Origin of the sequence: Sphaerotilus uruguayifluvii (genome assembly GCF_013294065.1) — a bacterium.
GTDB classification, from domain to species: domain Bacteria; phylum Pseudomonadota; class Gammaproteobacteria; order Burkholderiales; family Burkholderiaceae_C; genus Sphaerotilus; species Sphaerotilus uruguayifluvii.
Genome location: NZ_JABSNM010000002.1, coordinates 54,133 through 164,826, shown reverse-complemented (window position 1 = coordinate 164,826; position 110,694 = coordinate 54,133). Strand labels below are relative to the sequence as shown.

The 110,694-nt window shown below is 70.7% G+C and carries 107 protein-coding genes and 1 riboswitch (2 of these 108 cut by a window edge); of the genes, 67 read left to right on the top strand and 40 right to left on the bottom strand.

Translation table 11 applies throughout. From position 1 onward, the window contains the following. The 3 genes in view from cheB to HNQ01_RS03075 are tightly spaced (at most 15 nt apart) and all read right to left on the bottom strand, a layout consistent with a single transcriptional unit that may run on beyond the window. A protein-coding gene (gene cheB / locus HNQ01_RS03085; RefSeq protein WP_173803864.1) for a chemotaxis-specific protein-glutamate methyltransferase CheB crosses the window boundary here: on the bottom strand, window positions 1–965 show its 5' portion. It extends 169 nt beyond the left edge of the window; the window shows 965 of its 1,134 coding nt (coding positions 1–965); the start codon lies at window positions 963–965; its stop codon lies off the left edge, out of view. A 15-nt stretch (window positions 966–980) separates the two neighbouring features. Then, window positions 981–2,636: a chemotaxis protein CheW gene (locus tag HNQ01_RS03080; RefSeq protein WP_173803863.1), complete on the bottom strand. Its 1,656-nt coding sequence runs from the start codon at window positions 2,634–2,636 to the stop codon at window positions 981–983. 1 nt (window position 2,637) lies between these two features. Further along, window positions 2,638–4,566 (bottom strand): methyl-accepting chemotaxis protein, encoded by a 1,929-nt coding sequence (locus HNQ01_RS03075; RefSeq protein ID WP_173803862.1) that lies wholly within the window; start codon window positions 4,564–4,566, stop codon window positions 2,638–2,640. Between the two features lie 197 nt (window positions 4,567–4,763). Further along, a riboswitch (cobalamin riboswitch) is annotated at window positions 4,764–4,989 on the top strand. A gap of 142 nt (window positions 4,990–5,131) precedes the next feature. Here HNQ01_RS03075 and HNQ01_RS03070 point away from each other — a divergent pair. The 19 genes from HNQ01_RS03070 to HNQ01_RS02975 all read left to right on the top strand — a co-directional run bounded on the left by HNQ01_RS03070 (window position 5,132) and on the right by HNQ01_RS02975 (window position 23,494). Continuing rightward, complete coding sequence (locus HNQ01_RS03070) at window positions 5,132–6,472, top strand: cobyrinic acid a,c-diamide synthase CobB (protein ID WP_173803861.1); 1,341 nt, start codon at window positions 5,132–5,134, stop codon at window positions 6,470–6,472. A 133-nt stretch (window positions 6,473–6,605) separates the two neighbouring features. Further along, window positions 6,606–7,247 carry an energy-coupling factor ABC transporter permease gene (locus tag HNQ01_RS03065; RefSeq protein ID WP_173803860.1) on the top strand — a complete coding sequence of 214 codons (642 nt, stop codon included), beginning with the start codon at window positions 6,606–6,608 and terminating at the stop codon, window positions 7,245–7,247. Further along, window positions 7,248–8,027 carry a precorrin-4 C(11)-methyltransferase gene (gene cobM, locus HNQ01_RS03060; RefSeq protein WP_173803859.1) on the top strand — a complete coding sequence of 260 codons (780 nt, stop codon included), beginning with the start codon at window positions 7,248–7,250 and terminating at the stop codon, window positions 8,025–8,027. Beyond that, window positions 8,024–8,962, top strand: coding sequence for a sirohydrochlorin chelatase (locus HNQ01_RS03055; RefSeq protein WP_286180429.1), 939 nt, complete (start codon window positions 8,024–8,026; stop codon window positions 8,960–8,962). The genes cobM and HNQ01_RS03055 overlap by 4 nt, the downstream gene beginning before the upstream one ends. After that, complete coding sequence (locus HNQ01_RS03050) at window positions 8,959–9,639, top strand: precorrin-8X methylmutase (RefSeq protein ID WP_173803858.1); 681 nt, start codon at window positions 8,959–8,961, stop codon at window positions 9,637–9,639. Before HNQ01_RS03055 ends, HNQ01_RS03050 begins: the two co-directional genes overlap by 4 nt. A gap of 20 nt (window positions 9,640–9,659) precedes the next feature. After that, entirely contained in the window at window positions 9,660–10,784 is a 1,125-nt protein-coding gene (locus tag HNQ01_RS03045) for a cobalt-precorrin-5B (C(1))-methyltransferase (RefSeq protein ID WP_173803857.1), read from the top strand. A gap of 12 nt (window positions 10,785–10,796) precedes the next feature. Next, window positions 10,797–12,122, top strand: coding sequence for a precorrin-6y C5,15-methyltransferase (decarboxylating) subunit CbiE (gene cbiE / locus HNQ01_RS03040; RefSeq protein ID WP_173803856.1), 1,326 nt, complete (start codon window positions 10,797–10,799; stop codon window positions 12,120–12,122). Next, a complete protein-coding gene (cobI, locus tag HNQ01_RS03035; RefSeq protein ID WP_173803855.1) occupies window positions 12,119–12,931 on the top strand; it encodes a precorrin-2 C(20)-methyltransferase in 813 nt (270 codons plus the stop codon). The genes cbiE and cobI overlap by 4 nt, the downstream gene beginning before the upstream one ends. Next, the gene (locus HNQ01_RS03030; protein WP_173803854.1) at window positions 12,928–13,701 is read left to right on the top strand and encodes a cobalamin biosynthesis central domain-containing protein; all 774 of its coding nucleotides are present in this window, start codon (window positions 12,928–12,930) and stop codon (window positions 13,699–13,701) included. The genes cobI and HNQ01_RS03030 overlap by 4 nt, the downstream gene beginning before the upstream one ends. Continuing rightward, window positions 13,698–14,777 carry a 5,6-dimethylbenzimidazole synthase gene (gene bluB / locus HNQ01_RS22125; RefSeq protein WP_217427381.1) on the top strand — a complete coding sequence of 360 codons (1,080 nt, stop codon included), beginning with the start codon at window positions 13,698–13,700 and terminating at the stop codon, window positions 14,775–14,777. Before HNQ01_RS03030 ends, bluB begins: the two co-directional genes overlap by 4 nt. Continuing rightward, the gene (gene cobJ, locus HNQ01_RS03015; protein WP_286180427.1) at window positions 14,764–15,771 is read left to right on the top strand and encodes a precorrin-3B C(17)-methyltransferase; all 1,008 of its coding nucleotides are present in this window, start codon (window positions 14,764–14,766) and stop codon (window positions 15,769–15,771) included. Before bluB ends, cobJ begins: the two co-directional genes overlap by 14 nt. Continuing rightward, window positions 15,768–16,133, top strand: a complete 366-nt coding sequence (locus tag HNQ01_RS03010; protein ID WP_173803853.1) for a (2Fe-2S) ferredoxin domain-containing protein — start codon at window positions 15,768–15,770, stop codon at window positions 16,131–16,133. The genes cobJ and HNQ01_RS03010 overlap by 4 nt, the downstream gene beginning before the upstream one ends. 64 nt (window positions 16,134–16,197) lie before the next feature. Then, on the top strand, window positions 16,198–16,566 hold the full coding sequence (locus HNQ01_RS03005) for a hypothetical protein (protein ID WP_173803852.1): 369 nt from the start codon (window positions 16,198–16,200) through the stop codon (window positions 16,564–16,566). A gap of 125 nt (window positions 16,567–16,691) precedes the next feature. Continuing rightward, window positions 16,692–17,249 (top strand): NADPH-dependent FMN reductase, encoded by a 558-nt coding sequence (locus tag HNQ01_RS03000; RefSeq protein WP_173803851.1) that lies wholly within the window; start codon window positions 16,692–16,694, stop codon window positions 17,247–17,249. A 40-nt stretch (window positions 17,250–17,289) separates the two neighbouring features. Beyond that, window positions 17,290–18,606 carry a M16 family metallopeptidase gene (locus HNQ01_RS02995; RefSeq protein ID WP_173803850.1) on the top strand — a complete coding sequence of 439 codons (1,317 nt, stop codon included), beginning with the start codon at window positions 17,290–17,292 and terminating at the stop codon, window positions 18,604–18,606. Between the two features lie 120 nt (window positions 18,607–18,726). After that, entirely contained in the window at window positions 18,727–19,437 is a 711-nt protein-coding gene (locus HNQ01_RS02990) for a substrate-binding domain-containing protein (RefSeq protein WP_286180426.1), read from the top strand. Between the two features lie 72 nt (window positions 19,438–19,509). Continuing rightward, a complete protein-coding gene (locus tag HNQ01_RS02985) occupies window positions 19,510–20,538 on the top strand; it encodes an amidohydrolase family protein (protein WP_173804069.1) in 1,029 nt (342 codons plus the stop codon). A gap of 50 nt (window positions 20,539–20,588) precedes the next feature. After that, the gene (locus HNQ01_RS02980) at window positions 20,589–22,265 is read left to right on the top strand and encodes a DUF262 domain-containing protein (RefSeq protein WP_173803849.1); all 1,677 of its coding nucleotides are present in this window, start codon (window positions 20,589–20,591) and stop codon (window positions 22,263–22,265) included. Then, window positions 22,262–23,494, top strand: a complete 1,233-nt coding sequence (locus HNQ01_RS02975) for a type II toxin-antitoxin system HipA family toxin (RefSeq protein ID WP_353621625.1) — start codon at window positions 22,262–22,264, stop codon at window positions 23,492–23,494. The genes HNQ01_RS02980 and HNQ01_RS02975 overlap by 4 nt, the downstream gene beginning before the upstream one ends. Window positions 23,495–23,591: 97 nt before the next feature. Here HNQ01_RS02975 and HNQ01_RS02970 read toward each other — a convergent pair whose 3' ends face one another. Both HNQ01_RS02970 and HNQ01_RS02965 read right to left on the bottom strand, forming a co-directional pair. Beyond that, window positions 23,592–24,848, bottom strand: a complete 1,257-nt coding sequence (locus HNQ01_RS02970) for an NAD(P)/FAD-dependent oxidoreductase (protein WP_173803848.1) — start codon at window positions 24,846–24,848, stop codon at window positions 23,592–23,594. A 215-nt stretch (window positions 24,849–25,063) separates the two neighbouring features. Beyond that, window positions 25,064–27,301 (bottom strand): NADP-dependent isocitrate dehydrogenase, encoded by a 2,238-nt coding sequence (locus HNQ01_RS02965; RefSeq protein WP_173803847.1) that lies wholly within the window; start codon window positions 27,299–27,301, stop codon window positions 25,064–25,066. Window positions 27,302–27,636: 335 nt separating this feature from the next. On the opposite strand from HNQ01_RS02965, the gene ligK reads away from it, so the two are divergent. The 6 genes from ligK to HNQ01_RS02935 all read left to right on the top strand — a co-directional run bounded on the left by ligK (window position 27,637) and on the right by HNQ01_RS02935 (window position 32,733). After that, window positions 27,637–28,320, top strand: coding sequence for a 4-carboxy-4-hydroxy-2-oxoadipate aldolase/oxaloacetate decarboxylase (gene ligK, locus HNQ01_RS02960; protein ID WP_173803846.1), 684 nt, complete (start codon window positions 27,637–27,639; stop codon window positions 28,318–28,320). 44 nt (window positions 28,321–28,364) lie between these two features. Further along, the gene (locus tag HNQ01_RS02955) at window positions 28,365–29,384 is read left to right on the top strand and encodes a Bug family tripartite tricarboxylate transporter substrate binding protein (RefSeq protein ID WP_173803845.1); all 1,020 of its coding nucleotides are present in this window, start codon (window positions 28,365–28,367) and stop codon (window positions 29,382–29,384) included. A gap of 76 nt (window positions 29,385–29,460) precedes the next feature. Further along, the gene (locus HNQ01_RS02950) at window positions 29,461–30,402 is read left to right on the top strand and encodes an amidohydrolase family protein (protein WP_173803844.1); all 942 of its coding nucleotides are present in this window, start codon (window positions 29,461–29,463) and stop codon (window positions 30,400–30,402) included. 2 nt (window positions 30,403–30,404) lie between these two features. Next, a complete protein-coding gene (gene ligA, locus HNQ01_RS02945; protein WP_173803843.1) occupies window positions 30,405–30,848 on the top strand; it encodes a protocatechuate 4,5-dioxygenase subunit alpha in 444 nt (147 codons plus the stop codon). Between the two features lie 3 nt (window positions 30,849–30,851). Beyond that, complete coding sequence (locus HNQ01_RS02940) at window positions 30,852–31,736, top strand: class III extradiol dioxygenase subunit beta (RefSeq protein WP_173803842.1); 885 nt, start codon at window positions 30,852–30,854, stop codon at window positions 31,734–31,736. 40 nt (window positions 31,737–31,776) lie between these two features. Then, window positions 31,777–32,733 carry a Gfo/Idh/MocA family oxidoreductase gene (locus HNQ01_RS02935; protein ID WP_173803841.1) on the top strand — a complete coding sequence of 319 codons (957 nt, stop codon included), beginning with the start codon at window positions 31,777–31,779 and terminating at the stop codon, window positions 32,731–32,733. Window positions 32,734–32,836: 103 nt separating this feature from the next. On the opposite strand, the gene aroQ is transcribed toward HNQ01_RS02935, so the two are convergent. The 10 genes from aroQ to HNQ01_RS02885 form a co-directional block, all read right to left on the bottom strand. Then, entirely contained in the window at window positions 32,837–33,271 is a 435-nt protein-coding gene (gene aroQ / locus HNQ01_RS02930) for a type II 3-dehydroquinate dehydratase (RefSeq protein ID WP_173803840.1), read from the bottom strand. Window positions 33,272–33,304: 33 nt separating this feature from the next. Beyond that, window positions 33,305–34,216, bottom strand: a complete 912-nt coding sequence (locus HNQ01_RS02925; RefSeq protein ID WP_173803839.1) for a sugar phosphate isomerase/epimerase family protein — start codon at window positions 34,214–34,216, stop codon at window positions 33,305–33,307. A 2-nt stretch (window positions 34,217–34,218) separates the two neighbouring features. After that, window positions 34,219–35,109, bottom strand: a complete 891-nt coding sequence (locus HNQ01_RS02920) for a VOC family protein (RefSeq protein ID WP_173803838.1) — start codon at window positions 35,107–35,109, stop codon at window positions 34,219–34,221. Window positions 35,110–35,122: 13 nt separating this feature from the next. After that, entirely contained in the window at window positions 35,123–35,995 is an 873-nt protein-coding gene (locus HNQ01_RS02915; RefSeq protein WP_173803837.1) for a shikimate dehydrogenase, read from the bottom strand. A gap of 38 nt (window positions 35,996–36,033) precedes the next feature. Beyond that, window positions 36,034–37,035, bottom strand: coding sequence for a TRAP transporter substrate-binding protein (locus tag HNQ01_RS02910; RefSeq protein WP_173803836.1), 1,002 nt, complete (start codon window positions 37,033–37,035; stop codon window positions 36,034–36,036). Window positions 37,036–37,149: 114 nt separating this feature from the next. After that, window positions 37,150–38,430 (bottom strand): TRAP transporter large permease subunit, encoded by a 1,281-nt coding sequence (locus tag HNQ01_RS02905; RefSeq protein ID WP_173803835.1) that lies wholly within the window; start codon window positions 38,428–38,430, stop codon window positions 37,150–37,152. Window positions 38,431–38,482: 52 nt separating this feature from the next. Next, entirely contained in the window at window positions 38,483–39,067 is a 585-nt protein-coding gene (locus tag HNQ01_RS02900; protein WP_434801478.1) for a TRAP transporter small permease, read from the bottom strand. Window positions 39,068–39,188: 121 nt separating this feature from the next. Then, the gene (locus HNQ01_RS02895; protein WP_173803834.1) at window positions 39,189–39,890 is read right to left on the bottom strand and encodes a TetR/AcrR family transcriptional regulator; all 702 of its coding nucleotides are present in this window, start codon (window positions 39,888–39,890) and stop codon (window positions 39,189–39,191) included. 31 nt (window positions 39,891–39,921) lie between these two features. Then, window positions 39,922–40,761, bottom strand: a complete 840-nt coding sequence (locus tag HNQ01_RS02890) for a class III extradiol dioxygenase family protein (protein ID WP_173803833.1) — start codon at window positions 40,759–40,761, stop codon at window positions 39,922–39,924. Window positions 40,762–40,827: 66 nt separating this feature from the next. After that, the gene (locus tag HNQ01_RS02885; RefSeq protein WP_173803832.1) at window positions 40,828–41,169 is read right to left on the bottom strand and encodes a protocatechuate 4,5-dioxygenase subunit alpha; all 342 of its coding nucleotides are present in this window, start codon (window positions 41,167–41,169) and stop codon (window positions 40,828–40,830) included. Window positions 41,170–41,293: 124 nt separating this feature from the next. Between HNQ01_RS02885 and HNQ01_RS02880 the strand changes: the two genes are divergently transcribed. Both HNQ01_RS02880 and HNQ01_RS02875 read left to right on the top strand, forming a co-directional pair. After that, window positions 41,294–42,217 carry a LysR family transcriptional regulator gene (locus HNQ01_RS02880; protein ID WP_173803831.1) on the top strand — a complete coding sequence of 308 codons (924 nt, stop codon included), beginning with the start codon at window positions 41,294–41,296 and terminating at the stop codon, window positions 42,215–42,217. A gap of 78 nt (window positions 42,218–42,295) precedes the next feature. Further along, window positions 42,296–43,090, top strand: a complete 795-nt coding sequence (locus HNQ01_RS02875; RefSeq protein WP_173803830.1) for a YkgJ family cysteine cluster protein — start codon at window positions 42,296–42,298, stop codon at window positions 43,088–43,090. Here HNQ01_RS02875 and yiaY read toward each other — a convergent pair. From yiaY to HNQ01_RS02860, 3 genes are all read right to left on the bottom strand, one after another. Then, window positions 43,072–44,223, bottom strand: a complete 1,152-nt coding sequence (gene yiaY / locus HNQ01_RS02870; protein WP_173803829.1) for an L-threonine dehydrogenase — start codon at window positions 44,221–44,223, stop codon at window positions 43,072–43,074. The two genes, HNQ01_RS02875 and yiaY, sit on opposite strands and share 19 nt — an antisense overlap. A gap of 136 nt (window positions 44,224–44,359) precedes the next feature. Continuing rightward, a complete protein-coding gene (locus HNQ01_RS02865) occupies window positions 44,360–45,094 on the bottom strand; it encodes a FadR/GntR family transcriptional regulator (protein ID WP_173803828.1) in 735 nt (244 codons plus the stop codon). A 44-nt stretch (window positions 45,095–45,138) separates the two neighbouring features. Continuing rightward, window positions 45,139–46,206: a LacI family DNA-binding transcriptional regulator gene (locus HNQ01_RS02860; RefSeq protein WP_173803827.1), complete on the bottom strand. Its 1,068-nt coding sequence runs from the start codon at window positions 46,204–46,206 to the stop codon at window positions 45,139–45,141. A 168-nt stretch (window positions 46,207–46,374) separates the two neighbouring features. Here HNQ01_RS02860 and HNQ01_RS02855 point away from each other — a divergent pair, with 168 nt between their 5' ends. From HNQ01_RS02855 to HNQ01_RS02835, 5 genes are read left to right on the top strand one after another with little or no spacing between them, the layout of a single operon-like run. Next, a complete protein-coding gene (locus tag HNQ01_RS02855; RefSeq protein ID WP_173803826.1) occupies window positions 46,375–47,343 on the top strand; it encodes a TRAP transporter substrate-binding protein in 969 nt (322 codons plus the stop codon). Window positions 47,344–47,359: 16 nt separating this feature from the next. Next, window positions 47,360–47,848, top strand: coding sequence for a TRAP transporter small permease (locus tag HNQ01_RS02850; RefSeq protein ID WP_173803825.1), 489 nt, complete (start codon window positions 47,360–47,362; stop codon window positions 47,846–47,848). Next, window positions 47,839–49,131 carry a TRAP transporter large permease gene (locus HNQ01_RS02845; RefSeq protein WP_173803824.1) on the top strand — a complete coding sequence of 431 codons (1,293 nt, stop codon included), beginning with the start codon at window positions 47,839–47,841 and terminating at the stop codon, window positions 49,129–49,131. Before HNQ01_RS02850 ends, HNQ01_RS02845 begins: the two co-directional genes overlap by 10 nt. Window positions 49,132–49,157: 26 nt before the next feature. Next, entirely contained in the window at window positions 49,158–49,988 is an 831-nt protein-coding gene (locus HNQ01_RS02840; protein ID WP_173803823.1) for an NAD-dependent epimerase/dehydratase family protein, read from the top strand. A 1-nt stretch (window position 49,989) separates the two neighbouring features. After that, entirely contained in the window at window positions 49,990–50,973 is a 984-nt protein-coding gene (locus tag HNQ01_RS02835; protein ID WP_173803822.1) for an SMP-30/gluconolactonase/LRE family protein, read from the top strand. A 5-nt stretch (window positions 50,974–50,978) separates the two neighbouring features. Here HNQ01_RS02835 and HNQ01_RS02830 read toward each other — a convergent pair whose 3' ends face one another. The 6 genes from HNQ01_RS02830 to kdgD all read right to left on the bottom strand — a co-directional run bounded on the left by HNQ01_RS02830 (window position 50,979) and on the right by kdgD (window position 57,898). Continuing rightward, window positions 50,979–51,938, bottom strand: coding sequence for a 2-hydroxyacid dehydrogenase (locus HNQ01_RS02830; RefSeq protein WP_173803821.1), 960 nt, complete (start codon window positions 51,936–51,938; stop codon window positions 50,979–50,981). Continuing rightward, entirely contained in the window at window positions 51,935–52,945 is a 1,011-nt protein-coding gene (locus tag HNQ01_RS02825) for a Bug family tripartite tricarboxylate transporter substrate binding protein (protein WP_173803820.1), read from the bottom strand. Before HNQ01_RS02825 ends, HNQ01_RS02830 begins: the two co-directional genes overlap by 4 nt. Window positions 52,946–53,044: 99 nt before the next feature. Beyond that, window positions 53,045–54,544, bottom strand: coding sequence for an aldehyde dehydrogenase (NADP(+)) (locus HNQ01_RS02820; protein ID WP_173803819.1), 1,500 nt, complete (start codon window positions 54,542–54,544; stop codon window positions 53,045–53,047). Window positions 54,545–54,569: 25 nt separating this feature from the next. Next, the gene (gudD, locus tag HNQ01_RS02815) at window positions 54,570–55,922 is read right to left on the bottom strand and encodes a glucarate dehydratase (RefSeq protein ID WP_173803818.1); all 1,353 of its coding nucleotides are present in this window, start codon (window positions 55,920–55,922) and stop codon (window positions 54,570–54,572) included. 31 nt (window positions 55,923–55,953) lie between these two features. Beyond that, window positions 55,954–56,922 carry a Bug family tripartite tricarboxylate transporter substrate binding protein gene (locus HNQ01_RS02810; RefSeq protein WP_173803817.1) on the bottom strand — a complete coding sequence of 323 codons (969 nt, stop codon included), beginning with the start codon at window positions 56,920–56,922 and terminating at the stop codon, window positions 55,954–55,956. Window positions 56,923–56,986: 64 nt separating this feature from the next. Continuing rightward, a complete protein-coding gene (gene kdgD, locus HNQ01_RS02805; RefSeq protein ID WP_173803816.1) occupies window positions 56,987–57,898 on the bottom strand; it encodes a 5-dehydro-4-deoxyglucarate dehydratase in 912 nt (303 codons plus the stop codon). Between the two features lie 210 nt (window positions 57,899–58,108). On the opposite strand from kdgD, the gene garD reads away from it, so the two are divergent. Together garD and HNQ01_RS02795 are read left to right on the top strand one after the other, a co-directional pair. Next, window positions 58,109–59,701, top strand: coding sequence for a galactarate dehydratase (gene garD, locus HNQ01_RS02800; protein WP_286180425.1), 1,593 nt, complete (start codon window positions 58,109–58,111; stop codon window positions 59,699–59,701). Between the two features lie 142 nt (window positions 59,702–59,843). After that, the gene (locus tag HNQ01_RS02795) at window positions 59,844–60,824 is read left to right on the top strand and encodes a helix-turn-helix domain-containing protein (protein ID WP_173803815.1); all 981 of its coding nucleotides are present in this window, start codon (window positions 59,844–59,846) and stop codon (window positions 60,822–60,824) included. Window positions 60,825–60,854: 30 nt separating this feature from the next. On the opposite strand, the gene HNQ01_RS02790 is transcribed toward HNQ01_RS02795, so the two are convergent. Continuing rightward, window positions 60,855–61,847 carry a Bug family tripartite tricarboxylate transporter substrate binding protein gene (locus HNQ01_RS02790; RefSeq protein ID WP_173803814.1) on the bottom strand — a complete coding sequence of 331 codons (993 nt, stop codon included), beginning with the start codon at window positions 61,845–61,847 and terminating at the stop codon, window positions 60,855–60,857. A 274-nt stretch (window positions 61,848–62,121) separates the two neighbouring features. Here HNQ01_RS02790 and HNQ01_RS02785 point away from each other — a divergent pair, with 274 nt between their 5' ends. From HNQ01_RS02785 to HNQ01_RS02750, 8 genes are all read left to right on the top strand, one after another. After that, window positions 62,122–63,294, top strand: coding sequence for an amine dehydrogenase large subunit (locus HNQ01_RS02785; RefSeq protein ID WP_173803813.1), 1,173 nt, complete (start codon window positions 62,122–62,124; stop codon window positions 63,292–63,294). A 1-nt stretch (window position 63,295) separates the two neighbouring features. Beyond that, a complete protein-coding gene (locus HNQ01_RS02780; RefSeq protein ID WP_173803812.1) occupies window positions 63,296–63,853 on the top strand; it encodes a MauE/DoxX family redox-associated membrane protein in 558 nt (185 codons plus the stop codon). Then, on the top strand, window positions 63,850–64,455 hold the full coding sequence (gene mauD / locus HNQ01_RS02775) for a methylamine dehydrogenase accessory protein MauD (RefSeq protein WP_173803811.1): 606 nt from the start codon (window positions 63,850–63,852) through the stop codon (window positions 64,453–64,455). The genes HNQ01_RS02780 and mauD overlap by 4 nt, the downstream gene beginning before the upstream one ends. Then, entirely contained in the window at window positions 64,452–64,997 is a 546-nt protein-coding gene (locus HNQ01_RS02770; RefSeq protein WP_173803810.1) for a methylamine dehydrogenase light chain, read from the top strand. The genes mauD and HNQ01_RS02770 overlap by 4 nt, the downstream gene beginning before the upstream one ends. Next, complete coding sequence (locus tag HNQ01_RS02765; protein WP_173803809.1) at window positions 64,997–65,464, top strand: c-type cytochrome; 468 nt, start codon at window positions 64,997–64,999, stop codon at window positions 65,462–65,464. The genes HNQ01_RS02770 and HNQ01_RS02765 overlap by 1 nt, the downstream gene beginning before the upstream one ends. Before the next feature lie 14 nt (window positions 65,465–65,478). Then, complete coding sequence (locus tag HNQ01_RS02760; protein ID WP_173803808.1) at window positions 65,479–65,919, top strand: c-type cytochrome; 441 nt, start codon at window positions 65,479–65,481, stop codon at window positions 65,917–65,919. A 22-nt stretch (window positions 65,920–65,941) separates the two neighbouring features. Next, window positions 65,942–66,778 (top strand): helix-turn-helix transcriptional regulator, encoded by an 837-nt coding sequence (locus HNQ01_RS22295; RefSeq protein WP_286180424.1) that lies wholly within the window; start codon window positions 65,942–65,944, stop codon window positions 66,776–66,778. Between the two features lie 82 nt (window positions 66,779–66,860). Next, window positions 66,861–68,324 (top strand): aldehyde dehydrogenase family protein, encoded by a 1,464-nt coding sequence (locus tag HNQ01_RS02750; RefSeq protein WP_173803807.1) that lies wholly within the window; start codon window positions 66,861–66,863, stop codon window positions 68,322–68,324. On the opposite strand, the gene HNQ01_RS02745 is transcribed toward HNQ01_RS02750, so the two are convergent. Continuing rightward, entirely contained in the window at window positions 68,308–69,150 is an 843-nt protein-coding gene (locus tag HNQ01_RS02745; RefSeq protein ID WP_173803806.1) for an IclR family transcriptional regulator, read from the bottom strand. The genes HNQ01_RS02750 and HNQ01_RS02745 overlap by 17 nt on opposite strands. Before the next feature lie 182 nt (window positions 69,151–69,332). Between HNQ01_RS02745 and HNQ01_RS02740 the strand changes: the two genes are divergently transcribed. Genes HNQ01_RS02740 through fahA form a run of 6 tightly spaced genes read left to right on the top strand, consistent with a single transcriptional unit; the run spans window position 69,333 to window position 75,126 of the window. Then, a complete protein-coding gene (locus HNQ01_RS02740) occupies window positions 69,333–70,313 on the top strand; it encodes an MBL fold metallo-hydrolase (RefSeq protein WP_173803805.1) in 981 nt (326 codons plus the stop codon). Window positions 70,314–70,316: 3 nt separating this feature from the next. Further along, window positions 70,317–71,963, top strand: coding sequence for an FAD-dependent oxidoreductase (locus tag HNQ01_RS02735; RefSeq protein ID WP_173803804.1), 1,647 nt, complete (start codon window positions 70,317–70,319; stop codon window positions 71,961–71,963). 16 nt (window positions 71,964–71,979) lie between these two features. Beyond that, on the top strand, window positions 71,980–72,207 hold the full coding sequence (locus HNQ01_RS02730) for a DUF2783 domain-containing protein (RefSeq protein ID WP_173803803.1): 228 nt from the start codon (window positions 71,980–71,982) through the stop codon (window positions 72,205–72,207). 14 nt (window positions 72,208–72,221) lie between these two features. Further along, window positions 72,222–73,211: a Bug family tripartite tricarboxylate transporter substrate binding protein gene (locus tag HNQ01_RS02725; protein ID WP_173803802.1), complete on the top strand. Its 990-nt coding sequence runs from the start codon at window positions 72,222–72,224 to the stop codon at window positions 73,209–73,211. Window positions 73,212–73,261: 50 nt separating this feature from the next. Next, window positions 73,262–73,819 carry a VOC family protein gene (locus HNQ01_RS02720; RefSeq protein WP_173804064.1) on the top strand — a complete coding sequence of 186 codons (558 nt, stop codon included), beginning with the start codon at window positions 73,262–73,264 and terminating at the stop codon, window positions 73,817–73,819. After that, a complete protein-coding gene (fahA, locus tag HNQ01_RS02715) occupies window positions 73,816–75,126 on the top strand; it encodes a fumarylacetoacetase (RefSeq protein WP_173803801.1) in 1,311 nt (436 codons plus the stop codon). Before HNQ01_RS02720 ends, fahA begins: the two co-directional genes overlap by 4 nt. 71 nt (window positions 75,127–75,197) lie before the next feature. On the opposite strand, the gene HNQ01_RS02710 is transcribed toward fahA, so the two are convergent. Beyond that, the gene (locus HNQ01_RS02710; protein ID WP_173803800.1) at window positions 75,198–75,566 is read right to left on the bottom strand and encodes a hypothetical protein; all 369 of its coding nucleotides are present in this window, start codon (window positions 75,564–75,566) and stop codon (window positions 75,198–75,200) included. A gap of 289 nt (window positions 75,567–75,855) precedes the next feature. On the opposite strand from HNQ01_RS02710, the gene HNQ01_RS02705 reads away from it, so the two are divergent. From HNQ01_RS02705 to HNQ01_RS02650, 12 genes are all read left to right on the top strand, one after another. Continuing rightward, on the top strand, window positions 75,856–76,164 hold the full coding sequence (locus HNQ01_RS02705) for a 2Fe-2S iron-sulfur cluster-binding protein (RefSeq protein WP_173803799.1): 309 nt from the start codon (window positions 75,856–75,858) through the stop codon (window positions 76,162–76,164). Between the two features lie 57 nt (window positions 76,165–76,221). After that, window positions 76,222–77,124 carry a LysR family transcriptional regulator gene (locus tag HNQ01_RS02700; protein ID WP_173803798.1) on the top strand — a complete coding sequence of 301 codons (903 nt, stop codon included), beginning with the start codon at window positions 76,222–76,224 and terminating at the stop codon, window positions 77,122–77,124. 125 nt (window positions 77,125–77,249) lie between these two features. Then, a complete protein-coding gene (locus HNQ01_RS02695) occupies window positions 77,250–78,185 on the top strand; it encodes a catechol 2,3-dioxygenase (protein WP_173803797.1) in 936 nt (311 codons plus the stop codon). A gap of 49 nt (window positions 78,186–78,234) precedes the next feature. Next, window positions 78,235–79,698: a 2-hydroxymuconic semialdehyde dehydrogenase gene (locus tag HNQ01_RS02690; RefSeq protein WP_173803796.1), complete on the top strand. Its 1,464-nt coding sequence runs from the start codon at window positions 78,235–78,237 to the stop codon at window positions 79,696–79,698. 13 nt (window positions 79,699–79,711) lie between these two features. Beyond that, entirely contained in the window at window positions 79,712–80,509 is a 798-nt protein-coding gene (locus HNQ01_RS02685) for a fumarylacetoacetate hydrolase family protein (protein ID WP_173803795.1), read from the top strand. A gap of 20 nt (window positions 80,510–80,529) precedes the next feature. Beyond that, a complete protein-coding gene (gene dmpH, locus HNQ01_RS02680; RefSeq protein WP_173804063.1) occupies window positions 80,530–81,324 on the top strand; it encodes a 2-oxo-3-hexenedioate decarboxylase in 795 nt (264 codons plus the stop codon). Window positions 81,325–81,357: 33 nt separating this feature from the next. Beyond that, window positions 81,358–82,293 (top strand): acetaldehyde dehydrogenase (acetylating), encoded by a 936-nt coding sequence (locus tag HNQ01_RS02675; RefSeq protein WP_173803794.1) that lies wholly within the window; start codon window positions 81,358–81,360, stop codon window positions 82,291–82,293. A gap of 21 nt (window positions 82,294–82,314) precedes the next feature. Further along, on the top strand, window positions 82,315–83,382 hold the full coding sequence (dmpG, locus tag HNQ01_RS02670) for a 4-hydroxy-2-oxovalerate aldolase (RefSeq protein WP_173803793.1): 1,068 nt from the start codon (window positions 82,315–82,317) through the stop codon (window positions 83,380–83,382). Further along, the gene (locus HNQ01_RS02665; protein WP_173803792.1) at window positions 83,379–84,164 is read left to right on the top strand and encodes an SDR family NAD(P)-dependent oxidoreductase; all 786 of its coding nucleotides are present in this window, start codon (window positions 83,379–83,381) and stop codon (window positions 84,162–84,164) included. The genes dmpG and HNQ01_RS02665 overlap by 4 nt, the downstream gene beginning before the upstream one ends. Before the next feature lie 28 nt (window positions 84,165–84,192). Next, complete coding sequence (locus HNQ01_RS02660; protein ID WP_173803791.1) at window positions 84,193–84,618, top strand: tautomerase family protein; 426 nt, start codon at window positions 84,193–84,195, stop codon at window positions 84,616–84,618. A 132-nt stretch (window positions 84,619–84,750) separates the two neighbouring features. Next, complete coding sequence (locus HNQ01_RS02655) at window positions 84,751–85,638, top strand: SphA family protein (protein WP_173803790.1); 888 nt, start codon at window positions 84,751–84,753, stop codon at window positions 85,636–85,638. Between the two features lie 13 nt (window positions 85,639–85,651). Next, entirely contained in the window at window positions 85,652–87,421 is a 1,770-nt protein-coding gene (locus HNQ01_RS02650; RefSeq protein ID WP_173803789.1) for a sigma-54-dependent Fis family transcriptional regulator, read from the top strand. Here HNQ01_RS02650 and HNQ01_RS02645 read toward each other — a convergent pair. Continuing rightward, window positions 87,382–89,148, bottom strand: coding sequence for a sigma-54-dependent Fis family transcriptional regulator (locus tag HNQ01_RS02645; protein WP_173803788.1), 1,767 nt, complete (start codon window positions 89,146–89,148; stop codon window positions 87,382–87,384). The two genes, HNQ01_RS02650 and HNQ01_RS02645, sit on opposite strands and share 40 nt — an antisense overlap. A gap of 201 nt (window positions 89,149–89,349) precedes the next feature. On the opposite strand from HNQ01_RS02645, the gene HNQ01_RS02640 reads away from it, so the two are divergent. Together HNQ01_RS02640 and HNQ01_RS02635 are read left to right on the top strand one after the other, a co-directional pair. Continuing rightward, complete coding sequence (locus HNQ01_RS02640; protein WP_173803787.1) at window positions 89,350–90,384, top strand: PDR/VanB family oxidoreductase; 1,035 nt, start codon at window positions 89,350–89,352, stop codon at window positions 90,382–90,384. Between the two features lie 54 nt (window positions 90,385–90,438). Continuing rightward, window positions 90,439–91,560 carry an aromatic ring-hydroxylating oxygenase subunit alpha gene (locus tag HNQ01_RS02635; protein ID WP_173803786.1) on the top strand — a complete coding sequence of 374 codons (1,122 nt, stop codon included), beginning with the start codon at window positions 90,439–90,441 and terminating at the stop codon, window positions 91,558–91,560. 12 nt (window positions 91,561–91,572) lie between these two features. Here the strand turns inward: HNQ01_RS02635 and acuI are convergent, their stop codons facing one another. Further along, entirely contained in the window at window positions 91,573–92,550 is a 978-nt protein-coding gene (acuI, locus tag HNQ01_RS02630) for an acrylyl-CoA reductase (NADPH) (protein WP_173803785.1), read from the bottom strand. Between the two features lie 82 nt (window positions 92,551–92,632). Then, window positions 92,633–93,292: an acrylate utilization transcriptional regulator AcuR gene (gene acuR / locus HNQ01_RS02625; RefSeq protein WP_173803784.1), complete on the bottom strand. Its 660-nt coding sequence runs from the start codon at window positions 93,290–93,292 to the stop codon at window positions 92,633–92,635. Between the two features lie 368 nt (window positions 93,293–93,660). Between acuR and HNQ01_RS02620 the strand changes: the two genes are divergently transcribed. Genes HNQ01_RS02620 through HNQ01_RS02600 form a run of 5 tightly spaced genes read left to right on the top strand, consistent with a single transcriptional unit; the run spans window position 93,661 to window position 97,205 of the window. Then, complete coding sequence (locus HNQ01_RS02620; RefSeq protein ID WP_173803783.1) at window positions 93,661–93,870, top strand: phenol hydroxylase subunit; 210 nt, start codon at window positions 93,661–93,663, stop codon at window positions 93,868–93,870. Continuing rightward, on the top strand, window positions 93,867–94,880 hold the full coding sequence (locus HNQ01_RS02615; RefSeq protein WP_173803782.1) for a ferritin family protein: 1,014 nt from the start codon (window positions 93,867–93,869) through the stop codon (window positions 94,878–94,880). Before HNQ01_RS02620 ends, HNQ01_RS02615 begins: the two co-directional genes overlap by 4 nt. A gap of 21 nt (window positions 94,881–94,901) precedes the next feature. Then, a complete protein-coding gene (locus HNQ01_RS02610; protein ID WP_173803781.1) occupies window positions 94,902–95,201 on the top strand; it encodes an MmoB/DmpM family protein in 300 nt (99 codons plus the stop codon). Next, on the top strand, window positions 95,198–96,787 hold the full coding sequence (locus HNQ01_RS02605) for an aromatic/alkene/methane monooxygenase hydroxylase/oxygenase subunit alpha (RefSeq protein WP_173803780.1): 1,590 nt from the start codon (window positions 95,198–95,200) through the stop codon (window positions 96,785–96,787). The genes HNQ01_RS02610 and HNQ01_RS02605 overlap by 4 nt, the downstream gene beginning before the upstream one ends. Before the next feature lie 46 nt (window positions 96,788–96,833). Then, entirely contained in the window at window positions 96,834–97,205 is a 372-nt protein-coding gene (locus HNQ01_RS02600) for a hypothetical protein (protein ID WP_173803779.1), read from the top strand. Between the two features lie 294 nt (window positions 97,206–97,499). Here HNQ01_RS02600 and HNQ01_RS02595 read toward each other — a convergent pair whose 3' ends face one another. The 10 genes from HNQ01_RS02595 to HNQ01_RS02550 all read right to left on the bottom strand — a co-directional run. After that, on the bottom strand, window positions 97,500–101,540 hold the full coding sequence (locus tag HNQ01_RS02595; RefSeq protein ID WP_173803778.1) for a phage tail protein: 4,041 nt from the start codon (window positions 101,538–101,540) through the stop codon (window positions 97,500–97,502). Continuing rightward, entirely contained in the window at window positions 101,525–101,989 is a 465-nt protein-coding gene (locus tag HNQ01_RS02590) for a DUF6950 family protein (RefSeq protein WP_173803777.1), read from the bottom strand. Before HNQ01_RS02590 ends, HNQ01_RS02595 begins: the two co-directional genes overlap by 16 nt. Continuing rightward, entirely contained in the window at window positions 101,973–102,581 is a 609-nt protein-coding gene (locus HNQ01_RS02585; protein ID WP_173803776.1) for a hypothetical protein, read from the bottom strand. Before HNQ01_RS02585 ends, HNQ01_RS02590 begins: the two co-directional genes overlap by 17 nt. Then, window positions 102,578–103,192 (bottom strand): hypothetical protein, encoded by a 615-nt coding sequence (locus tag HNQ01_RS02580; RefSeq protein ID WP_173803775.1) that lies wholly within the window; start codon window positions 103,190–103,192, stop codon window positions 102,578–102,580. The genes HNQ01_RS02585 and HNQ01_RS02580 overlap by 4 nt, the downstream gene beginning before the upstream one ends. After that, window positions 103,192–105,288, bottom strand: coding sequence for a phage tail tape measure C-terminal domain-containing protein (locus HNQ01_RS02575; protein ID WP_173803774.1), 2,097 nt, complete (start codon window positions 105,286–105,288; stop codon window positions 103,192–103,194). Before HNQ01_RS02575 ends, HNQ01_RS02580 begins: the two co-directional genes overlap by 1 nt. A 21-nt stretch (window positions 105,289–105,309) precedes the next feature. Continuing rightward, window positions 105,310–107,583: a hypothetical protein gene (locus HNQ01_RS02570; RefSeq protein WP_173803773.1), complete on the bottom strand. Its 2,274-nt coding sequence runs from the start codon at window positions 107,581–107,583 to the stop codon at window positions 105,310–105,312. A 69-nt stretch (window positions 107,584–107,652) separates the two neighbouring features. Beyond that, window positions 107,653–107,940, bottom strand: coding sequence for a DUF1799 domain-containing protein (locus tag HNQ01_RS02565; protein WP_173804062.1), 288 nt, complete (start codon window positions 107,938–107,940; stop codon window positions 107,653–107,655). A gap of 77 nt (window positions 107,941–108,017) precedes the next feature. Then, window positions 108,018–108,368: a phage tail assembly chaperone gene (locus HNQ01_RS02560; RefSeq protein WP_173803772.1), complete on the bottom strand. Its 351-nt coding sequence runs from the start codon at window positions 108,366–108,368 to the stop codon at window positions 108,018–108,020. Window positions 108,369–108,432: 64 nt separating this feature from the next. Continuing rightward, window positions 108,433–109,710 carry a hypothetical protein gene (locus HNQ01_RS02555; RefSeq protein WP_173803771.1) on the bottom strand — a complete coding sequence of 426 codons (1,278 nt, stop codon included), beginning with the start codon at window positions 109,708–109,710 and terminating at the stop codon, window positions 108,433–108,435. A 59-nt stretch (window positions 109,711–109,769) separates the two neighbouring features. After that, window positions 109,770–110,694, bottom strand: the 3' portion of a protein-coding gene (locus HNQ01_RS02550; protein ID WP_173803770.1) for a phage tail tube protein. Its footprint extends 47 nt past the window's final position; the window shows 925 of its 972 coding nt (coding positions 48–972); the start codon falls outside the window, past its right edge; its stop codon occupies window positions 109,770–109,772.

Below are 110,694 nucleotides of genomic sequence, written 5' to 3'. Positions count from 1 at the left end.
GCCTGGGCGCCATCGAAGCCCATGCCCGTCATCAGCACGCCCACGATCTGCGAGGCCGGCAGCACCCGCATCGCGCTCTCGACCATCACGTCGGCCGACGGGTGCCAGGGATGGCCCGGCGACTCGGGCCGGGGCTGCGCGACCAGGCGCCCGAGCCGCTCGACCACGACCAGGTCGGTGCCGCCGCGGCCGATGTGGATGCGCCCGGGCTCCAGCGGCATCGGCTCGCCGACCTCGACCACCTCCAGCGCGCACATGCGGTCCATGCGCTGCGCGAAGGCCAGCGTGAAGTTCGGCGGCATGTGCTGCGCCACCAGCACCGGCCAGGGAAAGTCGGCCGGCAGCTGCGGCAGCACGTCCTCGAGCGTGCGCGGGCCGCCGGTGGAGATGCCGATCAGCACCAGCCCCGGGCAGCGGCTCGCGCTGCTGCGCTGCGCGGCGGCTGGTGCCGGTGCGGATATGGAGGCGGGCGCGCTCGGGCCCGGGCTCGCGGGGGCAGGCCGTGCCGGCGCGGGGCGCGGGGCGCGCTGCACCGGTGCGGGCATGGCCGCCGCCGGCCGGCTCGGCCGCAGCCGGGTGCGCGCGGCGGTGCGCACCTTCTCCAGCAGCAGCGCCTGGATGTCGTCGATGCTCAGCGAGATGGTGCCGCCCGGCTTGGCGATGAAGTCGACCGCGCCGAGCGCCAGCGCCTCCATCGTGGCCTGCGCGCCCTTCTCGGTCAGCGACGAGACCATGACGATCGGGGTGGGCCGCGCCTGCATCATCAGCGACAGCGCGGTCAGCCCGTCCATCTCGGGCATGTTGATGTCGAGCGTGACGACATCGGGCTGCCACTCGAGCAGCTGCTCGACGCCCTCGCGTCCGTTGCGGGCGGTGGCGACGCTCCAGCCGGCCTGCGTCAGCACGGCCGACAGCAGCCGGCGCATCAGCGCCGAATCATCGACGACGAGAACCTTGCCGGGCATGGTCGGGCACTCTCCTCAGGCGGCACGGGCCAGCGACGGGGGCGCCGATTCCAGGGCCGGAGGATCGAGATCCTCCATCGCCCGCATCTCGCGCGCGGCCAGCAGCTGGGTCGGGTCGATCAGCAGCACCAGGCGGCGGTCGCCGTCGAGCCGCGCGACCCGGCCGATCAGGCGGATCTGCTCGTCGGAGAGCTGCGGCGCCGGCGCGATGTTCTGCCGCGGGATGCGCAGCACCTCGGCCACCGAGTCGACGATGAAGCCGGTGCGCAGGCCGCCGAGCGTGAACACCATGATGCGCTGGCGGTCGTTGCGCTCGATCGCTGCCATGCCGAGGCGGCGGCGCTGGTCGATGACCGGCAGCACCGTGCCGCGCAGATTGATCACGCCCTCGACGAAGTCGGGCGTGCGCGGCACGCGCGTGAGCGTCTCGGGCAGGCGGACGATCTCCTGCACGCTCATGATCGGCACGCCGAACTCCTCGGCGCCGAGGCGGAAGATGACGACCTGGGCGTCATCGTCGTCGGGATGGTGCTGCTGCATGCTGTCCATGGTGCGGCTGTCCGGGCTGTGGAGGGAATCGGCGTCGTCGGCCGACTCTGAAGGGCTCCCGATCCCCATCTGCAGGGCTTCGCGCACGCCGTCGAGGCCGAGCAGCCGGTCGGTGGCGATGATCGAGACCAGGCGGCGGCCACCGTCGAGCCTGCAGATCGCGGAGAACTCCTGCAGGTCGGCGTCGCGTGCCAGGATGCCGGGCATGGTGTCGGCCTGGCTGCGCGGCACGCTGAGCACTTCCTTGACGGTGTCGGTGACCAGGCCGATCTGGCCGCCGCCCGGCAAGGCGACGACGACGATGCGGTGGTGCTCGTCGAGCTCGGCGTCGGCCAGCGCGAACAGCGATCGCAGGCTCACCAGCGGCAGCAGCCGGCGGCGCAGCGAGATCAGGCCCAGCACATGGCCGGGCGCACCCGGCACGGCGGTGATGGTGTCCGGCACCTGGACGATCTCCTGCACGTCGGCGATGTCCAGCGCGTATTCCTGACGGGCGACGGTGAAGCTGACCAGGCGCAGCTCGTCGCTGGCCGGCTCGGTGCCGTTGCCGGCCTCGTGCACGTCGCCGGGGCTGGTGTGGCCGGTGCCGCCCGATCCGGTCCCGTCGCGCGGCGACAGCATCCGGGTCAGGTGCGCCTGCACCAGCTGCTCGAAGTCCAGGATCAGCAGCAGGTCGTGGTGGCTGCCGCGTCCGTCGGCGGGATCGCGCCGGATCACGCCGGTCAGGCAGCGGGTCTGGACCACCGACTGCACCGCGTTGGCCGGCTCGATCTCGCTGGCATCGACGCTGATGACGCTGGCCACCCGGTCGACGACGAAGCCCAGCGACTGGCCGATGTGGATGACCAGCGCGCGGGTGGCGTCGTCGTTGTCGCGCTCCGGCGTGCCGAACAGCCGGCGCAGGCTGATGATCGGCAGCACCCGGCCGCGCAGGTTGGCCAGCCCCTCGAGCGCCGGCGGCGTCAGCGGCATGCGCGCGACGTCCGGAACCCGGATGATCTCCTGCACCGGCGCCATCGGCACCGCGAACATCTCGCCGGCCACGCTGAAGGTGACGAACTGCCGGGTCTGCCCGGCCGCGTGCGCCGCCTCGCCGCCGGCGGCCGTGTGGAGGCCGTCCATCTCAGTTGCTCTGCAGCTCGTCGGCCAGCGAGGCGATCTCCTCGATCGCGGCGGAGAGCTCCTCGGCGCCCTGCGACTGCTGGCGCGCCGCGGTCGAGGCCTGCTCGGCGGCCTTCTCGGCCTGCTGGGCCGCGGCCGAGACCTGGTCGACCGCGACCTTGACCTGCGACAGCGCGGCGACGATCTGCTGCGCCGAGTCGTAGGCCTCGACGTTGCCCTTCTCGACCTCGTTGACGTCGGCCTCCATCGTCACCAGGTTGCTGGTGATCGAGCGGGTCTTGTCGACCTCGGCCAGCGCGGCCGCGGCGATCTCGCCCAGGTCGCGGCCGACGGTGGCGATCTGGTCCTGGATGCCCTTGACCAGGTCCTTGATGCGGTCGGCGTTCTCGGCCGAGTCGTGCGCGAGGTTGCGGATGTCGGTGGCCACGACGACGAAGCCCTTGCCGTACTCGCCGGCGCGCGCCGCCTCGATCGAGCCGTTGACCGCCAGCATGTTGGTCTGGATCGAGACCTGCGTGATCGCGTCGACGATCTTGTCGATCTTGCGGCTGACCAGCTCGAGCTCCTTGATCTGCTGCAGGCTGGTGCGGGTGGCCGAGACGCTGTCGGAAATGCTGGTGACCAGCCCGTCGATCATCGCCTTGTTCTGGCCCATCAGCGTGCGGATGGCGCCGGAGCGCTCGCGCGCTCTCTGAGCGCGCTCGGAGGCGATCTGCGCGCCACGCTCGATCTGCGTGATCGCCGCGGCGGACTCGGCGGTGGCCGAGGCCTGGGTCTGCGCGCCCTTGCGGATCTCGTCAAGCGCGACCATGATCTGCGAAGCCGAGCGGTTGATCTCCTGCACCGCGCCGGCGAGCTGCTCGGCGGCGCTGGCGACTTCCTCGGCGCTCTTGCCGATGTCCGATGAGTTCTTCAGCTCGTCGGCGATCTCCGACAGGTTCTGCGAGGTCTGCTCGCACTCGGACAGCGCCGCGCTCTGCTCGTCGACCGTCTTGGCGGCCTCCTCGCAGGCGGAGGACTGCTGCGCGGCGGCCGCGGCGATCTGCTCGGCGCCCTTGAGCGCCTGCTGCGAGGCGACGCTGGCCTGCTGGGCCGCGGCGGCAATCTCGCCGGCTCCGGCGACGATGTCGGCCGCATCCTGGCGCACCCGGTCGAGCTGGCGCAGGATCTGCTCGCCCTTCTCGACCTCGCCCTCGATCGTCTCGGACGACTGGTTGATGCCGGCGGCGATGGCCTTGACCTCGCCCTGGATCTGGCCGACCAGGTCCTGGATCTGCTTGGCGCTCTTCTCGCTGGTCTCGGCCAGCGTGCGCACCTCGTCGGCGACCACCGCGAAGCCCTTGCCGTGCTGGCCGGCCCGCGCGGCCTCGATCGCGGCGTTCAGGGCCAGCAGGTTGGTCTGGTCGGCGATGCGGGCCACCGCCTTGACGATGTCGCCGATGTTGGCCGCCTGGCGCTCGAGCTCGGCCACGCGCTGCACCGACTCGGCCTGGCGGCGCGCGGCCAGCGTGACGTTGGCGATGGTGGCGCGCACCTCGGTGTCGATGCGCGCGCTCATCGTCTGCATGCTGTCGGCCTTGCTGCGCGAGAGGCCGACCGCCGAGAGCTGGCGCCCGATCGAGCCGCTGACCTGGGTGATCGCGGCCAGCGACTCCTGCGCCGCGCCCGAGGCTTCCTCGGCGCCGCTGGCGATCTGGTCGGCCGCGCGCTTGAGCTCCTCGGCGGCGGAGGCCGCCTCGTTGATGCCGGCCGAGAGCTGGCTCGAGGCGCTGGCCACCCGCTCGGCGACCTGCTGCTGCTTGGCCAGCGTGCGCGCGCGCTTGCGGCCGGCCTCGGCGTCGCGCGCCATCGCGCGGGTCACGCCGCGTGCGACGACCGGGGCGGCCACGGGTTCATGAACGGTCTCTCGATGCTTGGTCACCAGCGCCATGGACGGGCTCCGAATGTTCTGGACTGAGGGGACAGCGACTCCGTCCGGTCATCGACGGCGGCAGGTCGTGTGCAGGGCGCAGTGATTCGATCACGCAGATTCCCGACGCCATGAAGGGATTTGCCGGGCTTTTCCGTTCTTTTGCGGTGTCCGTCCCGGTACCTCGCAGGACTGGCGCGGGGGGCACCGAAGCTGATAGACTGCACGCCGCTGCAGGTGATCCGGTTCGTGAAGAACGTCCGGATTTAAACGGGAAGCCGGTGAAAAGCCGGCGCTGCCCCCGCAACGGTCAGCGAGAGAAGATCAGGTCACGATGCCACTGGAGCTGCGGTTCCGGGAAGGCGGCCCGATCGGCAGGACCGCCCGACAGGGTGATTCCCGCGCTCGCGAGCCCGGAGACCGGCCTGAAGCATGCGCACTGGCACCGCGGAGGGCGGCGACCGGACGACACGGGACTGCGCCGCAGCCCCGTGCAGGACCGGCCCCGGTCCTGTTCCGTCCGACCCCGCCCGATGCCGCCAGCGATTCTCTCGCGACAGCTGCACGGGGCGTGCGGCCGACAGGCATGACGACACAGACTCCTTCCGGGCGGCCCGACCGCCTCTGCCCCGCGCTGCTGGTCAGCGCGCCGGCCTCCGGCCAGGGCAAGACCACGGTGACGGCCGCGCTGGCCCGCCACTGGCGCCGCCAGGGCCTGCGGGTGCGGGTGTTCAAGACCGGACCCGACTTCATCGATCCGATGGTGCACGAGCACGCCAGCGGCGCGCCGTGCCGGCAGCTCGACCTGGGCATGGGCGGCGAGGACCACTGCCGCGAACTGCTGTGGCAGGCCGCCGGCGAGGTCGACCTGATCCTGGTCGAGGGCGTGATGGGCCTGCACGACGGCAGCGCCTCGAGCGCGGCGCTGGCCGAGCGGCTCGGGCTGCCGGTGCTGGCGGTGATCGACGCCGGCGCGATGGCGCAGACCTTCGGCGCGATCGCGCTCGGGCTGAAGCTGTACCGGCCCGGGCTGGACTTCGCCGGCGTGATCGCCAACCGGGTGGGCAGCGAGGGCCATGCACGCATGGTCATCGAGAGCCTGCCGCCGGGCATGACCGCGTTCGGCGCGCTGCCGCGCAGCGAGGCGCTGGAGTGGCCCTCGCGCCACCTGGGCCTGGTGCAGGCGGCCGAGCTGCCGGACCTGGAGCGCCGGCTCGAGGCGGCGGCCGACGTGGTCGCGCGTGCCGCGCCGCCGCTGCCCGCGCCGGTGCGCTTCATCGCGCCGGTCGAGGTCGACACCCCGCCGCGGCGTCTGGCCGGCCGCACGGTGGCCATCGCCCGCGACGACGCCTTCGCCTTCCTGTACCCGGCCAACGTCGACGTGCTGGAGCAGCTCGGCGCGCGCGTCGTCTTCTTCTCGCCGCTGGCCGACGAGCCCGTGCCGGCCGAGGCCGACGCGCTCTACCTGCCCGGCGGCTATCCCGAGCTGCATCTGGACGAGCTCGAGGCGGCAGCGCGCAGCCGCGACACGATCCGCGCCTTTCACGCCGCCGGCCGGCCGATCGTCGCCGAGTGCGGCGGCCTGCTCGCGCTGGGGGACGGCCTGAGCGATCTGGCCGGTCGACGCGCCGCGATGTGGGGCCTGCTGCCGGGCGAGGGCCGCATGCAGCCGCGCCTGGTCAACCTCGGCATGCACGCCGCCGACCTGCCCGAGGGACGGGTGCGCGGCCACACCTTCCACCACGGCCTGTTCGAGAGCCTGCTCCCCGCCGTCGGCCAGACCCGCGCCGAGCGCGACCACGGCCGCCCGGAGGCCGTCTGGCGTCTGGGCCGGCTGCACGCCTCTTTCCTGCACCTCTACTTCCCGTCGAACCCGAGCGCGATCGCGGCGCTGTTCGATCCGGCCACGCCGCCGCCCGGCGGCTGAGGCCCTCCTTCCCGACGCGCCTGACCTGATCCGCGCGGAGCCCTGGCGGCCCCGTGCCGGGCCGGCTCGCGCCTGCCTGTCCGTTTCCCGTTCCACGAACCGTTCCCTGACCCTTGCCCACGGAGAGTTCCCGATGCACATCGAACCCGGTTTCCTGTCCCAGACCACCGTCGGCGCCGCCGGCGTCGCCGCCAGCGCGCTGCTGTCGGCGCACGCGCCGGCGCTGTGGCGCCGCCCCGCGCTGCTGCTGCGCACGCTGCTGGCGGGCGGCTTCTTCTCGGTGCTGATGCAGGCCTGGCACCTGCCGGTGGGGCCGTCCGAGCTGCACCTGGTCGGCGCGATGCCGATCTACCTGCTGTTCGGCTACCTGCCGACGCTGTTCGGATTCGCGCTGGGGCTGCTGGCGCAAGGGCTGCTGTTCGAGCCGCAGGACCTGATGCATCTGGCGGTCAATTCGCTGACGCTGATCGTGCCGCTGATGACCGTGCACCACACGCTGGGCCGGACGCTGTCGCCGAAGGCGGTGTCGGCGGGCCGAATGCTGCAGCTCGACGGCGCCTACTACGCCGGCGTCACGCTGATGGTGGGCTTCTGGCTGTCGCAGGGACTGAAGGCCACCGCGCTGGCCGACTGGGCCGCGTTCGCCGCGTCCTACCTGGCGCTGGTGGCTGTCGAGCCGCTGCTCACCATCGCGCTGGTGCGTGGCAGCCGTCGCCTGGGTCAGGCGGGCTGGGCGCGCCTGTGCCTGGACGAGCGCCTGACGCTGGGCGCCTGAATGAGCGGCACCGTCTGGTTCGTCGGCGCCGGCCCCGGAGACTCGGAGCTGCTGACCGTCAAGGGCCGCGCGCTGATCGAGCGCGCCGGAGCGATCCTGTTCGCCGGCTCGCTGGTGAACGAGGCCGCGACCCGCTGGGCGCCGCCGGGCTGCGTCATCGCCGACAGCAAGGAGATGACGCTGCCGCAGATGGCCGCCTGGCTGATCGCGCAGGCCGGCGCACACGAGACGGTGGTGCGCCTGCAGACGGGCGACCCGGCGCTCTACGGCGCGCTGATCGAGCTGGTGCAGCCGCTCGACGCCGCCGGCGTGCCGGTGCGCGTCGTGCCCGGCGTGTCGTCGGCGATGGCCTCGGCGGCGGCGGCGGTCGAGAGCTTCACGCTGCCGGAGGTGACGCAGAGCGTCATCTTCACCCGCGTCGAGGGCCGCACGCCGATGCCGCCGGGCGAGGACCTGGCCTCGCTGGCGGCACACCGCACGACGCTGTGCATCTTCCTGTCGATCACGCTGCTGCACAAGGTCGAGGCCGGACTGCGCGCGGCGGGCTGGCCGGAGGACGCGCCCATCGTCGTCGTCCACAAGGCCAGCTGGCCGGGCGAGGAGCGCATCGTGCGCGGCACCCTCTCAGACATCAAGCAGCGCTGCCGCGACGCCGGCATCGTCAGTCAGGCCATGATCATCGCCAGCCCCACGCTGGGCGCGCGCCACTGGCCGGACCTCGTCAAGTCGAAGCTCTACGACCCGGGCTTCACCCACCGCTTCCGCAAGGCTTCCGCATGAACGCAATGAATGGCATGACCGCTTCCCACGACACCATCCTGCTGGTCGGCCACGGCTCGCGTGAGGAATCCGGCAACGAAGAGATCCGCGAGTTCGTCGCGCAGTGGCGCGCGCGCCAGCCGGGCTGGCGCATCGAGGTCTGCTTCATCGAGTTCGCGCCGCCCTCGCTGCACGACGGCCTGATCGCCGCCGCGCAAGGCTCGCGCCGCGTGCTGGTGCTGCCGCTCATCCTGAACGCCGCCGGTCACGTGAAGATGGAGATCCCGGAGGCGATCGAGCACGCCCGCGCGCACTGCCCGGGCACCGAATTCCTCTACGGCCCGCACCTGACCGCCTGCGATCCGATCCTGGCGATCCTCAAGCGCCGGCTGCGCAAGGCGATGAACGCGCTCGACATGCCGGATCCGACCACGACCGGCGTGATCCTGCTCGGCCGCGGCTCCTCCGACCGCGGCGCCAACGGCGACATGGCCAAGATGGCGCGCTGGCTGCAGGAGGAGGGCGACCACGAGCTGGTCGATCTGGCCTTCACCGGCATCACCTTCCCGCGGCTGGAGCGGGTGGTGCAGCGCCAGGCGCTGATCGGCATGACGCAGATCGTCGTGCTGCCCTACTACCTCTACACCGGCACGCTGATGCAGCGCATCCACCGCCAGGTCGAGCACCTGCGCGCGCAGTATCCGCGGATCCGCTTCACCTGCTCGACGCACTTCGGCTTCGAGGGTGAAATCTTCGCGCTGCTGGAGCAGCGCGTCGCCGACCTGCAGGCCGGCACGCCCGACAGCCGCCTGCCCTGCGACGGCTGCAGCTACCGCGAGATCGCGCACGACCTGGGCCACGGCCACTCGCACGAGCACACGCATCAGCCTGCGCACGCCCATGCGCCGGCGCCGGCCGTGATTCCCGTGCACCCGGTGGAGGCCCTGCCGGCATGAGCACCGTCAACACCGTCACCGAGCAGCTCACCCGCGCCGGCCAGGCGATCGAGCACGACAGCTTTGCCATCATCGACGCCGAGGCGGGAGCGCACCGCTACACGCCCGAGCAGTGGCCGATCGTGCGCCGCATGATCCACGCCAACGCCGACTTCGAGTTCAACGGCCTGACCGACTTCCACCCGGACGCGGTCGAGGCCGGCGTGCAGGCCATGCTGCGCGGCGGCACGCCGGTGGTGGCCGATGTCGAGATGATCTGCTCCGGCCTGTCGCGCCCGCGCCTGGCGCACTTCGGCATGGCGACGCACCAGTTCATCAGCGACGCCGACGTGATCGCGCGGGCCCAGGCCGAGGACACCACCCGCGCGGTGCAGGCGATGCGCAAGGCGCACCGGCTCGGGCGTCTGGATGGCGCGATCGTCGGCATCGGCAACGCGCCGACCGCGCTGATCGAGCTGGTGCGGCTGATCCGCGAGGAGGGCGTGCGTCCGGCGCTGGTGGTCGGCATGCCGGTGGGCTTCGTCTCGGCGGCCGAGTCCAAGGACCTGATGGCCGAAGTCGCCGAGGTGCCGTGGATCGTCATCCGCGGCCGCAAGGGCGGCTCGACGCTGGTGGTGGCGGCGGTGCACGCGCTGCTGTCGCTGGCCGAGGCACGACAGAAGGCCAGCGCGGCCTGACGGCGGGAAAGGCCGCTTCCATGATGGACAAGACCGTCAAGCGCGGCACGCGCACCGGCTTCACCACCGGCGCCTGCGCGGCCGCGGCCGCCCGCGCCGCCGCGCTCGGACTGGTCGAGGGCACGGTGCCGGCCGAGATCGAGAGCCTGCTGCCCAACGGCGACCGGGTGCGCTTCGTCGTGCACGACGGCCGCTGCGAGGGCGAGGGCACCGGACGCTCGGCCCACGCGATGGTGGTGAAGTTCGCCGGCGACGACCCCGACTGCACCGATGGCGCGCACCTCACCGCCGATGTCCAGGTCGATGCGGCCCGTCCCGGCGTCGTCACGCTGCACGGCGGCTTCGGCGTCGGCACCGTGACGATGGCCGGGCTGGGGCTGGAGGTCGGCGGGCCGGCCATCAACCCGGTGCCGCGCGCCAACATCGAGGTCAATGTGCGCGAGGTCGCTGCCGGCCTGCTCGACGAGGTGGGGCTCTCGGTGACGATCTCGGTGCCCCAGGGCGTCGAGATGGCGAAGAAGACGCTCAACGCGCGGCTCGGCATCCTGGGCGGCATCTCGATCCTGGGCACCACCGGCATCGTCAAGCCCTATTCCACATCGGCCTACCGCGCCAGCGTGGTGCAGGGCGTGCAGGTGGCTGCCACCCTCGGTCACGGCGTGGTCGTGCTGACCACCGGCGGGCGCACCGAGCAGTTCGCGATGCGTGAGCGCCCCGCGCTGCCCGCCGCCTGCTTCGTGCAGATGGGCGACTTCCTGCGCTACGCGCTGGACGAGGCGGTGGCGCAGGGGCTGCGCGAGGTGGTGATCGGCGGCATGGTCGGCAAGCTGACCAAGATCGCCCAGGGCGAGACCATCACCCACGCCAACCGCGCCGAGGTCGACACCGGCCTGCTGGCCGAGCTGGCCGCCGGCATCGGCGCGCCGCTCGACGAGTGCGCCGCCATCGCCGCCGCCGAGACCGCCCGCTTCGCCGCCGAGCGCATGGAGGCGCTCGGGCTGTTGAACGAGTTCCACGCCGCGCTGGCGCAGAAGGTGGTGGCCACGCTGACCGCGCCCGAGCGCTACGGCCTGCGCTTCCACCTGCAGGTGCTGGTCTGCGATTTCGAGGGCCGAAAGATCGCCGAGGCGAGTTCGGCCCGCTGACGAGGAATGCTGATGAACACCGATGTCTTTCCGGATCCCAACCCCTGCCGGGTGCTGGGCGTGCTCGACGACGGCGCGGCCAGCCTGAGCGCGACGGCGCGGGCGCATCTGCGTGCCGCCGACCGCGTCATCGGCGGCGCGCGCACGCTCGCGCTGCTGGAGGCCGAGATCCGCCCCGACGCCGAGCGGCTCGATCTGACCGGGCGCCTGTCCGCCGTGCCCGGCTGGGTGAGCGAGGCGCGCGAGGCCGGCCGCAAGGTGGTGGTGCTGGCCACCGGCGACCCGCTGTGTCACGGCATCGCCGGCTTCCTGGCCGCGCGGCTGTGCGTGCAGGCCGTCGAGGTGCTGCCCAATGTCTCGACGCTGCAGCTGGCCTGCGCGCGCGTGGGGCTGGTCTGGCAGGACGCGAAGATCGTGTCGATCCACGCCAAGGACGCCGGCGAATGGCAGGTCGGTGCGCCACCCGCGCACGGTCTGCACGCGCTGGCGCAGGCGCTGCGCGCGCACGACCGCCTGCTGGTGCTGACCAGCCCCGAGAACACGCCCGCGCGCATCGCCCGGCTGCTGCTCGCCGAGGGGCAGGGCGACGACTTCCGCATGGCGGTGGCCGAGCGGCTGCTGCAGCCGGACGAGCGGGTGCGCGCCGAGCTGGCGCCGGCCGAAGTGGCCGAGGCGCCGCCGCAGGCCTTCGCCGATCCCAATGTGGTGCTGCTGTGGCGGGTGCGCCCGCGGCCGAACCCGGTGCGCTTCGGCCTGGCCGACCGCGACTACCACCAGCGTCAGCCCGACAAGGGCCTGATCACCAAGCAGGAGGTGCGCGCGGTGTCGCTGGCGCGGCTGCAGCTGCGCGCCGACAGCGTGGTGTGGGACCTCGGCGCCGGCTCCGGCTCGGTCGGGCTGGAGGCGGCGCGGCTGTGCCCGCAGGGCCACGTCTGGGCGATCGAGAAGAACGAGGCCGACGTCGCCATCGCGCGCACCAACCGCGATGCCTTCGCGGTCTCGAACCACACGCTGGTGCACGGCCGCGCGCCCGAGGGGCTGGAGGCCTGGCCCGATCCGGACGCCGTCTTCATCGGCGGCTCCGGCGGCGAGCTCTCCAGCCTGATCGCGCTGTGTCTGCGCCGGCTGCGTCCGGGCGGTCATCTGGTGATGAACTTCGTGACGCTGGAAAACCTGGCGGTGGCCACGCAGGCGCTCAAGGCGATGGTGGCGACCGATGCGATCGACTGGGACGTGCTGCAGCTGCAGGCCGCGCGCAGCCGCCCGATCCTCGACATGCACCGCATGGCGGCGGAGAACCCGGTGTGGATCGTCTGCGCCCGCAAGGAGGCCGCATGAATCCGGGCCTGAAGAAGATGGGCACGCTGCACGGCGTCAGCCTCGGCCCCGGCGATCCGGGCCTGATCACGCGGCGCGCCTGGGCGCTGCTGGAGCGCCCCGACACCGCCTGGGTCTACCCGGCGCGCAGCACGAAGACGCCGAGCTACGCCTTCGACATCGTCGCGCGCGCGGGCCTGGTGCCGCCGGCCGACCACCAGAGCCTGCTGTTCCCGATGACGCACGACGGTGACAAGCTCGCCCGCGCCTGGCTGCGCGCCGCCGAGGTGGTGTGGCCGAAGCTGCAGGCCGGGCAGGACGTGCTTTTCCTGGTCGAGGGCGACGCCAGCACCTACGCCACCTTCGGTCACCTGGCGCGCACGCTGCGCGCGCTGGCCGAGGACGAGGGCGCCGAGCTGCCGGTCGAGGTGGTGGCCGGCGTCAATGCCTTCACCGCCGCCTGCGCCACGCAAGGCCTGCCGCTGTGCGAACAGGACGACACCGTGGCGCTGGTGCCCGCCGCCTACGGCGTCTCGGCGATCGACCGGCTGCTGGCCGACTTCGACACCCTGGTGCTGCTGAAGGTCAAGCCGCTGATCGGCGAGCTGGTGGACTGGCTGGAGCGGCGCGAGCTGCTCGGCCATGCCAGCTTCGTCGAGCGCTGCGGCGCACCCGACGAGCAGGTCGCCGACACGCCCGAGGCCCTGCGCGCGCTGCGCGAGCGCAAGGTCAGCTACCTCTCCTTGATGATCGTGCGCAGCCCGCACCGGGTGCGCGGCGAGCGCATCCGCGGCTGCCTGAAGAAGACCTCGCCTGGAGTCGCCGCATGAACGCTGTCCCGTCCGTTTCTCCTGCCGATGCGCGCGTCTGCATCTGCATCGTCGCCATCACGAAGCACGGCGCTGCGCAGGCCGCGGCGCTGGCGCGCCAGCTGCCGCAGGCGTCGATCTGCACCTCGGCCAAGTTCGCCGGCGCGTTTGCCGACGTGGCCAACCCGGTGCGTGCGTATGAGGGCGCGTTGCGCGACGAGATCGCGCCGTTGTTCGAGGGCTTCGACCAGCTGGTCTTCTTCGTCTCGCTCGGCGCCGTGGTGCGGCTGATCGCGCCGCACCTCAAGAACAAGGACGTCGATCCTGGCGTGACGGTGATCGACGACGCCGGCCAGTTCGTCATTCCGGTGCTCTCGGGCCACGTCGGCGGCGCCAACGCGATGGCCGAGCAGGTCGCCGCGCTGATCCAGGCCACGCCGGTGGTGACCACCGCGTCGGACGTCGGCCGCACGATTCCGGTCGACATCCTCGGGCGCGAGCTGGGCTGGCGCGTCGAGGCGCCGAAGATCAACATCACCCGCGTCTCGGCGCATGTGGTCAACGGCGAGTCGATCGCCTTCGTGCAGGAGGCCGGCCGCCCCGACTGGTGGACCCGGCCGACGCCGCTGCCGGCCAGCATCGAGCGCCTGACGCGCTTCGACGAGGTCGATCCGGCCCGCCACCAGGCGGTGCTGTGGGTGACCCACGCCGAGATCGCGCCCGAGGTCTGGACGCGCTGGGCCGAGCGCCTGGTGGTCTACCGCCCGCCGCGCGAGGACGCCGCCGCATGAGGCCGCGCCTTGCGCTCGGCCTGGGCTGCGACCGCGGCACGCCCGAGGCCACGCTGCGCCAGGCCATCGACGAGGCGCTAGCGCAGATCGGCGCCGCTTGGGCCGACGTGGCCGCAGTCGCCAGCATCACCCTCAAGGCCGACGAAGTCGGCCTGCTGGCGCTCTGCCGTGCCCAGGGCTGGACGCCGGTCTTCCACGCGCCCGAGGTGCTGGCCCAGGTCGCCGTGCCCAACCCGTCCGAGACGGTGCGCCGTCACACCGGCACGCCCTCGGTCAGCGAGGCTGCCGCGCTGCTGTCCGCCGGCTGTTCGGACGATCCGCGCGCGCTGCTGGTCGAGAAGCACCGCCTGCGCGGGCCGGACGGCCGCCACGCCACCGTGTCGGTGGCTCGGATGGCGCAGGCGGACGCGCAGGTCGGCGGCGCCAGCGGCCCGGTTTTCGGCGCTGCCGAACGCCTGGCGCTGCAGGCGCTGATGGCGGCCCGGCGCGACGTGCGGCACTTCAGGCCCGGCGCGACGATTGCGACGGAGGTGCGCGCGCGCCTGCTGCAGGCCCTGGCGCTGGCGCCCTCGGTCGGGCTGATGCAGCCGTGGCGCTTCGTGCGCATCGTCTCGGACGCCCGTCGGCAGGCGCTGGCCGGGCTGGTCGAGCAGGAGCGCCAGCGCACTGCCGAGGCCCTCGGCGAGCGTGACGATGAGTTCCTGCGCCTGAAGGTCGAGGGCCTGCAGGACTGTGCCGAGATCTGGGTCGCGGTGCTGCCGGCCGACGATGGCACCGTCTTCGGCCGGCGCACGATGCCGCGCGAGATGGCGCTGTGCTCGCTGGCCTGCGCGATCCAGAACCTCTGGCTGACCGCGCGCGCCGACAACCTCGGCCTGGGCTGGGTCTCGATGTTCGAGCCGGCAGCAGTGGCCGCTGTGCTCGGGCTGGCCGAGGGCGAGCTGCCCGTCGGCCTGCTGTGTCTGGGGCCCGCCGCCCGGCATCACGACCGGCCGATGCTGGAGATCGAGGGCTGGCGCCAGCGCCGCCCGCTGCATGACTTCCTTGTGGATGAACCTTCCGATGAACGCTCCTGAATCCTTCGATGCCGCCGTGCCCGCCGGCAAGATCATGCTCGTGGGCATCGGCCCCGGCAGCGTCGAGCACATGACCGCGCGCGCCCGCAGCGCCATCGCCGAGGCCGACGTGGTGGTCGGCTACGTCACCTACATCAAGCTGGTCGCCGACCTGCTCGACGGCAAGGAGGTCGTGCGCAAGGGCATGACCGAGGAGCTCGACCGCGCCGTCAGCGCGCTCGACGCCGCCCGCGCCGGCAGGAAGGTGGCGCTCATCTCCAGCGGCGACGCCGGCGTCTACGGCATGGCCGGGCCGACCTACGAGGTGCTGTTCCAGGCCGGCTGGACGCCCGAGGGCGACGTCGCGGTCGAGATCGTGCCGGGCGCCTCGGCGCTCAACAGCTGCGCCGCGCTGGTCGGCGCGCCGCTGACGCACGACTTCTGCGCCATCTCGCTCTCCGACCTGCTCACGCCCTGGCCGGTGATCGCGCGCCGGCTCGACGCGGTGGCGATGGCCGACTTCGTCGTCGCGCTCTACAACCCCAAGAGCGGCCGGCGCACGCGCCAGATCGTCGAGGCGCAGCGCCTGTTCCTGCGCCACCGCCGCGCCGACACGCCGGTGGCGATCGTCAAGAGCGCCTACCGTCGGCGCCAGAACGTCGTCTTCACGACGCTGGCGCAGATGGCCGAGCAGGACATCGGCATGCTCAGCACCGTGCTGATCGGCAACAGCAGCACCTTCGTGCGCGACGGCCTGATGGTCACGCCGCGCGGCTACGCCAACAAGTACGACATGGACGAGGGCGGCGCCACCCGCGACGGCGAGAAGGCCGGCCGCTCGCTCTCCACCGGCCTGAACGGCTGGCTGGAGGCGCTGCAGATCGACCACGCCGCCGGCGAGAGCGTCGAGCAGCTCGCTGCGCGCCACCGCCTGCCCATTGACTACATCCGCGCCACGCTGGACGAGCCGCTGGAAGCCGCCGCCGCCGATCTGCCCGAGGAGAGCGAAGCATGAGCGAGACGACCGTCAAGCCCAGAATCGGCGCCTACCGCCGCCACCTGCTGGTCTGCACCGGCCCGCGCTGCACCCAGGATGGCGAGGCGCAGGCGCTGTTCGACAGCCTGGGCGAGAAGTTCAAGGCCGCGGGCCTGAACGACGGCGAGCTGCGCGTCAAGCGCAGCCGGGTGAGCTGCTTCGCCGCCTGCAAGGGCGGCCCGGTGATGTGCGTTCAGCCCGACGGCACCTGGTACCACGACGTCACGCCGCAGAACATGGACCGCATCATCGCCTCGCACCTGGTCGGCGGCGAACCGGTCGATGATCTGGTCTTCTACCAGGGGCCGGGCACCTGCGCGGACGACGGCGCGGGCGGCTGAAGCAACGGGGGAGAGCGCGCTTTTCGGCGCATCCGTCCTTGGCGGGGCATGTTGCACTGGCACGATGGACGACCCCCCCGTTGCCGCAGAACGCCGCGTCATCGAGATTCGCGTCAACGCGCCGCGCAAGCCCGCGCCGGGCCAGGCCTGCAACGGCTGCGGCCTGTGCTGCCTGACCGAACCCTGCCCGGTCGGCATGCTCGCCAGCCAGCGCCGCGACGGCGCCTGCCGGATGCTCGAATGGGACGAAGGCGCCGCGCGCTATGTCTGCGGCCTGCTGACCGGCCAGCACGCACCGCTGCCCGTCTGGCTGCGCCCGGCCGCCCCGCTGCTGCGCCGCAGCGCCCGCCGCCTGATCGCCGCCGGCATCGGCTGCGACTGCACGCTGGAGGTGGAATCCGCAGGCGCCGAGCTGCGCGGCGACCGACACTGAGCGTCGGACCCGTCCGACACGCCTGCGCAGGTCCGGCCGACAGCGCCGGCGCACGCTGCGGCGCACCATGAGGACATGCCGGCTTCGCACCCTTGCGGGCCCCGGCGCCGAACACGGAGTTCCTCATGCCTGATTCCCGCACTCGCCTCCTCGTCGTCACCGGCAGCCTGCGCCGCGCCTCGTTCAACCGCATGGTCGCGCAGACGCTGCCGGAGCTGGTGGCCGCCGATGTCGAGATCGCGCTGCATGCGACGCTGGGCGACATTCCGCTCTATGACCAGGACACCTTCGACGCCGGCCTGCCCGACGGCGTGGCGCGGCTGGCCGAGGCGGTGTTCGCGGCCGACGGCGTGGTGATCGTGACGCCGGAATACAACTACTCGGTGCCGGGCGTGCTGAAGAACGCGCTGGACTGGCTCTCGCGCCTGCCGGGCAAGCCGCTGTCCGCCAAGCCGGTGGCGCTGCAGAGCGCGTCGATGGGCGTTCTCGGCGGCGTGCGGGCGCAGTACCACCTGCGCCAGGTGCTGGTCGCGCTCGATGCGCGCGTGATGAACCTGCCCGAGGTGATGATCGGCCAGGTGCAGAACAAGGTCGATGCCGACGCCGGCCGCCTGGTCGACGGCGACTCGAGGGAGCACATCCGCCACCAGCTCGACGCCTTCGTGCGCTTCATCCGCCGCTGAGCGGCCGTCGCGTCGGGGGGCCTGCCGGCACAATGCCGGCATGACCCATTCCCTTTCCCGCCCGACCTGCGGCGACGACGACACCGAGGTCCTGGTCCTGCCCAACGGCGTGCGCATCCTGGCGGTGCGGCCCCCGCATCTGGCCAGCACGAACGTCAGCATCTACGTGCGCACCGGCAGCCGCCACGAGAGCGCGCGGCTCAACGGCATCAGCCATGTCGTCGAGCACATGGCCTTCAAAGGCACCGCGACGCGCGACTGCCAGCAGATCAATCTCGAGGCCGAGCTGCTCGGCGCCGAGGTCAATGCGCACACCGACAAGGACCACACCGCCTACCACATGCGCGGCCTGGCGCGCGACGCGCTGAGCTTCGTGCGCATGCTGGGCGACATCGTGCGCCACGGCAGCTTTCCCGAGGCCGAGCTGGAGCGCGAGCGCCAGGTGATCCTGCAGGAGTTCATCGAGGACGAGGACGACGCGCTCTCCACCGCCTTCAAGCTCTTCGACGAGGCCTCGTTCGGCAGGCATGCGCTGGCGCAGCCGGTGATCGGGCGGCGGCGCAACATCGAGCGTTTCAGCCGCGACGAGCTGACCGGCTATGTCGCGCGCCAGTACACCGGCAGCAACCTGATCGTTGCGGTGTCCGGCCCGGTCGATCCGCAGGCGCTGGCGCGCGAGGTCGAGGCGGTCTTCGGCGACATGCCCACCGGCACGCCCAATCTCGTGGCGCCGCCGACCTGGGTCGGCGGGGTGAAGAGCCGGCGCCAGGCGGGCTCCAGCCAGACGCATCTGGTGGCCGGCTTCCCGCTGCCCGACCGGCTCGATCCGCTGGCCGCCACCGGCGTGATGGCCGCGGCGGTGCTGGGCGAGGGCATGAGCTCGCCGCTGCTCGACCGGGTGCGCGAGCGCCTGGGGCTGGTCTACTACGCCGGCTGCTCGACCGACCAGTCGGATCTGGCCGGGCAGTTCGTGCTGGAGGCCTCGACCACGGCCGAGCACCTTGAGGCCTGCCAGGACGAGATCGTCGCGCTGCTGCAGGCGCAGGCCGAGCGGGTCAGCGAGACCGACCTGCTGCGCGCGCGCAACCAGATCGCGGTGCGCGCGGTGCGCCAGCGCGAGGGCGCGCAGCACCGGTTGGAGATGGCCGCGCTCGACCTGTTCGCGCTCGGGCGGGTGCGCAGCGGCGCCGAGTGGATGGCGGCGCTGGAGGTGGTGGACGCCGACGCGGTGCGCGACTGCACCCGGCGCATGCTGGCCGCGCCGGCCGCGGTGGCGATCAGCGGCAAGGTGCCGACCGGCACCCGCGAGCGTACCGAGGAGCGCATGGAGCGCCTGCGCAGCACCGTGACGGGCTGAGCGGCATCCGGGACAACCCGGATCAGCAATGCCGAGGGAAGATAGCTGCTAGTTCCCGCCGACTCTGGCCGGCATGGCGGTGGCTGCCGAGAATGCGCGAAGTCTCCCTCAGGATTTCGCATGACCTCCGACCCCCGCGCGCTGCCGTCGCCCGTCAAGGGCATTTCCTCGATGGCCACCCGCCAGCTGCTGGCCGAGCTGGTCGCCGACTGGCAGGGCCGCAGCGGCCGCCAGGCCGAGATCGCCTCGGTCGGCGGCGTCGATGCCGCCAGGCGGGTCGCTGCGGGCGAAGCCTTCGACGTGGTGATCCTGGGCTCGGACGCGATCGACAAGCTGATCGCCGGCGGCCATGTGCAGCCAGGCAGCCGGGTGGATCTGGTGCGCTCGGGCGTGGCGGTGGCGGTGCGCTCGGGCGCGCCGCACCCCGATCTGTCCAGCGAGGACAGCGTGAAGGCCGCCGTGCTGGCCGCGCGCAGCGTGAGCTACTCGACCGGCCCGAGCGGTGTCGCGCTGGCGAAGCTGTTCGAGCGCTGGGGCATCGCCGCCGAGGTGGCCGCGCGGCTGGTGACGCCGCCGCCAGGCACGCCGGTGGGTTCGCTGGTGGCCGCGGGCGAGGTCGAGCTGGGCTTCCAGCAGCTCAGCGAGCTGATCCACGTCGAGGGCATCGACATCGTCGGCCCGCTGCCTGACGCCATCCAGATCACCACCATCTTCTCGGCCGGCGTCGCCGCCCGCTGCACTCAGCCGGACGCCGTGCGCGCGATGCTCGACTTCATGACCTCGCCCGAGGCCGTCGCGGCCAAGCGTCGCCAGGGCATGGAGCCGGCCTGAGCCCAGCGCTCCCGCCTGCGCCGACCGTCTTTCCGTCTTTTCACCGAGCCCCCCATGAGCCAAGCCCAACCCCTGATCATCGACGTCCACGGCCACTACACCACCGCGCCGGCCGCGCTGGGCGCCTGGCGCGACCTGCAGATCGCCGCGCTGAAGGACCCGAGCCAGAAGCCCGACCCCAAGGCCCTGAAGATCAGCGACGACGAGCTGCGCGAGTCGATCGAGAAGAACCAGCTGCGCCTGATGAAGGAACGCGGCTCGGACCTGACCATCTTCAGCCCGCGCGCCAGCTTCATGGCGCACCACATCGGCGACTTCGAGACCTCGTCGACCTGGGCCGCCATCTGCAACGAGCTGTGCTACCGCGTCAGCCAGCTCTTCCCGGACAACTTCATCGGCGCGGCGATGCTGCCGCAGTCGCCGGGCGTGGACCCGAAGACCTGCATTCCCGAGCTGGAGCGCTGCGTCAAGGACTACGGCTTCGTCGGCATCAACCTGAACCCGGATCCGTCGGGCGGCCACTGGAACAGCCCGCCGCTGACCGACCGCCACTGGTACCCCATCTATGAAAAGATGGTCGAGCACGACATCCCGGCGATGATCCACGTCTCGACCAGCTGCAACAGCTGCTTCCACACCACCGGCAGCCACTACCTGAACGCCGACACCACCGCCTTCATGCAGTGCCTGCAGGGCGATCTGTTCAAGGACTTCCCGACCCTGAAGTTCCTGATCCCGCACGGCGGCGGCGCGGTGCCTTACCACTGGGGCCGTTTCCGCGGCCTGGCGCAGGAGATGAAGAAGCCGCTGCTCGACGAGCATCTGCTGAACAACATCTTCTTCGACACCTGCGTCTATCACCAGCCGGGCATCGACCTGCTGACCAAGGTGATCCCGGTGAAGAACATCCTGTTCGCCTCCGAGATGATCGGCGCCGTGCGCGGGATCGACCCGCAGACCGGCTACTACTACGACGACACCAAGCGCTACGTCAACGCCACCGAGAACCTGACGGACGAGGAGCGCTTCCTGGTCTATGAGGGCAATGCGCGGCGCGTGTTTCCTCGGCTGGATGCGGCGCTGAAGGCCCGCGGGCGCTGATCGACGTATCGCAGAGACCGCACCGCAAGGCGGGGTGAGAGAATCCCCGCATGCATGCTGTCTCATCTTCCGAACCGCCGGAACTGCTGGAAGCGCGGCCCGAGGCTCGGGCTTTCAAGATCGAGGATCTGATGCAGCAGATCCGGGCTGGGAGGCTGCGAATCCCGTCGTTCCAGCGTCGCCTCGCTTGGGATCGCAATGACGCGCGCAAGCTCGTCGACAGCCTCTACCGGGGCTATCCGGTGGGTACGTTGCTATTCTGGGAAAGCGAGGCCCAGGCCGAGCGGTTGCAATGGGGCGAGTGGCGACTGGAGGCGCCGTACCTGCCCAATGCGCTGCTCGTCGTCGATGGACAGCAGCGGTTGGTGTCGCTCGCTCGCATCCTGCTGACGTCTGACGAGGACGGCGACGACTTCACGCTGCTGTTCGATCTGGACAAATGCAGCTTCCATGCCCCGTCGCCGACGTTGCATGTCGAGGCTGATCCGGGGCGCTGGCTGCCGCTGAACCGCATCCTCGATTCGGAACGGCTGTTTGCATGGCTGTTCGATCATGCTGGCAGTCGCGAGCGGCGCGAGCAAGCGCTGCTGCTGGGCAAACGGCTGCGCGAGTACGACATTCCCGCCTACGTCGTGCGCAGCGGCAGCGAGGCGACGCTGCGAGAGATCTTCGGGCGACTCAATTCGAGCGGCAAGCGGCTCAGTGATGCCGAGGTGTTCGATGCCCTCAACGGCGCGCGGGCCGGGCAGTCGAAGGCATCTCTGAAGGCTCTTGTCACCACGCTGGCGGCGTCGACCGAATTTGGCTGCATCGACGAGGATCTGCTGTACCGGCTGGTGCGGGTGGTCCAGGGGATGGACGTGATCGTCGGTGGCACTGCCGAGCCACTGCGTCTTGCGCCGCAGACCGCGCCGGACGTGTTTGCACGCACCGAGGCTCTGGCGGACCGCGTGATCCGTTTCGTGCGTCTCGATGCTGGCATTGCGCACCACGATCTGCTGCCGTACCGGCTGCCGCTGGTGACGCTGGGCAAGTTCTTCCTGCATCATCCTCAGCCTCGACCCCGCTCGCGCGAACTGCTGGCGCGCTGGCTATGGCGAGGTGCGCTGGATGGTTCGCATACCGGCAACACGGTGGCGACGCGCTCGGCACTGGATCGCATCGATCCGCACGATGAGGAAGGTTCGGTGCAGCGGCTGCTCGGCATGGTGGCGCGGCAGCCTGTGCCCGGACCATCGACCGGGGAGCGATTCAATTTCCGCCATGCCACGGCCAAGCTGATGTCACTGGCCCTGTTGGATCTGGAGCCGCGCGACCTGCGGACCGGCGAGCCGATCGACATTGGCTATTGGCTCGATCGCCGGGGCGACGAGACGACCGGGGCCGCGGCGGATCCTCCGTTCGCGCAGATCCTGCGCAGTGCTGCTGCGGCGCCCGATGCGCTGCGGAGCGTGGCCAACCGTCTGGTGCATCCAGGATCTGCCGGACTGAAGGCCCTGCTGATTCGCACGACCGATGCGGACGTGCTGGCGTCGCACGCCATCACTGCCCAGGCTCACGCCGCGTTGCTAGCCGGTGATGACGCCGGTTTTCTGCGCGCCCGTGCGGAGCGGCTTGCTCTGCATCTGCCACCGTTCTTCGCCCGCCATGCCCGTTGGGAGGCGAGTGACCGGCCGTCGCTGGCATCGCTGTGCGTGCCGGAGGATGACGACGAGGAGGCGCCGTGATCCCGGGTGGGGCCGCCCCTGCGTCACGCCTGCTGGTTCTGCTGAACGAGCTGCCTGTCGGGGTGCTGGCACTGGACGCGACGGGGCATTGCGAGTTCCGGCTGCTGGCGTCGTGGCAGACAAGTGTGCCGCGCCCTGTCCTGGGACAGGTCTTCGAGGACGATCCTGTTCGGGCTCGGCGTGCCAAGTCGCGCCTGCCGGCATGGTTCTCCAATCTCCTGCCCGAAGGTGCGCTGCGCGAATTGCTCAAGCACGGCATCAGCGAGCGCGAGTTCGTGCTGCTGCAGACGCTGGGAGCGGATCTGCCTGGGGCGGTGAGGGTCGTTCCGGCGGGTGAGGCCGACGGAGCAGATACGTTGCCTGGCGCTGCCGCGCTGGAGTCCGACGAGGTGGATGCCGCCGCGGGCTGGCATTTCTCGCTCGCGGGTGTGCAGCTCAAGTTCTCCGCGTTGCGCACGCAGCGTGGCATGACCGTTCCGGTGGCGGGCCTGGGCGGAGACTGGATCCTTAAGCTGCCCGATCAGCGCTACCCGGGCGTACCGGCCAACGAGTACGCGACGATGCTGTGGGCGCGGGCCAGTGGCATCACGGTGCCGGAGTGCGCGTTGATCGATCTGGCGGCGGTGAGCGGTCTGCCTGCGTCGATCCGACCACCTCGTGGTGAGCGGCAGGCGTTCGTGATTCGTCGTTTCGATCGACCGGCTTCGGGGCGGCGAATCCACATCGAGGACTTCGCCCAGGTACTCGATCTCTACCCGGAGCGCAAGTATGAGCGCTTCAACATCGAGACGATCGCCCGGATCACGCTGGCGCTGGCTGGCCCCGATGATCTGGCCGAGCTGGTGCGGCGGCTGGTTTTCCTGGTGGCCAGCGGCAACGGCGATGCGCATCACAAGAACTGGTCCCTCCAGTATCCGGACGGACTGAAGGCCCGGCTGTCGCCGGCCTACGACTTGGTCTCGACGATCCAGTACCTGCCTGACGACCGGATGGCGCTCAACTTCGGTGGATCGAAACGCTGGCAGGACGTGCGGCTGGACACGTTCCGGCGGCTGGCCCGCAAGATCGGTAGCGACGAGACCCGTCTGGTGGCGCAGACAGTCGAGGCGATCGAGGCCGTGCAGCGGGCTTGGCTGATGCACGCCGCTGATTTCGGCTACGACGCGGCGCAGCGTCGTCGTCTCGACGTCCACATGAGCGAGGTACCCCTGTTGTCCACCTCGGGGTAAGCGCGCGCCGAGCCGGCACTGGACGGCGACAGCTGGATCCTGAGCGGCGCCAAGACCTGCATCTCGAACGGTATGCAGGGCCTGTCGACGCCGCCCGTCAGGCCGTTTCCGGCACCGCCTTGTGCTGCCCCAGATCCACGAAGGCCGCCATGACCTTGTGCGGGTTGTGCATCAGCTTCTCCTTCCACTCGCCGAGGTGGCGGCGGGTCTGGATCAGGCCGCGGATCGCGCCGACGTGGTTGCAGTTGCCGATGGTGATGGCGCCGACCATGCGGTCGTTCTTGAAGCACAGGCGGGTGTAGAGGAAGTTCTTCTCGTCCACTTCCTCGACCATCTCGCCGCCTTCCACGCCCTGCCACTGGCCGAAGGTGTGCGAGATCAGGCCGCCGATGTCGAGCACGTTCATGCTCAGGCTGCCGCGGTAGGGCATGTGCTTGCCGGCCATGTTCAGCGCGGCGATGCGGCCGTGTTCGGTCGCGGTGGGCTGCAGCGCGTGCACGACCCATTCGCCGGTCGAGAAGTCGCGGCCCTGCGCCACGTCGCCGGCAGCGTAGACGTGCGGCACCGTGGTGCGCATGAAGTGGTCGACCACCACGCCCTGGTCGATCCTGGCGCCGGTGCCCTCCAGGAACGAGACGTTCGGCTTCACGCCGGTGGCCAGGATGATCAGGTCGGCCTCGATCACCTGGGTGTCCATCACCAGACGCGGGCCCGGCTCGATGCGCTCGGTGCGGCCCTTGGTGATGACGTCGACGCCGCGCTCCTCCAGCCAGCGCTGCATCATGCTGCTGCCGGCCGGCGCCATCATCGTGCGCAGGATCTGCCCGGCGCGCCCGGCGATGACCGACAGCTTCACGCCCGTGCCCACCAGCGACTTCATGCACACGCCGGCCACGAAGCCCGCGCCCACCATCACGACGCGGTTGCCGGGCTTGAGCTTCTCGGCGATCGCGCGCGCGTCCTCCAGCGTCCAGCAGGTGACCACGCCGGGCAGGTCGGTGCCGGGAATCGGCGGCAGCGACGGCGACGAGCCGGTCGCCACCAGCAGGCGGTCGTAGTCCAGCACGGTGCCGTCGTCCAGGTCGACCGTGCCGCCGTCCTCGCGCGCATGCACCTTCAGCGCCTTGCGGTTCAGGTAGCGGATGCGCTGGTGGTCGTAGTGCAGCTCGGTCTTGCGCTGCAGCGCGCCGGTCTCGTCGATCGAGCGGTTCAGCACATAGGGAATCGCCATGCGCGCATACGGCTCGCCCGGCTCGCCGCCGACCAGCGTGATCTCGCCGGTGGGGTCCTCCTTGCGCAGTGTCTCCGCTGCGCGCACGCCGGCGGGGCCGGCACCGATCAGGACATATTTCATGGTCTCTTCTCCGTGGGTCAGCGGTGGCCCGTCCGCCGCTCCTGCACGGCATCAGGCCGGACCACCTATGCAGGCACCAGCCTAACCACTGCAACTTACAGCGTTGTCAGGAATCGTGACACCACGGCAAAAAGCCCCGGCCGGGATCTCCCGGGCGGGGCGCTCAGGAGCCGGCGCCACGGCGGCGCGCCGGCTTCAGCAGCTCACAGGACCACTCAGGCGCCGACCGATTCCAGCGCGGCGTTGAAGGTGGCGCTCGGGCGCATCACTTCGGCCAGCTTGGCGGTGTCGGGCTTGTAGTAGCCGCCGATGTCGACCGCGTGACCCTGGACCGAGTTCAGCTCCTCGACGATCTTGGCCTCGTTGGCGGCCAGGCTCGCGGCCAGCGGCGCGAACTTCGCGGCCAGCTCGGCGTCCTCGGTCTGCGCGGCCAGTTCCTGCGCCCAGTACATCGACAGGTAGAACTGGCTGCCGCGGTTGTCGAGCTCGCCGGTGCGCGGGCTCGGCGACTTGCGGTTGTCCAGCAGCTTGCCGGTGGCCGCGTCCAGCGTCCGGGCCAGCAGCTTGGCGCGGGCGTTGCCGTTCTTGATGCCCAGCTCCTCGAAGGAGACCGCCAGCGCCAGGAACTCGCCCAGCGAGTCCCAGCGCAGGTGGTTCTCCTCCACCAGCTGCTGCACATGCTTCGGGGCCGAGCCGCCGGCGCCCGTCTCGTACATGCCGCCACCGGCCATCAGCGGCACGATCGACAGCATCTTGGCCGAGGTGCCCAGTTCCATGATCGGGAACAGGTCGGTCAGGTAGTCGCGCAGGATGTTGCCGGTGGCGCTGATGGTGTCCAGGCCGCGGATCACGCGCTCGAGCGTGTAGCGCATCGCGCGCACCTGGCTCATGATCTGGATGTCCAGGCCGGTGGTGTCGTGCTCGTGCAGGTACATCTTGACCTTGCGGATCAGCTGCGCCTCGTGCGGGCGGTAGCTGTCGAGCCAGAAGACGACCGGCATGCCCGAGTTGCGCGCGCGGTTGACGGCCAGCTTGACCCAGTCGCGGATGGCGGCGTCCTTGACCTGGCACATGCGCCAGATGTCGCCTTCCTCGACGTTCTGCGTCAGCAGCACTTCACCGGTCTCGATGTCGGTGATGTTGGCGACACCGTCTTCCGGGATCTCGAAGGTCTTGTCGTGCGAGCCGTATTCCTCGGCCTGCTGCGCCATCAGGCCGACGTTGGGCACGGTGCCCATGGTCTTCGGGTCGAAGTTGCCGTGCCACTTGCAGAAGTTGATCATCTCCTGGTAGATGCGGGCGAAGGTCGACTCCGGCATCACGGCCTTGGCGTCCTTCAGGCGGCCGTCGGCGCCATACATCTTGCCGCCAGCGCGGATCATCGCCGGCATCGAGGCGTCGACGATCACGTCGTTGGGCGAGTGGAAGTTGGTGATGCCCTTGGCCGAGTCGACCATCGCCAGTTCCGGACGGTGCTCGTGGCAGGCGTGCAGGTCGCGCTTGATCTCGTCGCGCTGCGAGGCCGGCAGCTTCTCGATCTTGGTGTACAGATCGACCATGCCGTTGTTGACGTTCACGCCGAGCTGCTTGAAGGTCTCGGCGTGCTTGGCGAACGCGTCCTTGTAGAAGATCTTGACGCAGTGGCCGAACACGATCGGGTGCGACACCTTCATCATCGTCGCCTTGACGTGCAGCGAGAACATCACGCCGGTCTTGCGGGCATCCTCGATCTGCGCCTCGTAGAAGTCGCACAGCGCCTTCTTGCTCATGAACATCGAGTCGATGACCTCGCGGTCCAGCAGCGCGACCTTCTCCTTCAGCACGACGGTCTGGCCCGACTTGGTGATCAGCTCCATGCGCACGTTGCGGGCGCGGTCGAGCGTCATCGACTTCTCGCCGTGATAGAAGTCGCCGTGGTGCATGTGCGAGACGTGCGTGCGCGAGGCCTGGCTCCACTCGCCCATGCTGTGCGGGTTCTTGCGGGCGTATTCCTTGACGGCGCGCGGCGCGCGGCGGTCGGAGTTGCCCTCGCGCAGGACCGGGTTCACCGCCGAGCCGGTGCACTTCGAGTAGCGCGCCTTCAGCGCCTTTTCCTCGTCGTTCTGCGGGTTCTCCGGGTAGTCGGGGATGGCGTAGCCCTTGGCCTGCAGCTCCTTGATCGCGGCCTTGAGCTGCGCGATCGAGGCGCTGATGTTGGGCAGCTTGATGATGTTGGCCTCGGGGCGCAGCGTCAGCTTGCCCAGCTCCGCCAGGTGATCCGCGACGCGCTGCTCTTCGGTCAGGTACTCCGGAAAGCTCGCCAGGATGCGGCCGGCGACCGAGATGTCGCTGGTGGTCACGTTGATGCCGGCCTGCGCGGCGAAGGTGCGGACGATCGGCAGGAACGAGGCGGTCGCCAGGAACGGCGCCTCGTCGGTCAGCGTGTAGACGATGGTCGGCTGCTTCGTGGTCATTCAACTATCTCCGTTGTGGGGGCTTCGGATGAAGCGCGACCCGCGCCCCGCGCGGGTCGAGTTCTGTCGGGGTCTTTCTTTCCCGGGTGAAATTGTCTCTCACAGTGCGGGAAGTGTCTCCGTGGCGCGCAATGTCGCACGTCTTCCTGTCAGGACGCTGGCTGTGCGCTGCGCATGATCTCGGGAAATTCCCGCATAACCGATGCCGTGGTGCGATAGCTGCTAGTCGATTGCCTGCCTGTACGGCATGGCGGTGCCCGGACAGAATCGGCGCAGCCCCATCAGGCCTGCCGGTCTGGTCCCGAACGAATTCCGCCCTCAGGAGCTTTCCCGTCATGTACGAACTCGGCGTCGTCTACCGCAACATCACCCGTGCCGACCGCGAGGCCACCGACCGTCTGGCGGCCCTGGGCTCGGCCACCGTGCACGAGGCGATGGGCCGCGTCGGCCTGCTCAAGCCCTGCATGCGCCCGATCCAGGTCGGCACCCAGGTCTCGGGCACCGCGGTTACCGTGCTGCTGCACCCGGGCGACAACTGGATGATGCATGTGGCCGCCGAGCAGATCCAGCCGGGCGACATCGTCGTGGCCGCGATCACCGCCGAGTGCACCGACGGCTACTTCGGCGACCTGCTGGCCACCAGCTTCATGGCCCGTGGCGCGCGTGCGCTGATCATCGACGCCGGCGTGCGCGACGTGAAGACGCTCAAGGAGATGGGCTTCCCCGTCTGGTCCAAGGCGATCAGCGCCAAGGGCACGATCAAGGCCACGCTGGGCTCGGTGAACATCCCGGTGGTGTGCGCCGGCATGATGGTCAACCCGGGCGACGCGATCGTCGCCGACGACGACGGCGTGTGCTGCGTGCCGGCCGCCCGCGTGGTCGAGGTGGCCGCGGCCGCCGCCAGGCGCGAGAGCTTCGAGGGCGAGAAGCGCGACATGCTCGCCAGCGGCGTGCTGGGCCTGGACATGTACAAGATGCGCGAGCCGCTGGCCAAGGCCGGCCTGCGCTACATCGACTGAGATCGCGCCTCGACGCGCGATCCGGCTTTTCCCAGGAGACAACGATGACCGATCGATTCACCCGCCCGAGCCGCAAGGGCTTCCTGAAGCTGGCCGCTGCCGGCGCCAGCGCCGCGCTCGGCCTGGGCGCGCTGCCCGCGCTGGCCGCCGATCCGGCGCCGGAATGGCCCACCAAGCCGGTGCGCATCATCACGCCCTTCCCGGTCGGTGCCGGCCCGGAGGCGGTGGTGCGGCTGCTGGCCGACAAGCTGCAGAAGGCCTGGGGCAAGCCGGTCATCGTCGAGAACCGCCCGGGCGGCAACGGCTTCATCGCCATCGACGCCTTCCGCCAGGGGGCCAAGGACGGCCACGACCTGATCCACCTGGACAACGTGCATCTGGTCGCCTATCCGCACCTGTTCAAGAAGCTGCCCTACGACCCGGTGAAGGACTTCGAGCCGGTGCTGCCGCTGTTCCGCGCCAACTTCTTCGTCACCACCGCGGCGGGCAGCAAGTACCGCACCATCGGCGACGTGCTGGCCGATGCCAAGGCCAATCCGGGCAAGCTGAACTACGGTTCCTGGTCGGTGGGCAACCCGGTGCACCTGGGCACCGCGCTGCTGGAGGCCATGACTGGCACCGAGATGCAGCATGTCATCTACAAGGAGACCTCGCAGCTCTACACCGGCGTGGCTAACGGCGAGCTGAACTTCGCGCTGGGCACGATGGCCACGGCCGGCCCGCTGCAGCGCGCGGGGAAGATCAAGTTCATCGGCACCACCGGCCTGAAACGCCACCCGGCCTTCCCGGACGTGCCGACGGTGGCCGAGTCGGGCGGCCCGGCCGGCTACGAGGTCTCGGGCTGGACGACCATCGCCACGCCGAAGGGCCTGCCCAGGGCGGTGGCCGAGCGCATCCAGCGCGACATCGAGAAGGCGCTGGCCGAGCCGGACGTCGCGCAGCGCTACGCCAGCTTCGGCTACGACACCTTCCCGATCAGCCGCGAGCAGTTCGGCAGCTTCATCCAGTCCGAATCGACCAAGTGGGCCGGCGTGATCCAGCGCGCCAAGGCCTCGCTGGACTGATATCGAGACGCGCCGTGGCGGCGCCGGACCGGCCGTGCCTTCCTCTTTCCCAGATCGATCCCAAGGACTGATTCCCATGAGCAAGCCCACCACGGGTGACTTCACGAAGACCGCCGGCTGGCTGGACTGGTACACCAGCCCGAGCACGCCCAAGTTCCGGCTGCCGGCCGGCGCGGTCGACGCGCACTGCCACGTCTTCGGCCCCGGCGCCGAGTTCCCGTACGCGCCGGAGCGCAAGTACACGCCCTGCGACGCGTCCAAGCACGAGCTCTATGCGCTGCGCGACCACCTCGGCTTCGCCCGCAACGTGATCGTGCAGGCCACCTGCCACGGCGCCGACAACCGCGCCATGGTCGATGCCTGCCTCTCCTCGGGCGGCAAGGCGCGCGGCGTGGCCACCGTCAAGCGTTCGGTGACCGACGAGGAGCTGCAGGCCCTGCACGCCGCCGGCGTGCGCGGCGTGCGCTTCAACTTCGTCAAGCGCCTGGTCGACTTCACGCCGAAGGACGAGCTGCTGGAGATCGCCGAGCGCATCGCCCGGCTGGGCTGGCATGTCGTCATCTACTTCGAGGCGGTCGACCTGCCGGAACTCTGGGACTTCTTCACCGCGCTGCCCACCACCGTGGTCGTCGACCACATGGGCCGCCCGGATGTCTCCAAGCCCATCGACGGCCCCGAGTTCGAGCTGTTCCTGAAGTTCATGCGCGAGCACCCGAACGTCTGGAGCAAGGTGAGCTGCCCGGAGCGTCTGTCGGTCACCGGCCCGAAGGCTTTGGGCGGCGAGCAGGCCGCCTACCAGGACGTCGTGCCCTTCGCGCGCCGCGTGGTCGAGGAGTTCCCGGACCGCGTGCTGTGGGGCACCGACTGGCCGCACCCGAACCTGAAGGACCACATGCCCGACGACGGCCTGCTGGTCGACTTCATCCCGCACATCGCGCCGACGCCCGAGCTGCAGCAGAAGCTGCTGGTCGACAACCCGATGCGGCTGTACTGGCCCGAGGAAACCCAAGGAGCCTGAGCATGGCACTCGACAAGCCCTACAAGGACATTCCCGGCACCATCATCTTCGACGCCGAGCAGTCGCGCCGCGGCTACTGGCTCAACCAGTTCTGCATGAGCCTGATGAAGGCCGAGAACCGCGAGCGCTTCAAGGCCGACGAGCGCGCCTACCTCGACGAGTGGGCGATGACGGAAGAGCAGAAGCAGGCCGTGCTGGCACGCGACCTCAACTGGTGCATGCGCACCGGCGGCAACATCTACTTCCTGGCCAAGATCGGCGCCACCGACGGCAAGAGCTTCCAGTACATGGCCGCCACGATGACCGGCATGACACAGGAGGAATACATGCAGATGATGCTGTCGGGCGGCCGCTCGGCCGAAGGCAACCGCTACATCGGCGAGAACGGCGACGCGCAGGCGCACAACCAGCCTCAGGGCAAGTCCCACCCGAAGAAGGAAGCCTGACCCATGGCCCGCATCACCGCCTCCGTCTACACCTCGCACGTGCCGGCCATCGGCGCCGCGATCGACCTGGGCAAGACCCACGAGCCGTACTGGCAGCCGCTGTTCAAGGGCTTCGAGCCCAGCAAGCAGTGGATGAAGGACAACAAGCCGGACGTGATCTTCCTGGTCTACAACGACCACGCGACCGCGTTCAGCCTGGACCTGATCCCGACCTTCGCGATCGGCACCGCCGCCGAGTTCAATCCGGCCGACGAGGGCTGGGGCCCGCGCCCGGTGCCCAAGGTCGTCGGCCACCCGGAGCTGGCCTCGCACATCGCGCAGTCGGTGATCCAGGACGACTTCGACCTGACCATCGTCAACAAGATGGACGTCGACCACGGCCTGACCGTGCCGCTGAGCCTGATGTGCGGCCAGCCCGACGCCTGGCCCTGCCCGGTGATCCCCTTCGCGGTCAACGTGGTGCAGTACCCGGTGCCGTCGGGCCGTCGCTGCTACAACCTCGGCCGCGCGATCCGCAAGGCGGTCGAGAGCTTCGACCAGGACCTGAACGTGCAGATCTGGGGCACCGGCGGCATGAGCCACCAGCTGCAAGGCGCGCGCGCCGGCCTGATCAACCGCGAGTGGGACAACGCCTGGCTCGACAGGATGATCGATGACCCCGAGGCCGCCGCCGCCACGCCGCACATCGACTACGTGCGCGAGGCCGGCAGCGAGGGCATCGAGCTGGTGATGTGGCTGATCGCGCGCGGCGCGATGGCCGACGTGCCGGCCTTCGGCGCGCCGGAAGGCGCCCCGGTCGGCCCGAAGCCGCGTCTGGCGCACCGCTTCTACCATGTGCCGGCGAGCAACACCGCCGTCGGCCACGCCATTCTCGAGAACCAGGGCTGAGCCTCGCGCTCGTGCCCTTCACAGAACAGGACGTTTCCCCATGAGCAAGACCATCAAGGTGGCGCTGGCCGGCGCTGGCGCCTTCGGCATCAAGCACCTGGACGGCATCCGGAACATCGACGGCGTCGAGGTCGTCTCGCTGATCAGCCGCGATCTGGAAAAGACCCGTGAAGTCGCCGACAAGTACGGCATCAAGCACGTCACGACCGATCTGGCCGACAGCCTGGCGATGCCCGAGGTCGACGCGGTCATCCTGTGCACCCCGACGCAGATGCACGCCAGCCAGACGCTGGCCTGCCTGAAGGCCGGCAAGCATGTGCAGGTCGAGATCCCGCTGTGCGACGTGCTGGCCGACGGCGAGGAAGCCGTGGCGCTGGCCGAGAAGAGCGGCCTGGTGGCGATGTGCGGCCACACCCGCCGCTTCAACCCCAGCCACCAGTGGGTGCACAAGAAGATCGCGGCAGGCGAGTTCAACATCCAGCAGATGGATGTGCAGACGTACTTCTTCCGCCGCACCAACATGAACGCGCTGGGCCAGCCGCGCTCGTGGACCGACCACCTGCTGTGGCACCACGCCGCGCACACGGTAGACCTGTTCGCCTACCAGTGCGGCTCGCCGATCGTGAAGGCCAACGCCGTGCAGGGTCCGATCCACCCGACGCTGGGCATCGCGATGGACATGAGCATCCAGCTCAAGGCCGCCAACGGCGCGATCTGCACGCTGAGCCTGTCGTTCAACAACGACGGCCCGCTGGGCACCTTCTTCCGCTACATCGGCGACACCGGCACCTACATCGCCCGCTACGACGATCTGGTCAACGGCAAGGAAGAGAAGATCGACGTGTCGAAGGTCGACGTGTCTATGAACGGCATCGAGCTGCAGGATCGCGAGTTCTTCGCCGCCATCCGCGAAGGCCGTCAGCCCAACAGCAGCCTGGCCCAGGTGCTGCCGTGCTATCAGGTGCTGCATCAGCTCGAGCAGCAGCTGAACGCCTGAACTTCTGAATCGTTGCTTCCTGGAAAAGGATTGGCCGCCGGTCCTGCGACCGGCGGCCTTTTTTCATGGGCGATCCGTGCGGGGCGCTGCAGGCCGCCGCCGCTCAGCCGCGCTCGAGGATCCAGTTCAGCGCCGCCTTGTAGCCCTTCACGCCCAGGCCGCAGATCATGCCCTCGGCGATCGCGGTGATGAAGGAGTGGTGGCGGAACTCCTCGCGCTTGTGGATGTTGCTGATGTGCACCTCCACCACCGGGATGGCCACGCCGGCCAGCGCGTCGCGCAGCGCCACGCTGGTGTGGGTCAGGCCGCCCGGGTTGATGATGATCCAGTGCGTGCCGTCCAGGCGCGCGGCGTGGATGCGGTCGATCAGCGCGCCTTCGTGGTTGCTCTGGAAGCAGCTGACTTCGGCGCCCTGGCGGGCGCCCTGCTCGACCAGGCCGCGCTCGACGTCGGCCAGCGTGTCGGCGCCGTAGATCTGCGGCTCGCGGGTGCCCAGCAGGTTCAGGTTCGGGCCGTTCAGGACGAGGATCTTCTTCATGTCGTGTTCTTCCGTCTGTGGAGGCGGGCGGGATTATCCCTGCACGCGCGGGCGCAGCCGCATGGTTCCGGGCAGGGGCACGGACCGGCGCAGCACGCCCTCGGCCAGCCACACCGCCGAGTCCCGGGCGCGGCGGGCGACATAGGGCAGCGGCAGCTGCTGGTAGTCGTCGTTGAAGACCTCGAAGCTGTAGTCGCCGCGGTAGCCCATGGCGTCGAGCTTCAGGACCAGCTCGGTGAGCGCGCCGGAGTGCACGCCCTCGCCGGGGAAGACCCGGAAGTGGCGCGCGGTGTCGATGCGCTCCTGCACCGAGCGGGTCTGCTGCCACATGAAGTCGGAGAGCTGCACCAGGTAGATCTTGGCCGGGTCGATCTCCTGCAGGCGGTCGAGCGCGGTGTCGGTGGCGAAGATGTGGTACGAGTCGATGCCGACGCCCAGATTGGGGCAGTCGGCCATCTCGACGACTTCCCAGGCCTGGGGGTACTCGTTGATGTGGCGGCCCCAGGACAGCGCCTCGAAGGCGACGCGGATGCCGTGGGGCAGGGCCAGCATGGCGAGCTTGCGCAGGTCGGCGGCGATGCGCTGGGGGTCGGCGCTGGCGTGCACCGAGGTCGACGAGCAGGCCAGCAGCACCTTGGCGCCGAGCTGGCGCGCCATCAGGATCATCTGCTTGGCGATGTCGATCTTGTAGCCGTGCAGGTGGTCGGAGAGGCCCTCGAAGTCGCGCAGCACCTGGAAGCCGGTGACGCGCAGGCCGCTGTCGCGCACCGCCTGCACGGCGGCGTCGACCCCGTCGGGGTGGCCGACGAGGTCGCGCGCGGCCAGCATGATCTGCGTGAAGCCGGCCTCGCGCACCGCGCGCAGCTTGGCCTCCAGCGGCCCGGCCAGCGTGATGGTGTCCATGCCGAAGTCGGCGACGTTGCGGGCGATGCGCGTCGTGTCCATCGTCATGCCTCCGCCCCGCCGCGCGGGTCGTGCACCAGCTCGAACACCAGCTCGCCCAGCAGCGGCTCGGTCAGCGCGCCGCGCGCGTCGGTGTGCACGCCGCCCGGCTTCTCGACGAAGGCCACGCCCGCGTCCTTCATCGCCGCCACCGCCACCGGCACGTCCGTGCAGCCGAAGGCCACCCGCTGCAGCAGCTCGTCGTGCTCGAAGTCGGCCGCGTCCGGCTCCGGCTCGATCAGCTGCCAGTGGAACTGCCCGCACGGACTCGCCAGGATCGCGCCCTTGGTCATCACCCCGAAGCGCTGCTCGGTCGGCAGCTCCGCGAAGCCGAAGAGCTCGCCGTAGAACGCGCTCCAGTCGGCCATGCGGTCCAGCCCGATGTACTGCACCACGCCGAACACATGCAGCCCGTGCTGCGCCGCCGGGCGCTGGTTCACCCCCGGGATCGGCACGAAGTCCACGTCGTAGATCGAGAACTCGCGGTGCCGGTCGACGAAGTAGATCCGGCTCGAGCCCACGCCGTGGATCGCCGGGATGTTGAGCTCCATCACCTCGACCTGCGTCGGCACCGCCCACGCGCCCAGATCCAGCACCCGCTGGTAGGCCCGCGCCGCGTCGCGCACCCGCAGCGCCACCGCCGCGATCACCGGCCGCTCGGTGGGCGCCGGCTGCCCCGACAGCCCGCCCTGGTGGGCGTTGACGATGATGTTGATGTCGCCCTGGCGGTACAGCAGCACCTCGCGCGAGCGGTGCCGCGCCACCGGCACGAAGCCCAGCCGCTCCAGCACCTGGCCCAGCGCCTGCGGCCGGCTCGTCGTGTACTCGATGAATTCGATGCCCAGCAGCCCCAGCGGGTTGGGCAGTTCGCCGATGTCTTCGCGGTCGAGGGTCATGGAGGATTCCTGTTCAGTTCTGACGCTGGCTGACCAGCGCGCGGAAATGCTGCTCGATGCGGCCGGCGTCCGGCGTGACGCCGGTGAACAGCTCGAAGGCCCCGACCGCCTGGCCGACGGCCATGCCGCCGCCGTCGCTGATGCGGCAGCCGCGCTCGCGCGCGAGCCTGAGCAGCGCTGTTTCCAGAGGGAAGTAGACGACCTCGGAGACCCACAGGTCCGCTCGCACCAGCTCGGCCGGCAGCGGCAGGCCGGGCAGCTTGTCCATGCCGGTGGGCGTGGCGTGGATCAGGCCGGTGGCGCCGTCCAGCGCCGCGGCCACGTCGGTCCAGCCGGAGGCGCGCTCGCCGTCATACAGCCGGTTGAGCTCGGCGGCCAGCGCCTGGGCGCGGGCCGGGTCGACGTCGAGGATGCGCAGCGACTGGACGCCCAGGCGCAGCGCCGCGTGCGCGATCGCGGCGCCGGCGCCGCCGGCACCCAGCAGCACCGCGCAGCGCAGGTCGGCGTCCGGCAGCGCGCGGGTGAAGCCGCGCGCCCAGCCGGAGCCGTCGGTGTTGTGGCCGATCAGGCGGCCGTCGCGGATCACCACGGTGTTGACCGCCCCCATCGCGCGCGCCTCGTCGGAGAGCTCGTCGAGGTGCGGGATGACCGCCTGCTTGCACGGATAGGTGATGTTCAGGCCCGCGTAGCCCATCATGCGCGCGGCCTTGAGCAGCAGCGGCAGGTCCTCGGCGCTGCCGCCCGAGAGATCGAGATCGATCAGCTGATAGTGCAGGCGCATGCCGTGGTGGGCGGCTTCCTGCTCCTGCATCGCCGGGGTCAGCGAGCGCTGGATACCGGAGCCGATCAGGCCAAGCAGCACCTTGCGGTTCGGGGTCGTCGTCATGGGAAGCCTCGGCCTTTCGATCTCGCTGGGAACGGCGCTCACTTGGCCGCGCGGACCTTGGCCAGCTCGGCCTGCAGCTCGGCGACGGTGGCGGCGATCGGGGCGCCGTGCTTGTCGATGACCGGCTTGAGCTTGGTGCGCAGCTCGGCGTGCTCGGCCGCCGACAGCTCGGTGACCTGCATGCCGGCCTTCTTCAGCGCGTCCAGCGTCGTGGCGTAGGCGTCGCGTGCGACCTTGCGCTGGAACTTGCTGGCCTCGCTGGCAGCGTCCTGCAGCACCTTGTGGTCGGCTTCCGACAGGCCGTCCCACACCTTCTTGCTGATGATCAGCGACTGCGGGTTGTACTGGTGGTTGGTCAGCGCCAGGTGCTTCTGCACCTCGTAGAACTTGTTGGCCAGGATCACGCTCAGCGGATTCTCCTGGCCGTCGATGGCCTTCTGCTCCAGACCGGCGTAGACCTCGGGGAAGGCCATCGGCGTCGGGTTGGCGCCCAGGGTCTTGACCCAGTCGACGTTGATCGCGTTCGGGATCACGCGCAGCTTCAGGCCGGCGATGTCCTCGACGTTGACGATCGCCTTCTTGCTGTTGGTGATGTTGCGGAAGCCCAGCTCGAAGTAGGCCAGACCGATCAGGTTCTTCTCGGCCAGCTTGGCGTGCAGCTTCTGGCCGAAGGGGCCGTCGACCACCGCGTCGGCTTCACGGCCGTTGGCGAACATGAAGGGGAAGTCGTAGACCTCGAAGTCCTTGACCTGTGAGGCCAGGATGCCCGAGTTCAGCATCACCATCTCGATGGTGCCGCCCTGCGAGGCCGAGACGGCCTGCGCGTCGCCGCCCAGCGTGCCGCCGGGGAAGAGGTTGACCTTCAGGCGGCCGCCCGACTTCGCGGCGACCAGCTCGGCGAACTTCTCCGCGCCGGTGACCAGCGGGTGACCCTTGGGGTTCTGCAGCGCGAGCTTGAAGGTCTTTTCCTGGGCTGCGGCGATACCGGCAACGGCGAGTGCGGCGGCGGCGACCAGGGTCTTGATCATCAGGCGTTTCATGGCGTTTCCTCGAAGTGGTGGGGCGGGAGAGAGACGGCCCGTTGTCTCCTGATGGCCGGGCCGCGGTTCGGAAAGGGATCGCGTCGCGTCGGACGTGGGGCCGTCAGCCTGGGGTCAGTGGGCGAGCCACTTGGCGGGGCCGGTGACGAGGGAGGGGAAGGCGACGAGCAGGAACATGACGGCGAACTGGGCGATCATGAAGGGGACGACGCCGCGGGTGACGTCGTCCATCTTCATCTTGCCGACGCCGGCGACGACGTTGAGGACGGTGCCGACCGGGGGGGTGATGAGGCCGATGGCGTTGTTCATGATGAAGAGGACGCCGAAGTAGACCGGATCGATGCCGGCGGCCTTGACGACGGGCATGAGGACCGGGGTCATGATGAGGATGGTGGGGGTCATGTCCATGGCGGTGCCGACGGCCATGACGAGCAGCATGATGGCGACGAGCAGCAGGGTCTGGTTGCCCATGAAGGGCTTGAGCATGCTGGTCATCTGGCCGGGGATGTCGGCGACCGTGATGAGCCAGGCGGAGACCATGGCGGCGGCGACGAGGAACATGACGACCGAGGTGGTCTTGGCGGCGGCGACGAAGACTTCCCGGGTTTCCTTCCAGCCCATCTCGCCGTAGATGACGGTGGAGACGAAGAGGGCGTAGACGGCGGCGACGACGGCGGCCTCGGTGGGGGTGAAGACGCCGAACTTGAGGCCGACGACCACGATGACGGGCAGGACCATGGCCCAGGTGGACTCGCGCAGGGCGTGCATGCGCTCGGCGGTGGTGGCCTTCTTCGGGGGGGTGACGTTCTCGTTGCGGGCGCACCACCACCAGGTGATGGCGATGGCCACGCCCATCAGGAGGCCGGGGACGATGCCGGCGAGGAAGAGCTTGCCGATGGAGACGTTGGCGGCGACGCCGAAGACGACGAAGCCGATGGAGGGCGGGATGATGGGGGCGATGATGCCGGCGGAGGCGAGCAGGCCGCCGGCGCGGGCCTTGTCATGGCCGGCGGCGGCCATCATGGGCAGCAGCAGGGCCGAGAGGGCGGCGGTGTCGGCCACGGCCGAGCCGGAGAGGGCGGCCATCATGACCGCGGCCAGGATGGCGACATAGCCCAGGCCGCCGCGCACATGGCCCACCAGCGACATGGCCAGCTTGACGATGCGCCGCGACAGGCCGCCGACGTTCATGATCTCGCCGGCGAGCATGAAGAAGGGCACGGCCAGCAGGGGGAAGCTGTCGGCGCCGTTGATGGTGTTCTGAGCCAGGATCTGGGCGTCGAAGAGGCCCTGCTGCCACATCAGGGCCACGCCGGAGACGAGCAGCGAGTAGGCGATGGGGATGCCCAGGGCCATCGCCCCCAGCAGCGAGCCCAGGAAGATGAAGACGGTCATGGTTGTCTCGTGTCGGTTCGGTTGTCGCGGGAAGGAAGGGCGGCTGGGGCGCTCACTTCTTGAAGGCCATCGAGTTGGGGCCCTGCCCCAGCGGGGGCGTGTCGCCCACATGCAGCGCCTCGACCTGCGCGAGGTCCTCCGACTCCTGCACCAGCACCAGCTCCGCATCCGTCACCTGGCCGGTGACCGTGCGCCAGAACTGCCCCAGCAGGATCAGGCCCGAGCACACCGCGAACACCACGCCCGACAGGTAGAACCAGCCCACCGACAGGCCGCTGACCGGCGCCTCGACCTCGCGGTTGATCTCCACCTGGGCCCAGGCGCCGGTCAGCAGCAGCCAGGTGACGTACAGCATCGCCACCTGCGCCACCACCAGGCAGGCCAGCTTGCCCTTGCGGCCCAGCCGCGCCACCAGCATGTCCGTGCCCAGATGGCCGTTCTCGCGCAGCGCCACGATCGCGCCCAGGAAGGTCATCCACACGAAGAGCCAGCGCGAGAGCTCCTCGCTGATCGTGATGCCCGAGTTGAACGCGTAGCGCAGCACCACGTTGCCGAACACCAGCACCACCATCACCGCCAGCAGCAGCGCCATCACCCCTTCAACCACCCGGCTGAAGGTGCCCAGAATCTTGTTCACCACGTTCTCCTCGTGTCATGCCGTGGCGCACGGACCGAGATTGCCGTCGCCGAGGAGTTGTAATGTACGAACTGGTTAGTTTTCCTGACCTAGTGAGAACCCTAGGTTTGCGGGAATGTCCTCAGGCCCGCACGAAGCGCACGATCATCTCGACGATGCTGTCGCGGCGGTGCTCGATGGTGGCCGGGTCGTCGAAGTCGTGCTTGAAGATGAGCGAGAAGGTGTGGCGGTTGGAGACGTTGAAGACCGACAGCGCCGAGATCGACATGTGCAGGTCGATCGGGTCGAGGCCGCAGCGGAAGACGCCTTCGCGCACGCCCCGCTCGTAGACGGTGCGCAGCAGGTTGATCGCCGGCACGTTGAGCTGCTGGATCTGCTTCGACTGCTCGAGGAACTCGCCGCGGTGCATGTTCTCGTTCATGACCAGGCGGATGAAGTCCGGGTTCTGGCGCTGGTAGTCGCAGGTGAAGGCCACCAGGCGGCGCAGCGCGGTCTCCGGGTCGAGGTCCTCGAGATGCAGGTCGGTCTCGATGTGGCGGATGCGCCGGTAGGCCTCCTCCAGCACGGCCACGTACAGGCCTTCCTTGCTGCCGAAGTAGTAGTAGATCATCCGCTTGCTGGTGCGCGTGGCGGCGGCGATCTCGTCGATGCGCGCGCCGGCCAGGCCCTTGTCGGCGAACTCGCGGGTGGCGACATCGAGGATGTCGGCCATCGTGGCCTCGGGGTCGTTGGTGCGACCGGGCTCGGCGACCACCGCGACGGCCGGCGTCTTGGGGGCGCGGCGGCGGCGCGGAGCGGGGGATGGACGTTCGAGTTCGTTCATGGGGCCGCAAGCATACCGCCACGCCGCGGGTTCAGGGGCTCGGCTCCAGCAGCATCAGGCCCGAGGCGGTGTTCGAGATCGGGATGTGGTAGTTGCGGTGCAGCTCGCGCACCGACTCGCCCAGCGCGCCGCGGGTGGCCAGCCACATCAGCAGCTCGAGGCCCTGGGTGCCGGCCTTCTCGACCAGCTCGTGGATGCTGAAGCGCGTCGACCAGGTCGGGTCCTTCACCAGGCTGTCCATGAACTGCAGGTCGAATTCCTTGTTGATGAAGCCGGCGCGCTCGCCGTCGAGCTGGTGCGACAGGCCGCCGGTGCCCAGCACCATGACACGGACATCGGATTCCCAGGACCGGATCGCCCGGCCCACCGCCTGACCCAGCTTCCAGCAGCGCGCGGCCGTCGGCAGCGGGAACTGCACGGTGTTGATGCAGATCGGCACCACCTTGACCGGCCAGGTCTGGTCGGGCCACAGCAGCGCCATCGGCAGCGTGAAGGCGTGATCGACCACCATCTCCTGGCAGGTGGTCAGGTCGAACTCGGCCTCGGTCAGCGACTCGACCAGGTGCCAGGACAGGTCCTGATCGCCGCTGAAGGCGGGCACCTGCGGGATGCCCCAGCCCTCGTCGGCATTGCTGTAGCTCGGGGCGGTGCCGATCGCGAAGGTCGGCATCTTGTCGAGGAAGAAGTTCAGGCCGTGGTCGTTGTAGAAGACCACCACCACGTCCGGGCGGGCCTCGGCCAGCCAGTGGTGGACCGGGCGGTAGCCGTCGAAGAAGGGCTTCCAGTACGGGTCGTCCTGCAGGCCGCGGTGGATGGCGCGGCCGATGGCCGGGACGTGCGAGGTGTTGATGCCGCCGATGATCTGGGCCATGGGGAAATCCTGGTGAGCTGAAGGTCTGGGGAGGTCGGGAGGGCGTCGAGTCCGGCGCGCGGCGCGTCAGCCGGCAGCGGCCAGCAGCCGGGCCTTGAACTCGTCCTTGCTCAGGCCGGTCTGCTGCGCGCCCAGGTCCTGCACGTCCAGCCCGAAGATGCCGGCGAACTTGGCCAGGTAGTAGACGTTGCCGCCGGCGGCGATCAGCGCGAGCACGTTGCGCCGGCGGATGGCCTCGCGCTGCTCGGCGTTCAGGCCGTAACGGGCGCAGTAGCCGTCCTCGTCCTGCACGAAGGCGGCGCGGTTCTCGGCCGCGTTGAACGAGTAGCACATGCGGTTGAGCGCATAGCCGCGGCGGGCCATGCGGCCGTCGAACAGCGTGGTGCCGAAGATGTCGGGCATCGTCATCGGGAAGTCTCCGTCCGGGGGGGGTGTGGGATGAAGTATCCGGAGCCCGATAGCATCGATAAACCGATGGATACTCATGCCTGACATGAACGAAATCGATGAATCAGGGGCGGGACCGGGCCCGATGGACCTCGACGGCCGGCTGCTGCAGGTGCTGGTGGCGGTGCACGAGGAGGGCTCGCTCACGCGGGCGGCGCAGCGGCTGGGGCTGACGCAGTCGGCGGTGAGCCATGCGGTGGAGCGGCTGCGCGCGATCACCGGCGAGGCGCTGTTCGTGCGCTCGGGGCGCGGCATCGTGGCGACGGCCCGGGCCGACGTGCTGGTGGTGCGGGCGCGCCGGCTGATCGGCGCGCTGCGCGACTTCGGCAGCGCCGCCGGCTTCGATCCGGCGCAGCTGCAGATGACGCTGACGATCGCCGCCAACGACCTGCAGCGCGACCTGCTGCTGCCGCCGCTGCTGGAGCGGCTGCGCCGCGAGGCGCCCGGCGTGCTGCTGCGCGTGATTCCGGCCGGCGCGCCGACGCCGGAGCTGCTGCGCGACGAGGCCTGCCAGCTGGTGCTGACCCCGCGGCCGCCCGAGGCCGGCGACATCGTGCAGCGCCGCCTCTTCGACGACACCTACCGCGTCTTCTTCGACCCGTCCTGCCGCGAGGCGCCGCGCGACGAGGCCGACTATCTCGCCGCCGAGCATGTGACCGTGCAGCACGAGGGCCTGCGGCGCACGATCGACATCGACGAGCGGCTGCTCGCGCGCGGACTGCGCCGGCGCATCGTCGCGGTCGTGCCGGCGTTCGGCGGCCTGGCGGCGCTGCTGGCGGGCAGCACGCGGCTGGCGACCGCGCCGGGGCGGCTGCGTCACGGCGTGCTGCGCGGCCTGGCGGACGCGCCGCTGCCGCTGGCCGGCCCGCCGCCGGTGCCCGCGCTGGCGATGTACATGGTCTGGCATCAGCGCCACCAGGACGACGCGATGCACCGCTGGCTGCGCGCCTGTCTGGTCGAGGCGGTCGCGCAGGCGGGTCTGCAGCCCGTCTTCGGGCGCGGGGACTGATCCTGCTCAAGTCCCGCGGCGGCCGGCGCGACTAGCCTGCCGCATCCCGACCTGATGCGGCCCGCGCCGCCCGATGCCATGTCCGAGACGATCACGGCCGACGAGGCGGCCCGCCAGGGCCTGCGGGCCTTCTTCCATGAGCTGCAGTCGGCCTGCGCGGAGACGCTGCGCCGCCATGCCGGGCAGGCCACGCTGACGCAGGCCGTGCTGGCGCGCGCCTTCGACTGCTTCGAGGGCAATGTCGCGCTGCGCCACGACGAGGAGCCGCCGCTGGCCTGCGGGCGCGGCTGCGCGACCTGCTGCACGCTGCGGGTCGCGGCCAGCGCGCCGGAGGTCTGGCTGGTCGCGCGCTTCCTGGACGCGGTGGCGCCGCGCCTGCTCGAGCGCGGCATCGACCTGTGGGGCCAGGTCGCCGCGGCCGACGCGCTGACCCGCGGCCTGGGCGAGGCCGCGCGGGTCGGCCTGCGCCAGCGCTGCCCCTTCATCGCGCAGGGCGTCTGCGTGATCTATCCGGTGCGGCCGCTGGCCTGCCGGGGCCATGCCTCGCACGACGTGCGCGCCTGCGTCGACGCGGCGGCGGGGCGGCGTTTCGACGTGCCGCAGAGCCGGATGCACCAGGAGGTGCGCGCGCTGGTGCAGAACGCGATGCAGTCGGCGCTGCGCGATGCCGGGCTGGCCTGGGGGCTGCACGAGCTCAATCACGCGCTGATGATCGCGCGCGCCGATCCGCAGGCCGAGGCACGCTGGCGCGCCGGCGACGATCCGCTGGCCGCGGCCGCCTTGCCCGAGCAGCCGCTCGAGGCGCTGGCCGCCGCCTTCGACCAGCTGCGGCCCGAGCCCGCGTCGTCCGACGCTCAGAGCGCCGCGCGGTAGATCGCGCAGACCTCGTCGAAGGTCGGCTGCACCGGGTTGGTCAGGCCGCAGGCGTCCTTCATCGCGTTGGCGGCCAGCACCGGGATGTCGTCCTCCTTCGCCCCGAGGCCGGCGGTGCCGGCCGGGATGCCGACGTCGCGCGCCAGGTCGCGGATCGCCTGCAGCGCACGCGCGGCCGCCGCCGCGTCGTCCAGGCCGGCGATGTCGGCGCCGAGCGCCTGGCCGATCTCGCCGAGCCGGCGCGCCGCGACGCCGGCGTTGAAGGCCTGCACATGCGGCAGCAGGATGGCGTTGCACACGCCGTGGGGCAGGTCGTAGAAGCCGCCGAGCTGGTGCGCCATCGCGTGCACATAGCCCAGCGAGGCGTTGTTGAAGGCCATGCCGGCGAGGAACTGCGCGTAGGCCATCCGCTCGCGGGCCTCGAGGTCGTCGCCCTGCGCGACCGCGCGGCGCAGGTGCTGGCCGACCAGCCGCACCGCCTGCAGCGCGCAGGCATCGGTGATCGGCGTGGCGGCGGTCGAGACATAGGCCTCGACCGCGTGGGTCAGCGCGTCCATGCCGGTGGCGGCGGTCAGCGCCGCGGGCATGCCGGCCATCATTTCCGGATCGTTGACCGACAGCAGCGGCGTCACATGCTTGTCGACGATGGCCATCTTCACGTGGCGGCGGTCGTCGGTGATGATGCAGAAGCGCGTCATCTCGCTGGCGGTGCCGGCGGTGGTGTTGATCGCCACCAGCGGCAGCTGCGGCCGCGCCGAGCGGTCGACGCCTTCGTAGTCGGTGATCGCGCCGCCGTTGGCCGCCACCAGCGCGATGGCCTTGGCGCAGTCGTGCGGCGAGCCGCCGCCCAGCGAGATCACGCCGTCGCAGGCGGCCTCGCGCAGCAGCGCCAGGCCCGCCTCGACGTTGGCGACGTTCGGATTGGGCTTGACCTGGTCGAAGACGACCGAGGAGACGCCCGCCTGCCCGAGCTGCTCGGCGACGCGGCCGACCAGGCCGGTGCGCACCAGCGGCGCGTCGGTGACGATCAGCGCGCGGCGCCAGCCCTGCGCGGCGATCGCCCTGACCGCCTCGGCCAGGCAGCCGCGGCCCATCAGGTTGACGCTGGGAATGAAGAAGGTGGTGGTGCTCATCGGGGCGCTCCGTTCATTGACCATTGACGAACGGGCGCATGGTCCTGCCGATGCCACCCCCGATCCTTGATCTACTTCAGTGAAACCTTCACGAAGCTGACGGGATGAGCGGGGCCTGCGCGAGATCGGCGCGGCGTCAGCGGTCGCCGCCCATGCGCCGGCGGCGCTCGCGGCTGTTGGCCAGGTGGGTGCGCATCGCCGCGCGCGCGCCTTCCGGATCGCCCGCGGCGATCGCGTCGCAGATGCTGTCGTGCTCGGCGTTGACCCGGCGCAGGTAGCTGCGGCGCTCCTGTTCCTGCTCGGGCGTGCTGTCGGCATCCAGGCGCGAGCGCGGAATAATGGTGCGCCCGAGCGTGCCGATCAGCTCGGCGAAATGGTGGTTGCCGGTCGCGCGCGCGATCGCCAGATGGAACTGGAAATCGGCCTCGACCGCATCGCGTCCGGCCTCGACCGCGGCCGCGACCTCGGTCAGCGCCGCGCGCATCGCCTGCAGGTCGGCCTCGCTGCGGCGCTGCGCCGCCAGCGCGGCGGCCTCGGTCTCGACGCCGATGCGCAGCTCCAGCATCGCGATGACGTCGCGCAGCGTCGCGACCTGCTCCGGTGCGATCCGGAAGCCCGAGGGCTCGCCCAGGCCGAGCACGAAGGTGCCGATGCCGTGGCGCGTCTCGACCAGCCCGGAGGCCTGCAGCCGCGAGATCGCCTCGCGCACCACGGTGCGGCTGACGTCGAACTCGGTCATGATCGCCGCCTCGGTCGGCAGCTTGGTGCCGGGCGCGAGCCGGCCGTCACGGATGCGGTCGCCGATCGACTCGACCAGCTCGAGGGCCAGGGAGCGGGGACGGCGGCGGCCGGCGGGAGGAATCAGGGTCATGGGGCAGGGCTCGTCGTCAGCAGGACAGTCGGCAGTCTTCGCAGTCATCGTACAACAGGGCGGCGTGCGGCCGTCGAGCCGCGTGCCACCACCCGCGCGGCGATGACCTCGTGGCCGGGCTGCAGCGCGGTCTCGCCGCGCACCCGCTCGATCAGCTGGCGCATCGCCACCTCGCCGGTCAGCTCGCTGCCGGTGTCGACGGTGGTCAGCCCCGGGCGCATGTAGCCGCCGTAGACGATGTTGTCGAAGCCGGCGATCGACACGTCGGCCGGCACCGACAGCCCGAGCGCCTGGGCCTGGCCGAGCAGGCCCAGCGCGATCAGGTCGTTGTAGGCGACGACCGCATCGGGCGGATCGTCGCGCAGCAGCACTTCCGAGGCCACGCGCTCGCCCTCGTCGGCGGTGGCGGCCTGCACGTCGTGGCGGCTCAGGCGCGCCGTGCTGCCCTCGAAGGCCTGGCACAGGCCGAGCCAGCGGTCGCCGCTCCAGCGCGCGCCGCCGAAGCCGACGTAGCCGACGTGCCGGTGGCCGAGCTCGCGCAGGTGGCGCCCGAGCATCGCCGCGGCGGCGCGGTTGTCGATGCCGACGCTGAAGCAGGCCCGCGCCGAGGGCGGGCCGCCATAGAACACCACCGGCACGCCGCAGGCCGTCAGCCAGTCCAGCGACGCGTCCGAGAGCCGCGCGCTGACGATCAGTCCGTCGACGCGCCGGCTCAGCGCCTGCAGCGTCGGCAGCTCCGGCGCCAGCCCCTCGGCGATGTCGGCGAAGAGCAGGTTCAGCCCGGCCTCGGCCGCCGGCCGCGAGGCGCCGCGGATCAGGCTGGTGAAGTGCGGATTGCGCACGTCCAGCACGACGATGCCGATGTTGCCGGTGCGGCCGGTGATCATGCCGCGCGCCATCGGGTTGGAGCTGTAGCCCAGCTCGCGCACCGCCTGCGCGACCCGTTCCTCGACCTCGCGGGTGAAGCGCTGGCCGCCGTTGAGGAACTTCGACACCGTCGCGGTCGACACGCCGGCGGCCTGGGCGACATCGCGGATCGTCGCGGCCCTGCGGCGTGCGTGCGGGTCCGCAGGCGCCGACGAGATGGGATCTTCTGGGGAAGGTGTCTTCATGGTCAGGGTCGATTCTATCCAGTGGGATAAACGTTTACTTGTGCCAGATGTGTCTGGATCACCCTGGTGAATACCCTGCGTGGACTCGTCTTGACCGGCGTTTCGGTTAAACGTTTAATCACTGGTACGACATCTGACCAATCCACCGCGATCTGAGGAGACAAGATCATGTCCAGGCTGCATTCCCTTCTTGCCGCTGCCGTGCTCGGCAGCGCCGCCACGCTGGCCCAGGCGCTCGACTTCCGCTCGGCCGACATCCACAACTCCGACGACTACCCCACGGTCGCCGCGGTGCGCCACATGGGCCAGCTGCTCGAGCAGCGCAGCGGCGGCCGTCACAAGATCAAGGTCTTCAACAAGGGGGCGCTCGGCACCGAGAAGGAGACGATCGACCAGCTCAAGATCGGCGCGCTGGAGATGGCCCGCGTCAACATCAGCCCGATGAACGCGATCTGCGCCAAGACCATGGTGCCGACGATGCCCTTCCTGTTCGGCTCCATCGACCACATGCGCCGCACGCTCGACGGCGCGGTCGGCGAGGAGATCCTGAAGTCCTGCGAGGAGCAGGGCTTCATCGGCCTGGCCTTCTACGACTCGGGCGCCCGCTCGCTCTACGCCAAGAAGCCGATCCGCACGGTCGCCGACGTCAAGGGCATGAAGGTGCGCGTGCAGCAGTCGGACCTGTGGGTGGCGCTGGTCGGCGCGATGGGGGGCAACGCCACGCCGATGCCCTTCGGCGAGGTCTACACCGGCCTGAAGACCGGCCTGATCGACGCGGCCGAGAACAACGTTCCGTCCTACGAGAGCGTCAAGCACTTCGAGTCGGCCAGGTACTACTCGAAGACCGAGCACTCGATGGCGCCCGAGATGCTGCTGATGTCGAAGCTCGTCTGGGACAAGCTGCCCAAGGCCGACCAGGATCTGGTGCGCGCCGCCGCGAAGGAGTCGGTCGCGTTCCAGCGCAGGAAGTGGGACGAGCAGGAGGCGAAGTCGCTGGCCGCGGTCAAGGCGGGCGGCGCCGAGATCATCGAGGTCGACAAGAAGTCCTTCCAGGCGGTGATGGGCCCGGTCTACGACAGGTTCATGACCACGCCGGACCTCAAGCGCCTGGTCAAGTCGGTGCAGGACGGCAAGTAAGGCGAGGCGCAGGACCATGTACACCAAGTTCTGCGCCGGGCTGTCCCGGCTCAGCCTGATGCTGGCGGTGGTCGGCCTGATCGCCGTGGTGCTGTGCGTGCAGTACCAGGTGATCGGCCGCTACATCTTCAACGACACGCCGACCTGGGCCGAGGCGCTGTCGATGCTGCTGGTGCTCTTCGTGACCGCGTTCGGCCTGGCGGTGGGCGTGCGCGACGCCGGCCACATCGGGCTCGAATCGATGGTGGCGCTGCTGCCCGAGGTCTGGCAGCGCCGCATCGAGCTGCTGATCCATGCGCTCGTCGGCCTGTTCGGCGTGCTGATGGTGCAGGGCGGCTGGCGGTGGGCGCTGGCCAAGTGGACCGAGAAGAAGCCGATGCTGCCGGTCCCGGACGGCATCGACTATGTGCCGGTGATCATCGCCGGCGTGCTGATCGTGCTGTTCTCGATCGAACACATCGTCGCCAATCTGCGCGGCGAGGAAGTGGTGCCGTCATGGAACTGACCGTGCTGTGCGTGAGCTTCACGCTGCTGCTGCTGCTGGGCGTGCCGGTGGCCTTCGCCATCGGGCTGTCCTCGGTGGCCACCATCGTGGCCGCGGGCCTGCCGGTGGCCGTCGTCTTCCAGAAGATGGTCGGCGGCATGCAGGTGTTCAGCTTCCTGGCCATTCCCTTCTTCGTCTTCGCCGGCGAGCTGATGCTCTACGGCGGCATCGCCGAGCGCATCGTGCGCTTCGCCAACAGCCTGGTCGGCCATGTGCGCGGCGGCCTGGGCATGAGCAACGTGCTGGGCTGCACCATCTTCGGCGGCGTGGCCGGCTCGCCGCTGGCGGACGTGTCGGCGATCGGCTCGGTGATGATCCCGCTGATGAAGAAGGACGGCTACGACGCCGACTACGCCGTCAACGTCACCACCCATGCGGCGCTGGTCGGCGCGATCATGCCGACCTCGCACAACATGATCATCTACACGCTGTCGACCGCCGGCATCGCCTCGGTCAGCGTGCTGAGCCTGATGCTGGCCGGGCTGGTGCCGGCGATCATCCTGACGCTGTGCAACCTCGCCGCCGCCTACTGGGTGGCGGTCAGGCGCGGCTACCCGGTGCGCCCGGGCGGCTTCGGCGGCTGGCCGGCGGTGCTGGCGGCCTTCGCGGCCTCGGTGCCGGGGCTGCTGGTGGTGGTCATCATTCTCGGCGGCATCCTGTCGGGCGCCTTCACCGCGACCGAGTCGGCCTCGATCGCGGTGGCCTGGGCGCTGCTGATCACGACGCTGGTCTACCGCACGCTGTCCTGGAAGAACTTCCTGAAGGCCTGCGCCAAGGCCTGCAAGACCACCGGCGTCGTGCTGCTGCTGATCGGCATCTCCAACGCCTTCGGCTACTTCATGGCGCTCTACGAGGTGCCGCAGAAGACCGGCGAGCTGATGAAGATGGTCTCGAGCGAGCCGTGGGTGATCTTCCTGATGATCAACGTGCTGCTGTTCATCCTGGGCACCTTCCTGGACATGGCCGCGACCATCCTGATCTGCACGCCGATCTTCCTGCCGATCGCGATGCAGTTCGGCATGGACCCGGTGCAGTTCGGAATCATCATGCTGATCAACTGCGCGCTTGGCCTGAACACCCCGCCGGTGGGCTCGGTGCAGTTCGTCGGCTGCGCCATCGGCGGCATTTCCGTCGGCCAGGTGATGCGCACCATCGGTCCGTTCTACGGCGCGCTCGGCGCCTGCCTGGTGTTCGTGACCTACGTGCCGGCCTTCTCGCTGTGGCTGCCCGGCCTCTTCAAGTGACCTCCCCCGTCCCAGGAATGCCTCCGATGCTGAGTTCTTCCGTTTCCCCGATCCGCTTCGGCCGGATCCTGCTGACCGGCGCGGCCGGTCACCTCGGCCGCGAGATGCGCCCGCGCCTGAAGGCCTGCTGCGACCGGCTGCGCCTGAGCGACCGCGAGCCGATGGCGCCGGCCGCCGACGGCGAGGAGGCGGTCGTCGCCGACCTGGCCGACCGCGCGGCGGTGCTCGCGCTGCTCGAGGGCGTCGATGCGGTCGTGCACCTCGGCGGCGTCTCGACCGAGCAGAGCTGGGAGCGCATCGCCGCGGCCAACATCCACGGCGCGGTGAACCTGTACGAGGCGGCGCGCCGGCACGGCGTGCGCCGCATCGTCTTCGCCAGCTCCAACCATGTCACCGGCTTCTACCGCCAGGACCAGGTCATCAGCCCGCGCGACCCGGCCCGGCCGGACGGCTTCTACGGCCTGTCCAAGGCCTTCGGCGAGGATCTGGCCCAGCTCTACTGGGACCGCTTCGGGCTCGAGACGGTCAGCGTGCGCATCGGCTCGGCCTTCGCCGCGCCGAAGGACCGGCGCATGCTCGCCACCTGGATGAGCTTCGACGACACCGAGCGGCTGTTCATGGCCGCGCTCACCGCGCCGGTGGTCGGCCACAGCATCGTCTACGGCCTGAGCGACAACGCGACCGCCTGGTGGGACAACACCCCGGCGCGCCACCTCGGCTACCGGCCGCAGGATTCGTCCGAGGTCTTCCGCGCCGAGGTCGAGGCCCGCCAGCCGGTGCTCGACCGCGAGGATCCGGCCGTGATCCATCAGGGCGGCGCCTTCGTGCGCACCGGCCCCTTCTTCGAGGAGGCCTGAGATGCCGGTTCCCGAGCCGATCGACCGCCTCGGTCCCCTGGCGCTGCGCTGCCCCGATCCGGCGGTCGAGGTGCTGCATCCCGACTTCCTGAAGCTGCGGCTGTTCAGCGCCTCGGTCGAGCGCCTGGCCGGCGGCCTGCGCTGGGCCGAGGGGCCGGTCTGGTTCGGCGACGGCCGCTTCCTGCTGCTCTCCGACATCCCGAACGACCGCATCCTGCGCTGGGACGACTGCTCGGGCCAGGTCAGCGTGTTCCGCCAGCCCTCGAACCACGCCAACGGTCACGCCCGCGATGCGCAGGGGCGGCTGCTGAGCTGCGAGCACCTGACGCGCCGCGTCACCCGCACCGAGCACGACGGCCGCATCACCGTGCTGGCCGATCGCTTCGACGGCGCGCGGCTGAACTCGCCCAACGACATCACCGGCTGCCGGCGCGACGGCGCGGTCTGGTTCACCGACCCGGACTTCGGCATCGGCGGCCACTGGGAGGGCGAGCCGGCCGCGCCGGAGCGCCCTCACGGCGTCTACCGGATCGACGCTGCGGGCCGCCTCGACTGCGTGATCGACGACCTGGCCGGACCGAACGGCCTGGCCTTCTCGCCGGACGAGTCGGTGCTCTATGTCATCGAGAGCCGCGCCGCGCCGCACCGCCGCCTCTGGGCCTGGGACCATGCCGGCGACGGCCGGCTGTCGAACAAGCGCCTGATCGTCGATGCCGACGGCCCCGGCGCGCTCGACGGCATGGCGGTCGACGTGGCGGGCCACCTCTGGTGCGGCTTCGGCAGCAACGGCGCGCCGGGCGCCGATCCGTACGGGCTCGACGGCGTGCGCGTCTTTTCGCCCGAGGGTCGCCCGATCGGCCACATCCACCTGCCCGAGCGCTGCGCCAACCTGTGCTTCGGCGGCGCGAAGGGCAACCGGCTGTTCATGGCCGCGAGCCATTCGCTCTACGCGCTGCACGTCAACACCACCGGTGCGGTGCGCTGACGGCTTCAGGTCGCGGCGAAGCGCACCCGCCCGTCGCGGAAGAAGCCCTCGAGGTTGTCGATCACCCGCTGGCCCATCGCCTGGCGGGTCTCGCGGGTGGCGCTGGCGACGTGCGGGGTCAGCACGACGTTGTCGAGCCCGCGCAGCGTCTCGGGCACGCGCGGCTCGTCGGCGAACACGTCCAGCCCCGCGCCGGCGATGCGTCCGGCCTGCAGCGCCTCGACCAGCGCCGCCTCGTCGACCACGCTGCCGCGCGCGACGTTCACCAGGAAGCCCTCGGGCCCGAGCGCGTCGAGCACCGCGCGGTCGATCAGGTGCCGGGTGGCCGCGCCGCCGGCGGTGATCACCACCAGCACGTCGGCCCAGGCGGCCAGCGCGTGCAGTGAGGGCTCGTGCGGCCAGGCCGCGCCCTCGACCGGACGGCGGCTGTGGTAGCGCACCGCCATGTCGAAGCCGCTCGCGCGCCGCGCGATGGTCTGGCCGATGCGCCCGAAGCCGACCAGCCCCAGCCGGGCGCCGCTGACCCGCCGCGACAGCCCGAAGGGCCTGGCCGGCCAGTCGCCGCGCCGCACGAAGCGGTCGGCCGCGCTGAGCCGGCGCATCGTGTCGAGCAGCAGCGCGAAGGCGTGGTCGGCCACGCAGTCGTCGAGCACGCCCGGCGTGTGGCCGACCTGCACCCCGCGCGCGGCCGCCGCCGCCAGATCGATGCGGTCCAGCCCGACGCCGAAGCTCGACACCACCTGCAGGCGCGGCAGCTGCGCCAGCCGCGCCGCGTCCAGCCCCATGACCGCCGAGGTGACATAGCCCACGAAGTCGGTGCCGTGCGCGGCCAGGAAGGCCGACGGATCGGCCTGGTCGCTCAGGCGCTGCACCGCGTAGCGCTCGGCCAGCGCCTGCTCCAGCGCCGGCAGCAGCGGGCCGGCCTGCAGCAGCCGGGGGCGGCTCTCCTGCCCGGGCGCCGTCATTCGGGCTTCACCCCGCCCTGCGCGACCACCTGGGCCCAGCGCCGGCGTTCCTGCTCGAAGAAGCTGCCCAGCTCGGCCGGCGCCATCGTGCGCACCTCGGCGCCCTGCGCGACCAGACGCTCGCGCACCTCGGGCGAGCGGATGATGCGGGTCAGCTCGGCCGAGAGCTTCTGCACCACCGCCGGCGGCGTGGCGGCGGGCATCATCACGCCCTGCCAGGTGCCGGACTCGAAGCCCTTGACGCCCTGCTCGGCGATGGTGGGCACCTGCGCGAGCAGCGGCACCCGGCTGGCCCTGGACACGCCCAGCACCTTGAGCTTGCCCGACTGCACCTGCGGCAGCGTCGCCAGCATGCCGTTCATCAGGATCTGCGTCTGGCCGGCGAGGGTGTCGCTGATCGCCTGCGAGCCGCCCTTGTACGGGATGTAGTTCCACTGCGCGCCGGTGGCCTTCTCGACCGCGACGCCGGCCAGGTGCGGTGCGCTGCCGATCGCGGTGACCGCGAAGTTCAGCTTCTCGCGCTTGGACAGCGCCACCAGCTCGGCCAGGTTGTTCGCCGGCACCGACGGATGCACCACCAGCAGGTGCGGCGAATAGGCCAGCATGCCGACGCCACGCAGGTCGCGGCTCGGGTCGAAGGGCAGCTTCGGGTAGACCGAGGGCGAGATCGCCAGCGCGCCGACATCGCACAGCAGCAGCGTGTGGCCATCCGTGGCCTTGGCCACCGCGTCGGCGCCGGTGTTGCCGTTGGCGCCGGCGCGGTTGTCGACGACCACCGTCTGGCCCAGCGCCTGCGACAGCGGCTGCGCGATGGCGCGGGCGATGATGTCGGAGGAGCCGCCCGGCGGATAGGGCACGACGATGCGGATCGGCTTGTCGGGCCAGGCCGCGGCCTTCTGCGCCAGCGCTGCGCCCGCCGGCGCCAGGGCCGCGGCCAGGCCGCCCACGGCCAGCGCCAGGGTGCGGGTACCGACGGCACGACGGGACAGGGGACGTGTTCGGATCATGCGGGTCTCCTCCAGCAAAGATGAACGGGAAAGAAAAGAGCCCGGTCGCTCTGCGTCGATCCGGGCTCTCGGGAAAGGTCGTTCAGCGGGTTTGAACGTTCAAACCGGCCGGCCTTGACGCTCGCTCAGCCAGGCCGGCGCGTCCTGCAGGCACACCGGGCGCAGGAAGCGCGCGAGCGCCGCATCGCCCACCGAGGTGCTCTCGGGGCGGGTGCTGCTCGGCCACGGGCCGCCGTGCTGCTGCGCAGCCGTTACCGCCACGCCGGTGGGCACGCCCGCGAAGAGCACCCGCCCGGCGATCGCCATCGCGCCGCGCACCAGGGCGCGCGAGCGGTCGCCGTCCTGCTCCACGCCCCACAGCGTCACCGTCAGGCTGCCGCCCACGGCCTGCAGCACCTGCAGCGCTTGGCTCAAGGACGCCGCGCGCACGATCAGGCTGCTCGGGCCGAAGACCTCTTCCCGCAGCGCCGCGCGGGCGATGAACTCGGTGGCGCTGACCTGGGCCAGCACCGGACGCGGCGGCTGGCCGGCTTGCGCCCTCTCGCGCAGCAGCAGCTCGGCGCCGGCCTCTTCCCAGTGGGCCACGCCGGCCTCGAAGGCACCGCGCATCGAGCGGGTCAGCATCGCGTGCGGCTGCTGGCCGCCCAGCGCCTCGCGCAGCTGGGCGACGAAGCGGTCGTTCACGGCCTTGGTGGCCACGCCCGGCTGCAGCTCGTCGATCAGCACGATCAGGCCGGGGTTGGTGCAGAACTGGCCGCAGCCCAGCGCGATCGAGCCCGCCAGCGTGGTGGCCAGCGCCGCGCCGTCGGTGGCGAGCCGGTCCGGCAGCGCGATCACCGGGTTGACCGAGCCCAGCTCGCCGAAGAAGGGAATCGGGCGCGGGCGGCTGGCGGCCTCGGCGGCCAGTGCCGCACCGCCCTGGGTCGAGCCGGTGAAGGCGCCGGCGGCGATCGCCGGGTGGCGGATCAGCCGCACGCCGATGTCGCGCCCGCCGCCCTGCACCAGGCCGATCAGGCCGGCCGGCAGACCCAGCGTGGCCAGCGCGCCCTGCACCAGACCGAAGACGCGGCCGGAGAGCTGCAGGTGCCCGGTGTGCGCCTTGACGACGACGGGGCAGCCGGCGGCCAGCGCCGAGGCGGTGTCGCCGCCCAGCACCGAGAAGGCGAAGGGGAAGTTGGAGGCCGAGAACATCGCCACCGGGCCCAGCGGCACCGACCAGCGCTGCATCGCCGGGTGGCCGGCCGGGGGGGCGCCGGCCACCGCCGGATCGTCGACGAAGGCGAAGGGCTCGCCCTGCTGGGCCAGATCGGCGAAGCGGCGCAGCTGGAAGGCGGTGCGGTCGAGCTCGCCGTTCAGGCGCACCGGGCCGAGCGCGGTCTCCTGGTCGGCCAGCGCGACCAGGGCCTCGCGGTCGGCCTCGAGGGCCGAGGCCAGCGCGCGCAGCAGCGCGGCGCGCTCGGCGCCGGGGGCGGCCTGCCACAGGGGGAAGGCGGCGGCCGCGGCCTCGCAGGCGGCGTCGAGCTGCTCGGGCGAGGTCGCCGGCAGTTCGGCCAGCAGTGCGCCGGTGCGGGCGCAGAAGGAGGAAAGCAGGGTCGTCATCATGGGTCCTTGGGGAATCCGGAGATCAGCGCACCAGGCAGGGCCGCTTGTTGTCGAAGGTCCAGCCCGGGATCAGGTACTGCATCGCCATGGCGTCGTCGCGGGCGCCCAGGCCGTGCTGCAGGTAGAGCTGATGCGCCTTCTCGACCTCGACCATGTCGAGCTCGACGCCCAGGCCCGGCTTCTTCGGCACCTGGACATGGCCGCCGACGATCTGCAGCGGCTCCTTCGTCAGGCGCTGGCCGTCCTGCCAGATCCAGTGGGTGTCGATGGCGGTGACCTTGCCCGGGGCGGCGGCGCCGACATGGGTGAACATCGCCAGGCTGACGTCGAAGTGGTTGTTGGAGTGGCTGCCCCAGGTCAGGCCCCAGTCGCGGCAGGTCTGCGCGACGCGCACCGAGCCGGCCATCGTCCAGAAATGCGGATCGGCCAGCGGGATGTCGACCGACTGCAGGCTCAGTGCGTGGGTGAACTGGCGCCAGTCGGTGGCCACCATGTTGGTGGCCGTGGGCAGGCCGGTGGCGCGGCGGAACTCGGCCATCACCTCGCGGCCGGAGAAGCCGCCCTCGGCGCCGCAGGGATCTTCGGCATAGGCGACCACGCCGCGCATGCGCTGGCCCAGACGGATGGCGTCCTTGAGCAGCCAGCCGCCGTTGGGGTCGAGCGTGACGCGCGCCTCGGGGAAGCGCTCGTGGATCGCGGTGACGGCGTCGACCTCGGCGTCGCCGGCCAGCACGCCGCCCTTGAGCTTGAAGTCGTTGAAGCCGTACCTGGCGCGGGTGGCCTCGGCCAGGCGCACGATGGCCTCCGGGGTCATCGCCGCCTCGTGGCGCAGGCGGAACCAGTCGTTGTCGGCGTCGGGCTCGCTGGCGTAGGGCAGATCGGTCTTGTTGCGGTCGCCCACGAAGAACAGGTAGCCCAGCATCTCGACCGCGTCGCGCTGGCGGCCCTCGCCCAGCAGGTCGCACACCGGCAGGTCGAGGTGCTGGCCGAGCAGGTCGAGCATCGCCGACTCGACCGCCGTCACCGCATGGATGGTGGTGCGCAGGTCGAAGGTCTGCAGGCCGCGCCCGCCCGAGTCGCGGTCGGCGAAGGCCTGCTGCACCTCGCGCAGCACCCGCAGGTGGTCGCCCACCGCCTGGCCGACGACCAGCGCCCGCGCATCCTCCAGCGTCTGGCGGATCTTCTCGCCGCCGGGCACCTCGCCGACGCCGGTCCGGCCCGCGCTGTCGGTCAGGATCAGCAGGTTGCGGGTGAAGAAGGGGGCGTGCGCGCCGCTCAGGTTCAGCAGCATGCCGTCGCGGCCGGCGACGGGCACGACGCGCAGCGAGGCGATGCGCGGCAGCGCGGACAGGCCGGAGGTCGAGGTGGGGATCATCGTGAGGCGAGGAGTGGAAGTCGAGGAGGAATCAGTCGGCCGTGATCTTGCGGGTCTCGATCAGCTGCTTCCAGCGGGCGCTCTCGCGCTGCTGGAAGGCGGCGAACTGCTCCGGCGTGTTGGCGACGATCTCGAAGCCCAGTGCGGTGAACTGCTGGCGGATCTTGGGGTCGTTGAGCGCCGCGACCAGGCCCTCGTGCATCCTGGCGCGGATGTCGGCCGGCAGGCCCTTCGGGGCCGAGACCGCCTGCCAGGACTGCACGTCGGCGCCCTTGACGCCCGACTCGACCAGCGTCGGCACGTTGGGCAGCACCGGCGAGCGCTTCTCGCCGGTGATCGCCAGCACCTTGAGCTTGCCGGCGTTGATGTGGCTGAGCACCGAGTTGATGTTCATGAAGCCGGCATCCACCTGGCCGCCGAGCAGGTCGGAGATGGCCGGGCCGCCCCCCTTGTAGGGCACATGCGTGCCGCTGGTGCCGGTCTGCAGCCAGAACAGCTCGGCCGTCAGGTGGTCGGACGAACCGTTGCCCGAGGAGGCGAAGGTCATCTTGTCCGGATGCGCCTTCAGGAAGGTCAGCACGTCGGCAAGCGACTTGTGCGGCGAGTTGGCCGGCACCACCAGCACGTTGGGCGCCTGCACCAGCACCGAGATGTGGTCGAAGTCCTTGGTGGCGTCGTAGGGCACGCCCTTCATCAGGTGCGGCGCGATCACCAGCGGGCCCAGCGAGGTCACCAGGAAGGTGTAGCCATCCGGCGCGGCGCGCTTGACCTGCGCCGCACCGATCGTGCCGGTCGCCCCGGCCCGGTTGTCGACCATGAAGGTCTGGCTGAAGCGCTCCTGCAGCTTGGTGCCGAGCGTGCGCGCCACCATGTCGGAGGCGCCGCCCGGAGGGAAGGGCACCAGCAGCGTGACCGGCTTGGCGGGCCAGGCCTGGGCCTGGGCAGCGGCGGCCAGCAGCGTCAGGGCGCAGGCCGCAAGGAGCTTCTTCGCGATCTTCATGGTCGGATGTCTCCGGGATTCTCTGGAAAGGGGGACGGGGGCGGGACAGCGCGTGCGGCTCAGCTCACTGGGCGCCGAGCGGGGCCATCAGCGCGCGCAGCTCTTCCACCTCGGCGGGCAGCATGTCCGACAGCGGCGGGCGAACCGGGCCGGCGGCATGGCCGGCGAGGGCCGCACCCGCCTTGACGATCGACACCGCATAGCCCTCGCCCTTGTTGCGCAGCGCGATGTAGGGCAGGAAGAAGTCGCGGATCAGGCGGTCGCAGGTGGCGGTGTCGTTGGCGGCGTGGGCGTTGTAGAACTCCATCGCGGTCTTCGGGATGAAGTTGAAGACGGCCGACGAATAGACCGGGCAGCCCATCGCCTTGTAGGCGCCGGCGAAGACTTCCGCCGTGGGCAGGCCGCCCAGATAGGCGAAGCGCTCGCCCAGGGTCTGGCGGATGGCGACGAACTTCTCGATGTCGCCGATGCCGTCCTTGAAGCCGATCAGGTTCGGGCAGGTCTCGGCCAGCACCAGCAGGCTCTTCGGGGTCAGGCGGCAGGCGCCGCGGTTGTAGACCACCACGCCGAACTTGACGCTGCGGCACACGGCCTGCACGTGGGCGATCAGGCCTTCCTGGCTGGCTTCGGTCAGGTAGTGCGGCAGCAGCAGGATGCCCTGGGCGCCCAGGCGCTCGGCTTCCTGGGCGTACTGGATGGCCACGCGGGTCGGGCCGCCGGCGCCGGCCAGGATGGGGGTGCGGCCGCGGCAGGTGTCCAGCGCCACCTTGATGACGTCGCTGTACTCGCCCGGCTCCAGCGAGAAGAACTCGCCCGTGCCGCCGGCGGCGAACAGCGCCGAGGCGCCGTAGGGCTGCAGCCACTCCAGACGCTCGGCATAGCCCTTGGGCTCGAAGTTCAGCTCGGCGTCGAAGTCGGTCAGCGGGAAGGACAGCAGGCCCGATTCGAGGACAAGCTTGAGCTCTTGAGGCGACATGGTGGTTGGCTCCGTGTGGGGGGTGAGAAGGATCGCTGCCGATCAGCGTTGACAGTCATCGTACAACTGTGTCGAGCAGATCACCTACCAGTGGAAACCCTTAACCCCTAGTAGCGGAGGCGTATTCAGCAGAATCAAGGTCGAACCGATTGCATGTTGTCGTACAACAAGGAACAATTCGGCATTCTCTCCTTGCCCTCCTGCCTGGCCATGAACGACAACGCCGACTCTTCCTCCCGGCCCGCGGCCCGCGCGCCGCTGACGCTGCGCATGCATCCCGACGACAACGTGGCCATCGTCGCCAACGACGGCGGCCTGCCCGCAGGCACCGTGCTGGCCGACGGCCTGGTGCTGCGCGAGGCGGTGCCGCAGGGCCACAAGGTCGCGCTGCGCGATCTGGCCGAGGGCGAGGCGGTGCTGCGCTACCGCGTGCCGATCGGCTACGCGCTGCAGCCGCTGCCCGCCGGCTCCTGGGTGAACGAGCGTCGCCTGCAGATGCCGGCCGCGCGCGAGCTCGAGGGCCTGCCGATGGCCACCGTGCGGCCCGCGCCGGTCGAGCCGCTGGAGGGCTTCACCTTCGAGGGCTACCGCAACGCCGACGGCTCGGTGGGCACGCGCAACCTGCTGGCCATCACCACCACGGTGCAGTGCGTGGCCGGCGTGGTCGACCACGCGGCACGGCGCATCCGCGAGGAGCTGCTGCCGCTCTACCCGAATGTCGACGGCGTTGTCGCGCTGGAGCACGGCTACGGCTGCGGCGTGGCGATCGACGCGCCCGACGCGATCATCCCGATCCGCACGGTGCGCAACCTGGCGCTGAACCCCAACTTCGGCGGCGAGGTGCTGGTGGTCAGCCTGGGCTGCGAGAAGCTGCAGCCCGCGCGGCTGCTGCCGCCGGGCTCCTTCCCGATCCACGACGGGCGCGACCCGCAGTCCGGCCCCGACACCGTCTGCCTGCAGGACGATGCCCATGTCGGCTTCATGTCGATGATCGACGACATCGTCGAGCGGGCGAAGCCGCATCTGGCGCGCCTCGACGCGCGCCGGCGCGAGACGATCCCCGCCAGCGCGCTGGTGGTGGGCGTGCAGTGCGGCGGATCGGACGCCTTCTCGGGCGTGACCGCCAACCCGGCGGTGGGCTTCGCCGCCGACCTGCTGGTGCGCGCTGGCGCCACCGTGATGTTCAGCGAGAACACCGAGGTGCGCGACGCGGTCGAGCAGCTCACCAGTCGCGCGGCCACGCCGGAGGTGGCCGACGCCATCGTGCGCGAGCTGGGCTGGTACGACCGCTACCTGGACCGCGGGCGCGTCGACCGCTCGGCCAACACCACGCCGGGCAACAAGGCCGGCGGCCTGTCCAACATCACCGAGAAGGCGATGGGCTCGATCATCAAGAGCGGCTCGTCGGCCATCTCGCATGTGCTGCCACCGGGCGAGAAGCTGCGCGCCGACCAGCGCGGCCTGGTCTTCGCCGCCACCCCGGCCAGCGACTTCATCTGCGGCACGCTGCAGCTGGCCGCCGGCATGAACCTGCATGTCTTCACCACCGGCCGCGGCACGCCCTACGGCCTGGCGCAGTGCCCGGTCATCAAGGTGGCGACCCGCTCGGACCTGGCGCGGCGCTGGCACGACCTGATGGACGTCAACGCCGGCCGCATCGCCGACGGCGAGCAGACCCTCGAGGAGGCCGGCTGGGCGATGTTCCGCCTGATGCTGGAGGTCGCCAGCGGCAGGAAGACCTGGGCCGAGCACTGGAAGCTGCACAACGCGCTGGTGCTGTTCAATCCGGCGCCGGTGACCTGAGCCGTTCGGGCCGGACCCGATTCACGGCGGAGTGCAGGCGGTGCATGCTGCCGCAGCAGGTTCAGGCGGGTCCGTCGCTTGCTTGCCAGCGGGCCGGACCTTCCTTTCTGCCCTCGAACGCACCGCCACGGTGCCTGCCGCCATGACCGGACCGACCCTCCGCCAGCATCACAGCCATGACATCGACGAGCATGTCGAGCACCTCGACGGCTGGCGGCTGCGCTACGAGCAGCTGGGGCGCGGCTGCTTCGAGGGCCGCTTCGCCGAGGTGCGGCTGGACGGCGTGCAGGTCTTTCGCGAGCACACCAGCCAGCCGGTGCGCCAGCGCGGCACGCTGATGCCGGCCACGCTGGGCTTCGCCTTCGTCGATGCCGAGGGCGAGATCGGCAACGGCGCCTACGACGGCCACCCGATCGGCCCGGAGGAGCTGCTGTGCAGCCATGACGGCGACATCGACCTGCGCACGCCGCCGGACTGCCGCCTCACCGGCATCGTCGTCGACGCGGCCGTGCTGCGCGCGCAGCTCGGCGCGGAGGCCGACGCGGATCTGGCGGCGCTGCCGCCCGGGCGCATCGCACCGATGCAGCCGGTCGGCTCGGCCGGACTGCGGCTGCGGCGCGGCGTGCACCGGGTGCTGGCGGCGGCGCTCGACGCCCGCGACAAGGACGCGCGGCTGCCCGACGCGGCCGACCGCCTCGAGCTGCTCGAAGCGCTGGCCGAAGTGATCCGCTGCGGCCAGGTTCCGGACGAGACGCTGCGCGGCCGCGCCCGTCTGGAGCTGGTCAACCGCACCTGCGCGCTGATGCTCGATCAGCTGCACGCCGCCGACCCGCAGGACGCCCCGACGCTGGAGACGCTGGCCCGACAGGCCGGCACCAGCGCGCGCACGCTGGGCTATGCCTTCCAGTCGGTGCTCGGCCTGTCGCCGATGCAGTACCTGCGCACGCTGCGCTTCAACCTGGTGCGCGGCGAGCTGCGCCGCAGCCGCCAGCGCGACAGCATCTACGACATCGCCACCCGGCACGGCTTCTGGCATTTCGGCCATTTCTCGGTCGACTACCGGCGCCAGTTCGGCGAGCGTCCTTCGGACACGCTGGCGCGGGTCAGGCTGCCGGACGCCTGATTCGCGCCGGCCGGTGGGCACGGCCCTGGCTCACTCCGGCTCGATCTTCGCCGCGCGCACCACCCGGCCCCAGTGCTGGATCTCGTCGGCCAGCAGCTTCGCCTGCTCGGCCTGCTGGCTGGCGCGGGCCTTCACGCCCAGATCGCGCAGACGCTCGACCACCGCCGGCTGCGCCAGCGCCTGGGTGGCGGCGGCGCGCAGGCGCTCGATCGCGGCCGCGGGCGTGCCCGCCGGCGCGGCCAGCGCGTTCCAGCTGTCGACGCTGTAGTCGGCCACGCCCTGCTCCATCACGGTGGGCACCTCGGGCAGGCTGGAGAAGCGCTGCGTTCCGGTCACCGCCAGCAGCCGGATCGTGCCCGCCTTGAGCTGCGGCAGCAGCGGGCTGAGGATCTCGAAGCCGACGTCGATCTCGCCGGTGCGCAGCGCGTTGATCACCGCCGGCGACCCCTTGTAGGGCACCACCACCGCGTCGATGCCGGTGCGGGCCTTGAACAGCTCGGCGCTCAGGTGCTGGGTACTGCCCACCGCGATCGTGCCGATGGTGAGCTTGCCCGGCTGGCTGCGCGCGTGGGCCAGCAGGTCCTTCAGCGTCTTGAAGGGCGAGTTCGCCGGCACCGCCAGCCCGAGCTCGAAGAAGCCCAGCGTGGTGATCGGCAGCAGCTGACGCTGCACGTCGTAGGGCAGCTTGCGCACCAGGTGCACGCTCACCGCGGTGGCGTTGCTCATCAGGAGCAGCGTGTGGCCATCGGGCTGCGCGCCCAGCACCGCCTGGGTGGCGACGATGCCGCCGGCGCCGGGGCGGTTGTCGATCACCACCGGCTGGCCCAGCAGCGGCGCCATCGCCTGCCCGACGGTGCGCGCGGTGATGTCGGCCACGCCCCCGGGCGCGAAGGGCAGGATCAGCGTGACCGGGCGCGAGGGAAAGTCGCTGGCGCGGGCCGGCCACGCCCAGGGCAGGGCGCCGGCCGCGAGCCCGGCGGCCAGCAGCCGGCGGCGGGTCGGGCGTGAGGGAAGGGCGGTCATGCGTGTCTCCATGTCGTCGTGGATGGCGGATGCCGCGATTGTTCCGGCGGGCACGCAGCCGGGCCAGCCATGTCCTGCGCTGTCTGCTATCGCGATCCGGCATGAGCGGCCCGCATCGGTACGGGATCTCCCCGATGCCGTCCATCGCGAATCCTCGCGACGTCGCGCGGCGGCCCGTCCGGGCGGCGCTTGCAAGAACGGGATAACGCCGAGCGGGCGCACTTCCTAGCATCGACTCCGTCGGGCAGCAAGCCCGCCCAGGAGATGACCCATGATGCACATCAGAAGAACCGCGCCCCGGCCCCGCTTCGGCCGGATCGCGGTCGCCGGCCTGCTGGCCGGCCTAGCCGCGGCCGCGCAGGCCGAACTGCCCGTCGAGCACAACCGCATCGAGCCGCTCGCGCCGGCCACGGCTGAGCGCATCTACCTGACCGACCCGGTCATGCCCCACCTGGTCGACGGCCGGGTGGTGGTGATCGACGGCCGGAAGATGAAGCGCCTGGCCGTGATCGGCTCGGGCTTCTCGGCGCTGACCGCGCTCTCGCCCGACCGGCAGTGGCTGTACGTGGCCACGACCTACCACAGCCGGCTGCAGCGCGGCGAGCGCACCGACGTGGTCGAGGTCTACCGCACCGACGACCTGACGTTCTCGCACGAGATCGTCATCCCGCCCAAGCACGCGCAGGGCCTGCCGATCCGCGCGCTGATGCAGCCCAGCGCCGACGGCCGCTTCCTGCTGATCCAGAACGCCACGCCCGCGACCTCGGTCACGGTGGTCGACACCCAGGCCCGCAAGGTGACGGCGGAGATCGCCAATCCGGGCTGCTGGGGCGCGATTCCGTGGCCGGCGGCCGCGCTGCGCTTTTCCAGCATCTGCGGCGACGGCACGGTGCAGACCTTCGATCTGGACGCCAGCGGCGCCAGCGCCGGCGCCAGCCGCAGCGCGCGCTTCTTCGATCCGGACCAGGATCCGGTCTTCATGCAGTACAGCCTGAGCGGCAGCACGATGACCCTGCTCAGCTTCCACGGCACGGTGCACCGCATCACGCTGGACGGCGCGGCCCCCGCCTTCGCGCCGACCTGGAACTTCGTGTCCGACGCCGACCGCAGGCAGGGCTGGCGGCCGGGCGGCTTCCAGCTCTTCGAGGTGATCGGCGACCGGATGGTCGTCGGCATGCACGCCAAGGGCGCCGAGGGCACGCACAAGAATCCGGCCGAGCAGCTCTGGACGATCGACCTGGCCGCGAAGCAGCGGGTGGCGCGCACGCCCGGCTTCGGCACGCTGTCGATGACGCGCACCCGCGAGGCCACGCCGAAGCTGGTGCTGCTCAGCGGCCTGGACAACACGCTGCGGGTGCTCGACCCGGCGCGCCCGGCCTCGATGCGCAAGCCGCTGGCCGTCTCCGAGCCGATGGGCGAGACGCCGGTCTACCTGGAGACGCACTGAGATGGCCGCGGAGCTTCTTCCTGCGCTTGACCCGGTGATCGGCCACACCGCGGCGGCCAGCGTCGGCTCACTGCTGCTGACCGGCGCGCTGGCCAAGCTGCGTGACGTGGCGCTGTTCCGCGCCACGCTGGACAACTACCGGCTGCTGCCCGAGGCGACGCTGGGCGCGGCGGCGGTGGCGCTGCCGCTGGCCGAGCTGGCCGCCGGCGCGCTGCTGCTGCCCACCGCCAGCCGCGCGGCGGGCGCCGGACTGGCGCTGCTGCTGCTCGTGCTGGTGACCGGCGCGGTGGCGTGGCGGCTGGCCCGCGGCGGCGGCCCGATCGACTGCGGCTGCGGCGGCGGCACCGAGGTGCCGCTCTCGCGCGGCCTGATCGCCCGCAACGCGGTGCTGATGCTGCTGACGCTGCTGGCCGCGCTGCCGGCGCTCGATCGCCCCACCGTCTGGCTCGACGCGCTGGCCACCGTGCTGGCGACGCTGTTCTTCCTGGGCCTCTACCAGACCGCCAACCTCTGGCTGGCCCACCACCCCAAGCTGCTCGAACTGAGGAACGCCCCATGACCGACGCCCTCGTCATTTCCAACCTTGTCCTGTGGGTCGCCGTGCTGGCCCTGCTGGTGGCGGTGATCGCCCTGTCGCGCCAGATCGGCATCCTGTACGAGCGCATCGCGCCGATGGGCGCGCTGATGATGGACACCGGCCCGAAGGTCGGCGAGGTCGCGCCGGTCTTCGACCTGCCCAGCCTGGGCGGCGGCCAGATCGCGGTGGGCGCGCCGGGCCCGCGCGCCACGCTGCTGTTCTTCCTGTCGCCGACCTGCCCGGTGTGCAAGAAGCTGCTGCCGGTGCTGCAGTCCCTCCACGCCGCCGAGTCGCGCACGCTGGGCCTGGTCTTCGCCTCCGACGGCGAGCTGCCCGAGCATGCCGAGTTCCGCCAGCGCGCCGGCCTGGGGACCTTCCCCTACGTGCTCTCGGCCGAGCTGGGCATGAGCTGGCGCATCAGCAAGCTGCCCTACGCGGTGCTGATCGACGAGCGCGGCATCGTGCGCGGCAAGGGCCTGGTCAATTCCCGCGAACAGATCGAGAGCCTGCTGACCGCCCGCGACCTGGGCCTGGTCTCGGTGCAGGACTACATGGACCGCAAGATCGCCAAGGAGATCGCATGACATCGCTCTGGAACTGGCTGGATCGCGCCGCCGAGCGCCGCGCCCGCCGCCTCGCTCAGACCACCTCGCGCCGCAGCGTGCTCGTCGGCGTCGGCCGCGCGCTGGTCGCCTCGGCCTTCACGCTGCCGGTGCTGCCCTTCGATCGCACCGGCCAGGCGCTGGCCGCCGGCGCCCACGGCGCGGGCACCAAGAAGAAGGGCGCGCCCACCGACACCGACTGCGACTACTGGCGCTACTGCTCGGTCGACGGCTTCCTGTGCTCGTGCTGCGGCGGCACCGCCACCAGCTGCCCGCCGGGCAGCACCGCGTCCAAGGTCGCCTGGGTCGGCACCTGCCTGAACCCGGCCGACGGCAAGAACTACCTGGTCAGCTACACCGACTGCTGCGGCCGCACCGCCTGCGGCTCGTGCTTCTGCAACACCAACCACGGCGACCGCCCCGGCTACCGCCTGGGCGTGCACAACGACGTGAACTGGTGCATGGCCAACGACAGCTCGGTCTACCACTGCACCGTGTCGGTCATCGTCGGGGTGGCGGACTGATGCGCGCGGCAGCGACAGCGGCGCTGGCCGCCGTGCTGGCGGCGGGCGCCCTTCCGGCCGAGGCCCAGACCGCCACGCCAGCGGCCCGCGGCGCCGAGATCTTCGCCAGCGTCTGCTTCGCCTGCCACGGCGCGCAGGGCCAGGGCACCGCCGGCATCGCGCCGGCGCTGGCCGGGCCGCTCTCGCCGGTGCTGGCCCGGCCCGAGGGCCGCGGCTATGTGCTGCGGGTGCTGCTGAACGGCCTGAGCGGGCGCATCGTCTCGCAGGGCCAGACCTTCGTCGGCGCCATGCCGGCGCAGGCGGCACTGACGGACGCCGATCTGGTCGCGCTCGGCGCGCATCTGGCCGTGCTCAACGGCCACGAGGGCGCGCCCTTCGACGCCACCGAGGTGGCCGCAGCACGGGCCGAGAGCCCGGCGCCCTCGCACAAGGCGCTGCGCGAGCTGCGCGCGCGGGTGATGCCGTGAGCCGGCGGCGGTCGGTGCGCCTTGCGGTACAGGCCCTGCTGGCCGGCGCGGCCGTCGTGCTGGCCGCCCCGGCCCCGGCCGCTTCGCCCGAAGCCCAGGCGCGGCTGCAGTACCTGCAGCACTGCATGGGCTGCCACCTCGAGGACGGCCGCGGCGCGCCCGAGCGCGGCGTGCCCTCGATGCACGACCAGCTCGGCCGCTTCCTGTCGGTGCCCGGCGGGCGCGAGTTCATCGTCCAGGTCCCTGGCGTGATGAACTCCGGTCTTTCGGACGCCGACATCGCACGGCTGATGAACTGGCTGCTGCCGCGGGTCTCGGCCGCGACGCTGCCGCCCGGCACCGCGCCCTACACCGAGGCGGAGATCGCCCGGCTGCGCGCGACCCGGCCGGTGGACGTGCCGGCGGCCCGCCAAGCGCTGGTCGATCTGCTGGAAAACCGGGCTCCGATGCGCTGAAGGTCGCCCCTACACTGCCGGCATGACGCACGCCGAACCCGCAGCCGATGGTGCCGCCGAGCTGCTGCGCCTGCAGCGGCTGTGGCGCGCCCGCCTGCTCGACGGCGCCGGCGCGACCCGCTGGCGCCCCGGGCGCGAGATCGCCGCGGAACTGCTGCTGCATCTCGACGACGAGGCCGCCTGCTGGCACCGGGCGGCCGACTGGCTGCGCGACCTGCTCGACGCCGACCGGGTCGACGCCGGGCCCGGCGGCTTCGTCGATGCGGCGGGGGGCGCCCGCGCCTACCGGCCGAGCGCGGAGGTGCAGCGCGAGGCGCAGCCGCTGCCGACGGTGCTCGGCCTGGCCTTCGAGGCCACCGATCCCGGGCTGCAGGCCGTCTGGCATGCCAAGGGCTGCCTGCCGATCCGCGAGGTCGCGCAGGAACGCTCGATGAGCGCGGCGCTGCGCGAGCGCCTGCTGGCCCACGGCACCCAGGCCAAGCTCGCGCTGCCGCTGCGCGCGGGCGCGCAGGCGGTCGGGCTGCTGTGCGCCGACTGGCAGCGGCCCGAGCCGTGCTGGAGCGAGGCCACCTGCCAGCAGCTCGGCGACTGGGCCGCGCAGGCGCTGGGCCCGCTGCTGGCCGAGGCGAGCCGCCTGAGCGCACTCGCCCGGCCGCCGGCGCTGCCGACGCTCACCCCGGCGGAACTGCGCGTGGCGCGGCTGGTCGCGCGCGGCCTGAGCTACAAGGAGATCGCGCGCCAGCTCGACCGCTCGGTCGCCACCATCGACCACCAGACACGCCGGCTGCGCGAGAAGTTCGGCGTGCATTCCAACGCCCGGCTGATGCCGCTGCTCGACCGGGCCGGGTTTTCCCGCTGACGAGTCTTCGCGATGGCCGACCCGGGCGTCGATCCGGACACTGCGGCGGATCACGCACGACAACGTCGAAGGAGACCTGCCCATGACCTCGCGCCCGACCCCGCGCACGCCGCCCGTTCTCGCCAACCTCGTCGCCGGCCAGCCGGTCTTCAGCCCCGAGACCTTCGCCTCGGTCTCGCCCTCCACCGGCGAGGTGCTGGCGCAGGTGGCGCTCAGCACGCCCGAGCAGGTCGACGCGGCGGTCGCGGCAGCCCGCGCGGCGCAGCCGGCCTGGGCGGCGCTGCCGGACGCCGAGCGGGCGGCCGCGCTGAACCGCGTCGCCGATCTGCTGAAGGAGAGCGCGGCGCTGCTGGCCGACTGGATCGCGCGCGAGCAGGGCAAGCCGCTTGGCGGCGTCGGTCCCGACCAGGTGCCCGGCGCGCGCTTCGAGGCCTGGGCCTGCGAGGGCTGGACCCGCGCCACCGCCGCGCTCTCGCTCGGCACCGAGGTGGTCTTCGAGGACGAGACCCGCCGCGACGAGCTGCAGCGCCTGCCCCACGGCGTCGTCGCCGCGATCGCGCCGTGGAACTGGCCGCTGATGATCGCCATCTGGCAGATCGTGCCGGCGCTGCGCACCGGCAACACCGTGGTCATCAAGCCCTCGGAACACACGCCGGCCGGCACGCTGGAGATGGTGCGGCTGATCTCGGCGGCGCTGCCGCCGGGCGTGCTCAACACCGTCAGCGGCGCCGGCCCGGTCGGCGCGCGCCTGGTCGCGCATCCGCAGGTCGACAAGGTGCTGTTCACCGGCTCGGGCCCGACCGGCGAGCGCATCGCGGCCCAGGCCGCCGCGCGGCTGATGCCGGTCACGCTGGAACTGGGTGGCAACGACGCCGCGATCGTGCTGCCCGACGCCGACCCGGACACGATCGCGCCGGACCTGTTCTGGGGCGCCTTCCTGAACATGGGCCAGACCTGCGCCTGCATCAAGCGGCTCTACGTGCCCGATTCGCTGCACGACGCGATCGTCGAGCGGCTGCGCGCGCTGGCCGAGGCGCTGCCCATGGGCGACCCGCTGGCCGAGGGCACCGCGATGGGCCCGGTGCAGAACCGCATGCAGCTCGACAAGATCGGCCGGCTGCTGCGCCTGGCGCGCGAGGCCGGCGGCACGGTGGTCTGCGGCGGCGAGCCGCAGCCCGGCGCGGGCCTGTTCCACCCGCTGACGATCGTGACCGGCCTGAAGGACGGCGACGCGCTGGTCGACGAGGAGCAGTTCGGCCCGGTGCTGCCGGTGATCCGCTACCGCGACGGCGACCTCGACGCCGCGGTGGCCTCGGCCAACCGGCTCGACCTGGGCCTGGGCGCCTCGGTCTGGGGGCGCGACGCGGCCACGCTGCGCGCGGTGGCCGAGCGGCTGGAGGCCGGCACCGTCTGGATCAACCAGCACGGCCGGGTGCATCCGATGGTGCCCTTCGGCGGGCACAAGCGCTCGGGAACGGGCGTCGAGTTCGGCCTGGAGGGCCTGCGCGCGCTCACCCGCACCCGCGTGATCAGCCTGCGCAAGTGAGGCCGGCGGGCTGACCCGGCCCGCCCAGCCGCGCCGAGATCTCCGCCGCCGCCGCCCGCACCGCCCGCGCGGCGGCCGAATCCCAGTCGGCCGCCAGCCGGTCCTGGTGGTCCAGCGCAGTGATGACGATCGCCGGCTGGCCCTCGTGGTCCAGCGCCGGCGCGCTGAAGGCGTTGACGCCCGGGATCGGCCGGCCGTTGGCGCGGCCCAGGCCGTGTTCGGCCATCTCGCGCCGGGCGCTGGCCAGCTCGGCCTCGACCTCGGCGGCCGGCGCCACCGCCACCGCGCTCTCGCCCAGCGGCCCGACGCCGAAGGCCAGCGCCTCGTGCACCCGCTCGGGCGGCAGCACGCCGGCGAAGGCCCGCCCGGTCGCGGTGCCCAGCACCGACATCACCGTGCCGACCCGCATCGCCACATGCAGCGGCTGGCGCGCCTCGTGCAGCCGCACCACCGTCGGCCCCAGATTGCCCCAGACTGCCAGCGCCACCGCGTGGCCGGTCGAGCGTGCCAGCTCCTCGGCCACCGGCTGCGCCGCGCGCAGCGGGTCGAGCTGGTGCAGGCAGGCCAGACCGAGCTGCAGCGCCGCCGCGCCCAGCGCGTAGCGCCCGCTCACCGTGTCCTGCTCGATCAGGCGCAGCCGCCCGAAGCTGACCAGATACGGGTGCGCGCGCGAGGCCGGCAACCCCGCCTGCGCCGCCAGATCCTTCAGCGACATCGGCCCGGGGCTGCGCGACAGGGCCAGCAGCAGCCGCCCGCCCACCTCCACCGACTGCACCGCGCGCTGGCCGCGCTCCTCGTCGTCGCCGTCCTTGTCCTGTCTCGACATCGTGTCGTCTCTCCTTCTTCGACAGGGATTGGAACCGATGTGGCGTCCGGGCCGGTCGGGAATCTCGGGTTTGTCACTAGTCAATTCGTTTGCCAATGGCGAATCATCAACCTACACTGCCGCGCATTGATTGCTATCAGCAAATCAGTTCGTCAATGACAAACCACCGCAAGAGCCACCCGATGAGCACGCCGACCACCCCGACGAAGAAGTTCGCCTCCCAGGCCGATCTGGAAGAGAAGAAGGTCACCTTCGAGCAGATCTCCGAGCACGCCTGGGCCTACACCGCCGAGGGCGACCCCAACACCGGCGTCATCATTGGCGACGACGCGGTGCTGGTGGCCGACACCCAGGCCACGCCGGCGATGGCCGCCGACGTGATCCGCCGCATCCGCGAGGTCACCGACAAGCCGATCAAGTACGTCGTCATGACGCACTACCACGCGGTGCGGGTGCTGGGCGCCAGCGCCTACCTGGCCGAGGGCGGCCAGCAGATCCTCGCCAGCCAGGACACCTACGACCTGATCGTCGAGCGCGGCGAGTTCGACAAGGCCAGCGAGATCGGCCGCTTCCCGCGCCTGTTCCGCAATGTCGAGACGGTGCCGCCGGGCCTGACCTGGCCGACGATGACCTTCACCGGCAAGATGACGCTGTGGCTGGGCAAGCTCGAAGTGCAGCTGCTGCAGCTCGGCCGCGGCCACACCAAGGGCGACACGGTGGTGTGGCTGCCGGGCGAGAAGACGCTGCTGTCGGGCGACCTGGTCGAGTTCGACGCCACGCCCTATGCCGGCGACGCCTACTTCCAGGACTGGCCCGGCACGCTGGACAACATCGCGCGGCTGCAGCCCGCGCAGCTGGTGCCCGGCCGCGGCCCGGCGCTGAAGGGGCCCGAGCAGGTGCAGCAGGGCCTGACGGTGACGCGCGACTTCATCCGCGATGTCTGGACGAGCGTGAAGGCCGGCGCCGATGCGGGCCGCGATCTCAACGCGGTCTACCGCGAGACCTACGCGGCGCTGCAGCCCAAGTACGGCCGCTGGGTGATCTTCGACCACTGCATGCCCTTCGACGTGACCCGCGCCTACGACGAGGCCACGCGCTACCCCGATCCGCGCATCTGGACCGCCGAGCGCGACATCGAGATGTGGAAGACGCTCGAAGGCTGAGCCATGCATTCCACCTACAGCTATCCGAAGTTCGACGCGCCCCGCGCGCCGGAGCTCGACGCCCCGCCCGGCAGCGCCCACCGCCCGGTGGTGGTGGTCGGCGCCGGCCCGGTGGGCCTGAGCGTGGCGATCGACCTGGCGCAGCGCGGCCAGCCGGTGCTGCTGCTCGACGACGACGACACGGTCAGCGTCGGCTCGCGCGGCCTGTGCTACGCCAAGCGCACGCTGGAGATCCTCGACCGGCTCGGCTGCGGCCAGCCGGTGGTCGACAAGGGCGTGACCTGGAATGTCGGGCGCACCTTCCTCGACACCGAGGAGGTCTTCCACTTCGACCTGCTGCCCGAGGCCGGCCACGAGCGCCCCGGCATGGTCAACCTGCAGCAGTACTATTTGGAGGAATACCTTGTGGCGCGCGCCCGCGCGCTGCCCGGGCTGGAGATGCGCTTCCGCCACAAGGTGACGCAGGTCGAGCCGCACGGCCGCGGCGCCACGCTGCAGGTCGAGACGCCGCAGGGCGCCTTCACGCTGGCCTGCGACTGGCTGGTGGTCTGCGACGGTGCGCGCAGCCCGGTGCGCTCGATGCTCGGCCTGGACATCGAGGGCCGCGTCTTCCGCGACCGCTTCCTGATCGCCGACGTGGTGATGAAGGCCGACTTCCCGGCCGAGCGCTGGTTCTGGTTCGATCCGCCGTTCCACCGCGGCCAGAGCGTGCTGCTGCACCGCGAGGCCGACAACGTCTGGCGCATCGACTTCCAGCTCGGCTGGGACGCCGACCCAGACGAGGAGCGCAAACCCGAGCGGGTGATCCCGCGCATCCGCGCGATGCTCGGCGACGAGCGGCCCTTCGAGCTGGAATGGGTCAGCGTCTACACCTTCCAGTGCCGGCGCATGACGGACTTCCGCCACGGCCGGGTGCTGTTCGCCGGCGACGCGGCGCACCAGGTCAGCCCCTTCGGCGCGCGCGGCGCCAACTCCGGCATCCAGGACGCCGACAACCTCGGCTGGAAGCTGGACGCCGTGCTGAGCGGCCGCGCGCCCGAGACGCTGCTCGACAGCTACCACGCCGAGCGCGCCTTCGCCGCCGACGAGAACCTGCTGAACTCGACCCGCTCGACCGACTTCATCACCCCGAAGAGCGCGATGTCGAAGCGCCTGCGCAACGCGGTGCTCGGCCTGGCGCGCGAGCATGCGTTCGCCCGCGCGCTGGTCAACTCGGGCCGGCTGTCGGTGCCGGCGACGCTGCGCGAGTCCTCCCTGGTGACGCCGGACCGCGCGGGCGAGAGCTTCGAGGGCTGGATGCTGCCGGGCGCGCCGATGGACGACGCGCCGGTGGCGGTCGACGGCCAACCGACCTGGCTGTTGCGCCAGATGGCGGCGGGCGAGTTCACGCTGCTGGTCTTCGGCGATGCGCCGGTGACGCTGCCGGACGATCTGCCGGTGCCGGTCGGCCTGCGCCGGGTGCAGCGCCCGGGCAGCGCCGCGGGCCCGGGCGATCTGCTCGACACCGAAGGCCACCTGAGCCGCCGCTACGACGGCCAGCCCGGCACGGTCTACCTGCTGCGCCCGGACCAGCATGTGGCGGCGCGCTGGCGCGCCTTCGATGCCGACGCGCTGCGCGACGCGCTGCGCCGCAGCCTGGCGCTGCAGTGACACGGAGGAGACGACGATGAACACGCTGATCACCCGCCCCCACTTCGGCGAGCCCGGCCGGCGCGACCGCCACGCCTTCTCGCCCGGCGACGACTTCTACGAGGCGCTGATCGAGACCCACCGCGACCTCGACGACGAGCGCAGCCAGATGCTCAATGCCCGGCTGGTGCTGCTGCTGGCCAACCACATCGGCGACCTGCGCGTGCTGCGCGAGGCGCTGGCCGCCGCCCGCCAGGGCGTCTGAAGGAAGACATCGACATGAAGATCGACCTGATCCGCCGCACGCTGCTGGGCGGCGCGCTGGCCGCCACCTCGCTGGGCGCCGCGCTGCTGCCCGCCGTCGCGCAGGCCCAGGACAGCAGGCCGCTGGAGTGGGTGGTGGGCTACGCCGCCGGCGGCGGCTCCGACGCGGTGGCGCGCACGCTCTCGGAGGCGATGGGCAAGGCGCTGGGCCGCAGCATCGTCGTCAACAACAAGCCGGGCGCGGCCACCAACATCGCCGCCGACTATGTCGCCAAGTCGAAGGACGTCGGCAACATCATGCTGACGGCCGACTTCGCGACGCTGGCGGCCAACCCGGCGCTGTTCGCGAAGCTGCCCTACGACGCCGAGCGCGACTTCGTGCCGGTGGGCCTGCTGGCGCGGTTCCCGATGATCCTGGTGGTCAACCCGGCGCTGCCGGTGCGCAGCTACAAGGAGTTCCTGGCCTGGGCGCGCGCCAACCCGGACGCGCTCAACTACGCCTCGGCCGGCCCGGGCAGCCCGCACCATCTGGCCGGCGAGCTGCTGCGCGAGCGCACCGGGCTGAAGATGCAGCATGTTCCCTACCGGGGCGCCGCGCCGGCGGTGCAGGACCTGATCGGCGGGCGCGTGCCCTTCGCGATGATGGACAGCGCAAGCGCCCAGCCGCATCTGCTCTCGGGCAAGCTGCGCGGCATCGGCGTGGCCTCGCCGACGCGGCTGAAGACGATGGCCGACCTGCCGACGCTGGCCGAGCAGGGCCTGAGCGGCTTCGAGGCCTACGCCTGGCAGGGCCTGGTGGTGCCGGCCGGCACGCCGCCGGAGACGGTCGCGCAGCTGCACCGTGCGCTGCAGCAGGCGCTGGACACGACGATGGTCAAGGCCCGCTTCCAGACCCTGGCGCTGGAGGCCCTGCCCGGCACGCCGAAGCAGATGGCCGACTACGCCCGCCTCGAGCGCGAGCGCTGGGGCCGGCTGATCGCCGCCAACAACATCCGGCTGGACTGAAGGTCCGCCCCCGAATCCGCAAGGAGCCGCACATGAGCGATCCCCGCCCGCTGAAGATCGACCGCATCCACCACGTCGCCTACCGCTGCAAGGACGCGAAGCAGACCGTCGAGTGGTACGGCCGCATGCTGAAGATGGACTTCATGCTCGCCATCGCCGAGGACCGCGTGCCCTCGACCAAGGCGCCCGACCCCTACATGCACATCTTCCTGGACGCCGGCGGCGGCAACGTGCTGGCCTTCTTCGAGCTGCCGACCCAGCCCGAGATGGGCCGCGACCCCAACACGCCGGCCTGGGTGCAGCACATCGCCTTCCGCGTCGCCGACCGCGAGACGCTGCTGGCCTACAAGGCGCATCTGGAAGCCGAGGGCGTCGAGGTGCTGGGCGTGACCGACCACGGCGCCTTCCACTCGATCTATGTCTTCGACCCGAACGGCCACCGCGTCGAGCTGGCCTGCCCGGACCCCGACGAGGCCGACATGCTGCGCCGCATGGACGAGGTCAAATGGAAGATGCTCGAGGACTGGAGCCTGACCAAGCGGGCGCCGAAGCACGCCGCCTTCTTCCACGAGCGCGAGTTCACGCCCGCCGCGGAGGCCACCCGATGAACGCCACGCCGCTCTGGCTGCAGATCGACGAGACCCATGACCCGGCGCTGCGCAGCTGGGTCGCGTCCGCCAACGATCCGGCCACCGACTTTCCCCTCCAGAACCTGCCCTTCGGGCGCTTCCGCGAACCGCGCGACGGCGACTGGCGCATCGGCGTGGCGATCGGCGATCAGGTGCTGGACCTGCGCCGCGCCCGCCTGATCGACAGCGCCGACATGAACCGGCTGATGCGCCTGGCCCCGGAGCCGCGCCATGCGCTGCGCCTGGCGCTGTCGCGCGGCCTGCGCGAGGGCAGCCCCCAGCAGGCCGCCTGGGCCGAGGCGCTGGTGCCGATGCGCCGGGTCGAGCTCGGTCTGCCCTGCGAGGTCGGCGACTACACCGACTTCTACATCGGCATCCACCACGCCACCCGCGTCGGGCGGCTGTTCCGGCCGGACAACCCGCTGCTGCCCAACTACAAGTGGGTGCCGATCGGCTACCACGGCCGCGCCTCCTCGCTCATCCCCAGCGGCCAGGGCTTCCGGCGCCCGAACGGCCAGTCGATGCCGCCGGGCGCGACCGAACCCCGCTTCGGCCCCTGCCAGCGCCTGGACCACGAGCTGGAACTGGGCGTGCTGATCGGCCGCCCCAACGTGATGGGCGAGCCGATCCCGATCGAGCGCGCCGAAGAGCATGTCTTCGGCCTGACCCTCTTCAACGACTGGTCGGCGCGCGACGTGCAGGCCTGGGAATACCAGCCGCTCGGTCCCTTCCTGTCGAAGAACTTCGCCAGCACGCTCTCGCCCTGGGTGGTGACGCTGGAGGCGCTGGCGCCCTTCCGCCAGCCCTTCACCCGCCCCGAGGGCGACCCGGCGCCGCTGCCCTACCTCGACTCGGCGCAGCAGCGCGCCTCGGGCGCGATCGACATCGGGCTGGAGGTCCACCTGCAGACCGCCGCGATGGCCGAGCGCGGCCAGGCGCCGGCGCGCATCGCGCGCTCGAACTTCGCCTCGGCCGCCTACTGGACGATCGCGCAGCTGGTCGCCCACCACACGGTGGGCGGCTGCAACCTGCAGCCGGGCGACCTGTTCGGCTCGGGCACGCTCTCCGGCCCCGGCGAGGGCGAAGGCGGCTCGATGCTGGAGCTGACCGACGGCGGCAAGCGGGCCCTCGAGCTGCCCGGCGGCGAGACGCGCACCTTCCTGCAGGACGGTGACACCGTGGTGCTGAAGGCGCGCTGCGAGCGCGCCGGCGCGCGCTCCATCGGCTTCGGCGAGTGCCGCGGCACGGTGCTGCCGGCGCCAGGCGTGGCCATCTCCGCAGTTTGAACGTTCAAACCATGGCATGGCGCGTCAAGCGCAACTGGACATGCCAACAGATGGGATGAGCCGGGCGATGGTCAGGCCAGCGCGACGCGGTGCAGGCGACCGCCCATCGGGACGCTCAGCGCCGCGAGGTCGGGCAGGCGGCCCAGGCGACCTGCGTGGCGTGCGACCAGATCGCTGGCGGCTGCGCGCAGCGTTTGCAGGAAGGGGCGACCCTGGCGGCACTGTGAACGCGGCAGCACCAGATCGACGTCCAGCGCGCTGGACGCGTCGGCCCACTCGAGGCGTGCCGGCAGCACCAGCACGCTGGGGGTGGACAGCCGGTAGTCAAGCTCGCCCTGCACGCGATGGTCTGCACAGACGGGCAGCCAGGGGGTCGAGGCATCGGCCGGGCAGACGGAGCCCGTCGGGTCGGTGGAACGCGGCGCAGGGGGGGTGATCATGGGCTCGATGATGGCCCGATCCCCGCACCGCCTCTGTCGGCCGGACCCGGGGCCGCGTGTAGGACGCAGCCCATGCGCGAGGGAACGGTCGCCGCACTGGTGCGCTGGGCCGAGTGCAACATGGACGCCATCGCGGCCGCGCCACAGGCCGGCTGCCGACATACCCTGAAGGTATCGCTGCCGTCCTTCTCGGTATTGGACAGGACGCGCCATGTTTTCTATCTTCGCCGGACACGCCGCACCGGGCCGACATCGGTCCGCGAAAGACGGCGGGACACGGAGACAGGACATGAAGCACCAGGTCCGCATCGAGGACACCGGCGAGATCTACCGCTGCGACGAGCGCCAGACGGTGCTCGTCGGCATGGAGGCGCTCGGGCGCAAGGGCATTCCGGTGGGTTGCCGCAACGGCGGCTGCGGCGTCTGCAAGGTCGAGATCACCGCCGGCCAGTACGAGTCGCGGGTCATGAGCCGCGAGCATGTCAGCGCCGAGGACGAGGCCTGCGGCCGGGTGCTGTCGTGCCGCATCCGGCCCTGCAGCGACCTGAGCCTGAAGGTGATCGGCCGGATGCAGCGCAGCGTCTGCCGCCGCGCCTGACCGACCCGCGCTCGCCGCGGGCGACGCGGGCCGGTCCCTGCCGCTAGAGTGCCCGCCATGGAACTCCGTCACCTGCGCTATTTCGTCTGCGTCGCCGAGGAGCAGAACATCGGTCGCGCCGCGCTGCGGCTGCACATCTCGCAGCCGCCGCTGACCCGCCAGATCCAGCAGCTCGAGGAGGAACTCGGCGCGCTGCTGTTCCGGCGCACCTCGCGCGGCGTCGAGCTGACCGATGCCGGCCGGGTGCTCTACGAGGACGCGCGCGGCATCCTGGCCCAGGCCGAGCGCGCCGCCGAGCGCACGCACAAGGCCGCGCAGGGCCTGCTCGGCCGGGTCGACGTGGCCATCTTCGGCTCGGGCATCTTCGGCGTGATCCCGCAGCTGCTGCGGCGCTTCCGCGAGGCCTGTCCCGAGGTCAGCATCGTGCTGCACTCGCTCGACAAGGAGGCACAGATCGATGCGCTGCACCACCGTCGCATCACCGTCGCCTTCAACCGGCTGATGCGCCCGGTCGAGGGGCTGACCTGCGAGACGCTGCTGACCGAGCCGATCTGGGTCGCCGTGCCCTCGGGCACCGCGCTAGCCGCGCGCACCGCCATCACGATGCAGGAGCTGCGCGATCAGCCGCTGGTGCTGTTTCCCACCGGCTCGCGGCCGAGCTTCATCGACCGGGTGCACGAGATGTGCCGTGGCGCGGGCTTCACGCCGCAGGTCGCGCAGGAGGTCGGCGACGTGGTGCATGCGGTCACGCTGGTGGGCACCGGCTTCGGCGCCTGCCTGGTGTCGCGCTCGGCGGCCAACATGAACATGCCCGGCGTGACCTTCCGCCCGCTGCATCACCCGACGCAGGACCGCATCGACCTGTGCTGCATCTACCGCGAGGACGACGATTCCGAGCTGAAGCAGGCCTTCCTGCGCTCGATGCGCGAGGGCGCGCGGCTGCTGGGCGATCTGCCGTGAACGCAGTGTCCAGACATTCCCGGAGGGTATGACAGACCCAGCTCGATGGTATTGGACGGCATGGCGGGGCCTGCCCAGAATCCAGTCGTTCCCCCTTCAAACGGCAACGACAGGAGACAGACATCATGGCCCTGACCGGCGTACTGCGACCCGGACATGTTCAGCTGCGCATGCTCGACCTCGAGGAAGGCGTGCGCTTCTATCGCGATGTGCTCGGACTGGAGGAGACCGGGCGCGACGCCGCCGGCCGGGTCTATCTGAAGGCCTGGGACGAGCGCGATCACCACAGCATCGTGCTGCGCCAGGCCGATCGCGCCGGCCTGGACTTCTTCGGCTTCAAGGTCGCCGGCAGCGCCGACCTGGACCGCTTCGAGGCCGAGCTGCGCGATGACGGACTGAAGACCGAACGCATCCCGGCCGGCGAGCTGCTCGAGACCGGCGAGCGCCTGCGCTTCGAGCTTCCCAGCGGCCACCTGATCGAGCTCTACGCCGAGAAGACCTTCGTCGGCAGCCACTTCGGCCAGAAGGATCCCAAGCCCTGGACGCCGCACCAGGACCGCGGCATCGCGCCGATGCGCTTCGACCACGCGCTGCTCTACGGCCCGAACGTCGACCGCGTGCTCGACATCTTCACGCGCATCCTGGGTTTCCACCTGGCCGAGTACGTCACGCTGCCCGACAGCGACGTCAAGGGCGCGCTGTGGCTGTGCTGCTCGAACAAGGCGCACGACATCGCCTTCGTCATCCACCCCGAGCCGGGCAAGCTGCACCACGTCTCGTTCTACATGGAGTCGATCGACCGCGTCTTCCGCGCCGCCGACATCATGGCCGCGCACGACATCAAGGTCGACATCGGACCGACCCGCCACGGCATCACCCGCGGCGGCACGATCTACGCGTGGGACCCGTCGGGCAACCGCTTCGAGACCTTCTCGGGCGGCAACTCCTCCTACCCGGATCTGCCCCCGATCGCCTGGACCTGGGAAGGCCTGGGCGAGGGCGGCGGCCTGGACGTGGCCCACCGCAAGATGCACGAGACCTTCCTGACCGTGGTGACCTGAAGCTGGCCCGCGAGCTGCCCACGAGAAGAACCCCTGCAGGACCGACGACATGACACGAATCATCACCAGCTTCATCGACGGCGAATTCCAGCCGGCCGAGGGCGCCCGGCTCTTCGACAAGCGCTCGCCGGTCGACGGCCGGGTCATCGCCCGCATCGCCGAGGCCCCGCAGGCCGAGGTCGACCGCGCGGTGCGCGCCGCCCGCGCCGCGCTGCGCGGCGACTGGGGCCGCATGACGGTCGAGCAGCGCGCGGCCATGCTGCACGCGGTGGCCGACGAGATCACGCGCCGTTTCGACGACTTCGTCGAGGCCGAGATGGCGGACACCGGCCAGCCCAGCCACGTGATGACGCATGTCTTCATCCCGCGCGGCGCGGCCAACTTCAAGATCTTCGCCGACGTGGTGAAGAACGTGCCGACCGAGTCCTTCCGCATGGACACGCCCGACGGCCGCGGCGCGCTGAACTACGCCATCCGCAAGCCCAAAGGCGTGATCGGCGTGATCTGCCCGTGGAACGCGCCCTTCCTGCTGATGACCTGGAAGCTCGGGCCGGCGCTGGCCTGCGGCAACACCGTGGTGGTCAAGCCCTCGGAGGAGACGCCGCTGACCGCCGCGCTGCTCGGCGAGGTCATGGCCAAGGTCGGTGTTCCGAAGGGCGTCTACAACGTCGTCAACGGTTTCGGGCCGAAGTCGACCGGCGAGTTCGTCACCACGCATCCGCAGGTCGACGCGATCACCTTCACCGGCGAGACGCGCACCGGCACCGCCATCATGAAGGCGGCGGCCGAGGGCCTGCGCGATGTCTCGTTCGAGCTCGGCGGCAAGAACGCCGGCATCGTCTTCGCGGATGCCGACTTCGACGCCGCGGTGGACGGCATCTTCCGCTCGGCCTTCCTGAACACCGGCCAGGTCTGCCTGGGCACCGAGCGCGTGTATGTGGAGCGGCCGATCTTCGAGCGCTTCCGCGATGCGCTGAAGGCCAAGGTCGAGGCGGTCAGGTACGGCCGCCCCGAGGACCACGCCAGCACCTACGGCCCGCTGATCAGCCAGGAACACCGCGACAAGGTGCTGGGCTACTACCAGCGCGCCGTCGACGAGGGCGCCACGGTGGTGACCGGCGGCGGCGTGCCCGACATGCCGGCGGATCTCAAGGGCGGCTGCTGGGTCCAGCCGACCATCTGGACCGGCCTGAGCGACGACGCCAGCGTGGTGCGCGAGGAGATCTTCGGCCCCTGCTGCCACCTGCGCCCCTTCGACAGCGAGGACGAGGTGGTGGCCCTGGCCAACGACAACGTCTACGGACTCTCGACCACGATCTGGACCCAGCACCTGGCGCGCGCCCACCGCATGGCCGAGCGCATCGAGGTCGGCATCACCTGGATCAACTCCTGGTTCCTGCGCGACCTGCGCACGCCCTTCGGCGGCTCCAAGCAGAGCGGCATCGGCCGCGAGGGCGGCGTGCATTCGCTGGAGTTCTACACCGAGACGCGCAACGTCTGCGTCAAGCTCTGAAGGGCCGGCCGTGATGCAACCTGACCAGATCACCGCCTGCGGCGACGAGCTGTTCGACGCCTGGCGCGAGCGCCGCACGCTGGCGCCCTTGCTCGAGCGCTTCCCCGACATCCGCGTCGAGGACGCCTACCAGATCCAGTCGCGCTTTATTGCACGGCGCCTGCAGGCCGGCGAGACCCTCGTCGGCAAGAAGATCGGCGTGACCAGCAAGCCGGTGCAGGACTTCCTCGGCGTCTTCGAGCCGGACTTCGGCCAGCTGACCTCGGGCATGGTCTGCAGCGAATCGGACGGCATCAGCCTGGACGGCCTGATCCAGCCCAAGGCCGAGGCGGAACTCGCCTTCGTGCTGGAGCGCGATCTGGTCGGCCCGGGCATCACCGCCACTGACGTGATCCGCGCCACCGCCTTTGTCTCGCCGTGCTTCGAGATCGTCGACAGCCGCATCCGCGACTGGAAGATCAGGATCCAGGACACGGTGGCGGACAACGCCTCCTGCGGCGTCTTCGTGCTGGGTGACGCCCGGATGAGCCTGAAGAAGTTCGACGCCGCGCTGGCCGGCATGGTGCTGCAGCGCAATGGCGCGCTGCACTCGACCAGCGTGGGCGCGGCGGTGCAGGGCTCGCCGATCAATGCCGTCGTCTGGCTGGCCAACACGCTGGGGCGGCTGGGCCTGCCCTTCCGTGCCGGCGAGGTGATCCTGTCGGGCTCGCAGTCGCCGCTGGTGGCGGTGACGGGCGGCGACGAGCTGGTCTGCACCATCGGCGGCCTGGGCACCTGCCGGGCGCGTTTTCATGGAAAGGCCGCACTGTGAACCTCACCCCCGCCACCGACATGCGCACCACGCTCGATCCCGCCGACGTGCAGGCGCTCACCGACCGCATCGAGGCGGCACAGAAGGGCGCCACCGCCATCCCGAAGCTGACCGAGGACTTCCCCGGCATGACGCTGGGCGATGGCTACGCCGTGCAGCTCGGGCTGCTGGAGCGCTGGCTGAAGGAGGGCCGCCGCCAGATCGGCTGGAAGGCCGGGCTGACCTCGCAGGCCAAGATGATCCAGATGGGTGTCGACGTGCCCACCGTCGGCTTCCTGCTGGCCGACATGGCGCGCCCCGAGGGCAGCGTCATCGCGACCGATGACCTGGTGCACCCGCGCGTCGAGTGCGAGGTGGCCTTCGTGCTGAAGTCGGCGCTGGGCGGGCGCGACTGCTCTCGCGCCGACGTGCTGGCCGCGACCGACTTCGTCGTGCCGGCCATCGAGGTGATCGACTCGCGCTTCTCGGGCTTCAAGTTCGACCTGCCCAGCGTGGTGGCCGACAACAGCTCGTCGGCGCGCTACGTGACGGGCGGGCGGGCGCTGGAGCCGGAGGCGCTGGCGCTCGACACGCTCGGCGTCGTGCTGGAGAAGAACGGCGAGCCGGTGGCGATGGGCGCCTCGGCCGCGGTGATGGGCCACCCGGCCGACGGCGTGGCGCTGCTGGTGCGCGTGCTGGCCGAGCTGGGCCGCGAGCTGCCGGCCGGCAGCTTCGTCATGAGCGGCGGCATCACCGAGGCCATCGCGGTGAAGCCGGGCGACTTCGTCTGCGCGCGCTTCCAGGACCTCGGCAGCGTCGCGGTGCGCTTCGGCTGAAGCGGCCAGGAATCCATTCTTCAAGGAATCAACGTGAGCAAGAAGATCAAGTGCGCGCTGATCGGCTCGGGCAACATCGGCACCGACCTGATCTACAAGATCCAGCGCAGCCCGGTGCTGGAACCCGTCTGGATGGTCGGCATCGACCCCGAATCGGAAGGCCTGCAGCGCGCCCGCGACATGGGCCTGAAGACGACCCATCTGGGCGTGGACGGCCTGCTGCCACATGTTCTCGAAGACGGCATCCAGATCGCCTTCGACGCGACCAGCGCCTATGTGCACGCCGAGAACTCGCGCAAGCTCAACGAGCTCGGCGTGCTGATGATCGACCTGACGCCCGCGGCCATCGGCCCGCTGTGCGTGCCGCCGGTGAACCTGAAGGAACACGCCGACAAGGTCGAGATGAACGTCAACATGATCTCGTGCGCGGGTCAGGCGACGATTCCGATCATCCACGCCATCAGCCGCGTGCAGACGGTCGAGTACGGCGAGATCGTCGCCAGCCTGGCGTCGAAGTCGGTCGGTGCCGGCACGCGCGCCAACCTCGACGAGTTCACCTACACGACCTCGAGCGCGATCGAGCGTGTCGGTGGCGCCAGGAAGGGCAAGGCGCTCGCGATCATCAACCCGGCCGAGCCGCCGATGATCATGCGCAACACCATCAACTGCCTGACCGAAGACGAGCCGGACCAGGCCAGGATCATCGACTCGGTGCTGGCCATGATCGAGGAAGTGCAGAAGTACGTGCCCGGCTACCGGCTGGTCAACGGCCCGCTGTTCGACGGCCGTCGCGTCGCGGTCTTCATGGAAGTGAAGGGCCTGGGCGACTACCTGCCGACCTACGCCGGCAACCTCGACATCATGACCGCCGCCGCCTGCCGCACCGCCGAGATGTTCGCCGAGGAGATCCTCGCCGGAAAGATCACGCTCAAGCCGACCGTGACCACTGCCCCGGCGCTGGTCGCCTGACGCCCGAAGGAGTAGACCGACATGACGACGAACCTGAAGGGCCGCAAGGTCGTGCTGCATGACATGTGCCTGCGCGACGGCATGCACGCCAGGCGCGAGCAGATCTCGATCGACGAGATGGTCAAGGTCGCCACCGCGCTGGACGCGGCCGGCGTGCCGCTGATCCAGGTCACCCACGGCGCCGGCCTGGGCGGCAACTCGCTGCAGCACGGCTTCGCGCTGGCGAAGAACGAGGAGTACCTGAGCGCGGTCTGCCCGCTGATGAAGCAGGCCAAGGTCAGCGTGCTGCTGATTCCGGGCCTGGGCACGATGCGCGAGCTGCAGAGCGCCTTTGATTGCGGCGCCCGCAGCGTCCACGTGGCGACGCACTGCACCGAGGCCGACACCTCGCCGCAGCACATCGCCTTCGCGCGCAAGCTCGGCATGGACACCACCGGCTTCCTGATGATGGCGCACCTGAACAGCCCCGAAGGGCTGGCGCAGCAGGCGCTGAAGATGGAAAGCTACGGCGCGCAGACCGTCTACATCACCGACTCGGCCGGCTACATGCTGCCCGAGGACGTGACGGCGGCCGTCACCGCGCTGCGCGAGGTGCTCAAGCCCGAGACCGAGATCGGCTTCCACGGCCACCACAACCTGGGTCTGGGCATCAGCAACTCGATCGCCGCGATCGCCGCCGGCGCCAGCCGCATCGACGGCTCGGTCGGCGGTCTGGGCGCGGGCGCCGGCAACACGCCGCTGGAGGTCTTCCTGGCGGTGTGCGAGCGCATGGGCATCGAGACCGGCGTCGATCTCTTCAAGCTGATGGACGTGGCCGAAGACATCATCCTGCCGATGATGGCCGAGCGCATCGTGCGCGTCGACCGCGACTCGCTGACGCTGGGCTTCGCGGGCGTGTACTCGACCTTCCTGCTGCATGCCAAGCGGGCCGAGAAGCGCTTCGGCGTGCCCGCGCGCGACATCCTCGTCGAGCTGGGCCGCAAGAAGATGATCTCCGGCCAGGAGGACATGATCGAGGACACCGCGATGACGATGGCCAAGGAGCGCGGCCTGCTCAAGGACGTGGTCCGCGCCAAGGTGGGCGCATGAACGCCGGCACGCAGCGCGAGCTGGCGGTGGTCGTCGGCGCCACCGGCGCCTTCGGCCAGGCGATCGTCGAGCGGCTGGTCGGGCGCGGCCTGACGGTGCTGGCGGTGGCGCGCAGCACGAACAGCCTGGCCGGTCTGGCCGAGCGCTTCGGCCCGCGGCTGCTGCCGTGCGCGGCCGACATCGCGGACGACGCTTCGGTCGAGGCGATCCGCGCCGCGGTCGACGCGCAGCACGCGCTGGACGGTGCGCCGGTGCGGCTGGTGGTGCACGGCCCCGGCGTGGCGGTCGCCGGCGGCATCGCCAGCGTGCCGACCTCGGCAATGGTCGATGCGGTCAACATCAAGGTCGGCGGCCTGCTGCGGCTGACGCGCGCGGTCGAGCACCGGCTGGTGCGCGGCTCGCGCGTGGTGGCCATCGCCGGCCACTACGGCCTGGAGCCGACCGCCTACGCGGCGGCGGCCGGCGTGGCCAATGCGGCGCTCTTCAACGTCATGCGCCAGCTCGGGCTGCACCACGGCGCGCGCGGCATCACCACGCACACGCTGGCGCCGGGCCCGGCCGACACCGAGCGGCTGCACCGCGTCGTCGCCGACCGCGCTGCGCTGCAGGGCACGACGCCGGAGGCGGTGCTCGACGCCATGCGCGCCGATTCGAGCATCGGCCAGCTCACCACGCCGGCGCAGGTCGCCTGGGCGGTGGCGCTGCTGCTCGACCCCGAGGCCGACGTGCTGACCGGCTCGACGCTGATGCTCGACGCCGGGCGTCGGCGCGGGCTGCCCTGAACCGCCTGATCGCTCGCGAGGAGATTCCATGCCCCTGGCCACTATCCATGTGCTCGCCGGCCACCCGCGGCCGGTGCTCAAGACCCTGGTGCGCGAGGCCGCGGCCACGCTCGCGCGCGTGATCGACGCGCCGCCCGACCGCCTGCAGGTCTGGATCACCGAGGTCGATCCGGAGCTCTACGCGGTCGCCGGCGTGCCGGCCGACGAGGTGCTGGCCGAGCGGCCGCGCGCCGAGGTCGAGATCCCGCTGGTGCGCCTGGCGCTGATGGAGGGCCGCCCGGTCGAGACGCTGCACCGCGTCATGGCCGAGATGAGCGCCGTCACCGCACGGGTGCTCGGCGGCGATCCGCAGCGGGTGCGGGTGATGATCGATCCGGTCCACCCCGACCGCTGGGCCATCGGCGGCGTGCCCGCCAGCGTCGCGCGCGCGGCAGAGCTCGCGGCGCGGCGCTGAGCGCGCGCGCGGCCGCCCGCTTCCCGGCCGCAGTCCTCCCGATTCCCTGACGGCCCTCGAGGCACCCCGGCGACCAGACCGGGGGTCTTGGGGATCTCTTATCCCTTTTCCATGCCCCACGAGGAGACAAGCATGAACTTCACCCGCACCGCGGCCGCCGCGCTGCTGCTGGCCCTGGGCGCCGGCGCCCATGCCACCGAGAACGGCCAGACCACCGCCGCCGCCGGCGCCGAGGGCTTCCTGGCCGGCGCGCTGCCGCCGCCCGGCCTCTACGGCCTGGTCTACGCCAACCACTACCGCGCCGACCGCTTCGACGGCGGCGACGGCCAGGCCCTGATCCCCGGCTTCAAGGTGCGCGCCAACGTGCTGGTCGGCCGCCTCGTCTACATGAGCGACACCCAGGTGCTGGGCGGCCAGCTCGGTGCCTATGGCGTGCTGCCGCTGGTCGACCTGCAGGTCGAGGCGGGCGGCGCCCGCGGCAGCCACACCGGCCTGGGCGACCTGGAGGCCGGCCCGCTGATCGCCTGGCACCACAGCCCGCAGCTGCACACCGCCGCCGCGCTGGTCGGGGTGCTGCCGACCGGCGACTACGACAAGGACCGCCTGGCCAACACCGGCAACCATGTCACCACGCTGCGCGGCGTGTACGTGGCGTCCTACCTGGGCGAGTCGGTCGACGCGTCGACCAAGCTGACCTACTCGATCAACCGGAAGAACGACGCGACCGACTACCGCAGCGGCCAGTACCTGCATGCGGACTGGAACCTGGGCTGGCGGGTCGCGCCGACCTGGCAGATCGGCCTGCAGGGCTACCTGATCCGCCAGACCACCGACGACACCCTCGGCGGCGCCACCGTCGGCGACGGTTTCCGCACCCGCGTCTTCGCCGCCGGCCCGGCCGTGCGCTGGCAGGCCTCGCCGACCAGCCCCTCGCTCGAGATGCGCGTGCTGAAGGAAAGCGGTGCGCGCTATCACTCGAGCGGCACGTCGCTGTGGCTGAAGGCCGTCTTCCCGCTCTGAACCGGAGCGCGCGATGGCCGAGCCTGCCTGCCGGCTGCAGCCGCACGGCTGCGCCTGCGAATCCCTGCGGCCGACCGACGAGCTGGTCTCGCGGCTGCATTTCGATGCCGCCGAGGGCCGCATCTGGCTGGGCGAGCAGCGCATGCTGCTGCTGCACAGCAGCACGATGGGCGTGCTGCGCCAGGAGCTGATCGAGGGCCTGGGACTGGACCGCGCCCGCGGCCTGATCACCCGCATCGGCTACCACTGCGGCGCGCACGACGCCGAGCTGGCCCGCCATCTGCATCCGCAGGGCGCCTCGGCCGACGCGGTCTGCATCGGGCCGCAGCTGCACATGCTCGAGGGGGTCGCGCGGGTCGAGAAGGTGCGCCTGGAGGTCGACCAGGAGGCCGGCCACTTCCTGGGCGAGTTCAACTGGCACGGCTGCGCCGAGGCCGAGGCGCATGTGCAGGCCTACGGCATCGGCAGCGACACCGTCTGCTGGCAGCAGACCGGCTATGCCAGCGGCTTCGTCAGCCGCTTCATGGGCCGGCCGGTGGTCTTCCGCGAGATCCAGTGCCGTGCGCAGGGCGCGCCGCACTGCGTCATCGTCGGTCGCCCGGCCGAGGCCTGGCAGGATGCCGAGGCCGACCTGGCACGGCTGCGCGCCGACGAGCTCAGCCTCGGCGTGGCCGCGCGCGCCGGGCGCTCGCCGCTCGACGACCAGGCGGTGGTCGGCGTCTCGGCCGCCTTCAACGCCGTCTGCCACATGGTGCGCCGCGCCGCGCGCACCCAGGCCACCGTGCTCTTTCTCGGCGAGAGCGGCGTCGGCAAGGAGGTGCTGGCGCAGGCACTGCACCGCATCGGTCCGCGCGCGGCCGGGCCCTTCGTCGCGATCAACTGCGCGGCGATTCCCGACGAGCTGATCGAGAGCGAGCTCTTCGGCGTCGACAAGGGCGGCTACACCGGCGCGATGGCGACGCGCCCGGGCCGCTTCGAGCGCGCGCACGGCGGCACGCTCTTTCTCGACGAGATCGGCATCCTGGGCTGGACCGCGCAGGGCAAGCTGCTGCGCGCGCTGCAGGAGCGCGAGATCGAGCGCGTCGGCGGCACGCAGACGGTGCGGGTCGACGTGCGGGTGGTGGCGGCGACCAACCTCGACCTCAAGCGCGAGGTCGAGGCCGGGCGCTTCCGCGCCGACCTGTACTACCGCCTGAACGTGCTGCCGGTGCGGGTGCCGCCGCTGCGCGAGCGCCGCGAGGACATTCCGGTCTTCCTGAACCATTTCCTGCACCGCTTCAACCAGCGCGACGGCCGGCGCGTCACCGGCTTCACCGGCCGCGCCATCGACGCACTGCTGGCCTACGACTGGCCCGGCAACATCCGCGAGCTCGAGAACCTGGTCGAGCGCGGCGTGGTGCTGGCCAGCGACGACGGCGCGATCGACCTGGCGCATCTCTTCGTCGGCGACGAGGCGCTGCCGGCGCGCTGGCTGGCCCTGCAGCGCGACGGCAGCCTGCGCCTGCAGGCTGCCAACGACCCGGCCGCGCCCGAGGCGGGCAGCCCGGCCGGCGCGCACGACGACGCCGAACGCCTGGCGCGCCAGGTGCAGGCGCTGCTGGCCGGCCAGGCGGCGCCGGGCGCGGCGGCACGGCTGTCGCTGGAGCAGCTCGAAGCCGCGCTGGTGCGCGGCGCGATGGCCGCCACCGGGGGCAACCAGTCGGCCGCCGCGCGCCTGCTCGGCCTGAGCCGGGCGCAGCTGATCTACCGGCTCAAGGGGCTGGAGGCGTCCTCGGGCGGCTGAGGCGCGGGCGCGGACGCAGGAGCCGCGCCGGCGGCGTCGGCGCGCTTCTTCAGCCGGTAGTCCATCTGGCCGCGGCCGACCTGCAGCAGCCGCGCCGCCGCCGAGACATTGCCCTCGCAGCGCTGCAGCGCGCGGTCGATCAGCAGCTGCTCGATCGCTTCGAAGGACGGCAGCGTCTCCAGCAGCTGGTCGACCAGCCGGCGCGCGCGCGGATCGACCGGCGGCTCGGCCGGGCCCGGCGCCGGCGGCTGCTCCAGCGCGCCGCCGCGGCCGAGCCGCCAGATGCGCCCGCGCAGCCGCTCGCCGCCGGCGAAGAGGTGCTGCACCTCGATCACGCCGCCCTCGTCGGCCAGGATCACGCCGCGCTCGATCATGTTCTCCAGCTCGCGCACGTTGCCGGGCCAGTCGTAGTCGTGCAGCGCGCCGGCGGCCTGCGGGCTCAGGCCCTGCAGCGTCTTGCCGAAGCGCCGGCTGCTGCGGGCCAGGAAATGCGCCACCAGCAGCGCGATGTCCTCCGGGCGCTGGCGCAGCGGCGGGATCTCGATCGGGAAGACGTTGAGGCGGTAGAACAGGTCGCGGCGGAAGCGCCCGGCCGCCACCTCCTCGCGCAGGTCGACATTGGCCGCGGCGACGATGCGCACGTCCACCCGGCGCAGCTCGGTGCCGCCGACGCGCTCGAATTCGCGCTCCTGCAGCGCGCGCAGCAGCTTGCCCTGCGCCGCCAGCGCCAGGCTGGAGACCTCGTCGAGAAAGAGCGTGCCGCCGTGCGCGCGCTCGAAGCGGCCCGGGCGCGGGCGATCGGCGCCGGTGTAGGCGCCGCGCTCGACGCCGAACAGCTCGGCCTCGACCAGATCGGGCGGAATGGCCGCGCAGTTCACCGCGATGAAGGGGCCGGCCGCACGCGGGCTCACCCCGTGCAGCGCGCGCGCGAAGCATTCCTTGCCGACGCCGCTCTCGCCGCGGAACAGCACGGTCGAGTCGGTCGGCGCGACCTTGCGCACCAGATGCGCGACCGCGTTGAAGCCGGCCGAGGCGCCGACGAAGCCCGCCAGCCCGGGCGCAGCCGCGCCGGTCGTGTCCGGCGCGCTGACGAAGCTGTCGGCGCGCAGGTAGGCGCCGGGATCGGCCTCGGCGTCATGCGCCTGCCAGTCGGCCAGCGTGCGGCCCTCGACCCGGCAGCAGGCATGGCCCGTCGCGACGCACTCGACCTCGCGCCAGTGGATCGGCACGCCGGTCACCGCGGTGCTGTAGCCGTCGGCATAGCCGGTCACCGTCCAGCAGGCCGGCTCGCTGCCCGGGCCGCAGTGCGCCAGATGCGCCTGCGCCTCCCAGCTGTCGTGCCACAGGAAGTCGCCCCAGAAGCGGCCGTGCTCGACGTCGAGCTGCATGGCCTCGACCGGCTGGTGGCGCACGAAGCCCTCGATCTCGCGCAGGCGCGGCCCCATCGCCAGCGCCTGCGCCACCGCCTGCGGCGTGCGCGCGTCCATGCGCTGGCGCACCCGCTGGCCGTCCTCGAAACCCTGCTGCCAGCCCATGCGCATCAGCAGCTCGCGGGCCGGCGCCAGCCCCAGCCGCGCCACCAGCTCGCGGCGCAGCCCGGCCAGCGCGTCGGCATGCATCAGCAGCATGCGCTGGTCGAACAGCCGGATGTGGCCGGACTCCGGCGCGAAGTGCAGATGGGCCGCCAGCGCGCGGGTGTCGTCGCTGGGCGTGATGGCTCGGATCATCGTCGGGGGGCCTTGCTTGGATTCATGAAACGCCGGCGGGCCGCGGCTGCGCCAGATCATGAAACGCGGCCGGCGCCGCGGCCATCCGCACTGCTCCTCATGTCCGGAAATCGACAGCGGCGGCCCGACTCGTCCCGCTGGCCCGCGGCTTGCAGAAGGACGGACACACCGGAACACCGGGACCCTGACGGAGACAAGCCCATGCCCCTCGATCCAGCGCAGACGCTGACGCTGCGCGTCGGCCGGCGCGAGCCGCTCTGCGACGGCATCGTCGCCTTCGAGCTGCGCGCGACCGACGACCGGCCGCTGCCCGCCTTCGACGCCGGCGCGCACATCGACCTGCACCTGCCACCGGCCCGGCCGGGCGAGGCGCCGCGCCGGCGCAGCTACTCGCTGTGCAACCCGCCGGACGAGCGCGACCGCTACCTGATCGCGGTGCAGCACGAACACGCCGGCCGCGGCGGCTCGGCCTGGCTGCACGCGCGGCTGCAGCCGGGCGACCGCATCGACGCCAGCGCGCCGCGCAACCTCTTCGCGCTGCAGCCCGCGCCGCACGCCCTGCTGCTGGCCGGCGGCATCGGACTGACGCCGCTGCTGGCGATGGCCGAGACGCTGTGGGCGCAGGACCGCAGCTTCACGCTGCAGGTGCGGGTACGCAGCCGCGCCCGGCTGCCCTTCGCGCGCCGGCTGCAGGAGGCGCCCTGGGCGCAGGCGGTGCAGGTGCTCGCCGACGACGAGGTGCCGGCCGGCACGGAGGCGCTCGACCGGCTGATCGCCGCGCAGCCGGCCGGCACCCGGATCTGGACCTGCGGCCCGGCCGGCTTCATGGCGGCGGTGCGCGCGGCCGCGACACGCGCCGGCTGGAGCGCCGACCGGGTCGTCACCGAGCATTTCGCCGCCCCGGCACCGGTGCCGACGCTGGAGCCGGGCGACCGGATCGCGTCCGGCAGCTTCGAGATCGACTGGGCGCCGAGCGGCCAGCGCCTGGCGGTGGCCCCGCACGAGAGCGTCGCTCAGGTGCTGCAGGCCGCCGGCATCGCGGTGGCGCTGAGCTGCGAGCAGGGCATCTGCGGCCAGTGCTGCGTGCAGCACCTCGACGGCCCGGCCGATCACCGCGACCTGGTCTACGGCGCGCACGAGCACCAGGTCGAGCGCCGCTTCACGCCCTGCTGCTCGCGCGCGCCCGCCGCCAGCCGGCTGGTGCTGGCGCCGCTGGGCTGGGCGCCGGCCCCCTGAATGTCCTCAACCCGATGTCCAGAGCGACATCGCACATCACGAAGGAGACAGACGATGACGACCCCCACCGATGCCGGCACCGCCACGGCGCGCATCCTGCTGCACCCCTCGGGCAACCCGGTCGGCAAGCCGGACACGCCCTATCTGCTGAACTGCTGGTATGCGGCAGCGCTGTCGCGCGAGATTCCGGCCGAAGGCCTGCTCACGCGCCAGCTGCTCGACACCGGCGTGCTGCTCTACCGCCGCGCCGACGGCACGCCGGTGGCGCTGCACGACCGCTGCCCGCACCGCTTCGTGCCGCTGTCGATGGGCCGGCGCGAGGGCGACGAGGTGGTCTGCCGCTACCACGCGCTGCGCTTCGACTGCAGCGGCGCCTGCACCCACAACCCGCACGGCCATGGCCGCATCCCGGCCGCGGCCCGGGTGCGCAGCTTCCCGCTGCTCGAGCGCTGGGGCTTCGTGTGGATCTGGATGGGCGACGCGCCGGCCGATCCGGCGAAGCTGCCGGACTTCAGCCCGCTCGACGACGGACCGGCCAGCGGCATCGGCCACACCAGCATGTCGATGAAGGCGAACTACGAGCTGATCATCGACAACGTCATGGACCTCAGCCATGTCGACCATGTGCACGGCGAGATCATCTCCACCCGCGGCCAGCTCACGCCGCAGATCCCGCCGGTGAAGGAGGAGAACGGCAGCGTCAGCGTGCGCTGGGAATGGCAGCAGACGCCGCCGATCCTGATCCTGGCGAACTTCCTGCCGGAGCCGGCCGCCGCGGCGCGCCATTTCGTGCAGGTCACCTGGCACGCGCCGGCGACCATCCAGCTCAGCATCGGCGCCACCCAGGATGCCGACGCCGCGCTCGACCTGGCCCACACCCAGGGCCAGTACGACCTGCACACCTGCACCCCGGCCAGCGCCACCGAGACGCACTACTTCTTCGCCACCCGGCGCAACCATCTGGTCGAGGACGAGGCCTACAACCGGATGAAGATCGAGGCGATGCACGGCGCCTTCGTCAACGAGGACGGCCCGATCATCGAGGCCGCCCAGCGCGAGATGAACACCCGCGACTTCTTCGCGCTCGACCCGGTGCTGATCACCAGCGATGTCGCGCCGGTGCGGGTGCGCCGGCTGCTGGCGCGCCTGATCGAGCAGGAGGGGCGCCACGCCTGACGGCGGCCCCGCTCAGATCCGCACCACCAGCCGCCCGCGCACCCGCCCGTCGAGCAGCTCCGGCGCCAGCGCGACCGCCTCGTCCAGCGCGATCTCGCGCAGCAGGCGCTCGAGCAGCGCCGGGTCGAGGTCGCTCGACAGGCGAGCCCAGGCCTGCTGGCGTGCCTCGATCGGCGCCATCACGCTGTCGATGCCCGCCAGCGTGACGCCGCGCAGGATGAAGGGCGCGACCGTCGCCGGCCAGTTCATGCTGCCGGCCAGGCCGCAGGCGGCGACCGTGCCGCCGTAGCGCATCGCCGCGCAGACGCTGGCCAGCACCTGGCCGCCGACGACATCGACCGCTCCGGCCCAGCGCTCCTTCTCGAGCGGGCGGCCGGGCCGCTCCAGCTCGGCGCGCTCGATCACCTGCGAGGCGCCCAGGCCGCGCAGGAACGCCTCCTCCTGCGGCCGGCCGGTCAGCGCGACCACCTCGTGGCCGCGCCGCGCCAGCAGCGCCACCGCCACGCTGCCGACGCCGCCGGCCGCGCCGGTCACCAGCACCGGGCCCTGGCCTGGCGCCAGGCCGTGGCGCTCCAGGGCCTGCACGCACAGCGCCGCGGTGTAGCCGGCGGTGCCGATGCCCATGGCCTGGCGCGCGTCGAAGGCCACCGGCAGCGGGATCAGCCAGCGCCCCGGCACCCGCGCGCGCTCGGCCAGTCCCCCCCAACGCGTCTCGCCGACGCCCCAGCCGTTGAGCAGCACCGCGTCGCCGGGCTGCCAGGCCGGATCCTGCGAGCTCTCGACCACGCCGGCGAAGTCGATGCCCGGCACCATCGGGAAACGCCGCACCACCGGCGAGCGGCCGGTGATCGCCAGCGCGTCCTTGTAGTTCAGCGTCGACCAGGCGACGCGCACGGTGACATCGCCCTCGGGCAGCGACGCCTCGGACAGATCCTGCACGGCGGCCGTCTGCGGGCCGTCCTGCTTGTCGATGAGCAGACCTCGGAACATGGCGGGACTCCTTGTTGTCCAGTGGGGAAAGAAGCAGGAAAACGCAAGAAGAGGGCAGGGCGGGACCGCGGACTGATGCGGCTCAGGCCCCGGCGCGCAGCAGTGCAGCGAAGCCCTCGGCATGCTGGCGCAACGGCCGGGTCGAGCGCTCGAGCCGGGCTCGCAGCACCGCGCCCTCCCAGCCGGTCCAGAAGAAGTCGGCCAGACGCTCGACCTCGGCGTCGGCGGCGATCTCGCCGGCCTCGCGCGCGGCCTGCAGGCAGCGCGCGGTGCGTGCCTGCCAGTCGGCCAGCACCGCCAGCAGCCGTGCGCGGAAGGACTCCGGCAGCGCGGCCATCTCCTGCCCGAGGTTGCCGATCAGGCAGCCGCGTCGGAAGTCGTGGCGCACCAGGCCCGCGCTGGCTTCGTCGATGAAACCGTCCAGACGCTGCAGCGGCGTGCGCGTGGCGTCGAGAAGATGGCGGTCGAGCTTGCGGGCGAAGTAGTCGGCGTAGGCCTCGACCAGCGCCAGGCCGAAGGCCTCCTTGTCGTCGAAGCAGTGATAGAAGGAGCTCTTGGTCACGCCGGCGCGTCGCAGGATCTCGTCCAGACCGGACGCGCCGTAGCCCTTCTCGGTCAGCACCTCCAGCCCGATGCGCAGCAGCAGCGTGCGCGTGTCGTGCATGGCCGTCTCGGCCTGGGCGCGCCGGGGCGGGCGGCCGCGGCGCCGCGGCGGGGGCGGCCCGGGCAGGCGGTCGGACATCGGAGGCTTGGCTTCAGACACTGGACATCGGATATTGGACCAATCGGTCCAATTATTCGCCGCTTGCCGCACCCTGTCCAGTCGCCGGTGCCACCGAGCAGGAATCCACAGCCGCCGCCCCGGACCTGGCGGATTCCAGACACCCCCATGCCGCTGCCGTGCCGCGAACCGCCGCCAGCACGCCCGTGCGCGGTCGCACCGGGCCGCCCGACTCGGGATCTACCCTGATCCTGGCCCCATGGGCGGCCTTCGCGCCGCGTTCTGGCACGGCCTTCGCACCAGGAGACTCCGCCGGGCGCGCTGCATCAGCTTCGACAGCCCCCCGCCCGGCGTCCGAGACGACACGACCAGAACCCTGGAGACCCCCGATGCCTGATCCGACCGCCCCCGACCTGCCCCGCTGGGTGCGGGTGCTCGAGCGCCGACCCGACGGCTTCGTCGAGTTCGCGTTCTCGATCGGCGACCCGGCGCTGGCCGTCGAGCTGATCCTGCCCGAGCCGGCTTTCACCGCGTTCTGCGCCGAGCAGCGCGTCCGGACCTGGAGCCTGAACGACCACCGCGAGGAGACACGCCCATGACCGTCGAGATCCGGGTGCAGAGCGTCAAGCCGCTGCGCCACACCTTTGGCCACATCGCCCGCCGCTTCGGCGACAAGCCGGCCAGCCGCTACCAGGAGGGCACCTATGACCTCCAGTCGGAGGTCAACCACCACTACAAGCCGCTCTGGGATCCGGAGCGCGAGATCTACGACACCCGCCGCACCGCCATCGTGATGCGCGACTGGTACGCGCTGAAGGATCCGCGCCAGCACTACTACGGCAGCTGGACCATCGCGCGCGCCCGCCAGCAGGAATCGGCCGAGCGCCAGATCGAGCTGGTGCGCGAGCGCGACTGGCTGCGCCAGCTCGGCGACGAGGCACGCCAGGGCGTGATCCTGGGGCTGCTGCCGCTGCGCCATGTCGAGTGGGGCGCCAACACCAGCCTCGGGCTGGTCGCCGCCTACGGCTACGGCACCGCGCTGACCCAGGCCGCGGCGATGGGCATGATGGACCGGCTCGGGCTGGCGCAGCATCTCTCGCGCATCGGCCTGCTGCTCGACGGCCAGACCGGCGCCAGCCTGAAGGCCGCGCGCACCGCCTGGCTGGAGGACGCGGCCTGGCAGGACCTGCGCCGCGAGATCGAGAACCTGTTCGTGCGCCGCGACCCGATCGAGGTGCTGGTGGCGCAGTCGCTGGTGCAGGACGCGCTGGTCGACGCGCTGGTGCTGCGCCGCTTCGAGCCGGCCTGGAGCGGTGCGGGCGGCGACGCCGCGGTGATGGCGATGCTGCTGGACTTTCCGCTGCGCTGGCACGAGGAATCGGCGCGCTGGGTCGACGCGATCGTCAAGGTGATGGCTGCCGAGAGCGAGTCCAACCGCACGCTGCTGCGCGACTGGGCCGACGCCTGGCGCCGCGCCTTCACCGCCGCGCTGCGCCCGCTGGCGCGCCGGGTGCTGGGCGAGGCGGCCGGAGACGCCGCGCTGCGCCAGGCCGAAGACGCCCTGCAGACCCGGCTGGCCCGCCTGGGCCTGACGACGGACGCCCGCTGAACCGCATCGAGGACGCCTGACATGGACACGCTCGCCCCCCCCACCGCCCGCGCGCCGGTCTTCATCGCGCTGCAGGCCAACCACGACACGCTGCCGATCGTCGAGGCGATCCGCGCCGACAACCCGCACGCCGAGGTGCTCGAGTACCCCGGCATGGTCAAGATCAACGCGCCCGGCGTGCTGGTGATCCGGCGCGAGTCGATCGAGGAGCAGATCGGCCGCGACTACGACCTGCGCGAGATGCAGCTCAACCTGATTTCCCTCTCCGGCGAGGTCGACGAGACCGAGGACCGCTTCACGCTCGAATGGAAGAACGCATGACCGCCACCGTCGCCCCCGCCACCCCGGCCGCCGCCCCCGCCCGCAAGCTGGGCCTGAAGGAAAGCCACGCGCTGCTGACCCAGGACCTGGGCTGGACGCCGAGCTACCAGCCGCCCGAGGCGGTCTACCCGCTGACCGCCTTCGAGGGCATCCGCATCCACGACTGGAGCGGCTGGGAAGACCCGTTCCGGCTGACGATGGACGCCTACTGGAAATACCAGGGCGAGAAGGAGCGCAAGCTCTACGCCATCATCGACGCCTTCCAGCAGAACAACGGCCAGTTCAACGTCAGCGACGCGCGCTACATCCAGGCGCTCAAGCTCTTCGTCAACGGCGTCATCGGGCTGGAATACACCGCGCACCGCGGCTTCGCGATGATCGGGCGCGAGCTGCCGGGCACCGGCGCGCGCATCGCCGCGCAGATGCAGTCGATCGACGAGCTGCGCCACGCGCAGACCCAGATCCACGCGCTGTCGCACTACAACCGCTTCTTCACCGGGATGGCGGAGTTCCCGCACCAGTTCGACCGCACCTGGTACCTGTCGATCCCGAAGTCCTTCTTCGAGGACGCGATCAGCGCCGGGCCGTTCGAGTTCATCGTCGCGATCAGCTTCTCCTTCGAGTACGTGCTGACCAATCTGGTGTTCATGCCGTGGATGTCGGGCGCGGCCTACAACGGCGACCTCTCGACGGTGAGCTTCGGCTTCAGCGCGCAGAGCGACGAGGCGCGCCACATGACGCTGGGCATCGAGGTGATCAAGTTCCTGCTCGAGCAGGATCCGGCCAACGTGCCCATCGTGCAGGGCTGGATCGACAAGTGGTTCTGGCGCGGCTACCGGCTGCTGACGCTGGTGGCGGCGATGATGGACTACATGCTCCCGAAGCGGGTGATGAGCTGGCACGAGGCCTGGGAGATCTACTTCGAGCAGAACGGCGGCGCGCTCTTCAGGGATCTGGCGCGCTACGGCATCCGCATGCCGGCGCACTGGGAGGTCACCGTCGAGGAGAAGGCGCACGCCAGCCACCAGCTCTGGAGCACCTTCTACCAGTACCGCCACGCGGCGGGCTTCCCGGTGTGGCTGCCCTCGGCCGAGGAGATGGACTGGCTGTCGGCCAAGTACCCGGACAGCTTCGACCGCCTCTACCGGCCGCGCTACGAGCACTGGGCACGCCTGGCCGCCGAGGGCCGACCCTTCGTCAACGGCACGCTGCCGCAGCTCTGCCAGGTCTGCCAGTGGCCGATGCTGTTCACCGAGCCGGGCGACCCGACGCAGATCTGCCACCGCGAGGAGAAATACCTCGGCGAGACCTTCCACTGCTGCTCCGACGGCTGCCGCGACATCTTCCGCCGCGAGCCGGAGAAGTATGTGCATGCCCATCTGCCGGTGCACCAGATCTACCAGGGCACGCAGTTCCACCCGGACAGCGACCCCGGCGCACCGGACTTCAACCCGCATGTGGCGGCGCTGCGCTACATGGGCATCGAACCGGGCGTGGACGGCGGCGACTTCGACACCCATGCCGACGCGCGCCACTGGGCCGAATGGACCGGCCGCCCGGCCAGCCTGCACGGACCGGCCGCCTGAGCGCCGCCCCCATCGACACGTCCAAGACACCCAGAAGGAGACACGAATGAGCGTCAAGGCGATCCGCCCCGACTACCACGGCGACATGAAGGACAGCGCCGACCACTACCGCGGCCAGCAGCTGCTCTACATCGGCTGGTGTACGAAATCGCGCGCTTTGAGACACCGGATCACGCGCTTTGAGACACGGCCTCGCGTTAATCAGTGCCAGCCGGTGGTGCCAAGTCAGACGGTTGCAGCGCCAGGAAATCAGGTCTGGAAGGGGCGTCACGAAGGCGTTGCCGGTAGTCGATCAGTCCTGCAAGCCCTCGCTCGACAGGAACCCCTAAGCGCACAGCAATGCGCACCAAGAGTTGCTCAATGCCTCCCTGCACAGCTGCATCAGTCGCCAAGAGTGCCTGGTTGCGTGCTGATCTGAGCTGGCGAGCCAGGCCGGCCCGAGTTGGCTGAGGTTCCCAGTCGTCGAGAGATTCCGACCACTCCCATACCTCGAACTCTGAATCAGCAGGTCGAGGAGGCTTACAAGAGATCACGACAGGCGTGACCTCACCCCCCATCCCATCATCGACGTGCACTACCTTGCATCGATCACAGTCATATGCTCCGGCGATAGGCCGCATGCCTTTCGGAGTATTGGCCTCAAGGTAGTCATCTGGCCCTGAATAATGATTCGGACAGATGGATCCAGATTCGTTGTAGAAACTCCAAATGCTCACAGCTTGATGACCTCCACGATCATCGATCCAGAAACAGCCACTTGACCCTGAGACGGAATGCCTTGGGAAAAAACGGCGATCTGCATGCCTGCAGGAACCTCAAAAGACATGCGAGCCGACATGATCGCAGGTGACGACGTGAACACGTCAGTGGCCCTATACTGGCTTGTCGCGACCACAGTGCCCTGATCATTTGCGATGTTCAAGGCGTACAAGGCTCGACAGACCTCGTTTGTATTGACTCGGTAGGCACTGCAGTCCAGTGAGACCAGTACCCTTCTGATGCGACTCGCGGCAGGCAAGACGAATCTTGCAAGATCGATCTGTGACAGAGGAATCTGGACGTTGTTGATCGAGATAGCAACAACATCGGTTGCGGCGCTGTCCGCAATGTCATCTGTCGCCGCTCGGCCATAAATGTTGGCCCCAAACTTGGCCGCTCCCGGCCCGATCGTCCACGGCGCTGGACCATCTGCCGCAGCCCCCACTTCTTCCGCTTGGGCGCGCGCCGCAAACATCCACGAATCCACCTGCCCGGGCTTGGTGTTGTATTTGCGCAGGTACAGTCGGGCATGCTTCGCGGTAGAGGGCGGCTGGGCGATCGAAAAGCAGCGCTTCCATGCCGACGCACCAAGATTTGAGTCTCCGTTGGTGGCCTCATCGTTTTCAACGGTCTGGCCGTTGTTGTACGAATGACCGACGACCGCATTCGCGCTGTCGAAAAAGTACATGAATGCCGCCACCTTGCACCGATGGGCTCCCGTGTGGGCACTGGCGCAGTAGAGCTTGGCAGGATCTACCGCGAACGGCTGGCTTGAGACCTCGATATAGTCTGCATTGCTTGCTGTGCGCCCCTGCTGATGCACATAGAGGGTATTCGTCGATGGCCCGACGCCGCCCGCCATCGTCCATTGCTGCGACAGATTGATCCCGATCTGGTCGATGTTCGCCGCCACATTGTTGCCGAGTGTCCACGCCTTTGTGTCGACGCCAACGGTGAAATCCGAGTCGAACAGGACGTTCGCACCGCTGGGCAGCTGGTCATTCCGTATCCGCTCTCCGCCCGTCAGACCAGCGATGTTCGCTGGCCTGCCAACGACATTCGTCGCCCAGTCGGCGCCCTTGGTCGCACCGAGCTGCGAGCGGGTCATCATGATGTTGCTGACCCAGGCTCCGGGCTGGGGCGTGCCGTTCGGCGTATCGAGCTGGACCCACGGCCACGCCATGATCCACCCTCCTGGCGGGACGACGATCTTGCCGGAAAGGTGCGTCCACCCTGTTCCGCCGGCTTTTGTTGGCGCACCGTAGGACCCGTCCAGGAATCCCAGCGATCCGTCCGACTTGCGCACGAGCAGGCCGACCTGGAGTTGCACTGGCGTGCGCCAGGTCGTCGCGTCCGCCTCGACGTAGATTGAATCGCCCGCCGAGATCGGGAACCCCGCCTGGTTCTCGACCGTGTCGCGCTGCGTCACCTCGATCGCGCATGGCCACGCCGTCGACCCGGCAGGCGATACAGCCACGACCGGAGCCGACCAGAACGTCTGCTGCCCAGCCTGTTTCGGGAAGCCGGTCTGCACCAGGTTGTCGCCCCCCGCCGCCATCTCGCTCACGGCCTTGAGTGTCGCCACCACATAGACCGCGCCCGAGGTGTTGCCGCTACCGTCATACGCAACACAGCCGAACCGATAGGTCCCGTCCGCAGGCAGAGCAGACTGGCCAGTCAGAGCATCGCCAGACCACATTGCCGCGACCTGTGTCATCTGATCGTAGGTGGCCGCCGTGTTGGTGCTGTAGCGGATGACATAGCCCGCATGGTCAAGATCCTGGACATGCGTGACCTGGAACAGGCGCTGCCCCGACATCGTTTCTGTGACCGCCAACGCTGTAGGTGCCGTCGGCGCACCGCTCTTGCCAATGACCTTGTGGGGTGTTGAGATCCACGGAGACACCGCACCGAACGAGTTCCGAAACTGCACGCTGATGATGATCAGTGCTTTGTCTGCGACGCCTTCCAGGTATGCCGATGTCGAGTTTCCGGAGACAACGATTTCCGTCCAGACGGGATCCGAGTGGTTCCTCCATCGAATCGCGATTCGCGCGCCAGGATCGCTCATGTAGATCGATGCCGCCGACTTCCAGGACACGAGCACGCGCGGGATAATGGTTCCGTCGCCCAGTCTCTGCAGCTGCGCTGATCCGCTGGTCGCCTGGAGCTCGCTGGGCACGTCGACCAAGCCCGGATTGGGCAGTCGGGTCGCCGGAGCAGGATCGGCCGAGCTGGCATCGGCGTCATCGTATGAGGCCGCGATGTCGCGCTGCAGGGTCAGCATGACCCACGATCCAGGCGACCAGCTCCAGTCGATCACCCGGAAGGTGTCAGCAGCCAGCCCCAGCCGGGCATAGGTGACAGTCACGCGGTCGCCGACTTCCAGAGGCCAGAGCCTCATTTTCCCGACGACCTGGAGCATCAGGCCCGCCCGAACCTGCTCGACGAACTGCCTCAACAGGTTGCGCGCACGCGCCTTGTGGTTCGTGAACGGGAACGTGAAGTCGGACCACTCGCGCTGCCCGTCTGCAGCGACGAATGCGGTGTTGATGTACGGATCGCAGTCTGTGGGCTGGGTCGTGCGCTCGGGCACATAGGTGCCACGGGCAGCGTTGAATCTGTCATCGAGCGCACTGGACGACCTGACCACGCGCACCGGGGCTGCGAGGTCGTCCTCGACGATGTCGAGCACCGGAGCTGTCCACGCTCCAGCATGCAGGCCCCATTGCGCCCCTTGCGATGCGAATCCTCCCATGGCCTCTGTCAGATCCGCGAGGGTCGCCGCCCGATCGGCATTGACCCCCAAAGCGCCGTCGACGGTGTAGCGCGGGCCGAGAGTGGTCGTCGTTCCGACGGTCAGGGACACCTGCTGATCGCAGATGTCGGCCAAGCCCTTCAGGTCACGCATATCATCCTGATTCAGCGACAGACCCCAGCGCTGCATCATCCAGTCGCCTGCACAAAGCGCTGCATTGCGCGACCAGGCTGTAAGGCCAGTGCGAGGGTCCAATACCCGGCGCCCCGATACGTCGAAGGTCAGATCGCCAGGAATACCCTGATGGCGGCCATCATCCAGGTCGAAGGTGATGACCGCGTAGGCGATGCCCCTCAGCCGATGCGCATCAGTCCAGTACCCCGGGGCGACCGACTTGAGCCATGCGCTGGCCACCTGATCAGGCGATCCGGTGTGGAACTCGACCCGCAGCGACGAGATCATCTTGGTGACCTCATAGTTGACGTTCCACAGGCCGCTGGCCGGACCGCCGGTGACGGTAGATCCGCTAAACGCTGCTGCCCCGCCGTACACCTCATCCCCATCGCGCCCGCCCAGTCGCCTGGAAATGGAGATGATCCGTGAGATGGCGTAGCCATTCTCGGCAGCCGGCAGGGTGGCCGTCCCGTTGGTGAACGTCACGGCAGATACGCCCACGACGTTGTGGGGCTTGCCATACGGCGCATCGGCCGGGCCGCCATTGACCCATCCATTGGCCCCATTGACCCCCAGCCACTCGCCGTACATGAACACGTCGTGGATGGCGTGCACCTCGTGACAGGTCAGCCCGATGACCACATGCTGATAGGCATCGGGCTTCGTTCGCGTGATCCCCTTGTCGTCCATCCAGGTCTTGGAGGAGGTCATCTTGTCGATCACCCAGCCCCCGATGGTGCACCGCCCGTAGACGATCTTCGGTTCGGGCTCCGCCGTCATCAGCGTGACGCTTCGGTCTTGCAACGCCGCAGCCCCTGCCGCCCGGGATTCGGCGGCGGCACGCTTGGCCTTGCGGCGTGCCATGACACCGCCGACCACGGTAGCAGCCAGAGCGATGTACGTCGCCGTTGCCGCCGCAATGACGCCAGCCGCGCCCAGCGCCTGTGCAGCGACCACGACGATCGTGACGGGATCTGCACGAGCCGGGGCCGCACCTCCCAGTGCCATCGCAGCCGCCAGCGCGATGGCACCGTGTCTCAGCGACCTCAGGCGACGGCGCATCTCACTCTCCATGCCTTGGTGGCCAAGCGGATGTGCAGCATCGTGACCGAATCACCTGCGCGCACGATCACGAGGCTTCCTGCGCAGATGCCGACCAGGCCGACCACACTGCCGACCCGTGACTCGCGCGGGATCAGGACAACATCACCAACGCGGGCCTGCGCGACATCGATCGGATCGCGCGCCAGCGCGTTACTGACCGCACCGGCCAGACCGCCATGGCGATCGCAGTAACGCGCGGCGGCCAGGGCTGACGGGGTGTACTCGACACGGCGCAGCGGGCTGACGCCTTCGATGCGCCCTACCCAGGCGCCGGCGAAGTGCGTGCAGTTGGCATCGCCCCAGTCGAAGGACGTGGGGCGAGCAGCCCAGCTGGTCACGAAGTCGAGCAGCTGGATCCGGACTCGATCGTCGTGTCTCGGGTCGATGTGGTCATCCTTGGCTTGCACGCTGGTATTCCTTGCTGTACCAGACCTGGGACTTGAGCATCTTGTCCATGCCGCTGAGTCCCATGTCTCCGGGGTAGTCGATCTGCTGCTGCGCATGGGTGGCCCGCCAGCCTTCGGCGTGCCGGGATCGCGCCAATCCGAGCCGGCGCAGCGGCAGCTCGATGCGACCGGTGGTCGTGCCCGCACCGTCGTCATCCTCGGCGATGGACACGGGCTCCATCACGCCGGTGAAGTAGAGGCGACGCACCGAGAGCGCCACGCCGTCCGTCTGGATGAAGATCGTGTAGAGGCGCGCCCTCCTGCCGACATAGGTGTTGGCCGGGCCCAGAGCTAAGGACAGCACCGACAGGTCTGCAGAGCAGATCGCCAGCGTGTGCGAGTCGTTGTTGGGCTCGGCGCTGTACTTGACATCCGGCAGGGCGAGGATGTGCCCGATGCCCTTGTAGCTCTGTCCGCCGAACACGATGTCGCTCGACCAGGACGTGTAGCGCTGGGTGCCAATGGGCGCGGCAAAGTCCAGCTCGATCAGCGCAGCCACGCCCAGCGTCCCGCTCGACAGCAGCGCCGTCTCTTCCGGCGTCATCGCGATCATGACCACTGCTCCAAGAACGTCATCTTCAGTCCACCGATCTGTCCGGAGCCGTTGGCTGCCGTGAACTCTGGAAGGTCTCCTCCGGTCCCTGCGAACTTGAACGTCGTCACAGGCCTGTCCCATGTCACCGCCACGGCGCCGAACGCCTGGCGCAGCGGGGGCTCGAAGGCGACTGCGCCTGGCACCGTAGCGTCCGCCGTGAGGCAGATGAGCTGCGATGTCCCCAGACCCACCGGCCCGACCTGGAGCCAGTCGCCCGCCTTGAGCGTGCCGTTGCCGCCGTTGATGGTGGCCGCGGTCGCCCCCTTGGCTGCACCGCCGAAGGTCATCGCCGCACGCGCCGAGCCCACCGGCACCGGCCGAGACGGGTCGTGGCACGCCAGGTGGTTGAGCCTGCCGCGCAGGCGCAGCAGCATGGATCGCCACTGCCCGGCCTCGTCGGGAAGCATCACCCTCGGGCTCGTGAGGGTCAGCACCCAGCGTGGCTCGCCCGTCATGACGTACTGCATCGATCCACCGAAGCGTGATTCGCCGCCGGTGCCGTACAGGCGCTGTGTGATGCCAGAGCCGACGCCTGGACGAATCAGCGTGGGGAGGGTGATGATGGCCATCAGCGCATGGCCCCCACGGCCTTCAGGTGCTCGTAGATGCGTCGCTCGACACCGGCGCAGGCCTGCGAGACCATGGCCTGCACCTTGGTCATGTCCATCACGTGGAGCGTGGTGCTGGCGTCGATGGCCAGGTCACCGGCCTTGGCCTGTGCGCCCGCCATGGCTGCGGCCTTGAGCTGTCCTGCGGCACTGGTCGACAAGCCGCTGCCTGCCGCCGCCTGCGTGTCCTGGCGCCCGAAGACGGCGCCAGCAGCGAAGCGAGTCATCGCGCCCGGGCCGTTCGTCGCGGGGACCGATCCGGCTGCAGTGGCTGGGCGCTGCCGCGCATCCGGCGCCAGTGCCGACGCCAGGCCCTGCACGACCACCGACAGTCGCCCCCCGGGCCCACGCTGCACAGGCAGATTGCCGACGCGGCGCCCTGTCGCGTCAATCGCCAGAGCCCCCCCGCCGGACAGCGGCATGATGGCCTCGGGGCCAGCCTCTCCGAGCAGGCCGAGGCGCTCTCGACCACCGGAGAGGAACCGGAAGTTGGTGTCGCGGTCGATGATCTGGTTCGCGAGCTGACCGCCGGCTGCGAAGCTACCCCCCTGGGCAAAGCCGAAGGCGGCTTTCATGCCGGCGGCCGAGTAGTCGCCGAAGCCTGCGTTGCCCGCCGATCCCACGCCACCGAGCAACATGCCGATGCCGCTGCCGATGGTCTTCCAGAGCCCACCGCCGCCGGCAGCACCGCCGCCCCCCACCGCGGACATCAGACTGGAGAGCGTCGACATCAGCGAGCCGCCGAAACTGCCCAGCTGCCCGATGACGCCACCCAGGCCCTTGGCCAGCCCCCCTCCTGCATCGCCGGCCTCATTCAGTGCCGCCGCGGCGCCAGATCCTGCCGACTGCAGCCCCTCGAGGGCACGGCTCGCGCCCACATCGACGGGCATGACCGGGCCGGCAACACCTGCGGCCAGCTCCGTTCCGGCTGACTTGGCCCCGCCTCCAGGCATGAGGCCGCGCAGCAGTCCGGTGATGGCCGTGCCCTGCTCGCCACCCATGAACTTGCGGAACTGCATCTTCATCTGGGCGTCGACCCAGTCATCCACCAGCCCCCTGATGTTGACCTTGCCGGTCTTGCGGAAGTTGACGAAGGTGTCCTCGGCCTTGCTGAGCAGACCGGACATGGCCTGGTCATTGGCTTCTCGCATCAGGCGCGTGGTGTCGCGCCAGCCCTCGAGCATCTGCTGCCACCCGGGCTTGAGACGCTCCGCCAGACCCGCATTGGCCAGCTCGATGGCGCGACCACTCTCGTCGGCCACAGCTGCCATCTGGTCGGCGATCAGCTTGCGCTGGCCGGGGTCGGTGGTCAGGGAAAGACGCAGGTCGAGCTTGCCGCGCATCTCTTCGGCCGCGCGGCGGATCTCAATGATCTGGGTCTCGACCTCGGCGCGCGCCTTGGTCGCCGGGTCGGTGATCAGACCCATGGCGGCGCTCGAGTTCTGCTGCCGCAACTGCTGGATGCGCTGCTGCGCGTCTTGCCAGACCTGGACGTTGTCGGCAGCAGCCTGACGATCGCGCTCTGTCTGGCGCTGCACGACGCCAGCCGCCGCCGTCGTGGCATTGCTCTTGATCTCGGTCGTGACGCCATCACGCTCGGTCATCAGCTCGGTGATCCGCTTCTCGCGGTGGACCTGCTCGACCGGGCTGGCCGGCTTGCGGCGCGCCTCGGCAGCGATCTCCTCATCGATGAGCTTGAGCCGCTCGGCCCGCTTGTCCTGGCCGATGCGCAGGCGCGCGGCCTCGTACTCCTCGGCACCGGTCAGACCGCGCTGATGCAGCGCCTCGACCTGCTGCAGCTCTTCGTCCAGCGCAGCGACACGGTCGGCACTGCTGCGCTTGAGCTGCGCCAGGCTCAGATCCGCCTGGGCCTTCTCCAGCTGGGCGGCCTGGTCTGCGCTGCGCCCGCCGCCGAATTCGCCCCCCGAGGCCTTGTTCTCGGCCTTGTGGAGCTTCTGCAGGTCGAGGGTGGTCTCGCGCTGCGAGGCCGACTTCTTGTCGGCGACCATCTTGTCGAAGGTCGCCAGATCGGCCGCGCTGGCGTTGCGCTTGACCATCAGCGCACGCTCCTGAGCCGCCTACCGCTCCAGCGTCTGCAAACGCTGCTGGCCGGCCTCGATGATGCCGTCACGGGTCTGGAGTTTCTCGCCCGTCTTCTCGAGACCCTTGGCACTGGTACCGGCAGCCAGGTTGATGTCGCCGGGCTTGGGGGTGGGGTTGGCGCGGGCGATGGACGCCTCGCCGCGTGCCACGGCTCCCGTCAGCGCGAAAATGCGCTCCTTGGCCTTGTCGACGGCTGCCTTGTCTTCGGTGGTGTCGCGGTCGTAGATACCGCGAGGGCGATTCAGCTTAGCCAGCGCCTCGTCATATTCATCCTTGGCAGCCTCCAGTGCGGACTGAGCCTTACCCAGGTCACGCTGGCTGGCCACGCCCCCAGCCTTGACCGTGGCCTCCATGCGGTCGATGGCGACCTTCGACGCGCCAGCCTCGCCCATGCGCTCGGCCTCGGCGCGGGCCGACGCCATTTTCCCGATGATGATGGTGAATGCGGTGATGGCGATGCCCACCCATCCGCCCAACGCATTGAAGACACCGCCCATGGCCCGCAGCGCCATGGACGAGGCATTCGTGGCCCGGGTCAGCCGCTCCTGGCCCTGCTCCAGCGCCGCGGTCTGCTGGGCGTGCTGCTGGCGCAGCGGCAGCACCTGGGTCTCGATCGCGTGCAGGCGCTGCATGCCGGTGAGCTGGGCCGCCGAGGCTTCCGCCGTGCGCAGCTTCGCGGCGGTCAGCGCCTGTTCGGTCATCAGCGCCTGCACCTTGGCGCGCTGCTCGGCCAGCACGGCGGCGAGCTGCGCACGGCTGCTCATCACAGCCTTGTCGTCGGCCTCGGCCGCCAGCAAGGCCTGCACGGCGGCGAGCCGACTGGCGTCGGCGCTTGCCATCTTGGCGGTGGTGGCAGCGGCGAACTGGCTGGCCACCGTGCCGACCTTGATCGCCGCATAGGCCGCAGCGATGCCCATGATCGCACCGCCATACTGCTGGGCCACGCCAACGGCAGAGGTCATGACGCTGATGGTGGCCGCGATGCCTTCGCCGACGCCGGCCAGTACATTGCGAGCGCCGCCCGTGTCGAGTGCGGCGCTGATCTGCTGGACGGCATCCTTGGCCGCATCCACCGCCGGCGCCATCGCCTGGGCGCTGGCCTGCGTCACCTCCTCCTGGAGGCCCTCCATGGCGCCGCGCAGCGTGGTCTTGTAGCGGTCGGCGGACTCGCTGAAACCGCTCATGCGCTGCATGACGAAGCCGAACAGCCCCTCCGCCGAGGCCTTGGCCTTGGCGATGTCGGCGTCGGTGATGCCCAGCATCGTCGCGATCGAGGAGGCGGCAGTGATGTCGCCGCCCCCGATGATGTCGCGCAGCTCCTGCTTGATCTGGGCGCCTGCCAGGCCCTGCGTCTTGACCGCATTGACGCCAACGACCACCGCCTTCTCGACCTGCTCGATGGTCATGCCGGCGGCCAGTGCCGGGCCAACCATGGCCTGGAAGGTGTCGATCAGCTCGCCCGAGCTGGAGGCGGTCTCGGCGGCAGCCTTCTGCAGGCGCCGAATGGAGCCCTCGGCCAGCTGCATCGACTGGTCGAAGGCGATGGCCTTGCCATCCACCTCGAGGATGCTCGAGAAGACCCCAGCCATGCCGAGCTGCGACACCTCGACATCCATGGCGAACTTGATGCCGTCCTTCGGGATCTTGCCGATCGCATCGAACGCCTGGTTCGCAGCCGCCGTGACGGCGCCGAAGGCCAGCGCGCCGCCGGCGATCTCGCGCAGCGACACGGCGGTGGTGCGCGCCGCGCGCTCGGTGCCGGCGATGGCCGTGGTGGCGCGCTCGGCGCCGGCGGCGGTCTGCTGCATCGCCTGGCCGCCAGCCTGCCCGGCCTGGGCTGCCGTGGACACGAAGCGGCCCGTCTCGTCGCGCATGCGGCCTGTGGCCTGGGCCACGGCCTGCGCGGCGGTGGCGGTCTGCTGCAGCGCCTGCCCACCCTGGGCCGCGCCCTGCGCCAGGCTGCGGCCGATCGTGTCGCCGGCAGCGGCGGTCTGCTGCAGCGCCTGGGCGGCGGTGGCGGCCACGCCCGCAGTCTGGCGCAGGCCCTGGGTCGCGGTCGCCGCGCCCTGCTGGACGCCGGGCCCGAGGCGCCGGGCCGCGTCGGTGATGCCGTCGAGCGCGCCGGAGGCGTTGCGCCCGCCATCGACGATCTGCCGGCCCATGCCCGCGACACCCTGCCCCGCCTGCGCGGCGGCGGCCAGGAACTGGCTGTTGTCGATGAGCAGCCGGAAGCGCAGGTCGCGGGCCATGGTGTCGGGTCTCGTGCGTGGGTGATGTTGTTCGGGGTCGTCGTGGACGGGGTCGGTCTCGGTCGTCGCTCAGTTGTCGCTCTCGCGCTGCTCGACGAACCACTGCAGCGCGGCGCCCTCCATCACCTGCAGCTGCCACCACAGGCCGCGCAGCTCGCGGGGCCGGATGCCGGCGACCTCCCTGGCCACCAGTGGCACCACCGCGTAGTCCAGCCCGATCGGGCCGGCCGGCCCCATGCGCCACTGCGTGATGCAGGCGATGAAGAGGCGCACCGCTCGCTCGTTCTCGAGCCAGACCTCGGTGCCGTCGTCCTCGACCTGCGCCTCGGCGTCGTCTTCGTCGTCGCCCCAGGAGATGCCGAGGACATCGAGGGAGCGCTGGTAGTCGGCCGCGGCCTGCTCGGGTGGGTCGAGCCGGTTGCGCGCGACCGCCCTCAGTTTTTTACGCGGCTCTCGGTCAGCACGCGGGTGTAGCCCCGGAACAGTTCGCCAGCCGAGGCGGGGTAGCGGTCGAGCAGCTCGTCGAGCGCCTCGACGCTATAGACCACCGGCGCGCCGGCATCGTCCTCCAGGCCGTCCCAGCCGATGACGACCGGCGCGAGGATCTGCGTCATCGTGCGCTTGCCGCTGGAGGCGTCGGCGATCGCGGTGTCGCGCCAGGTGTCATGCGCCTTGGCGGTCTGGTAGGCGAACCGGACCTTGAGGCTTCCGAGCTGCTCGGAGCCCGGGACGGTGATCTCGACGTTGCCGGCGACGTGGGCCGGCGTGATGAGCTTGAGGGCCATGTGCGGGATCGGTCTTTCGTGTCGGGCCCGACCGGATCATGCGACCCGGCCGGGTTCTTCGTCATCAGACGGTGGCGCTGGCGACGGCGGCGTCGTAGGCGGCCTGGGCGTCGGCCGCGGCCTTGATCTTCGCGCCCTCCACCGCGGCGGCAGCAGCGGCCCGCTCGATCGCGGCCGTCACGTCCAGGTCGCCCTGGTCGGCGGCGGCGCTGGCCTGGCCGATCTGGCCCTGCAGCGTGGCCAGGCTGTTGGTCGCGGCAGTGAGGGCCTGCTCGGCCTGGGTCAGCAGGTCGCGCTTGTCTTGCAGCGCGGCCTCGGCCGCCGAGACGGCCGCCGGGTCGCCGCCCGCCTGGGCGTTGGCCAGTTCGCCCTCGGCCGTGGTCACGGCAGTCTGGGCGGCGGCGCGCTCCTGGGTCTTGGCGTCGACCAGGTCACGGGCATCGGTGAGCTGCGTCTCGGCGCTGGCGACCAGGTCGGTGTAGGCGGCGCGCAGGCGCGCGGCATCGGCCTCGGCGGTGACCACGGCGGCGTCGGCCTGCTCGCGGGCGACGGTGGCGGCGATCTTCTCGGCCAGCGCGGCATCCAGCGCCGCACGGGCCAGCGCGACCGGATCGGCCGCCGGCTGCAGGCCGATCGTGCCGTCGGTGTTCAGGTCGGGCGTGAGCAGCACCGGCGCCGGGCCGGCGGCGATGAACTTCGGCGTGATGTCGAACAGCACCAGGTCGCGGCGCACCTCCTCCAGCCACAGCTTGGTGCTGCCCGCAAAGCGGTAGACGTTGAACAGCACCTTCTGGACGGCCGGCAGACCCAGGAAGTCCTCGGTGGTGTAGTCGTAGCGCAGACGCTCGGGCGTGCCGGCCACATCATCGGCGGGGATCTCGACGATGTTGGCCGACAGGATCGAGACGCGGCCGTCGGTGAATCCCATCTTGACGACCGTGGCCACGCCGTGGACCGGTTTGAGGCGCTCGATGCTCGCCGGGTCCGGCTGGTCCTTCAGGGCCTTGACGATGCTGTTGAGGCGGAAACCGTCGAGCGCACCGCCGGACAGCAGCTCCTGGAAGGTGGGCTGCGTCAGCACGCGCAGCAGCGCATCTTCCAGCTGGGCCAGCTCGGCGTCGCCCAGCGACTCGGCGAGCAGGCGCACGCGGGCGACCTCGGCGTTGATCGCCGCGACCTCGGCGGTGAAGTCGCTGACGATCTTGGCGTCGGCGTTCGTGCGCGCCGCCTCTTCGGCGGCCACGAGCTGGCGGGCGCGCTGGTCGAGCAGCTCGGCGATGTTGAACACCGATTCGCCGGTGAAGACGGTGGGCTGGAGGTCGTAGGACTTGATGGTGGACACGTGAGGCTCCGGTGTGGGCAGGGCGGTGAAAGGGGTGGGTGACGGCGTCAGGGCTGGCGTCAGAGGTTGGCCAGGCGCATCCAGTCGCCGGCGCCGTCGACGCTGTCGCGCGGCTCCAGGATGAGCTTGCTGATGAGCATCGGGCCCTCTTCGACGTCTTCGATGTCGGCGATGACGCAGCGGGGGTGGTAGACGACGATCTTCTGGCCGGCGGCCGTGCCGTGCACGAAGCCCAGGCCGAGCATGGTGCCGGCCTTCATGTCCGTGACGAACTGGGCGTGCTGGGCCGGGGTCAGATCGACGACCAGCTCCACCTTGGGCTTGAAGTCGTAGATGTCGACGGTCTCGCGGGCCGCAAGCTGCAGGATCTGCACATCCTGGCCGCAGTCCAGGCTGTAGCTCTTGAAGTCGAACGTGGTGCCGCCGGCCAGCACGCCCGCGGTGTACGTCACGGCACCCAGCGAGACCTTGCTGGTGTTGATCGGGCCGACGGCCAGGCCGCGCTTCCAGGGCGTGAAGGTCTTGGTGCCGATCGAGCCGGCCGCCACGCTGGTGACCAGGCCCTTCGCGCTCGCCTCGAGGCTGGCGATCTCGCCGACGGCAAAAGCCAGCTTCAGGGCAGCCATCAGGTAGAAGTAGCGCTCCAGGCGGCCGTTCTGCTCGGCGAAGATGGTCGCCGACTTGAACGCGCTGGCCGCCGGCGTGTACTCGACCCGGCTGGTGGCGACGACCGTCTCGGCGAAGCCCCCCATCTGCATGATCTTGCCCCAGGCCGGGGCCGTTCCCGCGGTGCCGGAGCCGGCCAGCTCGACGCCGAAAGACAGGTCGGCGGTGTGGCTGAAGGGCAGCTTGTCGTCGTTGCCCATCACGCCGGTGATCACGTCGCGTGTAGAGGTCGAGACATTGCTCTTGATCTTCAGGCCCTTCGCTCGGATGGCGACCGCGTTGGCGGCGGCGGTGGGCGTGACGGCGGTGCCGTTGGTG

Bases quoted from the DNA above. Each gene is read 5' to 3' on its own strand.
- HNQ01_RS03080 (WP_173803863.1), bottom strand. From the start codon at position 2,636: ATGGACGGCCTCCACACGGCCGCCGGCGGCGAGGCGGCGCACGCGGCC.
- HNQ01_RS03075 (WP_173803862.1), bottom strand. From the start codon at position 4,566: ATGGCGCTGGTGACCAAGCATCGAGAGACCGTTCATGAACCCGTGGCC.
- HNQ01_RS03070 (WP_173803861.1), top strand. From the start codon at position 5,132: ATGACGACACAGACTCCTTCCGGGCGGCCCGACCGCCTCTGCCCCGCG.
- HNQ01_RS03065 (WP_173803860.1), top strand. From the start codon at position 6,606: ATGCACATCGAACCCGGTTTCCTGTCCCAGACCACCGTCGGCGCCGCC.
- cobM (WP_173803859.1), top strand. From the start codon at position 7,248: ATGAGCGGCACCGTCTGGTTCGTCGGCGCCGGCCCCGGAGACTCGGAG.
- HNQ01_RS03055 (WP_286180429.1), top strand. From the start codon at position 8,024: ATGAACGCAATGAATGGCATGACCGCTTCCCACGACACCATCCTGCTG.
- HNQ01_RS03050 (WP_173803858.1), top strand. From the start codon at position 8,959: ATGAGCACCGTCAACACCGTCACCGAGCAGCTCACCCGCGCCGGCCAG.
- HNQ01_RS03045 (WP_173803857.1), top strand. From the start codon at position 9,660: ATGATGGACAAGACCGTCAAGCGCGGCACGCGCACCGGCTTCACCACC.
- cbiE (WP_173803856.1), top strand. From the start codon at position 10,797: ATGAACACCGATGTCTTTCCGGATCCCAACCCCTGCCGGGTGCTGGGC.
- cobI (WP_173803855.1), top strand. From the start codon at position 12,119: ATGAATCCGGGCCTGAAGAAGATGGGCACGCTGCACGGCGTCAGCCTC.
- HNQ01_RS03030 (WP_173803854.1), top strand. From the start codon at position 12,928: ATGAACGCTGTCCCGTCCGTTTCTCCTGCCGATGCGCGCGTCTGCATC.
- bluB (WP_217427381.1), top strand. From the start codon at position 13,698: ATGAGGCCGCGCCTTGCGCTCGGCCTGGGCTGCGACCGCGGCACGCCC.
- cobJ (WP_286180427.1), top strand. From the start codon at position 14,764: ATGAACGCTCCTGAATCCTTCGATGCCGCCGTGCCCGCCGGCAAGATC.
- HNQ01_RS03010 (WP_173803853.1), top strand. From the start codon at position 15,768: ATGAGCGAGACGACCGTCAAGCCCAGAATCGGCGCCTACCGCCGCCAC.
- HNQ01_RS03005 (WP_173803852.1), top strand. From the start codon at position 16,198: ATGGACGACCCCCCCGTTGCCGCAGAACGCCGCGTCATCGAGATTCGC.
- HNQ01_RS03000 (WP_173803851.1), top strand. From the start codon at position 16,692: ATGCCTGATTCCCGCACTCGCCTCCTCGTCGTCACCGGCAGCCTGCGC.
- HNQ01_RS02995 (WP_173803850.1), top strand. From the start codon at position 17,290: ATGACCCATTCCCTTTCCCGCCCGACCTGCGGCGACGACGACACCGAG.
- HNQ01_RS02990 (WP_286180426.1), top strand. From the start codon at position 18,727: ATGACCTCCGACCCCCGCGCGCTGCCGTCGCCCGTCAAGGGCATTTCC.
- HNQ01_RS02980 (WP_173803849.1), top strand. From the start codon at position 20,589: ATGCATGCTGTCTCATCTTCCGAACCGCCGGAACTGCTGGAAGCGCGG.
- HNQ01_RS02970 (WP_173803848.1), bottom strand. From the start codon at position 24,848: ATGAAATATGTCCTGATCGGTGCCGGCCCCGCCGGCGTGCGCGCAGCG.
- HNQ01_RS02965 (WP_173803847.1), bottom strand. From the start codon at position 27,301: ATGACCACGAAGCAGCCGACCATCGTCTACACGCTGACCGACGAGGCG.
- ligK (WP_173803846.1), top strand. From the start codon at position 27,637: ATGTACGAACTCGGCGTCGTCTACCGCAACATCACCCGTGCCGACCGC.
- HNQ01_RS02955 (WP_173803845.1), top strand. From the start codon at position 28,365: ATGACCGATCGATTCACCCGCCCGAGCCGCAAGGGCTTCCTGAAGCTG.
- HNQ01_RS02950 (WP_173803844.1), top strand. From the start codon at position 29,461: ATGAGCAAGCCCACCACGGGTGACTTCACGAAGACCGCCGGCTGGCTG.
- ligA (WP_173803843.1), top strand. From the start codon at position 30,405: ATGGCACTCGACAAGCCCTACAAGGACATTCCCGGCACCATCATCTTC.
- HNQ01_RS02940 (WP_173803842.1), top strand. From the start codon at position 30,852: ATGGCCCGCATCACCGCCTCCGTCTACACCTCGCACGTGCCGGCCATC.
- HNQ01_RS02935 (WP_173803841.1), top strand. From the start codon at position 31,777: ATGAGCAAGACCATCAAGGTGGCGCTGGCCGGCGCTGGCGCCTTCGGC.
- aroQ (WP_173803840.1), bottom strand. From the start codon at position 33,271: ATGAAGAAGATCCTCGTCCTGAACGGCCCGAACCTGAACCTGCTGGGC.
- HNQ01_RS02925 (WP_173803839.1), bottom strand. From the start codon at position 34,216: ATGGACACGACGCGCATCGCCCGCAACGTCGCCGACTTCGGCATGGAC.
- HNQ01_RS02920 (WP_173803838.1), bottom strand. From the start codon at position 35,109: ATGACCCTCGACCGCGAAGACATCGGCGAACTGCCCAACCCGCTGGGG.
- HNQ01_RS02915 (WP_173803837.1), bottom strand. From the start codon at position 35,995: ATGACGACGACCCCGAACCGCAAGGTGCTGCTTGGCCTGATCGGCTCC.
- HNQ01_RS02910 (WP_173803836.1), bottom strand. From the start codon at position 37,035: ATGAAACGCCTGATGATCAAGACCCTGGTCGCCGCCGCCGCACTCGCC.
- HNQ01_RS02905 (WP_173803835.1), bottom strand. From the start codon at position 38,430: ATGACCGTCTTCATCTTCCTGGGCTCGCTGCTGGGGGCGATGGCCCTG.
- HNQ01_RS02895 (WP_173803834.1), bottom strand. From the start codon at position 39,890: ATGAACGAACTCGAACGTCCATCCCCCGCTCCGCGCCGCCGCCGCGCC.
- HNQ01_RS02890 (WP_173803833.1), bottom strand. From the start codon at position 40,761: ATGGCCCAGATCATCGGCGGCATCAACACCTCGCACGTCCCGGCCATC.
- HNQ01_RS02885 (WP_173803832.1), bottom strand. From the start codon at position 41,169: ATGACGATGCCCGACATCTTCGGCACCACGCTGTTCGACGGCCGCATG.
- HNQ01_RS02880 (WP_173803831.1), top strand. From the start codon at position 41,294: ATGGACCTCGACGGCCGGCTGCTGCAGGTGCTGGTGGCGGTGCACGAG.
- HNQ01_RS02875 (WP_173803830.1), top strand. From the start codon at position 42,296: ATGTCCGAGACGATCACGGCCGACGAGGCGGCCCGCCAGGGCCTGCGG.
- yiaY (WP_173803829.1), bottom strand. From the start codon at position 44,223: ATGAGCACCACCACCTTCTTCATTCCCAGCGTCAACCTGATGGGCCGC.
- HNQ01_RS02865 (WP_173803828.1), bottom strand. From the start codon at position 45,094: ATGACCCTGATTCCTCCCGCCGGCCGCCGCCGTCCCCGCTCCCTGGCC.
- HNQ01_RS02860 (WP_173803827.1), bottom strand. From the start codon at position 46,206: ATGAAGACACCTTCCCCAGAAGATCCCATCTCGTCGGCGCCTGCGGAC.
- HNQ01_RS02855 (WP_173803826.1), top strand. From the start codon at position 46,375: ATGTCCAGGCTGCATTCCCTTCTTGCCGCTGCCGTGCTCGGCAGCGCC.
- HNQ01_RS02850 (WP_173803825.1), top strand. From the start codon at position 47,360: ATGTACACCAAGTTCTGCGCCGGGCTGTCCCGGCTCAGCCTGATGCTG.
- HNQ01_RS02845 (WP_173803824.1), top strand. From the start codon at position 47,839: ATGGAACTGACCGTGCTGTGCGTGAGCTTCACGCTGCTGCTGCTGCTG.
- HNQ01_RS02840 (WP_173803823.1), top strand. From the start codon at position 49,158: ATGCTGAGTTCTTCCGTTTCCCCGATCCGCTTCGGCCGGATCCTGCTG.
- HNQ01_RS02835 (WP_173803822.1), top strand. From the start codon at position 49,990: ATGCCGGTTCCCGAGCCGATCGACCGCCTCGGTCCCCTGGCGCTGCGC.
- HNQ01_RS02830 (WP_173803821.1), bottom strand. From the start codon at position 51,938: ATGACGGCGCCCGGGCAGGAGAGCCGCCCCCGGCTGCTGCAGGCCGGC.
- HNQ01_RS02825 (WP_173803820.1), bottom strand. From the start codon at position 52,945: ATGATCCGAACACGTCCCCTGTCCCGTCGTGCCGTCGGTACCCGCACC.
- HNQ01_RS02820 (WP_173803819.1), bottom strand. From the start codon at position 54,544: ATGACGACCCTGCTTTCCTCCTTCTGCGCCCGCACCGGCGCACTGCTG.
- gudD (WP_173803818.1), bottom strand. From the start codon at position 55,922: ATGATCCCCACCTCGACCTCCGGCCTGTCCGCGCTGCCGCGCATCGCC.
- HNQ01_RS02810 (WP_173803817.1), bottom strand. From the start codon at position 56,922: ATGAAGATCGCGAAGAAGCTCCTTGCGGCCTGCGCCCTGACGCTGCTG.
- kdgD (WP_173803816.1), bottom strand. From the start codon at position 57,898: ATGTCGCCTCAAGAGCTCAAGCTTGTCCTCGAATCGGGCCTGCTGTCC.
- garD (WP_286180425.1), top strand. From the start codon at position 58,109: ATGAACGACAACGCCGACTCTTCCTCCCGGCCCGCGGCCCGCGCGCCG.
- HNQ01_RS02795 (WP_173803815.1), top strand. From the start codon at position 59,844: ATGACCGGACCGACCCTCCGCCAGCATCACAGCCATGACATCGACGAG.
- HNQ01_RS02790 (WP_173803814.1), bottom strand. From the start codon at position 61,847: ATGACCGCCCTTCCCTCACGCCCGACCCGCCGCCGGCTGCTGGCCGCC.
- HNQ01_RS02785 (WP_173803813.1), top strand. From the start codon at position 62,122: ATGCACATCAGAAGAACCGCGCCCCGGCCCCGCTTCGGCCGGATCGCG.
- HNQ01_RS02780 (WP_173803812.1), top strand. From the start codon at position 63,296: ATGGCCGCGGAGCTTCTTCCTGCGCTTGACCCGGTGATCGGCCACACC.
- mauD (WP_173803811.1), top strand. From the start codon at position 63,850: ATGACCGACGCCCTCGTCATTTCCAACCTTGTCCTGTGGGTCGCCGTG.
- HNQ01_RS02770 (WP_173803810.1), top strand. From the start codon at position 64,452: ATGACATCGCTCTGGAACTGGCTGGATCGCGCCGCCGAGCGCCGCGCC.
- HNQ01_RS02765 (WP_173803809.1), top strand. From the start codon at position 64,997: ATGCGCGCGGCAGCGACAGCGGCGCTGGCCGCCGTGCTGGCGGCGGGC.
- HNQ01_RS22295 (WP_286180424.1), top strand. From the start codon at position 65,942: ATGACGCACGCCGAACCCGCAGCCGATGGTGCCGCCGAGCTGCTGCGC.
- HNQ01_RS02750 (WP_173803807.1), top strand. From the start codon at position 66,861: ATGACCTCGCGCCCGACCCCGCGCACGCCGCCCGTTCTCGCCAACCTC.
- HNQ01_RS02745 (WP_173803806.1), bottom strand. From the start codon at position 69,150: ATGTCGAGACAGGACAAGGACGGCGACGACGAGGAGCGCGGCCAGCGC.
- HNQ01_RS02740 (WP_173803805.1), top strand. From the start codon at position 69,333: ATGAGCACGCCGACCACCCCGACGAAGAAGTTCGCCTCCCAGGCCGAT.
- HNQ01_RS02735 (WP_173803804.1), top strand. From the start codon at position 70,317: ATGCATTCCACCTACAGCTATCCGAAGTTCGACGCGCCCCGCGCGCCG.
- HNQ01_RS02730 (WP_173803803.1), top strand. From the start codon at position 71,980: ATGAACACGCTGATCACCCGCCCCCACTTCGGCGAGCCCGGCCGGCGC.
- HNQ01_RS02725 (WP_173803802.1), top strand. From the start codon at position 72,222: ATGAAGATCGACCTGATCCGCCGCACGCTGCTGGGCGGCGCGCTGGCC.
- fahA (WP_173803801.1), top strand. From the start codon at position 73,816: ATGAACGCCACGCCGCTCTGGCTGCAGATCGACGAGACCCATGACCCG.
- HNQ01_RS02710 (WP_173803800.1), bottom strand. From the start codon at position 75,566: ATGATCACCCCCCCTGCGCCGCGTTCCACCGACCCGACGGGCTCCGTC.
- HNQ01_RS02705 (WP_173803799.1), top strand. From the start codon at position 75,856: ATGAAGCACCAGGTCCGCATCGAGGACACCGGCGAGATCTACCGCTGC.
- HNQ01_RS02700 (WP_173803798.1), top strand. From the start codon at position 76,222: ATGGAACTCCGTCACCTGCGCTATTTCGTCTGCGTCGCCGAGGAGCAG.
- HNQ01_RS02695 (WP_173803797.1), top strand. From the start codon at position 77,250: ATGGCCCTGACCGGCGTACTGCGACCCGGACATGTTCAGCTGCGCATG.
- HNQ01_RS02690 (WP_173803796.1), top strand. From the start codon at position 78,235: ATGACACGAATCATCACCAGCTTCATCGACGGCGAATTCCAGCCGGCC.
- HNQ01_RS02685 (WP_173803795.1), top strand. From the start codon at position 79,712: ATGCAACCTGACCAGATCACCGCCTGCGGCGACGAGCTGTTCGACGCC.
- dmpH (WP_173804063.1), top strand. From the start codon at position 80,530: ATGCGCACCACGCTCGATCCCGCCGACGTGCAGGCGCTCACCGACCGC.
- dmpG (WP_173803793.1), top strand. From the start codon at position 82,315: ATGACGACGAACCTGAAGGGCCGCAAGGTCGTGCTGCATGACATGTGC.
- HNQ01_RS02665 (WP_173803792.1), top strand. From the start codon at position 83,379: ATGAACGCCGGCACGCAGCGCGAGCTGGCGGTGGTCGTCGGCGCCACC.
- HNQ01_RS02660 (WP_173803791.1), top strand. From the start codon at position 84,193: ATGCCCCTGGCCACTATCCATGTGCTCGCCGGCCACCCGCGGCCGGTG.
- HNQ01_RS02655 (WP_173803790.1), top strand. From the start codon at position 84,751: ATGAACTTCACCCGCACCGCGGCCGCCGCGCTGCTGCTGGCCCTGGGC.
- HNQ01_RS02650 (WP_173803789.1), top strand. From the start codon at position 85,652: ATGGCCGAGCCTGCCTGCCGGCTGCAGCCGCACGGCTGCGCCTGCGAA.
- HNQ01_RS02645 (WP_173803788.1), bottom strand. From the start codon at position 89,148: ATGATCCGAGCCATCACGCCCAGCGACGACACCCGCGCGCTGGCGGCC.
- HNQ01_RS02640 (WP_173803787.1), top strand. From the start codon at position 89,350: ATGCCCCTCGATCCAGCGCAGACGCTGACGCTGCGCGTCGGCCGGCGC.
- HNQ01_RS02635 (WP_173803786.1), top strand. From the start codon at position 90,439: ATGACGACCCCCACCGATGCCGGCACCGCCACGGCGCGCATCCTGCTG.
- acuI (WP_173803785.1), bottom strand. From the start codon at position 92,550: ATGTTCCGAGGTCTGCTCATCGACAAGCAGGACGGCCCGCAGACGGCC.
- acuR (WP_173803784.1), bottom strand. From the start codon at position 93,292: ATGTCCGACCGCCTGCCCGGGCCGCCCCCGCCGCGGCGCCGCGGCCGC.
- HNQ01_RS02620 (WP_173803783.1), top strand. From the start codon at position 93,661: ATGCCTGATCCGACCGCCCCCGACCTGCCCCGCTGGGTGCGGGTGCTC.
- HNQ01_RS02615 (WP_173803782.1), top strand. From the start codon at position 93,867: ATGACCGTCGAGATCCGGGTGCAGAGCGTCAAGCCGCTGCGCCACACC.
- HNQ01_RS02610 (WP_173803781.1), top strand. From the start codon at position 94,902: ATGGACACGCTCGCCCCCCCCACCGCCCGCGCGCCGGTCTTCATCGCG.
- HNQ01_RS02605 (WP_173803780.1), top strand. From the start codon at position 95,198: ATGACCGCCACCGTCGCCCCCGCCACCCCGGCCGCCGCCCCCGCCCGC.
- HNQ01_RS02600 (WP_173803779.1), top strand. From the start codon at position 96,834: ATGAGCGTCAAGGCGATCCGCCCCGACTACCACGGCGACATGAAGGAC.
- HNQ01_RS02595 (WP_173803778.1), bottom strand. From the start codon at position 101,540: ATGCGCCGTCGCCTGAGGTCGCTGAGACACGGTGCCATCGCGCTGGCG.
- HNQ01_RS02585 (WP_173803776.1), bottom strand. From the start codon at position 102,581: ATGATCGCGATGACGCCGGAAGAGACGGCGCTGCTGTCGAGCGGGACG.
- HNQ01_RS02580 (WP_173803775.1), bottom strand. From the start codon at position 103,192: ATGGCCATCATCACCCTCCCCACGCTGATTCGTCCAGGCGTCGGCTCT.
- HNQ01_RS02575 (WP_173803774.1), bottom strand. From the start codon at position 105,288: ATGGTCAAGCGCAACGCCAGCGCGGCCGATCTGGCGACCTTCGACAAG.
- HNQ01_RS02570 (WP_173803773.1), bottom strand. From the start codon at position 107,583: ATGGCCCGCGACCTGCGCTTCCGGCTGCTCATCGACAACAGCCAGTTC.
- HNQ01_RS02560 (WP_173803772.1), bottom strand. From the start codon at position 108,368: ATGGCCCTCAAGCTCATCACGCCGGCCCACGTCGCCGGCAACGTCGAG.